The 108,144-nt window shown below is 71.1% G+C and carries 124 protein-coding genes and 2 tRNA genes (1 of these 126 only partly in view); 81 read left to right on the top strand and 45 right to left on the bottom strand.

Going from position 1 to position 108,144, the window contains the following annotated elements:
- From AB0J55_RS30280 to AB0J55_RS30270, 3 genes are all read left to right on the top strand, one after another.
- A protein-coding gene (locus tag AB0J55_RS30280) for a heavy metal translocating P-type ATPase (RefSeq protein WP_364255901.1) crosses the window boundary here: on the top strand, positions 1 to 1,592 show its 3' portion. It extends 637 nt beyond the left edge of the window; only the last 1,592 of its 2,229 coding nucleotides appear in the window; the start codon falls outside the window, past its left edge; the stop codon is at positions 1,590 to 1,592.
- A 61-nt stretch (positions 1,593 to 1,653) separates the two neighbouring features.
- The gene (locus AB0J55_RS30275; RefSeq protein WP_364255898.1) at positions 1,654 to 1,917 is read left to right on the top strand and encodes a hypothetical protein; all 264 of its coding nucleotides are present in this window, start codon (positions 1,654 to 1,656) and stop codon (positions 1,915 to 1,917) included.
- A 94-nt stretch (positions 1,918 to 2,011) separates the two neighbouring features.
- On the top strand, positions 2,012 to 2,302 hold the full coding sequence (locus AB0J55_RS30270; RefSeq protein ID WP_364255895.1) for a hypothetical protein: 291 nt from the start codon (positions 2,012 to 2,014) through the stop codon (positions 2,300 to 2,302).
- Between the two features lie 98 nt (positions 2,303 to 2,400).
- Here AB0J55_RS30270 and AB0J55_RS30265 read toward each other — a convergent pair.
- Positions 2,401 to 2,473: transfer RNA gene (locus tag AB0J55_RS30265), tRNA-Arg, on the bottom strand.
- 150 nt (positions 2,474 to 2,623) lie between these two features.
- Here AB0J55_RS30265 and AB0J55_RS30260 point away from each other — a divergent pair.
- A complete protein-coding gene (locus AB0J55_RS30260) occupies positions 2,624 to 3,724 on the top strand; it encodes an epoxide hydrolase family protein (RefSeq protein ID WP_364255892.1) in 1,101 nt (366 codons plus the stop codon).
- Here AB0J55_RS30260 and AB0J55_RS30255 read toward each other — a convergent pair.
- Complete coding sequence (locus tag AB0J55_RS30255; protein WP_364255889.1) at positions 3,721 to 4,560, bottom strand: SDR family oxidoreductase; 840 nt, start codon at positions 4,558 to 4,560, stop codon at positions 3,721 to 3,723. The genes AB0J55_RS30260 and AB0J55_RS30255 overlap by 4 nt on opposite strands.
- Before the next feature lie 98 nt (positions 4,561 to 4,658).
- Here AB0J55_RS30255 and AB0J55_RS30250 point away from each other — a divergent pair, with 98 nt between their 5' ends.
- Positions 4,659 to 5,078: a MarR family transcriptional regulator gene (locus tag AB0J55_RS30250; protein WP_364255886.1), complete on the top strand. Its 420-nt coding sequence runs from the start codon at positions 4,659 to 4,661 to the stop codon at positions 5,076 to 5,078.
- A gap of 154 nt (positions 5,079 to 5,232) precedes the next feature.
- On the top strand, positions 5,233 to 6,153 hold the full coding sequence (locus AB0J55_RS30245) for a cation diffusion facilitator family transporter (RefSeq protein ID WP_364255883.1): 921 nt from the start codon (positions 5,233 to 5,235) through the stop codon (positions 6,151 to 6,153).
- A 16-nt stretch (positions 6,154 to 6,169) separates the two neighbouring features.
- Here AB0J55_RS30245 and AB0J55_RS30240 read toward each other — a convergent pair whose 3' ends face one another.
- Entirely contained in the window at positions 6,170 to 6,856 is a 687-nt protein-coding gene (locus AB0J55_RS30240) for a DUF305 domain-containing protein (RefSeq protein WP_364255880.1), read from the bottom strand.
- Positions 6,853 to 7,677, bottom strand: a complete 825-nt coding sequence (locus AB0J55_RS30235) for a DUF3105 domain-containing protein (RefSeq protein ID WP_364255877.1) — start codon at positions 7,675 to 7,677, stop codon at positions 6,853 to 6,855. The genes AB0J55_RS30240 and AB0J55_RS30235 overlap by 4 nt, the downstream gene beginning before the upstream one ends.
- A gap of 196 nt (positions 7,678 to 7,873) precedes the next feature.
- Here AB0J55_RS30235 and argS point away from each other — a divergent pair, with 196 nt between their 5' ends.
- The 8 genes from argS (at position 7,874) to prfA (ending at position 18,173) form a co-directional block, all read left to right on the top strand.
- Positions 7,874 to 9,529, top strand: coding sequence for an arginine--tRNA ligase (gene argS, locus AB0J55_RS30230; protein WP_364255874.1), 1,656 nt, complete (start codon positions 7,874 to 7,876; stop codon positions 9,527 to 9,529).
- Between the two features lie 3 nt (positions 9,530 to 9,532).
- The gene (lysA, locus tag AB0J55_RS30225; RefSeq protein WP_364255871.1) at positions 9,533 to 10,963 is read left to right on the top strand and encodes a diaminopimelate decarboxylase; all 1,431 of its coding nucleotides are present in this window, start codon (positions 9,533 to 9,535) and stop codon (positions 10,961 to 10,963) included.
- A gap of 6 nt (positions 10,964 to 10,969) precedes the next feature.
- Entirely contained in the window at positions 10,970 to 12,283 is a 1,314-nt protein-coding gene (locus AB0J55_RS30220) for a homoserine dehydrogenase (RefSeq protein ID WP_364255869.1), read from the top strand.
- Positions 12,280 to 13,341: a threonine synthase gene (thrC, locus tag AB0J55_RS30215; protein ID WP_364255867.1), complete on the top strand. Its 1,062-nt coding sequence runs from the start codon at positions 12,280 to 12,282 to the stop codon at positions 13,339 to 13,341. Before AB0J55_RS30220 ends, thrC begins: the two co-directional genes overlap by 4 nt.
- Positions 13,338 to 14,225 carry a homoserine kinase gene (gene thrB, locus AB0J55_RS30210; RefSeq protein WP_364255865.1) on the top strand — a complete coding sequence of 296 codons (888 nt, stop codon included), beginning with the start codon at positions 13,338 to 13,340 and terminating at the stop codon, positions 14,223 to 14,225. Before thrC ends, thrB begins: the two co-directional genes overlap by 4 nt.
- Before the next feature lie 411 nt (positions 14,226 to 14,636).
- On the top strand, positions 14,637 to 16,610 hold the full coding sequence (gene rho / locus AB0J55_RS30205; protein ID WP_364255862.1) for a transcription termination factor Rho: 1,974 nt from the start codon (positions 14,637 to 14,639) through the stop codon (positions 16,608 to 16,610).
- 184 nt (positions 16,611 to 16,794) lie between these two features.
- Entirely contained in the window at positions 16,795 to 17,022 is a 228-nt protein-coding gene (gene rpmE / locus AB0J55_RS30200) for a 50S ribosomal protein L31 (protein ID WP_003102730.1), read from the top strand.
- An 80-nt stretch (positions 17,023 to 17,102) separates the two neighbouring features.
- Positions 17,103 to 18,173 carry a peptide chain release factor 1 gene (prfA, locus tag AB0J55_RS30195; RefSeq protein WP_364255859.1) on the top strand — a complete coding sequence of 357 codons (1,071 nt, stop codon included), beginning with the start codon at positions 17,103 to 17,105 and terminating at the stop codon, positions 18,171 to 18,173.
- On the opposite strand, the gene AB0J55_RS30190 is transcribed toward prfA, so the two are convergent.
- From AB0J55_RS30190 to AB0J55_RS30160, 7 genes are all read right to left on the bottom strand, one after another.
- A complete protein-coding gene (locus AB0J55_RS30190; protein WP_364255856.1) occupies positions 18,161 to 18,556 on the bottom strand; it encodes a VOC family protein in 396 nt (131 codons plus the stop codon). The two genes, prfA and AB0J55_RS30190, sit on opposite strands and share 13 nt — an antisense overlap.
- Positions 18,556 to 19,821 (bottom strand): mannosyltransferase family protein, encoded by a 1,266-nt coding sequence (locus AB0J55_RS30185; protein WP_364255853.1) that lies wholly within the window; start codon positions 19,819 to 19,821, stop codon positions 18,556 to 18,558. Before AB0J55_RS30185 ends, AB0J55_RS30190 begins: the two co-directional genes overlap by 1 nt.
- Positions 19,814 to 20,245 carry a GtrA family protein gene (locus AB0J55_RS30180; protein ID WP_364255850.1) on the bottom strand — a complete coding sequence of 144 codons (432 nt, stop codon included), beginning with the start codon at positions 20,243 to 20,245 and terminating at the stop codon, positions 19,814 to 19,816. Before AB0J55_RS30180 ends, AB0J55_RS30185 begins: the two co-directional genes overlap by 8 nt.
- Entirely contained in the window at positions 20,242 to 21,246 is a 1,005-nt protein-coding gene (locus AB0J55_RS30175; RefSeq protein WP_364255847.1) for a glycosyltransferase family 2 protein, read from the bottom strand. Before AB0J55_RS30175 ends, AB0J55_RS30180 begins: the two co-directional genes overlap by 4 nt.
- Positions 21,247 to 21,402: 156 nt before the next feature.
- The gene (locus tag AB0J55_RS30170) at positions 21,403 to 22,857 is read right to left on the bottom strand and encodes a hypothetical protein (protein WP_364255844.1); all 1,455 of its coding nucleotides are present in this window, start codon (positions 22,855 to 22,857) and stop codon (positions 21,403 to 21,405) included.
- An 18-nt stretch (positions 22,858 to 22,875) separates the two neighbouring features.
- On the bottom strand, positions 22,876 to 23,307 hold the full coding sequence (locus AB0J55_RS30165; RefSeq protein WP_364255841.1) for a GtrA family protein: 432 nt from the start codon (positions 23,305 to 23,307) through the stop codon (positions 22,876 to 22,878).
- Positions 23,304 to 24,296, bottom strand: a complete 993-nt coding sequence (locus AB0J55_RS30160; protein WP_364255838.1) for a glycosyltransferase — start codon at positions 24,294 to 24,296, stop codon at positions 23,304 to 23,306. Before AB0J55_RS30160 ends, AB0J55_RS30165 begins: the two co-directional genes overlap by 4 nt.
- A gap of 271 nt (positions 24,297 to 24,567) precedes the next feature.
- Between AB0J55_RS30160 and prmC the strand changes: the two genes are divergently transcribed.
- Positions 24,568 to 25,434 carry a peptide chain release factor N(5)-glutamine methyltransferase gene (gene prmC, locus AB0J55_RS30155; protein ID WP_364255835.1) on the top strand — a complete coding sequence of 289 codons (867 nt, stop codon included), beginning with the start codon at positions 24,568 to 24,570 and terminating at the stop codon, positions 25,432 to 25,434.
- A 4-nt stretch (positions 25,435 to 25,438) separates the two neighbouring features.
- A complete protein-coding gene (locus tag AB0J55_RS30150; protein ID WP_364255832.1) occupies positions 25,439 to 25,780 on the top strand; it encodes a hypothetical protein in 342 nt (113 codons plus the stop codon).
- Between the two features lie 39 nt (positions 25,781 to 25,819).
- Here AB0J55_RS30150 and AB0J55_RS30145 read toward each other — a convergent pair whose 3' ends face one another.
- Positions 25,820 to 27,793: a M6 family metalloprotease domain-containing protein gene (locus tag AB0J55_RS30145; protein ID WP_364255829.1), complete on the bottom strand. Its 1,974-nt coding sequence runs from the start codon at positions 27,791 to 27,793 to the stop codon at positions 25,820 to 25,822.
- Between the two features lie 526 nt (positions 27,794 to 28,319).
- On the opposite strand from AB0J55_RS30145, the gene AB0J55_RS30140 reads away from it, so the two are divergent.
- From AB0J55_RS30140 to aroA, 14 genes are all read left to right on the top strand, one after another.
- Positions 28,320 to 28,970 carry an L-threonylcarbamoyladenylate synthase gene (locus AB0J55_RS30140; RefSeq protein WP_003102684.1) on the top strand — a complete coding sequence of 217 codons (651 nt, stop codon included), beginning with the start codon at positions 28,320 to 28,322 and terminating at the stop codon, positions 28,968 to 28,970.
- 74 nt (positions 28,971 to 29,044) lie between these two features.
- Entirely contained in the window at positions 29,045 to 30,202 is a 1,158-nt protein-coding gene (locus AB0J55_RS30135) for an MraY family glycosyltransferase (RefSeq protein ID WP_364255825.1), read from the top strand.
- 47 nt (positions 30,203 to 30,249) lie between these two features.
- Positions 30,250 to 30,693 (top strand): hypothetical protein, encoded by a 444-nt coding sequence (locus tag AB0J55_RS30130; RefSeq protein WP_354816221.1) that lies wholly within the window; start codon positions 30,250 to 30,252, stop codon positions 30,691 to 30,693.
- Positions 30,694 to 31,225: 532 nt separating this feature from the next.
- Positions 31,226 to 32,026: a F0F1 ATP synthase subunit A gene (gene atpB / locus AB0J55_RS30125; RefSeq protein ID WP_364255822.1), complete on the top strand. Its 801-nt coding sequence runs from the start codon at positions 31,226 to 31,228 to the stop codon at positions 32,024 to 32,026.
- A gap of 55 nt (positions 32,027 to 32,081) precedes the next feature.
- Positions 32,082 to 32,339 (top strand): ATP F0F1 synthase subunit C, encoded by a 258-nt coding sequence (locus tag AB0J55_RS30120; protein WP_026468506.1) that lies wholly within the window; start codon positions 32,082 to 32,084, stop codon positions 32,337 to 32,339.
- A gap of 31 nt (positions 32,340 to 32,370) precedes the next feature.
- Complete coding sequence (locus AB0J55_RS30115; RefSeq protein WP_364255818.1) at positions 32,371 to 32,928, top strand: F0F1 ATP synthase subunit B; 558 nt, start codon at positions 32,371 to 32,373, stop codon at positions 32,926 to 32,928.
- A gap of 6 nt (positions 32,929 to 32,934) precedes the next feature.
- Positions 32,935 to 33,759 carry a F0F1 ATP synthase subunit delta gene (locus AB0J55_RS30110; protein WP_364255815.1) on the top strand — a complete coding sequence of 275 codons (825 nt, stop codon included), beginning with the start codon at positions 32,935 to 32,937 and terminating at the stop codon, positions 33,757 to 33,759.
- A gap of 57 nt (positions 33,760 to 33,816) precedes the next feature.
- Positions 33,817 to 35,457, top strand: coding sequence for a F0F1 ATP synthase subunit alpha (atpA, locus tag AB0J55_RS30105; RefSeq protein ID WP_364255813.1), 1,641 nt, complete (start codon positions 33,817 to 33,819; stop codon positions 35,455 to 35,457).
- Between the two features lie 11 nt (positions 35,458 to 35,468).
- Positions 35,469 to 36,410: a F0F1 ATP synthase subunit gamma gene (locus AB0J55_RS30100; protein WP_364255810.1), complete on the top strand. Its 942-nt coding sequence runs from the start codon at positions 35,469 to 35,471 to the stop codon at positions 36,408 to 36,410.
- On the top strand, positions 36,410 to 37,837 hold the full coding sequence (gene atpD, locus AB0J55_RS30095; RefSeq protein ID WP_361089755.1) for a F0F1 ATP synthase subunit beta: 1,428 nt from the start codon (positions 36,410 to 36,412) through the stop codon (positions 37,835 to 37,837). The genes AB0J55_RS30100 and atpD overlap by 1 nt, the downstream gene beginning before the upstream one ends.
- 114 nt (positions 37,838 to 37,951) lie before the next feature.
- The gene (locus tag AB0J55_RS30090) at positions 37,952 to 38,317 is read left to right on the top strand and encodes a F0F1 ATP synthase subunit epsilon (protein WP_003102658.1); all 366 of its coding nucleotides are present in this window, start codon (positions 37,952 to 37,954) and stop codon (positions 38,315 to 38,317) included.
- Between the two features lie 25 nt (positions 38,318 to 38,342).
- A complete protein-coding gene (locus AB0J55_RS30085; RefSeq protein ID WP_364255805.1) occupies positions 38,343 to 38,777 on the top strand; it encodes a DUF2550 domain-containing protein in 435 nt (144 codons plus the stop codon).
- A gap of 52 nt (positions 38,778 to 38,829) precedes the next feature.
- Positions 38,830 to 39,150, top strand: a complete 321-nt coding sequence (locus AB0J55_RS30080) for a putative quinol monooxygenase (protein ID WP_364255802.1) — start codon at positions 38,830 to 38,832, stop codon at positions 39,148 to 39,150.
- 9 nt (positions 39,151 to 39,159) lie between these two features.
- Entirely contained in the window at positions 39,160 to 40,398 is a 1,239-nt protein-coding gene (gene aroA / locus AB0J55_RS30075) for a 3-phosphoshikimate 1-carboxyvinyltransferase (RefSeq protein ID WP_364255799.1), read from the top strand.
- Here aroA and AB0J55_RS30070 read toward each other — a convergent pair.
- Positions 40,395 to 40,967, bottom strand: a complete 573-nt coding sequence (locus AB0J55_RS30070; RefSeq protein WP_364255796.1) for a cob(I)yrinic acid a,c-diamide adenosyltransferase — start codon at positions 40,965 to 40,967, stop codon at positions 40,395 to 40,397. The two genes, aroA and AB0J55_RS30070, sit on opposite strands and share 4 nt — an antisense overlap.
- Positions 40,968 to 41,028: 61 nt before the next feature.
- Between AB0J55_RS30070 and murA the strand changes: the two genes are divergently transcribed.
- Positions 41,029 to 42,303: a UDP-N-acetylglucosamine 1-carboxyvinyltransferase gene (gene murA / locus AB0J55_RS30065; RefSeq protein ID WP_364255793.1), complete on the top strand. Its 1,275-nt coding sequence runs from the start codon at positions 41,029 to 41,031 to the stop codon at positions 42,301 to 42,303.
- A gap of 31 nt (positions 42,304 to 42,334) precedes the next feature.
- Here murA and AB0J55_RS30060 read toward each other — a convergent pair whose 3' ends face one another.
- Complete coding sequence (locus tag AB0J55_RS30060; RefSeq protein ID WP_364255790.1) at positions 42,335 to 42,925, bottom strand: TetR/AcrR family transcriptional regulator; 591 nt, start codon at positions 42,923 to 42,925, stop codon at positions 42,335 to 42,337.
- Positions 42,926 to 42,967: 42 nt separating this feature from the next.
- On the opposite strand from AB0J55_RS30060, the gene AB0J55_RS30055 reads away from it, so the two are divergent.
- The 3 genes from AB0J55_RS30055 to AB0J55_RS30045 are packed head-to-tail and all read left to right on the top strand — an operon-like array spanning position 42,968 to position 45,436.
- Complete coding sequence (locus AB0J55_RS30055; RefSeq protein WP_364255787.1) at positions 42,968 to 43,438, top strand: nuclear transport factor 2 family protein; 471 nt, start codon at positions 42,968 to 42,970, stop codon at positions 43,436 to 43,438.
- Positions 43,431 to 44,249: an ergot alkaloid biosynthesis protein gene (locus tag AB0J55_RS30050; protein WP_364255784.1), complete on the top strand. Its 819-nt coding sequence runs from the start codon at positions 43,431 to 43,433 to the stop codon at positions 44,247 to 44,249. Before AB0J55_RS30055 ends, AB0J55_RS30050 begins: the two co-directional genes overlap by 8 nt.
- Entirely contained in the window at positions 44,246 to 45,436 is a 1,191-nt protein-coding gene (locus AB0J55_RS30045) for an alpha/beta fold hydrolase (protein ID WP_364255781.1), read from the top strand. Before AB0J55_RS30050 ends, AB0J55_RS30045 begins: the two co-directional genes overlap by 4 nt.
- On the opposite strand, the gene AB0J55_RS30040 is transcribed toward AB0J55_RS30045, so the two are convergent.
- Genes AB0J55_RS30040 through AB0J55_RS30030 form a run of 3 tightly spaced genes read right to left on the bottom strand, consistent with a single transcriptional unit; the run spans position 45,433 to position 47,309 of the window.
- Positions 45,433 to 46,047: a LysE family translocator gene (locus tag AB0J55_RS30040; protein ID WP_364255778.1), complete on the bottom strand. Its 615-nt coding sequence runs from the start codon at positions 46,045 to 46,047 to the stop codon at positions 45,433 to 45,435. The genes AB0J55_RS30045 and AB0J55_RS30040 overlap by 4 nt on opposite strands.
- A gap of 9 nt (positions 46,048 to 46,056) precedes the next feature.
- On the bottom strand, positions 46,057 to 46,683 hold the full coding sequence (locus tag AB0J55_RS30035; protein WP_364255775.1) for a LysE family translocator: 627 nt from the start codon (positions 46,681 to 46,683) through the stop codon (positions 46,057 to 46,059).
- Positions 46,683 to 47,309, bottom strand: a complete 627-nt coding sequence (locus tag AB0J55_RS30030) for a LysE family translocator (RefSeq protein ID WP_364255772.1) — start codon at positions 47,307 to 47,309, stop codon at positions 46,683 to 46,685. The genes AB0J55_RS30035 and AB0J55_RS30030 overlap by 1 nt, the downstream gene beginning before the upstream one ends.
- 102 nt (positions 47,310 to 47,411) lie before the next feature.
- Here AB0J55_RS30030 and AB0J55_RS30025 point away from each other — a divergent pair, with 102 nt between their 5' ends.
- The 3 genes from AB0J55_RS30025 to AB0J55_RS30015 all read left to right on the top strand — a co-directional run bounded on the left by AB0J55_RS30025 (position 47,412) and on the right by AB0J55_RS30015 (position 50,622).
- The gene (locus tag AB0J55_RS30025) at positions 47,412 to 47,930 is read left to right on the top strand and encodes a PH domain-containing protein (protein WP_364255769.1); all 519 of its coding nucleotides are present in this window, start codon (positions 47,412 to 47,414) and stop codon (positions 47,928 to 47,930) included.
- 61 nt (positions 47,931 to 47,991) lie between these two features.
- On the top strand, positions 47,992 to 48,510 hold the full coding sequence (locus AB0J55_RS30020; RefSeq protein ID WP_364255766.1) for a hypothetical protein: 519 nt from the start codon (positions 47,992 to 47,994) through the stop codon (positions 48,508 to 48,510).
- A gap of 93 nt (positions 48,511 to 48,603) precedes the next feature.
- Positions 48,604 to 50,622 carry a protein meaA gene (locus tag AB0J55_RS30015; RefSeq protein ID WP_364255763.1) on the top strand — a complete coding sequence of 673 codons (2,019 nt, stop codon included), beginning with the start codon at positions 48,604 to 48,606 and terminating at the stop codon, positions 50,620 to 50,622.
- Here the strand turns inward: AB0J55_RS30015 and AB0J55_RS30010 are convergent.
- A complete protein-coding gene (locus tag AB0J55_RS30010; protein ID WP_364255760.1) occupies positions 50,615 to 51,172 on the bottom strand; it encodes a cysteine hydrolase family protein in 558 nt (185 codons plus the stop codon). The two genes, AB0J55_RS30015 and AB0J55_RS30010, sit on opposite strands and share 8 nt — an antisense overlap.
- Positions 51,173 to 51,244: 72 nt before the next feature.
- Here AB0J55_RS30010 and AB0J55_RS30005 point away from each other — a divergent pair, with 72 nt between their 5' ends.
- From AB0J55_RS30005 to AB0J55_RS29990, 4 genes are all read left to right on the top strand, one after another.
- Positions 51,245 to 52,228, top strand: coding sequence for a helix-turn-helix domain-containing protein (locus tag AB0J55_RS30005; protein WP_364256304.1), 984 nt, complete (start codon positions 51,245 to 51,247; stop codon positions 52,226 to 52,228).
- On the top strand, positions 52,210 to 52,977 hold the full coding sequence (locus AB0J55_RS30000) for an enoyl-CoA hydratase-related protein (protein ID WP_364255757.1): 768 nt from the start codon (positions 52,210 to 52,212) through the stop codon (positions 52,975 to 52,977). The genes AB0J55_RS30005 and AB0J55_RS30000 overlap by 19 nt, the downstream gene beginning before the upstream one ends.
- Before the next feature lie 67 nt (positions 52,978 to 53,044).
- Positions 53,045 to 53,545: a TetR/AcrR family transcriptional regulator gene (locus AB0J55_RS29995; RefSeq protein WP_364255754.1), complete on the top strand. Its 501-nt coding sequence runs from the start codon at positions 53,045 to 53,047 to the stop codon at positions 53,543 to 53,545.
- A complete protein-coding gene (locus AB0J55_RS29990) occupies positions 53,542 to 54,006 on the top strand; it encodes a DUF2867 domain-containing protein (protein WP_364255751.1) in 465 nt (154 codons plus the stop codon). Before AB0J55_RS29995 ends, AB0J55_RS29990 begins: the two co-directional genes overlap by 4 nt.
- Here the strand turns inward: AB0J55_RS29990 and AB0J55_RS29985 are convergent.
- Positions 53,978 to 54,523, bottom strand: coding sequence for an NUDIX hydrolase (locus tag AB0J55_RS29985; RefSeq protein ID WP_364255748.1), 546 nt, complete (start codon positions 54,521 to 54,523; stop codon positions 53,978 to 53,980). The two genes, AB0J55_RS29990 and AB0J55_RS29985, sit on opposite strands and share 29 nt — an antisense overlap.
- A 37-nt stretch (positions 54,524 to 54,560) precedes the next feature.
- Between AB0J55_RS29985 and nucS the strand changes: the two genes are divergently transcribed.
- From nucS to AB0J55_RS29935, 10 genes are all read left to right on the top strand, one after another.
- A complete protein-coding gene (nucS, locus tag AB0J55_RS29980; RefSeq protein WP_167384890.1) occupies positions 54,561 to 55,220 on the top strand; it encodes an endonuclease NucS in 660 nt (219 codons plus the stop codon).
- A 2-nt stretch (positions 55,221 to 55,222) separates the two neighbouring features.
- Positions 55,223 to 55,429 (top strand): DUF1653 domain-containing protein, encoded by a 207-nt coding sequence (locus tag AB0J55_RS29975; RefSeq protein WP_364255745.1) that lies wholly within the window; start codon positions 55,223 to 55,225, stop codon positions 55,427 to 55,429.
- A gap of 383 nt (positions 55,430 to 55,812) precedes the next feature.
- Positions 55,813 to 56,589 (top strand): hypothetical protein, encoded by a 777-nt coding sequence (locus AB0J55_RS29970; RefSeq protein WP_364255742.1) that lies wholly within the window; start codon positions 55,813 to 55,815, stop codon positions 56,587 to 56,589.
- A 198-nt stretch (positions 56,590 to 56,787) separates the two neighbouring features.
- Positions 56,788 to 58,485, top strand: coding sequence for a sodium:solute symporter family protein (locus tag AB0J55_RS29965; RefSeq protein ID WP_364255739.1), 1,698 nt, complete (start codon positions 56,788 to 56,790; stop codon positions 58,483 to 58,485).
- Positions 58,486 to 58,494: 9 nt separating this feature from the next.
- Positions 58,495 to 58,785: a hypothetical protein gene (locus AB0J55_RS29960; protein WP_364255736.1), complete on the top strand. Its 291-nt coding sequence runs from the start codon at positions 58,495 to 58,497 to the stop codon at positions 58,783 to 58,785.
- A 47-nt stretch (positions 58,786 to 58,832) separates the two neighbouring features.
- On the top strand, positions 58,833 to 59,822 hold the full coding sequence (locus tag AB0J55_RS29955; protein ID WP_364255733.1) for a DUF3558 domain-containing protein: 990 nt from the start codon (positions 58,833 to 58,835) through the stop codon (positions 59,820 to 59,822).
- A 67-nt stretch (positions 59,823 to 59,889) separates the two neighbouring features.
- Positions 59,890 to 60,891: a dihydroxyacetone kinase subunit DhaK gene (gene dhaK / locus AB0J55_RS29950; RefSeq protein ID WP_364255730.1), complete on the top strand. Its 1,002-nt coding sequence runs from the start codon at positions 59,890 to 59,892 to the stop codon at positions 60,889 to 60,891.
- Positions 60,891 to 61,520, top strand: coding sequence for a dihydroxyacetone kinase subunit DhaL (dhaL, locus tag AB0J55_RS29945; protein WP_364255727.1), 630 nt, complete (start codon positions 60,891 to 60,893; stop codon positions 61,518 to 61,520). The genes dhaK and dhaL overlap by 1 nt, the downstream gene beginning before the upstream one ends.
- Positions 61,517 to 62,188: a dihydroxyacetone kinase phosphoryl donor subunit DhaM gene (gene dhaM, locus AB0J55_RS29940; protein ID WP_364255724.1), complete on the top strand. Its 672-nt coding sequence runs from the start codon at positions 61,517 to 61,519 to the stop codon at positions 62,186 to 62,188. Before dhaL ends, dhaM begins: the two co-directional genes overlap by 4 nt.
- A 121-nt stretch (positions 62,189 to 62,309) precedes the next feature.
- The gene (locus AB0J55_RS29935) at positions 62,310 to 64,076 is read left to right on the top strand and encodes a 3-hydroxybutyryl-CoA dehydrogenase (protein WP_364255721.1); all 1,767 of its coding nucleotides are present in this window, start codon (positions 62,310 to 62,312) and stop codon (positions 64,074 to 64,076) included.
- Here AB0J55_RS29935 and AB0J55_RS29930 read toward each other — a convergent pair whose 3' ends face one another.
- Genes AB0J55_RS29930 through AB0J55_RS29920 form a run of 3 tightly spaced genes read right to left on the bottom strand, consistent with a single transcriptional unit; the run spans position 64,077 to position 65,745 of the window.
- Positions 64,077 to 64,484: an SAM-dependent methyltransferase gene (locus AB0J55_RS29930; protein WP_364255718.1), complete on the bottom strand. Its 408-nt coding sequence runs from the start codon at positions 64,482 to 64,484 to the stop codon at positions 64,077 to 64,079.
- The gene (locus tag AB0J55_RS29925; RefSeq protein WP_364255715.1) at positions 64,481 to 64,909 is read right to left on the bottom strand and encodes a nucleoside deaminase; all 429 of its coding nucleotides are present in this window, start codon (positions 64,907 to 64,909) and stop codon (positions 64,481 to 64,483) included. Before AB0J55_RS29925 ends, AB0J55_RS29930 begins: the two co-directional genes overlap by 4 nt.
- The gene (locus AB0J55_RS29920) at positions 64,906 to 65,745 is read right to left on the bottom strand and encodes an LLM class flavin-dependent oxidoreductase (RefSeq protein ID WP_364255712.1); all 840 of its coding nucleotides are present in this window, start codon (positions 65,743 to 65,745) and stop codon (positions 64,906 to 64,908) included. Before AB0J55_RS29920 ends, AB0J55_RS29925 begins: the two co-directional genes overlap by 4 nt.
- Positions 65,746 to 65,838: 93 nt before the next feature.
- On the opposite strand from AB0J55_RS29920, the gene AB0J55_RS29915 reads away from it, so the two are divergent.
- Positions 65,839 to 66,303, top strand: a complete 465-nt coding sequence (locus tag AB0J55_RS29915; protein ID WP_364255709.1) for an Lrp/AsnC family transcriptional regulator — start codon at positions 65,839 to 65,841, stop codon at positions 66,301 to 66,303.
- On the top strand, positions 66,287 to 66,811 hold the full coding sequence (locus AB0J55_RS29910) for an adenylate kinase (RefSeq protein WP_364255706.1): 525 nt from the start codon (positions 66,287 to 66,289) through the stop codon (positions 66,809 to 66,811). The genes AB0J55_RS29915 and AB0J55_RS29910 overlap by 17 nt, the downstream gene beginning before the upstream one ends.
- Positions 66,812 to 66,813: 2 nt before the next feature.
- Here the strand turns inward: AB0J55_RS29910 and AB0J55_RS29905 are convergent, their stop codons facing one another.
- Positions 66,814 to 67,290, bottom strand: coding sequence for an Lrp/AsnC family transcriptional regulator (locus AB0J55_RS29905; protein WP_086840754.1), 477 nt, complete (start codon positions 67,288 to 67,290; stop codon positions 66,814 to 66,816).
- Positions 67,291 to 67,348: 58 nt separating this feature from the next.
- Here AB0J55_RS29905 and AB0J55_RS29900 point away from each other — a divergent pair, with 58 nt between their 5' ends.
- Positions 67,349 to 68,467 carry a PLP-dependent transferase gene (locus AB0J55_RS29900; RefSeq protein WP_364255703.1) on the top strand — a complete coding sequence of 373 codons (1,119 nt, stop codon included), beginning with the start codon at positions 67,349 to 67,351 and terminating at the stop codon, positions 68,465 to 68,467.
- Here the strand turns inward: AB0J55_RS29900 and AB0J55_RS29895 are convergent.
- Positions 68,464 to 68,673: a zinc ribbon domain-containing protein gene (locus tag AB0J55_RS29895; RefSeq protein WP_206784598.1), complete on the bottom strand. Its 210-nt coding sequence runs from the start codon at positions 68,671 to 68,673 to the stop codon at positions 68,464 to 68,466. The two genes, AB0J55_RS29900 and AB0J55_RS29895, sit on opposite strands and share 4 nt — an antisense overlap.
- Before the next feature lie 72 nt (positions 68,674 to 68,745).
- On the opposite strand from AB0J55_RS29895, the gene AB0J55_RS29890 reads away from it, so the two are divergent.
- From AB0J55_RS29890 to AB0J55_RS29880, 3 genes are all read left to right on the top strand, one after another.
- Positions 68,746 to 69,870, top strand: a complete 1,125-nt coding sequence (locus AB0J55_RS29890; protein WP_364255699.1) for a nucleotide pyrophosphatase/phosphodiesterase family protein — start codon at positions 68,746 to 68,748, stop codon at positions 69,868 to 69,870.
- 91 nt (positions 69,871 to 69,961) lie between these two features.
- Positions 69,962 to 71,062, top strand: a complete 1,101-nt coding sequence (locus tag AB0J55_RS29885; RefSeq protein WP_364255696.1) for an NAD/NADP octopine/nopaline dehydrogenase family protein — start codon at positions 69,962 to 69,964, stop codon at positions 71,060 to 71,062.
- Between the two features lie 240 nt (positions 71,063 to 71,302).
- On the top strand, positions 71,303 to 71,611 hold the full coding sequence (locus AB0J55_RS29880; RefSeq protein ID WP_364255693.1) for a hypothetical protein: 309 nt from the start codon (positions 71,303 to 71,305) through the stop codon (positions 71,609 to 71,611).
- 191 nt (positions 71,612 to 71,802) lie between these two features.
- On the opposite strand, the gene AB0J55_RS29875 is transcribed toward AB0J55_RS29880, so the two are convergent.
- Positions 71,803 to 72,342, bottom strand: coding sequence for a GNAT family N-acetyltransferase (locus AB0J55_RS29875; RefSeq protein WP_364255690.1), 540 nt, complete (start codon positions 72,340 to 72,342; stop codon positions 71,803 to 71,805).
- Here AB0J55_RS29875 and AB0J55_RS29870 point away from each other — a divergent pair.
- Positions 72,341 to 73,102 carry an alpha/beta hydrolase gene (locus tag AB0J55_RS29870; RefSeq protein ID WP_364255688.1) on the top strand — a complete coding sequence of 254 codons (762 nt, stop codon included), beginning with the start codon at positions 72,341 to 72,343 and terminating at the stop codon, positions 73,100 to 73,102. The genes AB0J55_RS29875 and AB0J55_RS29870 overlap by 2 nt on opposite strands.
- Here AB0J55_RS29870 and AB0J55_RS29865 read toward each other — a convergent pair.
- Positions 73,090 to 73,905: an aminoglycoside phosphotransferase family protein gene (locus AB0J55_RS29865; protein WP_364255685.1), complete on the bottom strand. Its 816-nt coding sequence runs from the start codon at positions 73,903 to 73,905 to the stop codon at positions 73,090 to 73,092. The two genes, AB0J55_RS29870 and AB0J55_RS29865, sit on opposite strands and share 13 nt — an antisense overlap.
- A gap of 135 nt (positions 73,906 to 74,040) precedes the next feature.
- On the opposite strand from AB0J55_RS29865, the gene ctaD reads away from it, so the two are divergent.
- The 4 genes from ctaD to AB0J55_RS29845 all read left to right on the top strand — a co-directional run bounded on the left by ctaD (position 74,041) and on the right by AB0J55_RS29845 (position 78,373).
- Positions 74,041 to 75,828, top strand: coding sequence for a cytochrome c oxidase subunit I (ctaD, locus tag AB0J55_RS29860; protein ID WP_364255682.1), 1,788 nt, complete (start codon positions 74,041 to 74,043; stop codon positions 75,826 to 75,828).
- A gap of 118 nt (positions 75,829 to 75,946) precedes the next feature.
- Complete coding sequence (gene serB, locus AB0J55_RS29855; RefSeq protein ID WP_364255679.1) at positions 75,947 to 77,176, top strand: phosphoserine phosphatase SerB; 1,230 nt, start codon at positions 75,947 to 75,949, stop codon at positions 77,174 to 77,176.
- Entirely contained in the window at positions 77,173 to 77,952 is a 780-nt protein-coding gene (locus tag AB0J55_RS29850; protein WP_364255676.1) for a peptidyl-tRNA hydrolase, read from the top strand. Before serB ends, AB0J55_RS29850 begins: the two co-directional genes overlap by 4 nt.
- A gap of 16 nt (positions 77,953 to 77,968) precedes the next feature.
- Entirely contained in the window at positions 77,969 to 78,373 is a 405-nt protein-coding gene (locus AB0J55_RS29845) for an OsmC family protein (protein WP_364255673.1), read from the top strand.
- Here the strand turns inward: AB0J55_RS29845 and AB0J55_RS29840 are convergent.
- The 4 genes from AB0J55_RS29840 to AB0J55_RS29825 form a co-directional block, all read right to left on the bottom strand.
- Complete coding sequence (locus tag AB0J55_RS29840) at positions 78,366 to 78,548, bottom strand: hypothetical protein (RefSeq protein WP_364255670.1); 183 nt, start codon at positions 78,546 to 78,548, stop codon at positions 78,366 to 78,368. The two genes, AB0J55_RS29845 and AB0J55_RS29840, sit on opposite strands and share 8 nt — an antisense overlap.
- Positions 78,549 to 78,618: 70 nt before the next feature.
- On the bottom strand, positions 78,619 to 78,960 hold the full coding sequence (locus tag AB0J55_RS29835; RefSeq protein ID WP_013229471.1) for a hypothetical protein: 342 nt from the start codon (positions 78,958 to 78,960) through the stop codon (positions 78,619 to 78,621).
- 58 nt (positions 78,961 to 79,018) lie between these two features.
- Positions 79,019 to 81,067, bottom strand: a complete 2,049-nt coding sequence (locus AB0J55_RS29830; RefSeq protein WP_364255667.1) for an ATP-dependent DNA helicase — start codon at positions 81,065 to 81,067, stop codon at positions 79,019 to 79,021.
- 104 nt (positions 81,068 to 81,171) lie between these two features.
- Positions 81,172 to 81,759, bottom strand: a complete 588-nt coding sequence (locus AB0J55_RS29825; protein WP_364255665.1) for a biotin transporter BioY — start codon at positions 81,757 to 81,759, stop codon at positions 81,172 to 81,174.
- A 211-nt stretch (positions 81,760 to 81,970) separates the two neighbouring features.
- Here AB0J55_RS29825 and AB0J55_RS29820 point away from each other — a divergent pair, with 211 nt between their 5' ends.
- On the top strand, positions 81,971 to 82,588 hold the full coding sequence (locus AB0J55_RS29820) for a choice-of-anchor P family protein (RefSeq protein ID WP_364256301.1): 618 nt from the start codon (positions 81,971 to 81,973) through the stop codon (positions 82,586 to 82,588).
- A 1-nt stretch (position 82,589) separates the two neighbouring features.
- On the opposite strand, the gene AB0J55_RS29815 is transcribed toward AB0J55_RS29820, so the two are convergent.
- The 3 genes from AB0J55_RS29815 to AB0J55_RS29805 are packed head-to-tail and all read right to left on the bottom strand — an operon-like array spanning position 82,590 to position 85,126.
- A complete protein-coding gene (locus AB0J55_RS29815) occupies positions 82,590 to 83,234 on the bottom strand; it encodes a bifunctional 4-hydroxy-2-oxoglutarate aldolase/2-dehydro-3-deoxy-phosphogluconate aldolase (protein ID WP_364255662.1) in 645 nt (214 codons plus the stop codon).
- A complete protein-coding gene (locus AB0J55_RS29810; RefSeq protein ID WP_364255659.1) occupies positions 83,231 to 83,809 on the bottom strand; it encodes an isochorismatase family protein in 579 nt (192 codons plus the stop codon). Before AB0J55_RS29810 ends, AB0J55_RS29815 begins: the two co-directional genes overlap by 4 nt.
- Positions 83,810 to 83,824: 15 nt before the next feature.
- Positions 83,825 to 85,126 carry a nicotinate phosphoribosyltransferase gene (locus tag AB0J55_RS29805; RefSeq protein WP_364255656.1) on the bottom strand — a complete coding sequence of 434 codons (1,302 nt, stop codon included), beginning with the start codon at positions 85,124 to 85,126 and terminating at the stop codon, positions 83,825 to 83,827.
- A 74-nt stretch (positions 85,127 to 85,200) separates the two neighbouring features.
- Here AB0J55_RS29805 and clpS point away from each other — a divergent pair, with 74 nt between their 5' ends.
- From clpS to AB0J55_RS29780, 5 genes are read left to right on the top strand one after another with little or no spacing between them, the layout of a single operon-like run.
- A complete protein-coding gene (gene clpS / locus AB0J55_RS29800; protein WP_004560461.1) occupies positions 85,201 to 85,500 on the top strand; it encodes an ATP-dependent Clp protease adapter ClpS in 300 nt (99 codons plus the stop codon).
- Positions 85,497 to 86,054, top strand: a complete 558-nt coding sequence (locus tag AB0J55_RS29795) for a DUF2017 domain-containing protein (protein ID WP_004560463.1) — start codon at positions 85,497 to 85,499, stop codon at positions 86,052 to 86,054. The genes clpS and AB0J55_RS29795 overlap by 4 nt, the downstream gene beginning before the upstream one ends.
- Positions 86,051 to 87,031 (top strand): P1 family peptidase, encoded by a 981-nt coding sequence (locus AB0J55_RS29790; RefSeq protein ID WP_364255652.1) that lies wholly within the window; start codon positions 86,051 to 86,053, stop codon positions 87,029 to 87,031. The genes AB0J55_RS29795 and AB0J55_RS29790 overlap by 4 nt, the downstream gene beginning before the upstream one ends.
- Before the next feature lie 31 nt (positions 87,032 to 87,062).
- Positions 87,063 to 87,305 carry a Clp protease ClpS gene (locus AB0J55_RS29785; protein WP_364255649.1) on the top strand — a complete coding sequence of 81 codons (243 nt, stop codon included), beginning with the start codon at positions 87,063 to 87,065 and terminating at the stop codon, positions 87,303 to 87,305.
- The gene (locus tag AB0J55_RS29780; protein ID WP_364255646.1) at positions 87,302 to 87,796 is read left to right on the top strand and encodes a hypothetical protein; all 495 of its coding nucleotides are present in this window, start codon (positions 87,302 to 87,304) and stop codon (positions 87,794 to 87,796) included. The genes AB0J55_RS29785 and AB0J55_RS29780 overlap by 4 nt, the downstream gene beginning before the upstream one ends.
- 4 nt (positions 87,797 to 87,800) lie before the next feature.
- Here the strand turns inward: AB0J55_RS29780 and AB0J55_RS29775 are convergent, their stop codons facing one another.
- Positions 87,801 to 88,181 carry a hypothetical protein gene (locus tag AB0J55_RS29775; RefSeq protein WP_364255643.1) on the bottom strand — a complete coding sequence of 127 codons (381 nt, stop codon included), beginning with the start codon at positions 88,179 to 88,181 and terminating at the stop codon, positions 87,801 to 87,803.
- Between the two features lie 81 nt (positions 88,182 to 88,262).
- Between AB0J55_RS29775 and AB0J55_RS29770 the strand changes: the two genes are divergently transcribed.
- The 4 genes from AB0J55_RS29770 to AB0J55_RS29755 all read left to right on the top strand — a co-directional run bounded on the left by AB0J55_RS29770 (position 88,263) and on the right by AB0J55_RS29755 (position 90,692).
- The gene (locus tag AB0J55_RS29770) at positions 88,263 to 88,670 is read left to right on the top strand and encodes a M67 family metallopeptidase (RefSeq protein WP_364255640.1); all 408 of its coding nucleotides are present in this window, start codon (positions 88,263 to 88,265) and stop codon (positions 88,668 to 88,670) included.
- A 65-nt stretch (positions 88,671 to 88,735) separates the two neighbouring features.
- Positions 88,736 to 89,008: a MoaD/ThiS family protein gene (locus tag AB0J55_RS29765; protein ID WP_004559268.1), complete on the top strand. Its 273-nt coding sequence runs from the start codon at positions 88,736 to 88,738 to the stop codon at positions 89,006 to 89,008.
- 3 nt (positions 89,009 to 89,011) lie between these two features.
- Positions 89,012 to 89,962, top strand: coding sequence for a cysteine synthase (locus AB0J55_RS29760; protein WP_364255637.1), 951 nt, complete (start codon positions 89,012 to 89,014; stop codon positions 89,960 to 89,962).
- Between the two features lie 13 nt (positions 89,963 to 89,975).
- The gene (locus AB0J55_RS29755; protein WP_364255634.1) at positions 89,976 to 90,692 is read left to right on the top strand and encodes an aspartate/glutamate racemase family protein; all 717 of its coding nucleotides are present in this window, start codon (positions 89,976 to 89,978) and stop codon (positions 90,690 to 90,692) included.
- Here AB0J55_RS29755 and AB0J55_RS29750 read toward each other — a convergent pair.
- Positions 90,650 to 91,510 carry an arylamine N-acetyltransferase gene (locus tag AB0J55_RS29750; protein ID WP_364255631.1) on the bottom strand — a complete coding sequence of 287 codons (861 nt, stop codon included), beginning with the start codon at positions 91,508 to 91,510 and terminating at the stop codon, positions 90,650 to 90,652. The two genes, AB0J55_RS29755 and AB0J55_RS29750, sit on opposite strands and share 43 nt — an antisense overlap.
- A gap of 92 nt (positions 91,511 to 91,602) precedes the next feature.
- On the opposite strand from AB0J55_RS29750, the gene AB0J55_RS29745 reads away from it, so the two are divergent.
- From AB0J55_RS29745 to rdgB, 5 genes are read left to right on the top strand one after another with little or no spacing between them, the layout of a single operon-like run.
- Complete coding sequence (locus AB0J55_RS29745; RefSeq protein WP_364255628.1) at positions 91,603 to 92,241, top strand: rhomboid family intramembrane serine protease; 639 nt, start codon at positions 91,603 to 91,605, stop codon at positions 92,239 to 92,241.
- Positions 92,238 to 93,044, top strand: coding sequence for a glutamate racemase (murI, locus tag AB0J55_RS29740; protein ID WP_364255625.1), 807 nt, complete (start codon positions 92,238 to 92,240; stop codon positions 93,042 to 93,044). The genes AB0J55_RS29745 and murI overlap by 4 nt, the downstream gene beginning before the upstream one ends.
- 29 nt (positions 93,045 to 93,073) lie before the next feature.
- The gene (locus tag AB0J55_RS29735; protein ID WP_364255622.1) at positions 93,074 to 93,841 is read left to right on the top strand and encodes an MBL fold metallo-hydrolase; all 768 of its coding nucleotides are present in this window, start codon (positions 93,074 to 93,076) and stop codon (positions 93,839 to 93,841) included.
- A gap of 22 nt (positions 93,842 to 93,863) precedes the next feature.
- Positions 93,864 to 94,640, top strand: a complete 777-nt coding sequence (gene rph, locus AB0J55_RS29730; RefSeq protein ID WP_364255619.1) for a ribonuclease PH — start codon at positions 93,864 to 93,866, stop codon at positions 94,638 to 94,640.
- Positions 94,637 to 95,239, top strand: a complete 603-nt coding sequence (gene rdgB, locus AB0J55_RS29725; protein WP_364255616.1) for an RdgB/HAM1 family non-canonical purine NTP pyrophosphatase — start codon at positions 94,637 to 94,639, stop codon at positions 95,237 to 95,239. The genes rph and rdgB overlap by 4 nt, the downstream gene beginning before the upstream one ends.
- On the opposite strand, the gene AB0J55_RS29720 is transcribed toward rdgB, so the two are convergent.
- The 6 genes from AB0J55_RS29720 to AB0J55_RS29695 form a co-directional block, all read right to left on the bottom strand.
- Positions 95,236 to 98,343 (bottom strand): NACHT domain-containing protein, encoded by a 3,108-nt coding sequence (locus tag AB0J55_RS29720; RefSeq protein WP_364255614.1) that lies wholly within the window; start codon positions 98,341 to 98,343, stop codon positions 95,236 to 95,238. The two genes, rdgB and AB0J55_RS29720, sit on opposite strands and share 4 nt — an antisense overlap.
- 71 nt (positions 98,344 to 98,414) lie before the next feature.
- A complete protein-coding gene (gene bcp / locus AB0J55_RS29715; protein ID WP_364255612.1) occupies positions 98,415 to 98,888 on the bottom strand; it encodes a thioredoxin-dependent thiol peroxidase in 474 nt (157 codons plus the stop codon).
- A gap of 23 nt (positions 98,889 to 98,911) precedes the next feature.
- Positions 98,912 to 99,457: a hypothetical protein gene (locus AB0J55_RS29710; protein WP_364255609.1), complete on the bottom strand. Its 546-nt coding sequence runs from the start codon at positions 99,455 to 99,457 to the stop codon at positions 98,912 to 98,914.
- A 191-nt stretch (positions 99,458 to 99,648) separates the two neighbouring features.
- Positions 99,649 to 99,831, bottom strand: a complete 183-nt coding sequence (locus AB0J55_RS29705) for a hypothetical protein (RefSeq protein WP_364255606.1) — start codon at positions 99,829 to 99,831, stop codon at positions 99,649 to 99,651.
- A 129-nt stretch (positions 99,832 to 99,960) separates the two neighbouring features.
- The gene (locus AB0J55_RS29700) at positions 99,961 to 100,848 is read right to left on the bottom strand and encodes a hypothetical protein (RefSeq protein ID WP_364255603.1); all 888 of its coding nucleotides are present in this window, start codon (positions 100,846 to 100,848) and stop codon (positions 99,961 to 99,963) included.
- A 51-nt stretch (positions 100,849 to 100,899) separates the two neighbouring features.
- Positions 100,900 to 101,778, bottom strand: a complete 879-nt coding sequence (locus AB0J55_RS29695) for an AraC family transcriptional regulator (RefSeq protein ID WP_364255600.1) — start codon at positions 101,776 to 101,778, stop codon at positions 100,900 to 100,902.
- Between the two features lie 118 nt (positions 101,779 to 101,896).
- Between AB0J55_RS29695 and AB0J55_RS29690 the strand changes: the two genes are divergently transcribed.
- Positions 101,897 to 102,979: an aldo/keto reductase gene (locus AB0J55_RS29690; RefSeq protein ID WP_364255597.1), complete on the top strand. Its 1,083-nt coding sequence runs from the start codon at positions 101,897 to 101,899 to the stop codon at positions 102,977 to 102,979.
- Positions 102,980 to 102,994: 15 nt separating this feature from the next.
- Here AB0J55_RS29690 and AB0J55_RS29685 read toward each other — a convergent pair whose 3' ends face one another.
- Positions 102,995 to 103,912, bottom strand: coding sequence for a helix-turn-helix domain-containing protein (locus AB0J55_RS29685; RefSeq protein WP_364255594.1), 918 nt, complete (start codon positions 103,910 to 103,912; stop codon positions 102,995 to 102,997).
- 71 nt (positions 103,913 to 103,983) lie between these two features.
- Here AB0J55_RS29685 and AB0J55_RS29680 point away from each other — a divergent pair, with 71 nt between their 5' ends.
- Entirely contained in the window at positions 103,984 to 104,931 is a 948-nt protein-coding gene (locus AB0J55_RS29680; RefSeq protein ID WP_364255591.1) for a saccharopine dehydrogenase NADP-binding domain-containing protein, read from the top strand.
- 23 nt (positions 104,932 to 104,954) lie between these two features.
- On the opposite strand, the gene AB0J55_RS29675 is transcribed toward AB0J55_RS29680, so the two are convergent.
- Positions 104,955 to 105,028, bottom strand: a tRNA-Leu gene (locus tag AB0J55_RS29675).
- Between the two features lie 98 nt (positions 105,029 to 105,126).
- Here AB0J55_RS29675 and AB0J55_RS29670 point away from each other — a divergent pair.
- Positions 105,127 to 105,348: a DUF3618 domain-containing protein gene (locus AB0J55_RS29670; RefSeq protein WP_004559246.1), complete on the top strand. Its 222-nt coding sequence runs from the start codon at positions 105,127 to 105,129 to the stop codon at positions 105,346 to 105,348.
- Between the two features lie 3 nt (positions 105,349 to 105,351).
- Here AB0J55_RS29670 and AB0J55_RS29665 read toward each other — a convergent pair whose 3' ends face one another.
- Together AB0J55_RS29665 and AB0J55_RS29660 are read right to left on the bottom strand one after the other, a co-directional pair.
- Positions 105,352 to 105,765 carry a hypothetical protein gene (locus tag AB0J55_RS29665; RefSeq protein WP_364256298.1) on the bottom strand — a complete coding sequence of 138 codons (414 nt, stop codon included), beginning with the start codon at positions 105,763 to 105,765 and terminating at the stop codon, positions 105,352 to 105,354.
- Positions 105,766 to 105,969: 204 nt separating this feature from the next.
- Positions 105,970 to 106,527 (bottom strand): helix-turn-helix domain-containing protein, encoded by a 558-nt coding sequence (locus AB0J55_RS29660; RefSeq protein WP_364256295.1) that lies wholly within the window; start codon positions 106,525 to 106,527, stop codon positions 105,970 to 105,972.
- Between the two features lie 113 nt (positions 106,528 to 106,640).
- Here AB0J55_RS29660 and AB0J55_RS29655 point away from each other — a divergent pair, with 113 nt between their 5' ends.
- Positions 106,641 to 108,098, top strand: a complete 1,458-nt coding sequence (locus AB0J55_RS29655) for an NAD(P)/FAD-dependent oxidoreductase (RefSeq protein WP_364255588.1) — start codon at positions 106,641 to 106,643, stop codon at positions 108,096 to 108,098.
- Positions 108,099 to 108,144: the final 46 nt, after the last annotated feature.

Below are 108,144 nucleotides of genomic sequence, written 5' to 3'. Positions count from 1 at the left end.
TCCTGGCCGGCCGCTACTTCGAGGCCCGCTCCAAGCGCCGCGCCGGCGCTGCGCTGCGGGCGCTTCTCGAGCTGGGCGCGAAGGACGTCGCCGTCCTGCGGAACGGCCGCGAGGAGCGCATTCCGGTCGACCGGCTGCAGGTAGGGGACCGGTTCGTCGTGCGGCCGGGCGAGAAGATCGCCACCGACGGCGTGATCGAGGACGGCAGCTCGGCGGTCGACGCGAGCATGCTCACCGGCGAAAGCGTGCCGGTCGAGGTCGGTCCCGGAGACTCCGTGGCCGGCGCGACCGTCAACGCGGGTGGCCGGCTGGTCGTGCGGGCGACCCGGATCGGGTCCGACACGCAGCTCGCGCAGATGGCGAAGCTCGTGGAGGACGCGCAGACCGGGAAAGCGCAGGTCCAGCGGCTCGCCGACCGCGTGTCGGCGGTGTTCGTCCCGATCGTCATCGCGCTGTCCGTGGGCACGCTGGCCTTCTGGCTCGGCGCAGGCGGTACGGCGTCGGCGGCGTTCACCGCCGCGGTGGCGGTGCTGATCATCGCCTGCCCGTGCGCCCTTGGGCTGGCGACGCCGACCGCGCTGCTCGTCGGGACCGGGCGCGGTGCGCAGCTGGGCATCCTGATCAAGGGCCCGGAGGTGCTGGAGTCGACCCGCCGGGTGGACACCGTGGTGCTGGACAAGACGGGCACCGTCACCACCGGCCGGATGGCGCTGGTCGACGTGCACACCGCGGACGGCGCCGAGGCGGACAAGGTGCTGCGGCTGGCCGGGGCTCTGGAGAACGCTTCCGAGCACCCGATCGCGCAGGCGATCGCCCGCGGCGCCCGGGACAAGGTCGGTGACCTGCCCGAGGTCGAAGGCTTCACCAACATCGAAGGCCTCGGTGTGCAGGGCGTCGTCGATGGCGCGGCGGTGCTCGTCGGCCGGACGGCGCTGCTGGAGCAGTGGAGCCTGCACCTGCCGGCCGAACTGGCCGAAGCCAAGGCCTCGGCGGAGCGGCTCGGCCGGACGGCGGTCGCGGTCGGCTGGGACGGACGGGCCCGTGCGGTGCTGGTCGTCGCGGACACGGTGAAGCCGACGTCGGCCGAGGCGATCGGGAAGCTGCGCGCGCTGGGCTTGACCCCGGTGCTGCTGACCGGGGACAACGAGGCCGTCGCGAAGGCGGTGGCCGCCGAGGTGGGGATCGAGCAGGTGGTCGCCGAGGTGCTGCCGAAGGACAAGGTCGACGTCGTCCGCAGGCTGCAGGACGAGGGCAAGGTCGTCGCCATGGTCGGCGACGGCGTCAACGACGCGGCGGCCCTGGCCCAGGCCGACCTGGGCCTCGCGATGGGCACCGGCGCCGACGTGGCGATCGAGGCCGCGGACCTGACGCTGGTGCGTGGCGACCTGCGGGCAGCGGTGGACGCGATCCGGCTGTCGCGACGGACGCTGCGGACGATCAAGGGCAACCTGTTCTGGGCGTTCGCCTACAACGTCGCGGCGCTGCCCCTGGCCGCGGCCGGCCTGCTGAACCCGATGATCGCCGGCGCGGCGATGGCGTTCAGCTCGGTGTTCGTCGTCAGCAACAGCCTCCGCCTGCGCGGGTTCCGCTGAGTGGTTCCGCGAGGGCCGCCCACGGGTCATAGCTGTCGCCGAAGGTGTCGTCTCCAACCCGGTGCAGGCGCGCTCGCTGCTGCGGATCATCGGGGAGACGCCCCGGAGCCGCGCGCACCTCGAAGCGTTCTTCGCGCTGATGTACTTCGCGGCGCTCCGGCCGGAGGAGGCCAGGAACCTCCGCAAAGAGCAGCTGTCCCTGCCGGCACCGCGCCGCGATTCGGAGACGGGGGAGTGCGAGTTCGACTGGGACCTCGGGGAGCCCGGCCGTACATCGATGCACTGTGGACAGACACCGGCGCGGTGGGCGAGGACCGGCCGCTGAAGTCGCGGGCGGCCGGGGAGGCGACCTGTGCCCTGCGTGCCGAAGCTGACCGCCATCCTGTGGCGCCACGTCGAGCGGTTCGGGTACGGCCCAAATGGACGCCTGTTCGTCGGTGAGCGCGGGGGCGCAGTCTCAAAAGGTCACCTACGCCAAGGTGTTCCGCGCGGCCCGGGAGGCGACGTTCACGCCGGATGTTCTGCGGGGGTCGCTCGTTGGACGGCCGTACGACCTCCGGCACGCCACGGTGAGCACGTGGCTTGCCGGTGTGCCGGCCGCGACGGTCGCGGAGTGGGCCGGCCAGGCGATCGCTGTTCTGCTGGAGGTCTACGCCAGCTTCCTTGGCAAGGGGCAGCAGGTGGAGACGGCGCTCGGTTCGGGCCGGTGAGTTTGGCCGTACATTGGCCGCAGGCCGCCGGGTAAGACGCGAATCGGCCCCTACCGCATTATCGCTGGTAGGGGCCGGTTTAGTGTGATCAAAGAGGGTGCCCTCGGCAGGATTCGAACCTGCGACACCTGCCTCCGGAGGGCAGTGCTCTATCCCCTGAGCTACGAGGGCCCATCGCTGGGCGACTCCGAAAGCTTAGCGCATGCCCCGCCACCCCCGTCCCGCAGGTGGGCCGATGAACGATTGTGCTGGTCAAGGGCATGACGTTGATCGATTCGGGCGCACGTCGCTAGCGTGGGAAGCCCACCTGAAGGAGCCGAGATGGCTGAGCCGTTCCAGGTACCGCTCGATGAGGCCGATGTTGCCGATCTGCGGGAGCGGTTGCGGCGGACGAGGTGGCCCGAGGCCGAGACCGTCGGGGACTGGTCGCAGGGGGTTCCGCTCGCCTACGTGCAGGAACTCTGCCGTGACTGGGGTGAAGAGTACGACTTCGGGTTCGCCCGGCGGCTCAACGCGTTTCCGCAGTTCCGGGCCACCGTCGACGGGGTCGGGCTGCACTTCCTGCACGTCCGGTCGCCGGTGCCCGGCGCGCTGCCGCTCGTGCTCACGCACGGGTGGCCCGGGTCCGTGCTCGAATTCCTCGACGTCATCGGGCCGCTCACCGACCCCGCGGCCCATGGCGGGGATCCCGCCGACGCCTTCCACGTCGTCGTGCCGTCGCTGCCCGGGTTCGGGTGGAGCGACAAGCCCGCTCTGAAGATCCCGCGGGTGGCCGAGCTGTGGGACAAGCTGATGACGTCGCTCGGCTACGACCGCTACGGCGCCCAGGGCGGCGACTGGGGCGCCGCCGTCACGAACGCGCTCGCGCGGTCCGGGCGGGTGGCCGGGGTGCACGTCAACTTCGCGCCCGTGCGGATGGACACCGCCGACCCGACGCCCGAGGAGCGCCAGGCCCTCGCCGACCTCCAGGAGTTCCGGCGGACCGGCAGCGGCTACTCCGCCCAGCAGGGCACCCGGCCGCAGACGCTCGGCTACGGCCTCACCGATTCGCCGGCCGGCCAGGCCGCGTGGATCGCCGAGAAGTTCTGGGCCTGGACCGACCACAAGGGCCACCCGGAGGACGCCGTCGACCGGCAGCGCATCCTGGATGCCGTCTCCGTCTACTGGTTCACCGCGACCGCGGCCTCCTCGGCGCGGATGTACTGGGAGAACAACGACCGCGATCTGTCCACAGTGGATGTCCCGGCCGGGGTTTCGGTGTTCCCGCGGGAAATCGTCCGGCCGTCACGGCGCCAGGCCGAACAGCGCTACACCGATCTGCGCTGGTTCGAGGAGCTGCCCGTCGGCGGGCACTTCGCCGCGCTCGAACAACCCGAGTTGTTCGTCGGGCAGGTGCGCGGGTTCTTCCAGCTCGTGCGTTAGGCGAGCCAGCCGCCGGTCAGGCGCTGGACGGCCGAGCCGTCCAGGTCGGCGAACTTGACCGCCGCGAACTCCTCGGCCCACTTCGACGTCTGGATCCGGAACGCGGGCGCATCCGCCGTCATCGCGCCGAGAATCACCTCGGCGACCTCGTCGGCGGTCTGCGCGCTCTGGAACGACTGCGTGACGTTGGCGATGTACTTCTGCGGGGAACCGGCGTACGGGCCGGCTTCGGCGAAGAGCCGCTCGTCGACGCCGACGTTGTTGACGAACTCGGTGGCGACCGCGCCCGGCTCGACGACGCACACCGTGACGCCCTGCGCCGCGGCGACCGGCGCCAGGGACTCCATCAGGCCTTCGACGGCGAACTTCGCCGCGCAGTACGCCTCGTTGAAGGGCTGGCCGATCACGCCTCCCACGCTGGTCACCGTGATCAGGCGGCCGCCGCTCGCGCGCAGGGCCGGCAGCGCGGCCTTGGTCGCCTCGGCGACGCCGAAGAAGTTGACCTCCATGGTGTCGCGGAGCGCCGAGAGCGGCTCTTGCTCGATCGTGCCGACGTGCCCGGCGCCGGCGTTGTTGACCAGGACGTCGAGGCGGCCGTAGTCGGCGAGGACACCTTCGAACGCCGCACTGACGGACTGTGCGTCGGTGACGTCGAGCGGGCGGACGTCCAGTTCCACGTCGGCATCGTCAGCGGCCTTGCGGAGGCGATCGGCGCGGGCGGGGTCGCGCAGGGTGGCGACGGTGCGGAAGCCGCGCCGGGCGGCCTGCACCGCCGTGGCGAGACCGATTCCGGTGGACGTGCCGGTGATGAGGGCGACGCGGTCGTTGCCTGTCATAGGAACCTGCTTCAGGAGGATGATGATTAATGTAGTGAACTAAAATCACTATAGACATGGATGGTTCATGCAGTCAACTAATCCTCTATCATCGGTAGATGAGCGCTGACCCGATCACCGACGACGTCGTCGCCCTGCTCGCCCGGATCGTCGACCGGTTCACCGGGTCGTACGAGGCCGCGGCGGCGTCGCAGGGGCTGACGACCGTGCAGGCCAAGGTGCTCGCCGCGCTCGGAGAGCCGCTGCCGATGCACCGGATCGCGGAGGAGCTGAAGTCCGAGCGCTCGAACGTGACCGGGATCATCGACCGGCTCGAAGCGCGCGGCCTGGTGGAGCGGCGTCCGGACGAGCGCGACCGGCGCATCAAGAACATCGTCGCCACGCCGGCGGGCGCGGTGCTGGCCCGCAACTTCCGGCGCTCGCTCGGCTTCGCCGCGGAGCCGCTGGCCGCGCTTGCTCCGGAGGAGCGTGTCCGATTGCGCGAGCTGCTGCAGCTGATGGTCGACGGCGAAGCGTGACGAGTCCGCCGGGTGGGAAACCCCGCCTGGTGGATTGGTCGGCACGCGCCGCGCGCGGTAGCTTGCGGATGGGTGAACTTAGGCTGCCCTCTGTTGCACATATGCGCATTCGACTATATGTTTGGCCGGACGGAGAACCGGGAACGGAGGCGGAATGGGGCACGGACACGGCCACGGGCACGCGATCGAGCCGGCGAGTGCGTCGGGCCGGTACGTGCGGAGCCTGACCATCGCCCTCGGCGTCGGCGCCGGCTTCATGGTGCTCGAGTTCGTCGTCGGTTTCGCGACCGGCTCGCTGGCCCTGATCTCCGACGCGGCGCACATGTTCACCGACGTCCTCGGGGTCGGCATGGCGCTGGCCGCGATCGTCCTGGCGCGCCGCTCCGGCCCCACGGTCAGCCGCACCTTCGGCCTCTACCGCGCGGAGGTGCTGGCCGCCCTCGGCAACGCGATCCTGCTGTTCGGCGTCGCGGGCTACGTCCTCGTCGAGGCGATCGGCCGGATCAGCGACCCGCCGGCGGTGCCCGGCCTCCCGGTGCTCCTGGCCGCGGCGGCGGGCCTGGTGGCCAACATCGTGTCGTTCGCGGTGCTGCGCTCGGGGGCGAAGGAGAGCCTGAACGTCCGCGGCGCGTACCTCGAGGTATTGGCCGACCTCATCGGCTCGGTCGGCGTCCTGGTCAGCGGCGCGGTGACGCTCCTGACGGGCTGGCGCTACGCCGACCCGATCATCGGTGTGGCGATCGGGCTGTTCGTGCTGCCCCGCACGTGGGTCCTGGCCCGGCGGGCGCTGCGCATCCTCTTCCAGCACGCGCCCCACGGCGTCGACGTCGGCGCGATCAACGCGGAGCTGTCCGCGCTCCCGGGCGTGGCGGACGTGCACGACCTGCACGTCTGGACGCTGACGTCGGGCATGGAGGTGGCTTCGGCGCACCTGACGCTGGCGCCGCCCGCGAAGCAGTCGGACGTGCTGACGGACGCGCAGAACCTGCTGTCGTCCCGGTACGCGATCGAACACGCGACGCTGCAGGTCGAGGCGCCGCAGTGCGCACGCCGCTGCCAGGAACTGTCCTGGTGACGCGAGCCGGGAACAGCTAGGCCGGCAGCGGCTGGGCACCCCGGCTGGAAAGCATCAGCTTCATCTGGTCCATCTCCGCACCCTGCGACGCCATGATGCTGTTCACCAGCGCCTTCAACGCCGGAAGCGAGGAGTGCGACGCCGCGTACTGGGCCATCGCCGTGCCGCCCTGGTGGTGGCGGAGCATCAGCTGGAGGAAGAACACGTCCAGCTGCTTGCCCGACAGGGACCGCAGCTTGGCCAGCTCCGCGTCCGTCGCCATGCCCGGCATCAGCGCGCTGCCGGAGGGGTTCACCGAAACGGGGGCCATCGACATACCGCCGTGGCCGGACATCGGCTCGGTCATCCACTGCATCGGGGCGCCGATCGACTGCTCGGGCTGGTCCCACAGCATGAGCCAGCCCTTCATGCGCCCGACCTGCTCCAGCTGCGTGCGCTCGATGTCGAACGCCAGCTGGCGGATCTCCGGGTCGGCCGAGTGGTCGCGGGCCCAGCCGGCCATCGTCACCGCCTGGAGGTGGTGGGTCGACATGTCCTGCGCGAAGCCGACCTCGACCGACCCGGCCGCCGGGGTGGCGGCCGGGTCGTCGTCGATGGCACGGGTGAGGAACATGCCCGCCGTGGCGCCGATCAGCAGGACCGCGAGCAGCGTCCCGCCGATGATCACCCACCGCGACCAGACGGGCTGTTCTCCGGACGTCACTTGGTCGGCGTCGCCGAGGGGGCGGAGGCGCCGGTGGAAGGCGCGCCCGACGGCTGGTTCATGCCGCCCTGCTCCTGCTGCGCGCCCGCGCTGCCCTTGTAGTCCATCGGCTTGGCGTCGGGACCGGGCTTCGACGGGTCGAACGGCGGCGGGTTGTCCGGGTCGAACTGGCCGGGGCCGAGGGCGTCACAGGACGCGCCGACCTCGGGGTAGACCCCGTTCGGGTTGGTGCGCAGGGCCGCGATGAACTCGTCGATCCGGGCGTCGTTGGCGTCGTCCAGCTTCAGCTGGTGCCCCCACGACTGCAGGGAGATCGGCTTGTCGAGGCCCGGGTAGGGCGACATCATCGTGTACGGCTTGCCCTTGACGCGGACGCTGAGCAGGTTCAGCGCGTCGCCGGTGACCTGCTGCGGGTTGTAGGCGATCCACACGGCGCCGTGCTCGAGGGCGTGCACCATGTTCTCGGTCCGCACCGCGTTCGGGTAGACGACGCCGGTGCACGCCGCCCAGTAGCCGTCGTGCGGGCCGCCGAACGGCGGGGTCTTGTCGTAGGCGACGCGCTCGGTCGGGAGGACGTGGACGCTGCCGGTGTAGGTCGCGGTCACCACGCCGGGGATGCGCTTCGAGGGGTCGGGGTCCTGCGCGCTCGGCGCGAAGGACGCGGCGGCGGCCTCGCGGCCTTCCTGCTCACGCTTCGGCGCGGACTGCACCATGTAGTAGATGATCACCGAGGCGGCCAGCGCCACGACGGCGACGACGGCGATGATCGTCCCCCACGGCGTCCCCTTCTTGCTCACCACGGAACCGCGGGCCGCCTTCACCGCCGACCCCTTTTTCCGAGTTGTCCCGTTCGCCATGGCTCCCGCGTTCTCCCTCTGGTGGCTGCGGACGGATTCCCGCCCGGGCCAGTCTAGGGGCCACCCGTCTGATCACCGTTAACACCTCACGCGACAGCCCTCCGTGACGTGTTCGAGACCGATGAAAGGCCCCGGCCAGCGCGCACCTAGAATTCGACGAGTGACTCCCGCCGCTCTCGCCGACCTGGTCCGCAGCTCCGCCGTGCAGGTGCTCGCCGCACGCGGCATCGACGACGCCGTGCTGCCGGAGCAGGTGACCATCGAACGCCCGCGCAACCCCGAACACGGCGATTACGCGACGAACATCGCCCTGCAGGTGGCCAAGAAGGCCGGCCTCAAGCCGCGCGACTTCGCCGAGGCGCTCGCGGAGGCGGTCTCGGCGGACGACGGCGTCGCCTCGGCCGAGGTCGCCGGGCCCGGCTTCCTCAACTTCCGGCTCGCCGCCGCCGCACAGGGCGACATCGTCCGCCAGGTGCTCGACGCCGGCGCCGCGTACGGCCGCGGCGACGCGCTGGCCGGCACCCGGATCAACCTCGAGTTCGTCTCGGCCAACCCGACCGGCCCGATCCACCTGGGCGGCACGCGCTGGGCCGCGGTCGGCGACGCGCTGGGCCGCGTGCTCGCCGCGCAGGGCGGCGACGTCACCCGCGAGTACTACTTCAACGACGCCGGTGCCCAGATCGACCGGTTCGTCCGGTCGCTGATCGCCGCCGCGAAGGGCGAGCCCGCGCCGGAGGACGGCTACGCCGGCGGCTACATCAACGACATCGCCGCCAACGTCCTCAAGCAGGAGCCGAGCGCGCTGTCGCTGCCGGAGGCCGAGCGGCACGAGACGTTCCGCCGGATCGGCATCGAGCTGATGTTCGGCGAGATCAAGTCCAGCCTGCACGAGTTCGGCACCGACTTCGACGTCTACTTCCACGAGAACTCGCTGCACGAGTCGGGCGCGGTCGGCGCGGCCGTCCAGGAGCTGAAGGACTCGGGGAACCTCTACTTCGAAGACGGCGCCTGGTGGCTGAGGTCGAAGGAGTACGGCGACGACAAGGACCGCGTCGTCATCAAGCAGGACGGCAACCCGGCCTACATCGCCGGCGACCTGGCCTACTTCAAGGACAAGCGCAACCGCGGCTTCGACCTGTGCATCTACATGCTCGGCGCGGACCACCACGGCTACATCGCCCGCCTCAAGGCCGCGGCCGCCGCGTTCGGCGACGACCCGGCCACCGTCGAGGTGCTGATCGGCCAGATGGTCAACCTGGTCAGCGACGGCAAGCCGGTCCGGATGTCCAAGCGTGCCGGCACCGTGATCACCATGGAGGACCTCGTCGAGGCCGTCGGCGTCGACCCGGCCCGCTACGAGCTGATCCGCTACTCCGTCGACTCCACTTTGGACGTCGACCTGGACCTGCTGCGCAAGCACTCCAACGACAACCCGGTCTACTACGTCCAGTACGCGCACGCGCGGCTGGCTTCCTTGCAGCGCAACGCGGCCGACCTCGGCATCAAGTCCACATCGGACGTCGACTTCGGACTCTTGACGCTGCCCGCCGAGGGCGACCTGATCCGCACCATCGGCGAATTCCCGGAAACCGTGCGCCGCGCCGCCGAAATGCGGGAGCCGCACCGGATCGCGCGCTACCTCGAAGAACTCGCGGGCGCCTACCACAAGTTCTACACCGTGGGCCGCGTGCTGCCCATGGGCGACGAAGAGGCGACCCCTCTGACGTACGCCCGGCTCGCGCTGTGCGAGGCCGCCCGCCAGGTGCTGGCGAACGGCCTCGCCCTCCTCGGTGTCTCCGCTCCGGAACGGATGTAAGAAATGGCGCACCCCGCGGGCCCCAGGCACGCCGACGTCTACCCCCACGCCGACACCTCCGGGCTGCAGCCGTCCGGGGTCGAAGAACTCGACAAGCTGCCCGCGAAGGTCTGGCCCCGCAACACCTTCCGGGCCGGCGACGGTGTCGTCCGGATCGCCGGCGTCGACGTCCGCGAGCTGGCCGAGCAGCACGGCACACCGCTGTTCGTCGTCGACGAAGCCGACTTCAAGTCCCGCTGCGCCGACTACGCCGAGGCGTTCGACGACCCGTCGCTCGTGCACTACGCGTCCAAGGCGTTCCTGTCGATCGAAATCGCCCGCTGGGTGGCCGAGCAGGGCCTGAGCCTGGACGTCTGCAGCGGCGGCGAGCTCGCCGTGGCACAGCGGGCGGACTTCCCGGCCGAGCGGATCACCTTCCACGGCAACAACAAGTCGCCCGCCGAGCTGGAAGCCGCCGTCGTCGCCGGCGTCGGCACGGTCGTGCTGGACTCGTACTTCGAGATCGCCCGGCTGGCCGACATCGCCGCCCGCCACGACGTCGTGCAGCCGGTGCTGATCCGGGTCACCGTCGGCGTCGAGGCGCACACCCACGAGTTCATCGCGACCGCCCACGAGGACCAGAAGTTCGGCTTCTCCCTCGCGAGTGGCGACGCCGCCGAGGCCGTACGCCGGGTGCTCAACGCTCGTTCACTCAAGCTCGTCGGCCTGCACAGCCACATCGGCTCGCAGATCTTCGACGCGGACGGCTTCGAGGTCGCCGCCCGCCGCGTCGTCGGGCTGCTCGCCGATCTGGCCAAGGAGCACGGCCCCGAGCTGCTCGACCAGCTGAGCCTGGTCGACCTCGGCGGCGGCTTCGGCATCGCCTACACCGAAAAGGACAACCCGCCGCCGCCGGCGCAGATGATCACGCAGATCCGCGAGATCGTCCGCAAGGAATGCGCGTACGCCGGCCTGCCGGTGCCACGGATCGCCGGTGAGCCGGGCCGCGCGATCGCCGGCCCCGGCACGATCACGCTGTACGAGGTCGGCACCATCAAGGACGTCTCGCTCGGCGACGAGTCGGCGCGCCGGTACGTCAGCGTCGACGGCGGGATGAGCGACAACATCCGGACCGCGCTCTACGACGCCGTGTACGACGTCCGGGTCGTTTCCCGCTCCGCGGGCGACGACGGGCAGCCGGTCCAGGCCGTGCTGTCCCGGGTGGTGGGAAAACACTGTGAGTCCGGCGACATCGTCGTACGAGACTGCTGGCTGCCCGACACGCTGGCTCCCGGCGACCTGCTGGCGGTCGCGGCGACCGGCGCGTACTGCTACTCGATGGCGAGCACGTACAACCGGATGCCCCGCCCGGCCGTGGTCGCCGTGCGCAACGGCAGCTCGCGGCTGCTGCTGCGGCGGGAGACGACCGACGACATGCTGCGCCTGGAGGTCTGAGCACCAGTGTCTGCCCCAGAGGAACGCCCGGCCATCCGCGTCGCCCTGCTCGGCTGCGGGACCGTCGGCGGCGAGGTCGCCCGGCTGCTCACCGAGCAGGCCGGGGAACTGGCCGCGCGGGCGGGTGCGCCGGTCGAGCTGGCCGGCATCGCCGTCCGCCGCCCGGACAAGCACCCCGAGCTGCCGCCGGAGCTGCTGACCGCCGACGCCGAAAAGCTCGTGACCAGCGACGACGTCGACGTCGTCGTCGAGCTGGTCGGCGGCATCGAGCCGGTGCGGGGCTGGCTGGTCGCCGCCCTGAAGGCCGGCAAGTCCGTCGTCACGGCGAACAAGGCGCTGCTGGCCGAGCACTCCGCGGACCTGTTCGAGGCGGCCGACGCCGCGGGTGCCGACCTGTACTTCGAGGCCGCGGTGGCCGGGGCGATCCCGCTGCTGCGCCCGCTGCGCGAGTCCCTGGCCGGTGACCGGATCACCCGCGTGATGGGCATCGTCAACGGCACCACGAACTACATCCTGTCGGCGATGGACTCCACCGGCGCCGGCTACGCCGAGACGCTCGACGAGGCCAGCCGGCTCGGGTACGCCGAGGCCGACCCGACCGCCGACGTCGACGGCTACGACGCCGCGTCGAAGGCCGCGATCCTCGCCTCGCTGGCCTTCCACACCCGCGTCACGGCGTCGGACGTGCACCGTGAGGGCATCGCCGACGTCACCGCGGCGGACCTCGCCGCGGCCCGGATGCTCGGCCGCACGGTGAAGCTGCTGGCCATCTGTGAGCGGGTCACCGACGACGACGGCGTCGAGTCGGTTTCCGCTCGCGTGCACCCGGTGATGATCCCGCGCAGCCACCAGCTGGCCGGCGTCGGCGGCGCGTTCAACGCCGTCTACGTCGAGGCGGACGCGGCGGGCGAGCTGATGTTCTACGGCCAGGGCGCGGGCGGCGCGCCCACCGCGAGCGCGGTGCTCGGCGACCTCGTCGCGGTGGCGCGCAACCAGGTCGTGGGCGGCCGTGGCCCGCGCGAATCCGCGCACGCGGCGCTGCCGGTGCGGCCGATGGGCCAGACCCCGACGCGGTACCACGTGAGCCTGTCGGTGGCCGACCGCGCCGGCGTGCTCGCTCAAGTGGCGCAGGCGTTCGCCGACCACGGCGTCAGCATCGCGGCGGTCCGGCAGAGCGACGTCGGCGACCGCGCGAGCCTGGTCGTGGTGACGCACCAGGCGCCGGACGCCGCCCTGAAGTCCACTGTGGACCAGATCGGGCGGCTCGACGTCGTCCACGAAGTTGTCAGCGTGATGCGCGTGGAAGGCGAAGACCAGTGATCAGGCACCCCTGGCCCGGGCTCATCGAGGCGTACTCCGACCGCGTCCCGGTCCCGGACGGCGCGCGGGTCGTCACGCTCGGGGAGGGCAACACGCCGCTGCTGCCCGCGCGGCACCTGTCGGAGCTGACCGGCTGCGACGTGCACCTCAAGGTCGAGGGCGCCAACCCGACGGGCTCGTTCAAGGACCGCGGGATGACCGTGGCCATCACGCACGCGCTGGCCAGCGGGCTCAAGGCGGTGATCTGCGCGTCGACCGGCAACACCTCCGCCTCGGCCGCCGCCTACGCCGCCCGAGCCGGCCTCACCTGCGCGGTGCTGGTGCCCCAGGGCAAGATCGCCATGGGCAAGCTCGCCCAGGCCGTGCTGCACGGCGCCCGGATCCTGCAGGTCGACGGCAACTTCGACGACTGCCTCGAGCTGGCCCGCAAGACCGCGGCCGACTACCCGGTCACGCTGGTCAACTCGGTCAACCCGGTCCGCATCGCCGGCCAGAAGACCGCCGCCTTCGAGATCTGCGACGTCCTCGGCGAGGCGCCGGACATCCACTGCCTGCCGGTCGGCAACGCCGGCAACATCACCGCCTACTGGGCGGGCTATTCGGAGTACGCCGCCGACGGTGTGGTGAAGAACACCCCGCGGATGTTCGGCTTCCAGGCCGCCGGCGCGGCGCCGCTCGTGCTGGGCGAGCCGGTGAGCGACCCGGACACGATCGCCACGGCGATCCGGATCGGCAGCCCGGCGTCGTGGACCGCCGCGGTGAAGGCGAAGGACGAGTCCGACGGGCTGTTCGACGCCGTCACGGACGAGAAGATCCTCGAGGCGTACCGGCTGCTGGCCGCGCGCGAGGGCGTGTTCGTCGAGCCGGCCTCGGCGACCAGCGTGGCGGGCCTGCTCGCGACGGCCGCCGACGGACGGCTCCCGAAGGGGTCCCGCGTCGTGTGCACCGTCACCGGCCACGGCCTGAAGGACCCGCAGACGGCCTTGGCGGGCAACGTCGAGGTGGAACCCCTCGCCGTGGACCCCTCGGCCGTCGCGGCGGCGCTGGACCTGCGGTGAGCAGCGGTTTCCGGGTCACCGTCCCGGCGTCGACGGCGAACCTCGGGCCGGGCTTCGACGCCTTCGGGATGGCGCTGAGCCTCTACGACGTCGTCGAGGTCCGGGTCACCGACACCGGGCTCAAGGTCGAGGTCATCGACGCCGGCGCGGGCGGGGTCGAGGACGTCCCCACCGACGAGACCCACCTGGTCGTGCGGGCCATCCGCAAGACCTGCGAGCACCTCGGCGTCGAGCTGCCCGGCCTGCACCTGCGCTGCTTCAACGCGATCCCGCACGCCCGCGGCCTCGGCTCCTCCGCGGCTGCGGTGGTGTCCGGCGTGGCCGCCGGGTACGCCCTCGCCGGCCGGGACATCGACGCGTTCGACGCGCTGCAGCTCGCGGCCGGCTTCGAAGGCCATGCCGACAACGCCGCCGCCAGCCTGCTGGGCGGCCTGGTCCTGGCCTGGTGCGACGGCGGCCGTTTCCACGCCGAACGGCTCACCCCGCACCCGTCGGTCCACCCGGTGGTGGCCGTGCCGTCCGTGCGGTCGGCCACCGCGACCACCCGCGGCCTGCTCCCGGCGACCGTGCCGCACGCCGACGCCGCGCACAGCGCCGGCCGGGCCGCGCTGGCCGTCCACGCGCTGACGGCGAAGCCGGAACTGCTGCTCGCGGCCACCGAAGACCGGCTGCACCAGGCGTACCGTGCCCCCGCGTACCCGGCGAGCACGGAGCTGGTGGCGACGCTCCGTGCACGGGGAGTGGCCGCCACGATCTCCGGCGCCGGTCCCACGGTGCTCGCGCTGACCACCACGGGAATACTTCCGCCCGAGGCCGGCGTTGACGGTTTCGACGTCCTCGAGCTGCCCGTGGATCTCACGGGCGTGCAGGTTGCGGCTCAGTAAAGGCTGGGTCACGTGGCCGACGGGGGAGCCGCCACGCGGGGGGTGGTTGTTGCACCCGGCACCGCCGCGGTCTACCCTCGGGGGCGTTCGATCACCGTGCGTTTCCGCACCCGATGCCGGTCCCGGGGAACCCCCGGATCCGCATCCTCCGTCGATCCGCCGAATCCGCACCGCATGAGCTGCGGGGTAACGCGGAACGACTTGGGCGGGTTTCCGGTTTCGGCGGTGCCGAATTCCGTGTCCTCCGTTTGGAGGACGCAAACCCCTGTGGTGGAGGCGCTCCAGCTGTGTTCCGCACGGCCGAAGAGCTCATCTCGCGTATCGGGGGGGCAACTACGCCGGTTCGCGATCAGAAGCGAGCGGCAGTCCGCTGATCCACCTGGAGGCGTGGATCGGTCAGGAAGGACATGTGTGAGCAACACCGATCTTTTGAGCGACGTGAGCGGCACGGCCGAGACGAACGGCACCGCCCCCGCTCCCAAGCGGACGGTCGGCGGGCTGACCGGTAAGACCGTCGCCGAACTGCGTTCGCTGGCTGGGGAGCTCGGCGTCGGCGAGACGACGGGCATGCGCAAGGGCGACCTGATCGCCGCGATCCGCGAGCGCCAGGGCAAGTCCCGCAAGCCGCGTGCGGCGGCCGAGACGCTGCCGCTCGAGGGCGTCGGCGAGCCGCCGAAGGCCGCCAAGGCCGAGGCCAAGGCCGAAGCCCCCGCGGCCGAGACCAAGCCGGAGCCGAAGGCCGAGGCGCCCGCCTCCGCGCCCTCGGACACCCAGCCGCCGGCCGAGCGCCCGCAGCAGGACCGGCAGGACGGCCCCCAGGGCCAGGACGGCCAGCCCGAGGAGGGCGGCCGCAGCCGGCGTCGCCGCGGGGCCAACCGCGCCGCCGGCGCGCCCGACGGCCAGCAGGGCGGTGACCGCCAGCAGGGCGAGCGTCAGCAGGGCCAGGGCGGCGACCGCCAGCAGGGCGACCGCCAGCAGGGCGGCAACCGCGACCAGCAGCGCCAGGGCGGCAACCGCGGCGACAACCGGGGTGACAACCGCCAGGACGGCAACCGCGGCGACCGCCAGCGCAACAACCAGCAGGACGGCGGCAACCGCGGCGGCCAGGACAACCGCAACCAGCAGCCGGACGACGACGAGGAAGGCGGCCGTCGCGGCCGTCGCTTCCGCGACCGCCGTCGCCGGGGCAGCGGTGGCGGCCAGCGCGACGGCGGCTCGCCGGACACCGAGATCCGCGAGGACGACGTCCTGCTGCCCGTCGCGGGCATCCTGGACGTCCTCGACAACTACGCGTTCGTGCGGACCTCCGGCTACCTCGCCGGCCCGAACGACGTGTACGTCTCGCTGTCGCTGGTCCGCAAGTACGGCCTGCGCCGCGGTGACGCCATCACCGGTGTCGTGCGCCAGCCGCGTGACGGCGAGCAGCAGCGGCAGAAGTTCAACCCGCTGGTGCGTGTCGACTCGATCAACGGCCTGGAGCCGGACGAGGCCAAGCGGCGTCCCGACTTCACCAAGCTGACCCCGCTGTACCCGAACGAGCGCCTGCGGCTGGAGACCGAGTCGCACAAGCTCACCACCCGCGTGATCGACCTGATCATGCCGGTCGGCAAGGGGCAGCGCGCCCTGATCGTGTCGCCGCCGAAGGCCGGCAAGACCACGATCATGCAGGACATCGCCAACGCGATCTCCACGAACAACCCCGAGTGCCACCTGATGGTCGTCCTGGTCGACGAGCGTCCGGAAGAGGTCACCGACATGCAGCGCTCGGTGAAGGGCGAGGTCATCGCCTCGACCTTCGACCGGCCGCCGTCCGACCACACCTCGGTCGCGGAGCTGTCGATCGAGCGGGCCAAGCGCCTGGTCGAGATGGGCCACGACGTCGTCGTGCTGCTCGACTCGATCACCCGCCTCGGCCGCGCGTACAACCTGGCGGCGCCGGCGTCCGGCCGGATCCTGTCCGGTGGTGTCGACTCGACCGCGCTGTACCCGCCCAAGCGGTTCCTTGGTGCGGCGCGCAACATCGAGAACGGCGGCTCGCTGACCATCTTCGCCACGGCGATGGTCGAGACCGGTTCGACGATGGACACGGTCATCTTCGAGGAGTTCAAGGGCACCGGCAACGCCGAGCTCAAGCTGGACCGGAAGATCGCCGAGCGCCGCGTGTTCCCGGCGGTCGACGTCAACCCGTCCGGTACCCGCAAGGACGAGCTGCTGCTCTCGCCGGACGAGCTCGCGGTCACCGTGAAGCTCAGCCGGGTGCTGCACGCGCTCGACTCGCAGCAGGCCATCGACCTGCTGATCTCGCGGCTGCGCAAGACCAAGACCAACGTCGAGTTCCTCATGCAGGTCTCGAAGACCGCCCTCGGCGGCGGCGAAGACGACTGAGTCCCGGTCTGCGGAAAGGGGCCTCTCCGGGTGACCGGGGAGGCCCCTTCCGCGTCGGGAATAGCTGGTCAGCGGGGTGCGTTCCAGTACAGGTCTGCCCGTCTGGCAGAATCACCCGCTGAAGTCCGGCGCCGGTTCACCCCGTGGAACGACTGGGGACCCGGAGCCAACGAGAGAGGACACCATGAAGAGCGGTATTCACCCCGAGTACGTGGTCACGAACGTGAACTGCGACTGCGGCAACAGCTTCACCACGCGCAGCACCAAGACCAGCGGCAACATCCACGTCGAGATCTGCTCGAACTGCCACCCGTTCTACACGGGCAAGCAGAAGATCATGGACACCGGTGGCCGGGTCGCGCGCTTCGAGGCTCGCTACGGCAAGCGCCAGAAGAAGGCCGACGCCAAGTAGCTTTTCCGACGACGCCCACTCGCCCGCGCGAGTGGGCGTCGTTTTTTGTCTTGTTTCCCCGGGCTTGAGAGGTGGCAGAGGTGGATTCGAGCTCGCTCAAAGGGCTGCTCGCCGAGCACGCGGAGCTGGAGCAGCAGCTGGCGGACCCGGCGGTGCACGCCGACCAGGGGCGCGCCCGCAAGCTCGGCCGCCGCTACGCCGAGCTGACGCCGGTGGTGCGGGCCGTCCACGAGCTCGACACGGCCCGCGACGACCTCGCGGCGGCGCGGGAGATGGCCTCGGAGGACGCGGAGTTCGCCGCGGAGGCCGACGAGCTGGCCGCGAAGATCCCCGAGCTGGAGTCGAAGCTCACCGAGCTGCTGCTGCCCCGCGACCCGTACGACGGCTCCGACGTCGTGATGGAGATCAAGTCCGGCGAGGGCGGCGAGGAGTCGGCGCTGTTCGCCGGCGACCTGCTGCGCATGTACCTGCGCTACGCCGAGCGCCACGGCTGGAAGGCGGAGGTCCTCGACTCGGTCGACTCCGACCTGGGCGGCTTCAAGGACGTCACGCTGTCGATCAAGAGCAAGACAGCGGACGTCGACGGCGTCTGGTCCCGGTTGAAGTTCGAGGGCGGTGTGCACCGCGTCCAGCGCGTGCCGGCGACCGAGTCCCAGGGCCGCATCCACACGTCGGCGTCCGGCGTGCTGATCTACCCGGAGCCGGAGGAGGTCGAGGTCGAGATCGACCCGAACGACCTGCGCATCGACGTGTTCCGGTCCTCGGGCCCGGGCGGCCAGAGCGTCAACACGACGGACTCGGCGGTCCGGATCACCCACCTGCCGACCGGCATCGTGGTGTCCTGCCAGAACGAGAAGTCCCAGATCCAGAACCGCGCGCGGGCCCTGCAGGTGCTGCAGGCGCGGTTGCAGGCGATCGCGGAGGAGGAGGCGGCGGCCAAGGCGTCGGACGCCCGCCGGTCGCAGGTCCGCACGGTGGACCGCTCGGAGCGGGTCCGGACGTACAACTTCCCGGAGAACCGCATCTCGGACCACCGGGTGAACTACAAGGCGTACAACCTCGACCAGGTCCTGGACGGCGACCTGGACGGCGTGTTGGACGCCCTGGCGACGGCGGACCGCGAGGAGCGCCTGGCGGCTCAGTCGGGCTGAGCTCCCGGCTGCCGGGCGACCAGCCAGCAGAGGCAGAAGGGGTGCCCGGCCGGGTCGGCGTACACCTGGAAGTCGTCTCCGGTCGTGTTGCCCGCCGCCGGTTTCAGCACGGTCGCGCCGAGGGCCATGACCTGCTCGTGGGCTTCGGCGAAGTCCTCGACCCACAGGTCGAGGTGGACCTGCTGCCTGGTCGGACCATCGGGCCACGCCGGCGGCACGTGGTCCGGCGCGAGCTGCACGCCGATCCGCGGCGCGCCGTCCACCAGCACCATGTGCCAGTCGCCGTCGTCGTCGACCTCGCCGCCGAGGACGCCCGCCCAGAAGCGGCTTTCGGCCGCGAGGTCGGCCGCGTCGAACGTGACGACCTGGTGCATGATGCGCATCAGCCGGCCCAGAAGCCGGTGATGAAGCGGATGTAGATCGTCCCGCAGACCAGCGCGTTCGCGTACAGCACCACGTGCACCGCGCCGCGCAGCTGCGGGCGGCGCTCGCCGAACAGCACCAGCGCCACGTACATCACCAGGCACGGCAGCAGGTAGCGGTGCACCGACACGACGTTGCTGTTCATCGTCAGCATCACGATCGACGCGAAACCGAACAGCGCCAGCGGGATGCCCTTCGCCCGCAGCGCCACCAGGACGTACACCGAGGACACGAACAGCAGCGCCAGGCCGATCATCGGCAGCACGTGGCTCATCAGCGTCCACGCGTCCATCGGGGTGTCGCCGAGCAGCGCGTGGCCGGTGATCTTGGCTTCGCCCCAGAGCGTCTCGAGGATGTTCGGGTTGAACTTGTGGTACGACCAGCTCTTCACGCCCTTCAGCGCGTTGAAGCTGGCGAACGCGTCGCCGGTCTGGAGCTTCATGTAGAGCAGCACGCCGCCGAGGCCGACGAAGGCCGCCGGGAACCACAGCAGGTCCCACGACAGCAGGCCGCGCAGCTTCCAGTCCTTCGACCGCCAGAACTCCAGGAAGCACAGGCCGACGAACACCGCGGCGGTGATGCGGGAGGCCGTCAGCGGGATGAGCGTCAGGCCCATCCAGAGCCACTGGCGGCGCAGCGCGAACAGGTAGGCCCAGAAGCCCAGCGCGCAGAACACCGCTTCGCTGTAGAAGGCGTGCAGGAAGAACGCGGCGGGCGCGGTGAGGAACGCCGCGACGACCAGCCACGGGGCCCGCTCGCCCGCGAAGAAGTGACGGCCGATCTTCAGCAGCGCGACCGCGGCCAGCCAGGTCGCCACCAGGTTGACCAGGAACCCGGCCGCGAGCAGGCCGAGCGTGCCGAAGCTGATCGTCTGCACCAGCCAGACCAGGATCGGGAACACCGGGTAGAACGCCCGCGTCGGGGCGTAGCTGCCGGTGTAGGCGTGCACGGCGATCTCGCCGTAGTTGCCGGCGTCCCAGCGGTAGGTGTGCGCCAGGAGGCTCGCCGTCGAGCCGATGCCGGTCTTCGGGATGCCTTCGCTGGTCGGGCTGGACGGCCCGAACAGGTACGCGACGGCGATCAGCACCACGTTCCAGGCCAGCACCACCGCGAAGACGCGCGCGTAGTCGCCGTTCAGCCACGCCCACCGGGTGGTGCGGGCGTCGTCGGGACGGGACGGTTCCGTCTCGTCGGCGACCCGGGACGGGACGGCGGTGCTAGTCATGGGACACCTCCGGGACCGGCGCGGCGGCCGTCGCGGGCCGCTGCCGGAAGACGACCTTGTGGTAGAGCAGGTAGTTCCACACCAGGCCCACCGCGATCCCGGCGAACTTCGGGATGAGCACGTGCACGCCGGGGAACGCCTTCGTGACGGCGAAGATGATCAGCGCCTGCACCACCCAGAGCCCGAACGCGGTGACCGCGAAGAAGAGGATCGCCTGGCGCCGGACGTCGCCGTCCTTCGCGCGGAACGTGAAGTTGCGGTTCAGGGTGAAGCTGAGCAGCATGCCCGTCGTCGTCGAGGCGAAGTTCGCCGCGAACAGCGGGACGCCCACTGTCACCAGCAGCGCGTAGCCGAGGGCGTCGACGAGCGTGTTCGCCACCCCGACCAGGCCGAAGCGCAGCTGGGTCGCCGTGATCAGCTTCACCGGGTACCTCTTCCCGCGTCGGCGTTCTCGGGAGCGGCGACCGGGTCGCCGGGACGGGTCCGTACCGACGCGACGCCGTAGAGCGGCCGGTTCTGCACTTGGGAGTAGGTGCGGCCGATGTAGCTGCCGAGGACGCCGAGCATGATGATCTGGATGCCGCCGAGGAAGAACATGGCGATGGTGATGAACGCCCAGCCGGGGACGGCGGTTTCGGGGGCGAAGAGTTTGACGCCGACGACGTAGAGCACGCCGAGGAAGCTGAGCAGGGAGATCAGGTATCCCATGCGGGTGATCATCCGCAGCGGCGTGGTCGAGAAGCCGAGGATGCCGTCGGCGGCGAAGCGGAGCATCTTGCGCAGGGGATAGCCGGTGACGCCGGCGTGGCGCTTGTCGCGGTCGAACAGGACGGCGGTCTGCTTGAAGCCGATGTAGCTGACGAGGCCGCGGAGGAAGCGGTCGCGTTCGCGGTACTTGCGGAGTTCGTCGACGACCTTGCGGTCGATCAGGCGGAAGTCGCCGGTGTTCTTGGGGATGTCGACCGCGGCCATTTTCCGGAGCGACCAGTAGAACGCGCCCGCGGTGAGCTTCTTGAACGCGGAATCCTGGCGGGAACGGCGCTGGGCGTAGACGACGTCGTAGCCCTCTTCCCACTTTTCGAGCAGTTCCAGGGCGACGCGGGGCGGGTCCTGCATGTCGCTGTCCATGATGATGACGGCGTCGGCGTCGACCAGGTCGAGCCCGGCGGTGACGGCCATCTGGTGGCCGAAGTTGCGGGAGAGCTCGATGACGGTGACGCGGGCGTCGCGTTCGGCCAGTTCGGTGAGTTTGGCCAGGGAACCGTCGCGGCTGCCGTCGTCGACGTACAGGAAGCTGAAGTCGTAGCGCTCCGCCAGCGGCGCGGTGACTTCGTCGACGGTTTTGTGCAGCAGGTCGATGTTCGCTTCCTCGTTGTAGATCGGGAAGACGAACGCCACCCGGCGGGTGGTCGGCTTGGTCGGCACTGCGGGACTCCCCGGAGTTCGGTGCGAAACGGCCCGGGCGATGCTCGATCAGGTGAAGATTTTCCTCGAACCCGGTGCCCGGCATCCTAGGAGACGGGACCGGCCGCCCTGCCGAGAGACCCCCGGTTAACCCTGGTTAACCCGCCTCGGCCGGCCTCACCGGAACGCCGACCGTTCCGGCTCGCGGAACGCGTTGAATACCTCGGTCACCGGCTCCTCCTCGACGTCGTCCTCGGCAGGCGGGGCCGGTCGCGGCAGCAGGCTCAGCACCGCGAACACGAAGGCCAGGCACGTCGGGAACAGGGTCAGCAACTGGTGCTTCACGCCCTCGACGCCCTCGCCCAGCGCCGACAGCCCGAGCTGGCCCACCGCGAACAGCAGCAGGAAGAACACCACGATCCCGTACTCGCGCGCGCGGCGGCGGAACGCGCGGACCCCGGCCCAAACGATCAGCAGCCAGACCGGGCCCAGCACGAACAGGCCCAGCGGCGCCGCCAGCGCGGACAGGCCGGAGAACACCGGCACGCGGTATTCCTGCGCCATCGGCGGCAGCCCGGACGTCTCCGGGAAACTGCCGAGCCGCGCGGGGCGGGCGGTCAGCGTGTCCACCGCGCCCTGCTGGAGGATCTCCAGCGTGCGCCCGGGGTGGCCGGCGTAGTAGCGGACCACGTTCCGGCGGCTGATCCGGTCGGAGTAGGTGTCGTAGTCCGCGTCGGTCCAGGGCCGCGCTTCCCACCAGCTCTTGCCGATGAACTTCTTCGCGCTCGGCGGCAGGCCCAGTGCGGCCAGGTCGGCGTCGGTGTCGTGCCTGCCGTCCACGATGCTGTCGAACACGACGTGGAACACGTTCGCTTCGCGGTACTCGGTGTTGGCCGGGTCGCCCTGCGACTGCACCACCGCCGTCCCGGCGCCCACGACCACCAGCACGCCCAGCGGCAGCGCCCACCGGGCCCAGCCCCGCTTGCCCGGCGGCCGGACCAGCGCCAGCGCCAGCACGAACAGCGGGATCAGCAGCAGCGTCTGCGACTTGGCGTTGATCCCGATCAGTGCGCCCACCACGGTCAGCGCGGCGCCCCAGTACCGCCAGGCGCCCGTGCGGTGCATCAGCAGCAGCCCGCCCGCGGTCAGCAGCATCCCGAGGAAGCCCGCGCCCTCGCTCAGCACCGACGCGAAGTAGCCGAAGAACGCGGAATCGGCCATCACGAGCAGCAGCAGCACAGCGGCGACGACGCGGCTGCGGACGCTCAGGTCCAGCGCCAGGACCGTCGCCGTGATGCCCACGGCGACCAGCACGCAGGTGATCGCGCCGAGGACGATCAAGTTGAGCTGCGCCGACGAGCCGAGCAGCGTGCCGAGTTTGCTCGCCAGCCAGTCGAGCCACGCCTGGCTGGAGATGTAGTCGCTCTTGCAGGCCGTGCCCGGGCCGTAGGAGAAGTGGACGTAGTACTCGGACCTCAGTTCCGGGTGCCGGCCGCCGAGGTTGCACAGCAGCCGCCAGCCGTCGCCGTTGTCGGCCATCCCGACCGGCCGGGGTACGAGGAACCGCACCAGCAGCACGCCCAGGGACAGGACGAAAACGCCCAGGCCGAAGCGCAGTTCACGGGATCGCACCCCGGTCAGGGTACGAGATCACGCTGAGTCGGCCGGTGCTGCACCGGGCGCCGGGCGCACCGGCCGGTGCCGGAACACGACGTAGTGGTAGAGCAGGTAGTTCCAGAACAACCCGACGACGATCGCGGCGCCCTTCGGCACGAGCAGGTTGACTCCCGGCAGCAGCCGCCCGACCAGCCAGATGATCGCGAACTGGACCACCCACAGCCCGAACGCGGTGACGCCGAAGAAGAGCAGGGCCTGGCGGCGGACGTCGCCGTCCTGCGCCCGGAAGGTGAAGTTCCGGTTCAGCGCGAACGAGAGCAGCATGCCCGCCGTCGTCGAGATCAGGTTGGCGACGAACGCCGGCAGGCCGAGCGTCACCAGCAGCGCGTAGCCCAGTGCGTCGACCAGGGTGTTGCCGATCCCGACGATCCCGAACCGCACCTGCGTGGCCGTGACGAGCCTCATCGGGCGGCGCTCCGGTGATCGCCGGCAGTCTCGTCGGGACGGGACCGTATCGACGCGACGGCGTACAGCGGCCGGTTCTGCACTTGGGAGTAGGTGCGGCCGATGTAGCTGCCGAGGACGCCGAGCATGATGATCTGGATGCCGCCGAGGAAGAACATGGCGATGGTGATGAACGCCCAGCCAGGCACCGCCGTCTCCGGCGCGAACAGCTTCACGCCGACGACGTAGAGCACGCCGAGGAAGCTCAGCAGCGAAATCAGGTACCCCATCCGCGTGATCATCCGCAGCGGCGTGGTCGAGAAGCCCAGAATGCCGTCGGCGGCGAAGCGCAACATCTTCGTCAGCGGGTAGCCGGTGACCCCCGCGTGGCGCTTGTCGCGGTCGAACAGCACCGCGGTCTGCTTGAACCCGACGTAGCTCACCAGGCCGCGCAGGAAGCGGTCGCGCTCGCGGTACTTGCGCAGCTCGTCGACCACCTTGCGGTCGATCAGGCGGAAGTCGCCGGTGTTCTTGGGGATGTCGACCGCGGCCATTCTCCGCAGGAACCAGTAGAACGCGGACGCGGTGAACCGCTTGAACGGCGAGTCCTGCCGCGACCGGCGCTGCGCGTAGACGACGTCGTAGCCTTCCTCCCACTTTTCGAGCAGCTCGATCGCGACCCGCGGCGGGTCCTGCAGGTCGCTGTCCATGATGATGACGGCGTCGGCGTCGACCAGGTCCAGACCCGCGGTGACGGCCATCTGGTGCCCGAAGTTGCGGGAGAGCTCGATGACCGTGACCCGCTGGTCGACGGCGCTGAGCTCGGTGAGCTTGGCCAGGGAGTCGTCGCGGCTGCCGTCGTCGACGTACAGGAAGCTGAAGTCGTAGCGCCCGGTGTGGGCCGCGGTCACCTCGTCGACGGTCTTGTGCAGCAGGTCGATGTTCGCTTCCTCGTTGTGGATGGGGAAGACGAACGCGACCCGGCGGCGCGTGGTCGGCTCGGTCGGCACGGGCGCTCCCGGAGGTCGGCGTCGGGGGACCGGCGATGGCCTCGGCGAACGTGGTCGTCCGCTGCTCGAAGGCATCGGCCGGGCCGAAGTGGACGGCCACCGCGTCCGCCCCCGCCAGGATATACGCGCGCGGCTGTTCGGCATGGCCCTGAGCGCTCCGTCCGCCGGGTCGTGCGGGTGCCTCGATACGCTGGACGGTGTGGGACCGGCGCGTGTCCTCACGGGGCAGTTCCGCCTGGTGTGCCAGGCTTGACGAGGTGAAGGACGACGAGTGAATCGGCAGCCGCTGCGCCTGGCCATCATCGAGGCCACCCGGATCCTCGAACGGGCGGGCGTCGCCTCGCCGCGGTTCGACGCCGAGGTGATCGCCGCGCACGTGCTCGGGGTCGAACGCGGCCGGCTGCCGATGGTGCCGCTGGTCGACCCGCCGGTGATCGAGGCGATCGGCCAGCTCGTCCAGCAGCGCGCGAAGCGGATCCCGCTGCAGTACCTGACCGGCTGGGCGGCCCTCGGCGACATCACGGTCGCGGTCGGCGCCGGTGTGTTCGTCCCGCGCCCGGAAACGGAGCTGCTGCTCGAGTGGGGGGTCAAGTTCCTGCAGGGCCGCGAGTTCCCGGTGGTCGTCGACCTGTGCACGGGCTCCGGAGCGCTGGCTCTGGCGGTGGCGCACGCACGGCCGGACGCGGTGGTCTACGCGGTGGACATCGACCCGCAGGCCCTGGCCTGGGCCCGCCACAACGCGGACGTGCACGCGGACGCGGGCCACACGCCGATCCGCCTGTACTCGGGGGACATCGGCGACCCGACGATGTTCGCGGAGCTCGACGGCCTGGTGGACCTGGTGCTGTGCAACCCGCCGTACGTCCCGGAGGGCACCCCGGTGCCCCCGGAGGTCGCGGAGCACGACCCGCCGCGGGCGGTGTTCGCGGAGGAGAGCGGCCTGGCGGTGATCCGCCACGCGATCGCGGCCGGCGCCCGGCTCCTGCGCCCGGGAGGCGGCCTGGCGATCGAGCACGACGACACGCACGGTTCGGCGGTCCCGGCCCTGGTACGGGCGCGGCGGGTGCTGACGGGGGTGGAGGACCACACGGACTTGACGGGCCGGGCCCGTTTCGTGACGGCACGCCGGCTGGGCTGACCCCGTGTCGGGCGACTTCATCATCGACCCACCGGGCAAGCAGCCGGTGAAGCTGGCGTGGATGCCGAGCGGCGCGCACGTGCAGTGGGTGGTCGAGGTCGTCGCCGAGCGGGTCGCCGACCCCGGGCTGGCGGCCGAGCTGCGGAAGTTCGTGGTGGGGGACTATTCGTTCTTCGCGCTGAGCATGTTTTCCGCGGCCGAGGCGGCCGAGATCATGCGCGTGATCCGGGAGTCGGTGCCGGGGGAGGCCGAACGGCAGTTCCCGGGCAACGACGTGGTGCTGGAACGGACGGCGGAGCTGGTCGCGCTGATCGAGCGCGCCGAGGCGGCACCTGACGCGAAGTGAGGGCGCCGGAGGCTGCCGTGGCAGCCTCCGGCGTCATGCTCAGAAACCGAAGGCCGTGCAGCTCGCCGTCGCCGTCTTCGACGGGTCGCTCACCGATGTTGCCGTCAGTTTCACCCTGGCCGTGAAATCGCCGCCCGCGCCTCGCTTCGCGTACGCCGGGACCTTCACGTGGCCGCCGAACTTCGCCGTCGCCAGCGCGTTCGGCAAGCGGACCTCCCAGCCACGCGCATCCGTCGACACACTCAGCCGATACGTGTCCGTGTCGTACGGTGCCTGCGCGCCGCGCGCTGCGCCCGTGTTGAGCAGGCCGAAGTCGCACATGGCCAGGCCGCCGCGGGCGAAGGCCGGCAGGGCCGGGGTCAGGGCCGCGCCGCGGGCCTGGCTGCCCGAGCCGTCCAGGGAGGCCACCGTCACCGTGTACGACAGGACTCCGTGGCGGTCGCGGGCCAGGTCCGTGATCAGGAAGTGCAGGCGGTTGGCCTGGTCCGTGTACTCGTACGGGCTCGCCGCCTCCGTGCCCGCCTTGAACAGGGCGTCGTTGAGCTGCCGGTAGTCACCGATGGTGATCTTGACCGGGGTGCCGTCCGGCTTCGTGTAGTCGGTGATGCCGATGTCCTGCGGGTTGGCGTCGATCACCCAGTCGAACGGGGCGTTGTCCTTGTTCTTCGTCTTCGTGATCAGCACGCCCGAGTCGGGCGTGAACGAGTCCGCGCCCATCCGGTCGACGACCTCGACCGTGTAGTTGTCGTAGCCGCCGCCGTCGCAGAACGGGTCCTTCGACCGGTCGCACTTCGGCGCCTTGTCGCCGCCGGTGAGCTTGATGTTCAAGCCGGTGAACGCCCCCGGCTGCGCCTCGGTTTCGCGCGCGGTGAGCCGCGCCGTCACCGGACCGGTGGACGCCAGCTCGTTGCGGTCCAGCTGCAGGACGTCGGCGGTGTCGACGATGCCGAGCTTCAGCTTGTTGCGCAGCTGGTGCTGGGCACCCATCGAGCTGCCCTGCGTCGCCGGGATCTGCCAGCGGGTGTGCGGGCCGCCCGGTCCGTTGAACGTGCCGCGCGACAGCATGTCCCACGGCCCGCTGTAGCTGCGGGACGGCGGGGTCCCGAACGGGTTGTTGTAGTTGTCGCCGATGCCGAGGATGTGGCTGAACTCGTGGGCGTAGGTCGACTGGCCGGAGCTCTCCGCCTGCACCGAGCTGCCGTCCTGGGCGTTGGGCCAGATGCTGGCGGCCGACGCCCACGACGTCCACGGCACGTACCGCGTCGCCGCGTAGTTGGGCAGGTCGTGGTTGGGCGGGCCGAAGCTGTCGGGCACGTTCTCCTTCGTGCCGAACTTCATCTCGCCGAACTCCTGCCACGTCGAGCTCTCGTCCTGGCCGGCGGAGAGGTAGAAGACGAAGTCGAACTGCTTCGCGGTGTCGCCGACGTCGGCGCGCCACGCGTCGCCGGCGTCCTTGCGGAGGTCCCGGCTGCAGTTCGCGCCGGGCGGGCAGGCGCTCGGCTGGAACTCCATGCCGTACTCGTAGGACTTGCCGGGCATCCGGTACGGCCCGAACGCGGTCAGCTGCACGCCGAACCGGCCGCCGGAGTCCTCCATCCAGTACTCGTTGATCGTGTGGCCGTTGTTGAGGGCCTCGGGCTTGTTGAGGAAGTCCTGGTAGTACTGCGCGACGTTCGCCCGCGGGACGTTCGCGGCGGCGGGCCCGGGGTTGCCGAAGATGGTCGAGTTCGCCGGTTTGGTGACGACGAAGTCCTGGTCGGGGTAGTCGGCCAGGACGACGGCGCCCTTGAAGGTGCGCTGGGTCGGCTTCAGGTTCGGGTCGGCCCAGTTCGTGCCGGGGACCTTGCGGTAGTCGGACCAGGTCATGTGGTCCTGGTTCTCCCAGTGCGCGGCGTCGATCGGGGCGGGCCAGCCACGGGTGAGCGGCTCCGCCGCGGCCGTGCCCGCACTGAGCCCGGTCAGGACGGCGACCGCGGCGAGCAGGGCGAGCGCTTTCGGGGTTCTGGGGCGCATCTGCGGCTCCTTCGCTGGGAACCCACGGGGGTGGTGGTTCCCGAAGATCGACCGTATTGAGCCCGGCTGTCGTGGTTCCGCCTCGCGGCGAGGTTTACCCGCTTGCCGCACGACGAAAGTCTGGCTGCCCGCCACCGCGGCGACGAGCTCTCCGCGGTGCGCCGGAGCATCTCTCTATCGGTGATAGAGAGATGTCCTCGCTGCAGGGGTGGAGCGGCGGGTGCGCGAGAGAACGTCTCTGACGGTGATCGAGTGATGTCCTCGCTGCAGGGGTGGGGCGGCGGGTGCGCGAGAGTGTGTCTCTGACGGTGATCGAGTGATGTCCTCGCTGCAGCTTGCGGCGACGGGCTGCGCGCGAGCATGTCTCTATCGGTGGTCGGGAGCTGTCCTCGCTGCATGCCTGCGGCAGGCGGCCTTGCGCGTTGTGTCTCCCTATCGCTGATAGAGACATGTCCTCGCTGTGGCCGTCGAGGCGGGTGTGACGCGGCGGATGCCTCCGCAACCGGCCGGACTACCCTTGGCGCCCATGAGCGTGGTCTACGACTGCAGCAAGCGGGAGACCCGGGCCGACGGGCTGGCCGCCGCGGCCGGGGCCGTCCGGTCGAGCCGGCTGGTCGTCCTTCCCACCGACACCGTCTACGGCATCGGTGCCGACGCCTTCGACGCGGGCGCCGTCCAAGCGCTGCTGCGCGCCAAGAACCGCGGCCCGGACATGCCCGTCGGGGTGCTCGTCGGCTCCTGGTCCACTGTGGACGGACTGGTGCTGGGCGTGCCGCCGCAGGCGCGGGCGCTCATCGAAGCCTTCTGGCCCGGTGACCTGTCCATCGTGCTGCCGCACGCGCCGAGCCTGCAGTGGAACCTCGGCGACGCCCGCGGCACCGTCATGCTCCGGATGCCGCTGCACCCGGTGGCCCTCGAACTGCTGCGCGACGTCGGCCCGATGGCCGTGTCGAGCGCGAACGTCTCGGGACGGCCGCCCGCCAGCACCGCGCAGGAAGCGCAGGAGCAGCTCGGCGACTCGGTCGCGGTGTACCTCGACGGCGGCTCGAGCGGCGAGCCCGTCGCCTCGAGCATCGTGGACCTCACCGGGACCGAACCGGTCGTGCTGCGCGAGGGCGCCGTGGGCAAGGAAGCCATCGCGGAGGTGCTCGGTGTGCCCGCGGAATCGTTGGCCTGAAGCCGGATCACGGCGGGAACCGCGGCACGATAGCGTGTCGCGGGTGACCCCGACCCCCCGAGCGTGACGCACCCGTGCCGCCCACATCCGGTCTCCTCCCCATCCGGGAATACATCCTCGTCGCGCTGACCGCGACGGCCGTGACCTACCTGCTCACCGGTGTCGTGCGCCGGATCGCGATCCGGGTCGGCGCGATCGCCAACCCGCGCGCCCGCGACGTGCACGTCGCCCCGATCCCGCGGATGGGCGGGGTCGGCATCTACCTCGGCGTCGCCGGCGCGATGGGCCTGGCCCACCAGCTGCCCGCGCTGTCGCACGGCTTCGACGCCTCGTTCGACTCGGTCGGCGTGCTGCTCGCCGCCGGGGTGATCTCGCTGATCGGCGCGCTCGACGACCGGTTCGAACTGGACGCCTGGACGAAGCTCGCCGGCCAGGTCATGTGCGCCGGGATCCTCGTCATCTTCGGCGTGCAGTGGGTGTCGTTCTGGGTGCCGTGGGGCGGCACCGGCGGCTCGTTCGGTTCGGTGCTGGTGCTCGACAAGAACCAGGGCGCGCTGCTCACCGTCGTCATGGTCGTGGTGATGGTCAACGCGATGAACTTCGTCGACGGCCTCGACGGGCTGGCCGGCGGTCTCGGCTTCATCGCGGCCGCCGCCACCTGCGCGTTCTCCCTCGGCCTGCTCGACAGCTCCGGCGGCGACGTCGGCACCTACCCGCCCGCGCTGATCGCGGCCACCCTCGCCGGCGCCTGTCTGGGCTTCCTGCCGTACAACTTCCAGCCCGCCAAGATATTCATGGGCGACTCCGGTTCGATGATGATCGGCCTGATGCTCGCGGGCGCCACCACGTCGGCGTCCGGCCGCGTGCCCTACCCGCAGTTCAGCGGGAAGGACGCGATCGCGCTGCTCTCGCCGCTGGTGGTCGTCGCGGCGGTGCTGTTCGTGCCGATGCTGGACCTGATCATGGCGGTCGTCCGGCGGACCCGCCGCGGCGAAAGCCCGTTCGCGGCCGACAAGATGCACCTGCACCACCGGCTGCTGGAGATCGGCCACTCGCAGCGGCGCGCGGTCCTGCTGATCTACCTGTGGGCCGGGATCCTCGCCTTCGGCGCGGTGTCGGTGACGCTGTTCGACGACGCCGCCGCGCTGTGGATCATCGGGGCCGGGCTGCTGTTCGCGGTGGTCGTTTCGATCGTCCCGCGGCTGCGCTCGCGCAACCAGCCCGGAACCTGACCGGCGGGGTTCTCTACACTCGGTGGCGAACCGAGCAGGGAGCCAGTGTGAGCGAAACCGAAACGCCCGAGCAGGAGAACCCGCACGCCGAGGTGGTGCTGCGGGCCGCCCGCGCGATGACGAAGGCCTCCTTGCTGGTGACCCCGCCCGCGGTGATCGTCTGCATCGCCCTGTTCAGCATCCTGAACGGCCTGCCGGGTTTCCTGGGCTCGCTGGTCGGCGGCGTGCTCGCGATGCTGGCGTCGCTGTCCACGCTGGGCATGATGAAGTTCAGCGCCGGCCAGGACCCGATGTTCGTCATGGTGATCGCGCTCGGCGGGTACGTCGTCAAGGTCGTCCTGCTCTTCGGGGCGCTGACGCTGCTGAAGGGCGTCACCGCGCTGCACCCGATGTCGCTCGGCATCACGATGATCGTCGCCATCCTGCTCGCCGCCGCGGCCGAGTTCGCCGCGTTCCGCAAGACCAAGATCCCGACGATCATCCCCTCCTGACGCTGTCCGTTTTGCCGCGGACTTCCGTTACTCTTCGTGCACCCGCCTGCGGCCGCCTGAGTGTGACCGGCGTCACCAAAGTGCGCTTTCGTGCGGACTGCGGACGGTGACCGGGACCCCTCGCCTGCGGTGATCCGGCGCCGGTCCCGGCTCGCGCCGGACCTGGGTCCCGGGTCGACCCGGGACCTAAGTCCTGGGCTGATCGGTGGGGAAGGAGTACGGCTGTACGGCACCGATTGACCTGCTGGTATGGTCCGCGTCAAGGGTGGCGGCCTCGGCCGCGCGCTCCCTGAGACGAACCGCGATCAGCAGTGTGGCGACCGAGTGGTTCCGCCCCTGCGCAGCTGGTCCGAAGTAGACCGCAGGGCAGTGTTCACGCGAGACAACCCCGTGTGCAGAACGTGAAGGCGTGTTCTGCGAACCGTGGGGTAGCCGCCTCCGGCGTCCCGATACGTATCGGGTACGTTAAGTCCAGATCGTGACGATTCCCCCGGCGGAGTGAACGCCGGCCGGGAGAACCGGAAGGAGCCCAGTGGGCGCGCTGGTACTGACCGAGGGTGGCACTTTCACGCCCCCCGGTGTGGCGGACTTCAACCTGCCGCCTCTTTTCGGCTCCGGGTACTGGGGCAGCTTCACCAAGCCGATGCTGCTCGTGGTGATCTCGCTGGTCATCATCGTCGCCTACTTCATGCTGGCGTCCCGGAAGCTGAAGGTCGTCCCCGGCAAGGGACAGTTCATCGCCGAGTCGATCTACAACTTCGGCCGCAACAACATCGCGCGGGAGCAGATCGGCTCGAAGGACTTCAAGCCGTTCATCCCGCTGATCCTCGGCTTGTTCGTCTTCGTGCTGGTGAACAACCTGTTCGGGATCATCCCGTTCTTCCAGTTCCCGACGATGGCGCGGATCGGGTTCCCGCTGGCGCTGTCGGTGCTGGTCGTCTACCCGGTGTACCACTACGTCGGCATCAAGCGGCACGGCTTCGGGCACTACCTGAAGAAGGAACTGGCGCCGCCGGGCATCCCCGGTTTCGTGCTGCCGCTCTACTCGACCATCGAGTTCGCGCAGAAGTTCTTCATCGCGCCGGCCACGCTGGCCATCCGTGTTTTCGCCGCGATGTTCGCCGGCCACCTCATCATCATGGTGTTCACGCTCGGCGGCAGCTTCCTGCTGACGGAGACCGACGGCATCGGCCTGAAGTTCGTTTCGCCGGTCGCGTTCATCTTCGCGATCCTGATGACCTTCCTCGAGGCCTTCATCCAGGTGCTGCAGGCCTTCATCTTCGCCCTGCTGTCGGCCGGGTACATCGGCGCCGCGCTGGCGTCGGAGCACTGAGAACACAAGCCCCCGATCCACGCGAGCGCGTGGACCGAAGTGAAGGGAAATGCACGTGAGCAACATCGTTCTGGCCCAGGCCGCGGAGCAGGCTGTCAACATCAACCCCGGCCTCGCCGCCATCGGTTACGGCCTGGGCGCGATCGGCCCGGGCATCGGTGTGGGCCTGATCTTCGCCGCCGTCATCAACGGCACCGCGCGTCAGCCGGAGGCGCAGGGCAAGCTGCAGGGCATCGGTTTCTCCACCTTCGTGCTTACCGAGGTTCTCGCCCTGATCGGCATCGTCATCTACTTCATCGCCTCCGCCGCCTGAGTTCGGTTAGCTCATCGCTTAAGGAGACGTTGTGCTGAAGACGGACCTGGTGTTGGCCGCCGAAGAGGCGCCCAACCCGATCATCCCGCACATTCCCGAGGTCATCCTCGGGCTCGTCGCCTTCGTGATCCTGCTGCTCGTTCTGAAGAAGTACGTCGTTCCGCGCTTCGAAGCGGCGTACGAAGAGCGCGCCCAGATGATCGAAGGCGGCATCGAGAAGGCGGAAAAGGCCCAGGCCGAGGCCGAGGAGGCGCTGGCGAAGTACCAGGCGCAGCTCAGGGAGGCCCGTACCGAAGCCGCGAAGATCCGCGACGACGCCCGGCTCGAGGCCGAGCAGATCAAGGCGGAGCTGCGGGCCGAGGCCGAGGCCGAGTCCCAGCGCATCGTCGCCCAGGGCCAGGCCCAGCTGCAGGCCCAGAAGGCGCAGATCATCGCCGAGCTGCGGGCCGACATGGGCCGCAACGCGGTCGAGCTGGCCAGCCGGATCGTCGGCGAGTCGCTCGAGGACGAGGTGCGCCGCCGTGGCACCGTCGACCGGTTCCTCGCGGAGCTGGAGACCGCCGGTGCTTCCAACGGAGCAGGGAAGTAACCAGAGATGACGCTGCATGCTGCGAGCCGTGAAGCGCTCGGCCTCGCCGAGGAACGCCTCGGCGAGGTTCTGGCCGACGCGGGTGCCGACGCGGCCACGGTCGGCGACGAGCTGCTCTCGGTCGTCGACCTGCTGGACCGGGAGATCGGCCTGCGCCGGGCGGTGAGCGACGCCTCGGCGACGCCGGAGTCGCGCACCGCGCTGGTGCGCCGGCTGTTCGACGGCAAGGTGTCCGAACCGGCCCTCAAGGTGCTCGACGCCGTGGCGGGCAGCCGCTGGTCCAGCCCCCGTGAGCTGACCGACGGGCTCGAGTCGCTCGGCCGCTCGGCCCTGCTCACCTCGGCGGAGAAGACCGGGAACGTCGACACCGTCGAATCCCAGCTCTTCCAGGTCGCGCGGGTCGTGGCCAACCACCCGGAGCTCGAGGCCGCGCTGTCGGACCTGACCGGTCCGGCCGACGCCAAGCGCACCCTGGTGCGCGGGCTGTTCGCCGACAAGGTGGACGTGGTCACCGAGACCCTCGTCGAGCAGGTCGTGCGCCGGGCCAAGGGCCGCGGCGTCGGCATCGGGCTCGACAAGCTGGTCAAGCTGGCCGCGGAACGGCGTCAGCGCTCGGTCGCCTACGTGACCAGCGCGAACGCCCTGTCCGACGAGCAGGTCGCGCAGCTGAGCGCGAAGCTCGACGACATCTACGGGCGGCCGATCGCGCTGCACGTCGAGGTCGACCCCCGGCTCGGCGGCGGGCTCGTCGTCCGCGTCGGCGACGAGGTCATCGACGGGAGCGCGGCGGGGCAGCTGGCGGCGTTGCGCAGGCGGCTGGCCCGGGCCTAGCCCCCGGTCACCCAAGACTTTGCATACTGGCAAGAACGAAGCGAGAGCGGGAAAGACATGGCCGAGCTGACGATCTCCTCGGATGAGATCCGTAGCGCGATCGAGAACTACGTCTCGAGTTACGCCCCGGACGTGAGCCGGGAAGAAGTTGGCACCGTGGTGGACGCCGGCGACGGCATCGCCCACGTCGAGGGCCTGCCCTCGGCCATGGCCAACGAGCTGCTCGAGTTCCCCGGCGGCGTCCTGGGCGTCGCCCTGAACCTGGACGCGCGCTCCATCGGTGCCGCGATCCTCGGTGACTTCGAAAGCATCGAAGAGGGCCAGCAGGTCAAGCGCACCGGCCAGGTCCTGTCGGTGCCGGTCGGTGACGGCTACCTCGGCCGCGTCGTCAACCCGCTGGGCCAGCCGATCGACGGCCTCGGCGACATCGAGACCACCGAGCGCCGCGCCCTGGAGCTGAAGGCCGCCTCGGTGGTCGAGCGCCAGCCGGTGTCGGAGCCGCTGCAGACCGGCATCACCGCCATCGACGCGATGACGCCGATCGGCCGCGGCCAGCGCCAGCTGATCATCGGTGACCGCAAGACGGGCAAGACCGCCGTCGCCGTGGACACGATCATCAACCAGAAGGCCAACTGGGAGACCGGCGACCCGAAGCAGCAAGTCCGCTGCATCTACGTCGCGGTCGGCCAGAAGGGCTCCACGATCGCCGCCGTGAAGAAGTCCCTCGAGGACGCCGGCGCGCTGGAGTACACCACCATCGTCGCGGCCCCCGCGTCCGACTCGGCCGGCTTCAAGTGGATCGCGCCGTACACCGGCTCGGCCATCGGCCAGCACTGGATGTACGAGGGCAAGCACGTCCTCATCGTGTTCGACGACCTGACCAAGCAGGCCGACGCCTACCGCGCGATCTCGCTGCTGCTGCGCCGCCCGCCGGGCCGCGAGGCGTTCCCCGGCGACGTCTTCTACTTGCACTCCCGCCTGCTGGAGCGCTGCGCGAAGCTGTCGGACGAGCTGGGCGCCGGCTCGCTGACCGGTCTCCCGATCATCGAGACCAAGGCGAACGACGTGTCGGCCTACATCCCGACCAACGTCATCTCGATCACCGACGGCCAGTGCTTCTTCCAGTCGGACCTGTTCAACGCCGGCCAGCGCCCGGCCATCGACGTGGGCATCTCGGTGTCCCGCGTGGGTGGTGCCGCGCAGGTCAAGGCGATGAAGTCGGTCTCCGGTTCGCTCCGGATCGACCTCTCGCAGTACCGCGAGCTGGAAGCCTTCGCGGCCTTCGCCTCGGACCTCGACGACGCCTCCAAGGCGCAGCTCGAGCGCGGTGCCCGGCTGTACGAGGTGCTCAAGCAGCCGCAGTACTCGCCGATCCCGGTCGAGGAGCAGGTCTGCACGGTGTGGCTGGGCACGAACGGCCACTACGACTCGGTCCCGGTCGAGGACGTCCGCCGCTTCAACCTCGAGTTCCTCGACTCGGCGCGCCGCAAGCACACCGACGTCCTGGGCGCGATCCGCGACAGCGGCAAGTTCGAGGACGAGACGGCCGACAAGCTGGTCGCCGCGGTGAACGAGTTCAAGAAGGAGTTCACCACGTCCGAGGGCAAGTCCCTGGTCGAGGCGGACGCCGACGCGATGGACGCCGACAAGGTCGGGCACGAGACCGTCAAGGTCAACAAGCCCGCCCCGAAGAAGTGAGCTGATAGCTCATGGCCGCACAACTCCGGGAACTCCGGTCGCGCATCAAGGCGACCAAGTCGATCGGCAAGATCACCAAGGCGATGGAGCTCATCGCCACCGCGCGCATCACGAAGGCGCGGGCGAAGGTCGCCGCTTCCCGGCCGTACGCGGACGAGATCACCAAGGTGCTCTCGGCGCTGGCCGGTGCGGCGGCCAACCTCGACCACCCGCTGCTGGTCGAGCGCCCGAACCCGAAGCGGGCCGCTGTCCTGGTCGTGACCAGTGACAAGGGCCAGTGCGGTGGCTACAACTCCAACGTGCTGCGCGCGACCGAAGAGCTGCTCGCCCTCCTCCGTGACGAGGGCAAGGAGCCGCAGGTCTACGTCACCGGGAACAAGGGGCTGAACTACTACCGGTTCCGCAACCGCCCGGTCGAGGACAGCTGGACGGGCTTCTCCGACCAGCCGGGCTACGCCAACGCGGTCGCCGCCGGCGAGACCCTGGTCGAGTCGTTCATGCTGGGTGCCGACGACGAGCACGGCAACGCGGACGGCATCACCGGTGTCGACGAGATCCACATCGTCTACACCGAGTTCGTGTCGATGCTGACGCAGCGGCCGACCGCCAAGCGCGTCGCGCCGCTCGAGGTCGAGTACACGGACGAGGAGCAGAAGCCGGAGCCCGGCGAGCTGCTCCCCAGCTACGAGTTCGAGCCGAGTGCCGACAAGCTGCTGGACTCGCTCCTGCCGAAGTACATCAACACGCGGATCTACGCCGCGCTGCTGGAGTCGGCGGCTTCGGAGCTGGCCGCCCGCCGGACGGCGATGAAGTCGGCGTCGGACAACGCGAACGAACTGGTGAACACGCTGACGCGGGAGGCGAACCAGGCCCGCCAGGCGCAGATCACCCAGGAGATCTCCGAAATCGTCGGTGGCGCGAACGCGCTCACCGCAGCAGGAAGTGATGACTGATGACCAGTACTGAAGCCCCGCGCGCCAAGGGGCGCATCGTCTCGGTGACCGGGCCGGTCGTCGACGTCGAGTTCCCGCGCGGTTCCGTTCCCGACCAGTTCAACGCGCTCAAGGTCGACATCGAGTTCGAGCAGCTGCGCAAGACCGTGACCCTCGAGGTCGCCAGCCACCTGGGTGACAACCTCGTCCGCACCATCTCCCTGCAGCCGCAGGACGGCCTGGTGCGCGGCGCCGAGGTCACCGACACCGGCGGCCCGATCACCGTCCCGGTCGGCGACAAGGTCAAGGGGCACGTCTACAACGCCCTCGGCGAGTGCCTCGACGAGCCCGGCTACGGCGAGGACCTCGAGCGCTGGGGCATCCACCGCAACCCGCCGTCCTTCGACCAGCTCGAGGGCAAGACGGAGATGCTGGAGACCGGCCTCAAGGTCGTCGACCTGCTCACCCCGTACGTCCAGGGTGGCAAGATCGGCCTGTTCGGCGGCGCCGGCGTGGGCAAGACGGTGCTCATCAAGGAGATGATCACCCGCGTCGCCCGGAACTTCGGTGGTACCTCGGTGTTCGCCGGTGTCGGCGAGCGCACCCGCGAGGGCAACGACCTCTTCCTGGAGATGTCCGAGGACGGCGTCATCAACGACACCGCCCTCGTGTTCGGCCAGATGGACGAGCCGCCGGGCACGCGCATGCGCGTCGCGCTGTCGGCGCTGACCATGGCGGAGTACTTCCGCGACGTCCAGAACCAGGACGTGCTGCTGTTCATCGACAACATCTTCCGGTTCACCCAGGCCGGCTCCGAGGTGTCGACCCTGCTGGGCCGCATGCCGTCGGCCGTGGGTTACCAGCCGACGCTGGCCGACGAGATGGGGCAGCTGCAGGAGCGGATCACCTCGACCCGGGGCCGGTCGATCACCTCGATGCAGGCGATCTACGTCCCCGCGGACGACTACACCGACCCGGCCCCGGCGACGACGTTCGCCCACCTGGACGCCACCACCGAGCTCTCCCGGTCGGTGTTCCAGAAGGGCATCTTCCCGGCGGTGGACCCGCTGGCGTCGACGTCGACGATCCTCGACCCGGCCATCGTCGGTGAGGACCACTACCGCGTGGCCTCCGAGGTCATCCGGATCCTGCAGAAGTACAAGGAGCTGCAGGACATCATCGCGATCCTGGGTATGGACGAGCTCTCGGAAGAGGACAAGCTGACCGTTCAGCGCGCGCGCCGCATCGAGCGGTTCCTGTCGCAGAACATGCTGGTCGCCGAGGCGTTCACGCAGATCCCGGGCTCGACGGTGCCGCTGTCGGAGACCATCGAGTCGTTCGACCGCATCGCCAAGGGTGACTTCGACCACTACCCGGAGCAGGCGTTCCTGGGCATCGGTGGCCTCGAGGACCTCGAGAAGAAGTACAAGGAAATCACCAAGAAGTGATCTCGTGAGCTCGGCGGGGGCTGTGTCCACTTTGGACTCGGGCCCCCGCCGTTCTCATAGCGAGGGACAGACCTATTACACTCGGTGGCAACACCCCGAGTTAAGGAGTGCTACGTGGCCGAGATGTCCGTGGAGCTGGTGGCCGTCGAGCGCCGTCTCTGGTCGGGTACCGCCACTTTCGTGGTGGCGCAGACCACCGAGGGTGAGATCGGCATCATGGCCGGTCACGAACCCGTGCTCGGGCAGCTGGTCGAGGGTGGCGTGGTCAAGGTGACGACCACCGACGGTGAGACGGTCTGCGCGGCCGTGCACGGCGGGTTCCTCTCCGTGACCGGCACCGGGGTGAGCATCCTCGCCGAGAGCGCCGAGCTTTCCGACGAGATCGACGTCGAGGCGGCCAAGGCGGCCCTGACAGGGGACGACGAGACCGAGCGGGCGAGGGCCTCGGCCCAGCTCCGCGCAGCGGGTCAGTCGGCCTGAGCGCGAGACGGGCAGGAGCCGGGCCGTGAAGATCACCTTGGTCGTAGTCGGGCTCCTGATCGTGCTCGCGGTGCTGGCCGCCTGGTACGGCCAGCGGTGGATCCGGATGCGCCGCGGCGGGGGCGTGAGCGTCGCGCTGCGGTGGCGTCCGGACAACCCGCGGTCCAGCTGGCACCTGGGGCTGGGCCGCTACGAGGGCGACGAGTTCGTCTGGTACCGGGTGTGGAGCCTGCGGACCGGCGCCGACCGCGTCTTCCAGCGCGAAAGCATGCAGATCGCCGACCGCCGCGACCCGTCGGGTACCGAGGCCTACGCTGTTCCGGAGGGCTCGACGGTGCTGCGGTGCGAGTCGGAGACCCAGGAGGCGATCGAGATCGCCATGGGGCCGGGCGCGCTCACCGGGTTCCTCTCCTGGCTCGAATCCGCCCCGCCCGGACGGCGCCTCCCGCGCGCCTCGTAGCTGTCTCATTCCGAGACGTCCCGGCGTGCCGCGCGGGCTTACCGTGGAGGCCATGATTCTCATCGTGGTCAAGTGGCCGGTGAAGCCCGAGTACGCGGAATCCTGGCTCGACATCGTCGGGGACTTCACCCGCAGCACGCGGGCCGAAGCGGGCAACAAGTTCTTCGAGTGGTCCCGCAGCGTCGACGACAAGAACACGTACGTGCTGGTCGAGGGCTTCGAGGGGCAGAACGCGGCGGTCGCGCACGTCGGCTCCGAGCACTTCAAGACGGCGGTGGCGACGCTGGGTGCGTACCTCTCCGACAACCCCCGGATCATCAACGTCCAGGACGCCTCCGACTGGGGCCCGATGGCCGAGATCTCACCGCACTAAACTCGCTGTGTGACCCTCGTCGAGATCCCCGGCTCCAAGTCCGTCACCGCCCGTGGCCTGTTCCTGGCCGCCGCCGCGCACGGCACCACGACCCTCGGCCGTCCGCTGCACTCCGACGACACCGAAGGCTTCGCCGAGGGCCTGGCCCAGCTCGGCTACCGGGTCGACCGGCAGCCGGAGGCGTGGACCATCGAGGGCCGCCCGTCGGGGCCGGGTGTCGCCGAGGCCGACGTCTTCTGCCGGGACGGCGCCACGACGGCCCGGTTCCTGCCCGCGCTGGCCGCGGCCGGCACCGGGACGTTCCGCTTCGACGCGTCCGACCAGATGCGCCGCCGCCCGCTCGGGCCGCTGACCGACGCCCTGCAGGAGCTGGGGGTCGACCTGGAGTTCCGCGGCGAGCCGGGTCACCACCCGCTGACGGTCCGCGCGAACGGCATCAAGGGCGGCGAGCTGACGCTGGACGCGGGGTTGTCGTCGCAGTTCCTGACGGCGTTGCTGCTGGTCGGCCCGCTGACCGCGGAGGGCCTGCGGATCACGGTCACCGACCTGGTGTCGGTGCCGTACGTCGAGATCACGCTGGAGATGATGCGCCGCTTCGGCGTCGACGTCCGCCGTGAGGGGCAGACGTTCGTGGTCCCGGCGCAGCCGTACCGGGCGTGCGAGTACCCGGTGGAACCGGACGCGTCGACGGCGAGCTACTTCCTGGCCGCGGCGGCGGTCACCGGCCGCACGGTGACCATCCCGGGCCTCGGCTCGGACGCCCTGCAGGGCGACGTGCGCTTCGCCGACGTGCTGCGCGAGATGGGCGCGCACGTGGAGCTGGCGCCGGACTCGGTGACCGTCGCGGGGCCGTCGGACGGCCTGCGCGGCATCACGGTGAACATGCGCGACATCTCGGACACGGTCCCGACCCTGGCGGCCATCGCCCCCTTCGCTTCGGGCCCGGTGCGCATCGAGGACGTCTACAACACGCGCATCAAGGAGTGCGACCGGCTCGACGCGTGCGAGGAGAACCTTCGCGCGATGGGCATCGAGGTCGAGACGGGCCGCGACTGGATCGAGATCCAGCCGGGACAGCCCACGGGGACGCTGGTGACGTGCCGCCGCGACCACCGGATCGCGATGGCGTTCAGCATCACGGGCCTGCTGGTCGACGACGTGACCCTGGATGACCCGGACTGCGTGAAGAAGACGTTCCCCGGCTTCCACCAGGCGCTGGGTGCGCTGCGGGAGAGCTGGGGGATCTAAGGCTGCCCGCCCGGCTGCCAGAGCACGTCACCCTCGGGGTTCGCCAGCCGGGCGAGGATGAACAGCAGGTCCGAGAGCCGGTTCAGGTACTTGATCGCCACCGGGTTCGTCGTCTCCGGCTCCGCCTCGTGCAGGGCCCAGGCCGACCGCTCCGCCCGCCGCGCCACCGTGCGCGCCTGGTGCAGGAACGCCGCGCCCGGCGTGCCGCCCGGCAGGATGAACGACGTCAGCTTCGGCAGGCGCTCGTTGAACTCGTCGCACCAGCCTTCCAGGCGCTCGACGTACTTGTCGGTGATCCGCAGCGGCGGGTACGGCGGGTCGTCGGAGATCGGCAGGCAGAGGTCCGCGCCGACGTCGAAGAGATCGTTCTGCACCGTGCGCAGCACGTCCGTCACCTCGGCCGGCAGCGCGCCGACCGCGATCGCCAGGCCGAGCACCGAGTTCGTCTCGTCGGTGTCCGCGTACGCGCCCAGGCGGGCCGAGGTTTTGGGCACGCGGGACCCGTCGCCGAGCGCGGTCGTGCCGTTGTCGCCGACCTTCGTGTAGACGCGGTTGATGCGAACGACCATGAACCCACCATAGCGGCCCCCGCCCGGGCCGAATCCGGGCGAGAGGGCATGATTGGCGGCCATGAGCGAGCACTTCGACGTGCATGGCGGAGCCCGGCTGGTCGGCGAGGTCGACGTGGTCGGCGCCAAGAACAGCGTGCTGAAGCTGATGGCCGCGGCCCTCCTCGCGGAGGGCACCACGACCATCACGAACTGCCCGCAGATCCTGGACGTCCCACTGATGGGAGACGTGCTGCGGAGCGTCGGCTGCGAGGTCGTCATCGAGGGCGACACGGCCACCATCACGACGCCGGCCGAGCTGTCGCACCGCGCGGACTCGGCGGCGATGGGCAAGCTGCGTGCGTCCGTCTGCGTGCTGGGGCCACTGGTCGGCCGGCTGAAGCAGGCCGTCGTGGCGCTGCCGGGCGGCGACGCGATCGGCTCCCGCCCGCTGGACATGCACCAGAACGGCCTGCGCAAGCTGGGCGCGACGAGCACGATCGAGCACGGCTGCGTCGTCGCGAAGGCCGAGACGCTGGTCGGCGCGCAGATCTGGCTGGACTTCCCGAGCGTCGGCGCGACCGAGAACATCCTGATGGCGGCCGTGCTGGCCGAGGGCACCACGGTCATCGACAACTGCGCGCGCGAGCCGGAGATCGTCGACATCTGCACGATGCTCACCGAGATGGGCGCGAAGATCGAAGGCGCCGGGACGTCGACGCTGACCGTGCACGGCGTGGAGCAGCTGCACCCGACGACGCACAGCGTGATCGGCGACCGGATCGTGGGCGCGACCTGGGCGTTCGCCGCCTCGATGACCCGCGGCGACATCACCGTGCGCGGGGTCAACCCGCACCACCTCGACCTGGTGCTGAACAAGCTGCAGCTGGCCGGCGCGGACGTCGAGACGTTCGGCGACAAGGGTTTCCGCGTGGTCCAGCCGGAGCGCCCGAAGGCGGTCGACTGGGTGACGCTGCCGTACCCCGGCTTCGCGACCGACCTGCAGCCGTTCGCGGTGGCGCTGTCGGCGGTGTCGGAAGGCACGTCGATGATCACGGAGAACGTCTACGAGGCGCGGTTCCGGTTCATCGAGGAGATGGTCCGGTTGTCGGGAGACGCCCGCACGGACGGCCACCACGCGGTGGTCCGCGGCGTCGAGAGGCTGTCGAGCGCGCCGGTCTGGGCGTCGGACATCCGCGCGGGCGCGGGGCTGGTGCTGGCGGGCCTGTGCGCGGACGGCGTCACCGAGGTCTGGGACGTCTTCCACATCGACCGCGGCTACCCGCACTTCGTCGAGAACCTCAACCGCCTGGGCGCGAACATCAAGCGCGTCGCCGGCGAGCCCGACCGGAAGTGAGTCACCCCCGCTCGGAGGGGGCCCGGTGGTCTCAGCCCTGCGCGCCGAGCGCGCGCAGGGCATACGCCACCAGCCGGTCCACGTAGTCCGGCTCCGCCTCGGCCTGCCGGACCACCAGGCGCCAGTAGATCGGCGCCGCGAGGACGTCGAGCGCCAGTTCCATGTCCAGGTCCTCCGGGAGTTCGCCGCGCGCGATGGCGCGGCGCAGCATCGCCTCGCCGACTTCGCGCCGCGGCCCGCCGATGGCCCCGCGCAAGCCGTCGCCGTAGCCCGGGTTGCGCGCGTCCTCCGCGACCAGGTCCGGGAGGATCCGCGAGAACAGCGGGTGGGTGAGCCAGTCGATCAGGGCCTGCATCGTTTCGCGCAGGTCGCCGCGCAGTGAACCGGTGTTCACATCGGCCGCGCGCGTGACGCTGAACTCCGTCACGACGGAAGCGATCATGTAGTCCTTCGACGACCAGCGCCGGTACAGCGCGCTCTTGCTGACGCCGGCGCGTTTGGCCACCGCTTCCATCGAGAGCCGCCCGTAGCCCTGCTCGGCGAGTTCCCACATGACGGCTTCGGTGATCGCCTGCGTGACCTCGGGCTGGAGGACTGCGGCGCCGGTCGGGGTGCGTGCCATGGGCGCAGTGTAGCGGGTGGACGGGACGGTACCGTCCCGTCTATGGTGACGTCGGGACGGTACCGTATCGTCCGAACGTGGAAGGAGGCTGCGATGCGCGACTTCGTCGAGCATGCGCTGGAGCTGCTGCTCAAGCACGACATGGCCGGGTTCGCCGGGCTCTGGGCCGAGGACGGCGTCCTCGAGTTCCCGTTCGCCGGCCCCGGCTACCCCAAGCGCGTCGAGGGGCGCGATGCGATCCGCGAGTACCTGCGGGACTACCCGAACCTGCTCGACATCCGCGAGGTCACGGCCAAGACGGTGCACGAAACCACCGACCCGGGCGTGGTCGTCGCCGAGTTCACCGTCGCCGGGGTCGTCGTGGCCACGCAGAAGCCGTACGAGCTGTCGTACATCGCCGTGATCACGGTCGAGGACGGCGCGATCCGCACCTACCGCGACTACTGGAGCCCGCTGGCCGCGGCCGAGGTCCTCGGCGGCGTCGCCGAGCTGACGGCGGCGTTCGGTGGCTGAAATCCTGGTGCTCGGCGGCACCGGCACCACCGGCCGCCGGGTGGTCGCGGGCCTGCGTGCGAACGGCGTCACCGCGCGGGCGGCCACCCGCAAGCCGGGCGAACCCGGGCAGGTCCGGTTCGACTGGGCCGACCGCGCCACCCACGCCGGCGCGCTGCGCGGAGTGTCGGCGGTGTACCTGCTGCCGCCGATCGGCGAGGCCGAGCCCGCGCGGCTGGTGGAGCCGTTCCTCGGCGACGCGCTGGCCGCCGGCGTCCGGCGGGTGGTGCTGCTCAGCTCGTCGGCCGTCACCGCGGACACGCCGGGGCTCGGCGAGCTGCAGCGCCTGGTGCGCGCGGCGCCGGAGTGGGCCGTGCTGAAGCCGTCGTGGTTCATGCAGAACTTCACCGGCGAGCACCTGGTCGCCCAGGGTGTCCGGGACGGCGAGATCGTCACGGCCACCGGCGACGCGCGGGTCGCCTTCGTCGACGCCGGCGACATCGCCGCCGTCGCCGTCCGCGCCTTGACCGACGCAGTACCGCACAACGCCGAACACGTCCTGACCGGCCCGGCCGCCCTCAGCTACGCCGAAGCCGCCGCGGTCGTCTCCGCGCACCTCGGGCGGACGGTACGGCACCGTCCCGTCGAGACCGCGGAGTTCGCCGCGCGGCTGACCTCGGCCGGGATCCCGGGTGAGTTCGCCCGCGTGCTGGCCGCGCTGGACGACGACATCCGCCGCGGCGCCGAAGACCGCGTGACCCGGACCGTCGAGCGGATCACCGGCCGGGCCGCCCGGCCGTTCGCCACCTTCGTGCAGGAGGAAATCCGATGAAGCAGCTGATGTTCGAAGAGGACGTGCAGTTCTGGTTCGAGACCCTGCGCCTGTTCGGCCACGCGGCCTACGGCGGCTCGGACTTCGGGGAGGTCGTCGCGGCGGCGTCGGCCGTGACGGCGGGCGACTACGACAGCTGGCACGACGCCTACCGCGCCATGGCCGACCGGCTGTACGCCGAAGCGGCGGACGCGGGCCCGGTGACGGCCCGTGACCTGCTGCTCCGCGCGTCGACGTACTACTTCTCGTCGGAGTTCTTCCTGCACGGCAACCCGGCGGACCCGCGGATCGCGGCGGCGTACGACCGGAGCGTCGAGTGCTTCCGGCGTGCAGGCGTCGCGGAACCGATCGAAATCCCGTACGAGGGAACGACGCTCAGCGGGTACTTCTACCGCGCGCCGGGCGCCGGGCCGAAGCCGGTGCTGATCATGCACAACGGCTTCGACGGCAGCGCCGAGGAACTGCACTACCTGGGCGCGGCGGCCGGTGCGGAGCGCGGCTACCACGTGCTGACGTTCGACGGCCCCGGCCAGCCGAGCGCGGTCCGGCGGGAGAAGCTCGTGTTCCGCCCGGACTGGGAGCACGTCGTCACGCCGGTGGTGGACTTCGCCCGCACGCTCGACGGCGTCGACCCGGAGCGGATCGCCCTGCTCGGCGTGAGCCTCGGCGGGATGCTGGCCCCGCGCGCGGCGGCGTACGAGAGCCGGCTGGCCGCGGTCGTCGCGGTGGACGGCGTGTACGACGCGGGTGCCGCGGTGACGGCGATGCTGCCGTGGCCACGGGAGGAGATCGTCCGCCGCGCCAACGCCGAGCACGACGAGGAGTTCGACGCCATGCTCGCGGCGGGACGGCAGGCGAGCCCGACGCTGCGCTGGGCGTGCGACCACGGCCGGTATGTGCTGGGCGCGGCGTCCGACCGCGAGTTCATCGCGAAGTACCTCGAGTACACGCTGGAGGGCGGCGTGGCGGAGAAGATCACGTGCCCGGTCCTGGTGTGCGAAGCGGCGGACGACCTCTTCTTCGGCGGCGTGGAGGAGACCGAGCCGCGCCGGTTGTACGCGCACCTTGAGGCACCGAAGACGCTGCTGACGTTCACGGCGGAGGAGGGCGCGGACGCGCACTGCCACGTCGGCGCGCAGCGGCTCGCGGTGGGCCGGATCTACGACTGGCTGGACCGGACGCTCTAGCCTTCGAGCGCGAGGGCGGCGCCGAAGCCGACGAGGGCGGTGCCGGTCGCGCCGTCCAGCACCCGGCGGACCCGGCGCCGTCCCAGCCAGCCCCGGATCCGGTGCACGCCGGCGACGACGACGAGCTGCCAGAGCGTGGCCAGCACCCCCACGGTCGCGGCGAGCAGCAGCGATTCGGCGATCGAGGAGTCCGGGCCGAGGAACTGCGGCAGCATCGACAGGTAGAAGACGAGGACCTTCGGGTTGGTGAGGTTGCCGAGGAAGCCCTCCCGCCAGCGCCGTCCACCGCGGGGCTTCGCCTGGGCGAGTGCGCTGTAGTTGCCGCGCCAGGCCGCGATCAGTGCCTTGACGCCGAGATAGCCGAGGTACGCCGCTCCGGCCCATTTGAGGGTCACGAAGACGGGTTCGGAGCGCACGATCACGGCGCTGAGCCCGAGCGCCGCGGCGAGGCCCTGAACGAGGTTGCCGGAGCCGATGCCGAGCGCGGTCAGCACACCGCCGCGCTTGCCGCCGGCGAGGGAGTTCTTGAGCACGAGGGCGGTGTCCGGCCCCGGCACGATCAGCACGAGCACGACGAAGAGCACGTACGTGCCATAAGTTCCCCAGGTCATGGGCTCAGGTTAGGACTCCAGGGCGAGCGCCGCGCCGAATCCCACCAACGCCGTCCCGGTGGCGCCGTCCATGACCCGGCGAACCCGGCGCCGTCCGAGCCAGCCCCGGACGCGGTGCACGAAGAACAGCAGCAGCACCTGCCACAGCACGCCCAGCGCCGCGACCGTGTACGCCAGCAGCAGCGCGTCGCCCTGGTCCGTCACCCCCGGGGTCAGGAACTGCGGCAGCACCGACAGGTACAGCACGATCACCTTCGGGTTCGTGATGTTGGAGAGGAACCCCTCCCGGAACCGCCGTCCCCGGGTGGCGCGGGCGCGGCGGACGTCGTCCAGGGCGTCGTAGTCGCCGCGCCACGCGCCGCGCAGTGCCTGGATCCCCAGGTACACCAGGTACGCCGCGCCGGCCCACTTGAGCGTCAGGAACACCGGCTGCGACCGGGCGATCACCGCGCCCAGGCCGAAGGCCGCCGCCGTGCCCTGGAGGAAGTTCGCCACCGAAATGCCCGCGCACGCCCATGCGCCGCCGTGGGGGCCGCCCGTCAGGGCGTTCTTCAGGACGATCATCGTGTCCGGGCCGGGCATCATCGCCAGGAACGCCATCATCGCGGTGAACCCCGCGTACGTGTTCCAGGTCATCAGGACTCCAGGGCCAAGGCCGCGCCGAAGCCGAGCAGGGCCGTGCCGGTGACGCCGTCGAGGGCGCGGCGGACCCGGCGGCGCTCCAGCCACGCCCGCACGCGGTGCACGAACACCAGCAGCACCAGCAGCCACAGCACGCCGAGCACGGCGACCGTGTACGCCAGCGCCAGCGCGTCCCACGTCGTCGTGCGGGCCGGGTCGAGGAACTGGGGCAGCACCGACAGGTACAGCACCAGCACCTTCGGGTTGGTGACGTTGGAGAGGAACCCTTCGCGGAACCGGCGGAACCCGCCGCCGCGGCGGCGCTGCACCTGCTCGACGCCGTCGTAGTTCCCGCGGAACGCCCCGCGCAGCGCCTGGAAGCCGAGGAAGACGAGGTAGGCTGCGCCGGCCCACTTCAGCGTGACGAACACCGGCTGCGACCGCGCGATCAGGACGCCGAGGCCGAGGGCCGCGGCGCTGCCCTGCACCGCGTTGCCGGTGAAGATGCCCAGCGACGCGAGCAGCCCGCCCCGGAACCCGCCGGACAGCGCGTTCTTCAGCATGACCATCGTGTCCGGGCCCGGCGCCAGCACGATCAGGACCACGATGACCAGGTAACTCCCGTACAAGCTCCACGTCACGGCTGCCCACGCTAATCGACCGGCCGCCGCCCGGTCTCGCGGATTTCGGTCACAGCGCCGCGGCACTCGGCGGAAGGCGTCCGGGCGGAGTAGTGTTCGGCCATGTCAGCAGGGGAAATCGATCTTTTGCCCGGTGAACGCGTGCTCTGGGCGGGAGAACCGGTCCAGCGCCCGCTCTACGTCGCCGCGGACGGGGTGATCGCCCCCGCCGGGCTCGTCCTGGCCGCCGCCGCGCTCTGGTTCCTGCTGGTGAAAGAGCCGACCGGTGCCGCGCTGGTGGCGACGGTCGTCGTGCTGGTCGTCGGCTGCTACGGGGCCGTCGGGCGTTCCGTCGTCCGGTACCTCGCCCTCGGGCGCACGACCTACGCCGTGACGGACAGCCGGATCATCGCGCGCTCGGGCCTGTTCCGGCAGAAGGAACGCGCCAGCGAACTCGCCGGCCTGCCGGCCCCGGTCCTCAAGCCGGGACCGTCCCGCACCGGCACCATCGGCTTCGGCCCGGGCACGGTGACGCTGTTCGGCATCGGTGAGCCCAAGCGCGTCCGCGACCTGCTGACCAAGGCCATCGACGAGGCCAAGGCCCGTCAGGCCCCGCCGGAACAGGACAGCTCGGCCGCCTGAGCCGAGGCAACCCCCGCGGCCACCCGGAGCGTCACCCGGCAAAGGACGCCGGGAGGCCGCCGTGGAAGAACCGATCATCGTGCTGTTGCCGGGGGAGCACCTGCTGTGGTCGGGACGGTCCCGTCGCGTCGTCCCGACCGGCGGCGAGTGGTTCCGCGTGGTCTTGGGCCCGCTCCTGGTGGCGGGGCCGGTGGCCGCCGCGCTGTCGGACTCGGTCGGCGGGCTCCCGGTCGTCGTGGTCTTAGCGGCCTTCGGCCTCGCCATCGCCTGGGGGCCCGTGGTGTGGCGGCTCCGGACGAGGCGCCGCGCGGTGTACGCGGTGACCGATCAGCGGGTCGTGGTCGCCGACCGCGTCTCGGGCCGCACCCGCGAGGAGTACCTGAGCGATCTGGAGCCACCCATCCTCGATCCCGGCCAGGACGGCACCGGCACGGTGACGTTGAAGCGGCTGGACGCGTCGGTGAACGTCTTCGGCGTCCCGGTGCCGTCGCGGAACGGGGCGCCGGCGATCGAGCTGTTCACCGTGCCGGACGCCGCCCGGCTCTGCCGGTTGATCGAGGAGGAGCAGGCCTGGGATTGAGCGCCGGTCGTCACCCGGACGTGTCCGATTCCACTGCCCAGCTAAGTTACCGGCGGGTACACTCGACGGATCGCCCACCGCCGGAGGTGCACCGTGCCGTACCCAACGGACCGAGAACGAGACCGCCCGTGGGTGATGCGCACCTACGCGGGACACTCCTCGGCGGCCGCGTCGAACGAGCTCTACCGGCGCAACCTCGCGAAGGGGCAGACCGGCCTTTCGGTGGCCTTCGACCTGCCCACCCAGACCGGCTACGACCCGGACCACCAGCTCTCGCGCGGCGAGGTCGGCAAGGTCGGCGTGCCGGTGTCGCACATCGGCGACATGCGGCAGCTGTTCGACGGCATCCCGCTCGCCGAGGCGAACACGTCGATGACCATCAACGCGCCGGCCATGTGGCTGCTCGCGCTGTACGTCTCCGTGGCGCGCGAGCAGGCCGAAGCCGAGGGGCGTGACGTCGACGAGGTGCTCGCGAAGCTGGCCGGCACCACGCAGAACGACATCATCAAGGAGTACCTGTCCCGCGGGACCTACATCTTCCCGCCGGGGCCGAGCCTGCGGCTGATCACCGACGTCATCGCGTGGACCGTGCACCACGTCCCGCAGTGGAACCCGATCAACATCTGCAGCTACCACCTGCAGGAAGCCGGCGCGACGCCGACGCAGGAGGTCGCATACGCGCTGTGCACCGCGATCGCCGTGCTCGACGCCGTCCGCGACTCCGGACAGGTCGAGGCGGCCGACATGGCGAAGGTCGTCGCGCGGATCTCCTTCTTCGTCAACGCCGGCGTCCGGTTCGTCGAGGAGATGTCCAAGATGCGCGCGTTCACCGCGCTCTGGGACGAGCTCACCCGCGAGCGCTACGGCGTGACGGACCCCAAGGCGCGCCGCCTGCGCTACGGCGTCCAGGTCAACTCGCTCGGGCTGACCGAGGCGCAGCCGGAGAACAACGTCCAGCGGATCGTGCTGGAGATGCTCGCGGTGTCGCTCTCCCGCGGCGCCCGTGCCCGCGCGATCCAGCTGCCCGCGTGGAACGAGGCCCTCGGCCTGCCGCGGCCGTGGGACCAGCAGTGGGCGCTGCGGATGCAGCAGGTGCTCGCGTTCGAGACCGACCTGCTGGAGTACGAGGACATCTTCGACGGCTCGCACGTCATCCAGGCCAAGGTCGACGAGATCATGGCCGGCGCCCGCGAGGAGATCGCCCGCGTGCAGGACCTCGGCGGCGCCGTGGCCGCGGTCGAGAGCGGGTACATGAAGTCGCAGCTCGTCGCGTCACTGGCCGAGTACCGCCGCGGGATGGAGCACGGCGAGCGCGTCCTCGTCGGCGTCAACAAGTTCGAGACGACCGAGCCGTCGCCGCTGCAGGCCGAAGGCGCGAAGGCGATCGAGACGGTCGATCCCGCCGCCGAGAAGGCCGCCATCCAGGCCATCGAGGAGTGGCGCGCCCGGCGCGACAACGCCGCCGTCGAGCGGTCACTGGCCACGCTGAAGGAACGCGCGCAGACCACGGAGAACCTCTTCGAGGCCACTGTGGACTGTGCGCGGGCCGGCGTGACCACCGGCGAGTGGGCCGGCGCGCTGCGCGAGGTGTTCGGCGAATACCGGGCGCCCACCGGGGTTTCCGCCTCCGCGGTCGCCGGCGCGGGTGACCCCGAGCTGGAGCGGGTGCGCGCGCGGGTCCGGGAAACCGAGGCGGAACTGGGCGAGCGGCTGCGGATCCTGGTCGGCAAGCCGGGGCTCGACGGGCACTCCAACGGCGCCGAGCAGGTCGCCGTCCGGGCGCGCGACGCCGGGTTCGAGGTCGTCTACCAGGGCATCCGGCTGACCCCCGAGCAGATCGTCGCGGCCGCGGTGCAGGAGGGCGTGCACGTCGTCGGGCTGTCGGTGCTCTCCGGCTCGCACCTCGAGGTCGTCCCGCAGGTCGTCAACGGCCTGCGTGCCGCGGGTGCCGGGGACGTGCCGGTGATCGTCGGCGGCATCATCCCGCCGGACGACGCCGCGCTGCTGGCCGAACGCGGCGTCGCCCGGGTGTTCACGCCCAAGGACTACGAGCTCACCGGGATCATGGCCGGGATCGTGGACCTGGTCCGGGAGCGGCACGGGCTCAGCTGAGCCCGGCCAGGATGTCCTTTGTGGACTTCACGGTGGCGAACTGGTTCGCCAGGTTCGCCGCCGTGACGCGGGAGAGCTGGTCCGCGGTCACGACGTCGCCGTCGACGCCCGGCAGGTCGAACGTGAACGTCGCGTCGAGGGCGAAAGTCACGTCGTAGCCGAGGTTCCCGCCCATCCGCGCGGTGGTTTCGCAGCAGAAGTTCGTCTGGATGCCGCCCAGGACGAAGCTGGTGATGCCGCGCTTGCGCAGCCACGCGTCGAGGTCGACGTCACCGATGAAGGCCGAGTTGACCTGCTTGCCGAACACCAGGTCCGGCCGGGCGCCGTCGAGTTCGGCCTTGAAGTCGTTGCCCGGCTGCCCGGGCCGCAGCGGCGAGCCCGGCTCCCGGGAGTCGTGGTGCACGAGCACCACCGGGAGCCGTCTTTCCTGCCACGCGTCGAGCAGGGCCTTCATGTTCGCTTCCGCGCCCGGGTTGTTGCGCGGACCCCAGAAGCCCGGCTCGTCGAACCCGCGCTGGACGTCGATCAGGATGAGTGCCGTTTCCGTCATGCCGTCGAGTTTCCCGGCTTCGGCACGGCGGACGGGAGTGGCAGAAGGTGCGCGATGCGGTACTTTCCTGCCATGCGCACGATCGGCGTCCTGCTGCTGCCGGGCACCCGGGGGTTCGACCTCGCGGTGATCGGCGAGGTCTGGGCGCAGGACCGGACCGACAGCGGGATCGGCCCGTTCACGGTCCGGCTCTGCAGCCCCGGCCGGGTGCGCACGCCCCTCTCGCCCTTCGGTGACGTCGCGGCCACGCACGGGCTCGCCGGGCTCGGCGGCTGTGACCTCGTGCTGGCGCCGGGCCGCGACGACCCGCTTTCCCCGGTCCCGCCGGCCGCCGTGACGGCGCTGCGCCGGGCGCACCGGGCCGGGGCGACCGTCGCCGGGCTGTGCTCCGGCGCGTTCACGCTCGCCGCCGCCGGGCTGCTCGACGGCCGCCAGGCGACCACGCACTGGCGTGACCTCGACGCGCTCGCTCGCGCCGCACCGCGGGCGGACCTGCAGCGGGACGTGCTCTACACCGACGACGGCGGTGTCCTGACGTCCGCGGGCGTCGTCGGCGGCCTCGACCTCTGCCTGTACCTGGTCCGGCGCGACCACGGCGCCGACGTCGCCGCCGCGCTGGCGCGCCGGCTCGTGATGCCGCCGGCCCGCGAGGGCGGGCAGCGGCAGTACGTCGACCACCCGCTGCCGCCGTCGGCGGCCCAGCCCGGCCTGACGTCCACGATGGACTGGGCGCTGGGCCGGCTGGGCGCCGGGATCGGCGTCGAGGACCTGGTCGGGCACGCGCGGATGAGCGAGCGGACGTTCCACCGCGAATTCGCCGCGGCCACCGGCGTGACGCCGGGGCGCTGGCTGCGCGTCCAGCGCGTCCGGTACGCGCAGCGGCTGCTGGAGACGACGTCGCTGCCGGTCGACCGGGTCGCCGAGCGGTCCGGGCTGGGCACGGCGGCGAACCTGCGCCGGCGGATGCGCGCCGAGGTCGGCGTCGGCCCGGACAGTTACCGGCGCACGTTCCGGGCCGGAGGGGCTACGGTCGGGGAATGTACGAGCACCTCCTGATGAGCCGGGACGGCGACACCGTCACGATCACCATGAACCGGCCGGAGCGGCGCAACTCGCTGTCCGCGGACCACCTCGCCGAGCTGCTCGCCGCGTTCCGTGTCGCGGGGACGTCCGACGCGACCGGCATCGTGCTGGCCGGCGCGGGACCGGTGTTCTCCGCGGGGCACGACTTCGGCGACGTGGCCAAGCGCGACCTGATGGGCGTGCGCGAACTGCTGACGCTGTGCACCGACCTGATGCAGACCATGCAGTCGATCCCGCAGGTCGTCATCGCGCGGGTGCACGGCCTGGCCACCGCGGCGGGCTGCCAGCTCGTGGCGTCGTGCGACCTGGCCGTGGCCGCCGAGTCGGCGGGGTTCGCGCTGCCGGGCGGCAAGGGCGGCTGGTTCTGCCACACGCCGGCGGTCCCGGTGGCGCGCTCGATCGGCCGCAAGCGGCTGATGGAGCTGGCGCTCACCGGCGACGTCATCGACGCGGCGACGGCGCTCGACTGGGGCCTGGTCAACCGGGTCGTCCCCGACGACCAGCTCGACGACGCCGTCGGGGACCTCCTGTCGCGGGCGACGCGCGGCAGCCGCGCCAGCAAGTCGATGGGCAAGGTGACGCTCTACGCCCAGCTCGACCGGCCCGAGGCCGACGCGTACGCGATCGCGCTGGAGGTCATGGCAGCGGCGTCCCAGCTGCCCGGTGCGCGCGAAGGTATGGCGGCTTTCCTGGAGAAGCGCAAACCTTCCTGGCCCGACTGATTTCGTCCCCGGCTCCGGCCGGGGCTTTTTCGTGGCCGCGGCCAGTACCATACGGTATGGTATGGCCATGGCGGGCAAACGGGACTGGCTGGACGCGGGGCTGGTGCTGCTGGCGGAACAGGGTGCGCCGGCGGTGACGATCGAGCGGCTCACCGAACGCCTCGGGCTGTCGAAGGGCTCCTTCTACCACCACTTCAAGGGCATCACCGGCTACCGGACCGCCTTGCTGGAGCACTTCGAAACCGAACGCACCACGCGGTTCGTGGAGCAGGCCGAAGGGGCGGGGGAAGACCGGCTGATCGTGTTGCTGAGCCTGGTCCTCGCGCCGGGACCCGGGCCGGAGCTCGAGATCGCCGTCCGGGCGTGGGCGCTGCAGGACGCCGAGGCGAGGGCGGTCCAGGAGCGCGTGGACGCCACCCGCGTCGCCTACCTGACCGAGATCAGCGGCGACGCCGATCTCGCGCAGGCGCTCTACCTGGTCGTCGTCGGGGCGGCACAGGTCGTGCCGCCGCTGACCGGCCGTGGGCTGAAGAACGCACTGGAATTCGTACTGGGGAGACGGAAATGACCGAGCCGTACGTCGACGGAGCCGACTACGTCGAGTTCAAGGAGATCGAGAGCGAGAACAGCCTGCGCGAGTTCGTCGCGGGCGTGTTCGGCTGGTCGCCGGCCTGGGTGAAAGCCCTGTTCGGCGTCCGCTACCTGCTCGCCAAGGCGCTGCGGCTGGACACCGCCTCCGTGCCGCGGACCGGCCGGCTCCGGCCGGAGGACGTCGGCTTCGCGCCGGGCGACCGCGTCGCGTTCTTCACCGTCCGGTCCGGCGATCCCGAGCGCTACCTGGTGGCCGGCGTGGACGACAGTCACCTGACCGGGTACCTGACGGTCGAGGCGCTGCCGCGCGGCTTCCGGCTCGGCACCATCGTGCACTTCCACAACCGCGTCGGCCCGGCCTACTTCGCGCTCATCAAGCCGTTCCACCACCTGGTGATCCGGGGGATGCTCAAGGCCGGTGCCGCTCGGCCAGCATGAGCTGGGCCCACGCGGCGATCGACTGCGCGTCGGTGATCTCGCCGGTGACGATCATCTTGTCGATGTCCTCGCGGTCGAACCACGCGCTGCGCATGTCCTGCTCCTCGTGCTCGCGCTCCGGCTCGCCTTCGGTGATGTCCGTGGCGAGGAACACCCAGCCGCGCTGGCTGCTCATGCCGGCCGCGACGTCGAGCTTGCCGAGCGGGACCAGCGACCCCGCGCGCAGACCCGTCTCCTCGCGCAGCTCCCGCGCGGCGAGCTCGCCCGGCGGCAGGTCGGCCAGGTCCGGCGCGGTGCCCTGGGGGAACTCCCAGCGCCGCTGCCCGAGCGGGTAGCGGAACTGCTCGACCAGCCGGAACCGGTCGCCGTCCCGGGCGATGACGAGGGCGTAGGTGGGCTTGTCGATCACGCCGTAGATGCCCGCCGAGCCGTCGGACCGGCGGATCTCGTCCTCCCGCACGGTCATCCAGTTGTTCCGGTACACCTCGCGGGACGCGACACGCTGAATGGGGTCCACGCGCCCAGTATCACCGACCCTGTCCTACCCTCCTCGGGTGCGTCTCGTGATCGCGCGGTGCCAGGTCGACTACGCCGGCCGGCTGACCGCCCACCTGCCGATGGCCACCCGCCTGCTGCTCGTCAAGTCCGACGGCTCGGTGTCGGTGCACTCCGACGACCGTGCGTACAAGCCGTTGAACTGGATGAGCCCGCCGTGCTGGCTGATCGAGGACGGCAAGCTCTGGATCGTGGAGAACAAGCAGGGCGAGAAGCTGGTGATCTCGATCGAAGAGGTCTTCCACGACTACTCCCAGGCCCTCGGCGCGGAACCGGGCCTGCAGAAGGACGGCGTCGAAGCGCACCTGCAGGAACTGCTGGCCGAGCACATCAAGACCCTCGGCGACGGCTACACGCTGGTCCGCCGCGAATTCCCGACCGCGATCGGCCCGGTCGACATCATGGCCCGCGACGCCGAAGGCCGCTCGGTCGCGGTCGAGATCAAACGGCGCGGCGAAATCGACGGCGTCGAGCAGCTCACCCGCTATCTGGAACTGCTCAACCGCGACCCGCTGCTGGCCCCGGTGCAGGGCGTGTTCGCGGCCCAGATCATCAAGCCGCAGGCCCGCACGCTGGCCGAGGACCGCGGCATCCGCTGCCTCACGCTGGACTACGACGAACTCCGCGGGATCGAGTCCGACGAATTCCGGCTGTTCTGACCGTGGAGCCTGGCCGGTACGTCCACTACAAGGGCGGCGAGTACGAAGTGCTCGGCGTGGCGCGGCACAGCGAGACCGAAGAGAAGCTCGTGGTGTACCGGGCGCTGTACGGCGAAATGGGCCTGTGGGTGCGCCCGGAGGCGATGTTCGCCGAGACGGTCGAGACGCCCGCCGGCCGCGTGCCGCGCTTCCGGCGGGTGCCGGACTGACGACGGTCGGTGAAAAATCGGCCCCACGGCTGCCCGAACGGGCGGATCTCGGGGCCGATACCGAATCGATGCGGAAATCGACGTATCTGATTCGGTGATTCCTGCTCCGCCAGGGAATCGTCAACCCGATAGGGCGCCGCGCAGTGAAGAGGAATTTTTTCACGCCGATTCCTGCGCTGTTCGGGTGAGATCGGGATCTTATTCGACGGTGCTGTGCGACACTCGATTCGAGGGGTTCCGCCGGTGCGTCCGGCGTGGCCGGAGGGTGGTGCGCTCGGCCGTCTTTCGTTGTCGTGCCAACGTTTTCAGTCCGCCTTCGAGCTCGGGTGCGCATGCCATCCGGCCGGTGTGCGCGCATTTTCGGCTGCACGGAGGAGGAAGTCATGCGTTATCGCCCACTCGGTTCCGATCCGGCCGACCCGCGTCTGGGCCGGTTCATTCCGGACGACTGGCGGCACGTCGAAAGGTATCCGCTCGGTGCGCTGGCCGAGGAGGACCGCCCGACCCGGTCGCCGGTCGTGATCGGCGTCAACTGGTACTCGGCGTTCGACGAGCCGGAACAGGACGAGAAGTCCGGCGAGTTCTTCATCGCGAAGGCCGGCGTCAAGAAACTCGGCCACATCCGCGGCGGCCACTGCGTCTGCCTCGAACCGGGCGGCACACCGGACACTGACGCCTTGTACGCGTTCTACGACCAGGGCCGCGAAGGTGCCTGTGTCGGCTTCGGCTGGTCCCGGTGCATGTCGCTGTTCAACAGCAGCGAGTACGCGGCCCGCTGGCTCTGGGATGCGGCCAAGAAGCGCGACGAGTGGCCCGAGACCAACCCGGGCGACGACAACGGCACGTCGGTCCGGGCCGCGGCCGAGGTCCTCAAGGAGACCGGGCACGTCCTGTGGGACGACTCCTACGCCAACGACGACTGGCAGGCGCGCGAGAAGTACACCCCCGAGGCCAAGCAGGGCATCAAGGCGTTCCGCTGGGCGAAGTCGGTCGACGACGTGCACTCCGTGCTCGCCAACCCGCGGGCCGACGCGCTCGGCGCCGTGCCGATCCTCAACTCGTGGGGCCCGGGCTTCCCGCACCGGACCTACCTGCCCGACGCGGTGCTCGCCAAGCTGATCGACGAGGAAGGCGAGATCGCGGTCCCGACCGACCGGTGATGACCAGCCGCTCCCGCGGCGCGTGAGGAAGGCGCGTTTCCCCTGGTGACAGCCGGGGGAGGCGCGCCTTCCGGCCATTGTGGACACGTCAGCGTGCCGACCCTGAATCCATGCAGTACTGTCCGGATCCGACAGGATGCTGGTGATTCCTGTCGGATTCTGTCCTGCTTGAAAAGGAAACAGCCGGAGGTGGGTCGGGTGCTCGTCCTAGCCGATGCGAACCTGCGACTCGACGCGAGCGCGATCGACTACATCGAGTTGGCGTTCTACTTCGTGCTCGTGCTCGGCATCGGGTACCTGGCGCGGCGGCAGGTGTCGAGCAGCCTCGACTTCTTCCTGTCCGGCCGGTCGCTGCCCGCCTGGGTGACGGGCCTGGCGTTCATCTCGGCCAACCTCGGCGCGGTCGAGGTCATGGGCATGTCGGCCAACGGCGCCCAGTACGGCCTGCCGACCGTGCACTACTTCTGGATCGGCGCCATCCCGGCGATGCTGTTCCTCGGCATCGTGATGATGCCGTTCTACTACGGCTCCAAGGTCCGCAGCGTCCCGGAGTTCATGCGGCGGCGCTTCGGCAAGCCGGCCCACCTGGTCAACGGCATCAGCTTCGCCGCCGCCCAGATCCTGATCGCGGGCGCGAACCTCTTCCTGCTGGCCAGCGTGGTGAACCTGCTGCTCGGCTGGCCGCTGTGGGTGTCGATCATCGTCGCCGCCGCGATCGTGCTCTCCTACACCGCGCTCGGCGGCCTCTCCGCCGCCATCTACAACGAGGTCCTGCAGTTCTTCGTCATCGTCATCGCGCTGGTGCCGCTGACGATCATCGGCCTGGTCAAGGTCGGCGGCTGGCAGGGCCTGGTCGACAAGGTGACCAACAGCCCGGGCGGCACCGCGCAGCTGCACTCGTGGCCCGGTGACAACCTGACCGGCTTCGGCAACAGCCTGCTTTCGGTGCTGGGCATCGTCTTCGGTCTCGGGTTCGTGCTCTCCTTCGGCTACTGGACGACGAACTTCGTCGAGGTCCAGCGCGCGATGGCGTCCAAGAGCATGTCCGCCGCGCGGCGCACGCCGATCATCGGCGCGTTCCCGAAGATGCTGGTGCCGTTCATCGTGATCATCCCCGGCATGATCGCCGCGGTCACCGTGTCCGAGTACGTCAAGGACAAGCAGGTGCTGCTCGACGGCGGCAAGGCCGAAAGCGGCGTCACCTTCAACAACGCGCTCCTGCTGCTGATGCGCGACCTGCTGCCGAACGGCATGCTCGGCATCGCCATCGCCGGTCTGCTCGCGTCCTTCATGGCCGGCATGGCGGCGAACCTGAGCTCGTTCAACACCGTCTTCACGTACGACATCTGGCAGACGTACGTGAAGAAGGACAAGCCGGACCACTACTACCTGAACCTGGGCCGCGTGGTGACCTCGGCCGGCACGATCCTCGCGATCGGCACCGCGTTCATCGCGTCGAACTCCGGCAACATCCTGAACTACCTGCAGGACCTGTTCTCCTTCTTCAACGCGCCGCTGTTCGCGACGTTCATCCTGGGCATGTTCTGGAAGCGGATGACCCCGCACGCCGGCTGGAGCGGCCTGGTGCTCGGGACGGCGTCCGCCATCACGATCTGGGGCCTTTCGCAGGCCGGGGTGATCGGGCTGGAGGGCCAGGGCACCAGCTTCGTGGCCGCCGGTGTCGCCTTCGTGGTCGACATCGTGGTGAGCGTCGTCGTCTCGCTGGCGACCAAGCCGAAGCCGGACGAGGAACTGGTCGGCCTGGTCTACTCGCTGACGCCGAAGGAAACCCGGCAGCACGACTCCACCGGCGAGAACGCGGGCTGGTACCGCAAGCCGGGTCTGCTCGCCGGCATCGTGCTCGTCCTGACCATCGCCCTGAACGCCATCTTCTAGGAGGTCGGAATGGCTACCGAGTCGCAGCCGCGCGCACACAAGGCAGGCGCCTTCGACATCCGGCTGATCATCGCGCTGCTGATCGGCGTCTACGGCGTCATCCTCACCGTGATGGGCATCGGCTTCACCTCCGACGAGGAGATCAAGAAGGCGGCCGACGTCAACATCAACCTGTGGGCCGGCATCGGCATGCTGGTGGTCGCCGCGCTGTTCGTCACCTGGGCCCTGGTCCGGCCGCTCGTCGTGCCGGCCGACACCGGGACCGAGAGCGACGACACACCGGTCGCCGCCGGCGAATAACCGGGTTGTCCGGACAGCGGCGCGCACCGGCGGCTACCGTGCTCGGCGTGTTCCCAGACGTCCGGCGCCGCCGGTTCCCGAAGCTGTTCCTGCTGGTCACCGCCCTCGCGCTGCCCCTGACGGCGTGCGGGCCGGACCTCGGCAAGTCCAACTTCGCCCGGACGACGGTGCCCGCGGCGGCCGGCTCCGGCCAGGTCGCCGACGGCCCGATCACCGACCCCGCCGTGGCGGCCGGCGTGCTCCGCACGATCCAGCCGTGCCAGTTCCTGACCAAGGACGCCCTCGGGGCGCTGGGCCTCGGCACGGTCGAGGACGACCCGTCGCCGTCGACGATCGCCTTCGACACCTGCCGCAACAAGGTGAAGGACCCCGGCGGCAAGGAGATCCGGCTCGAACTCGAGGTCGGCGGCACCCTGCTGCCCCACGCCGACAAGACGACCGGCCAGGTCGGCGGCCTGCCGCTGCGGGTGAGCAAGACCGGCGACACCGACTGCACCGTCGCGGCGATGACCGCGCTGAACCCGGACATGGCGTTCGCGGTGACCGTCGCCTACGCCGGCGACCCCTGCCGCCCCGGGCAGGCGCTGGTGGAGGCCGTCGTCCAGAAGGCGCACAACTCGCCGGAGAAGTACTCGACCCCCGCGGGCACGGTGCTGACCGCCGACCCGTGCGCGATGGCCGACACCGCGGTGGTGACCGCCGCCGTGCCGTCGGCGAAGGCCGCACCCACCGGCCTGCACTCGTGCGAGTGGAAGGACCGGGGCCCGGCGGTGACGATCGGGTTCCGGCCCGGCCTGCCCCCGATCGTCGGCGACGGTTATTCCAAGGTGGACCTCGGCAACGGGGTGACCGCGTTCAAGAAACAGCAGAGCGGCGACTCCCGGTGCACGGTCGAGTGGCAGCACCGGCCGTGGCAGGGCGACGACGTCGAACTGGCCCAGGTGGACTTCCGGGGTTACGACGACAGCGCCGGCGATCCGTGTGGCACCGCGGTGACCGTGGCGGAGAACGTCGTCACGAAGCTCCCCAAACCCTGATCTGGCGGCGGGCCGCGCGGCGAGGTAGGAAGGGGGCACCCCACCCGCCGATGTGCCGGAGGCTGCCGTGAAGAAGATCATCAACGATCCGGCGAACGTGGTTGCCGAGTCGCTGCGGGGGCTTGCCGCCGCGCACGCCGACGTCCTGCGCGTCCAGTACGACCCGGATGTCGTGATCAGAGCCGATGCGCCGGTCGCGGGCAAGGTCGCCGTCATCTCCGGCGGCGGGTCCGGGCACGAACCGCTGCACGGCGGCTTCGTCGGCCGGGGCATGCTCGCCGCCGCCGTGCCGGGTGCGGTGTTCACCTCGCCGACGCCGGACGCGGTACAGGCCGCCGTCACCGCCACCACCGGCGACGCGGGCGCGCTGCTCATCGTGAAGAACTACACCGGCGACGTGCTGAACTTCGAGACGGCCGCCGAGCTGGCCGCCGCCGAGGGCCTTGAGGTCCGCAGCGTCGTGATCGACGACGACGTCGCGGTCAAGGACTCGACGTACACCGCGGGCCGCCGCGGCGTCGGCGGCACGGTGCTGCTGGAGAAGATCACCGGCGCCGCCGCCGAGCGCGGCGACTCGCTCGACGCCGTGACCGCGCTGGCGCAGAAGGTGATCGGCCAGGTCCGGTCGATCGGCGTCGCGCTCACCGCGCCGACCGTGCCGCACGCCGGCACCCCCAGCTTCGACCTCGGCGAGGACGAGATCGAGTTCGGCATCGGCATCCACGGCGAGCCCGGCCGCGAGCGGATCCCGGCCGAGCCGGCCGACGCCCTGGTGGCGCGGATGGTCGAGGCGGTCGTCTCGGACCTGCCGTTCGCTTCGGGCGACCGCGTGCTGCTGTTCACCAACTCGATGGGCGGCACCCCGCTCGTCGAGCTCTACCTGGCCCACGGCATCGCCGAGCGGCTGCTGGCCGACCGTGGGATCGTGGTCGAGCGCCGGCTGGTCGGCCCGTACATCACCAGCCTCGAGATGCAAGGGATGAGCCTGACGTTGCTCAAACTGGACGACGAGCTGACCGAGCTGTGGGACGCCCCGGTCAACACCGCGGCCCTGCGGTGGGGGCTCTGATGGCCTGCACGGCCGACGGCGTCGCGACCGCCGTGCGCGCCGCCGCGGCGGTGGTCGCCGAACACCGCGTGGAGCTGATCGACCTCGACCGCGCGATCGGCGACGGCGACCACGGCGAGAACCTGAACCGCGGCTTCGCGGCCGTCGTGGCGGCGCTCGATTCCGCGGTCCCGGACACCCCCGGCGGAGTGCTGAAGCTGGTCGCGACGACGTTGATCTCCAAGGTCGGCGGGGCCGCGGGCCCGTTGTACGGCACGGCTTTCCTGCGTGCCTCGGCCAAGCTGGGCCCGGCCGGCGAGCTCGACGTCCCGGCGTTGCTGGAGGCCCTGCGCGCCGGCCTCGAAGGCGTCCAGGCCCGCGGCAAGGCGGTGGGCGGCGACGCGACCATGGTCGACGCCCTGATCCCGGCGGTGTCGGCCGCGGAGAAGGCGGCCGCGGACGGCGGGGACGTCGCCGCGGTGCTGACCGCGGCGGCCGACGCGGCGGACACCGGCGCGGAGTCCACTGTGGACCTGGTGCCGCGGAAGGGCCGGGCGTCCTACCTCGGCGAGCGCGCGGTCGGGCACCTGGATCCCGGCGCCCGGTCGTCGGCGCTGCTGCTGCGGGCGTTCGCGGAGGCCGCCCGGTGAGCGTGGGAATCGTGCTCGTCTCGCACAGCGCCAAACTCGCCGAAGGACTGGCCGAGCTGGCCGCCCAGATGGCGCCGGACGTCACCATCGTGCCGGCGGGCGGCCTCTCCGACGGTTCGATCGGCACCGACTACGACGAGGTCGTCGCCGCCACCCAGCGCGCCGACCACGGCGACGGTGTCGTGCTGCTTTACGACCTCGGCAGCGCGCAGATGACCGCCGAGCTCGCCGTCGAGTCGCTGGCCGACCCCTCGGCCGCGATCGTCGCGGACGGCCCGCTGGTCGAGGGCGCGATCGCGGCGGCGGTCGCGGCGCAGGCCGGCCGGAGCCGCAAGGCGGTGGCGGAGGCAGCCGCCGCGGCGGGAATCCCCGAGGACCTGGCGCCGGCCGAGGCCACCGGCGACGGCGCCGAAATCGAGCTGGAGCTGCGCAACGAGGTCGGCCTGCACGCCCGGCCGGCCGGGTTACTGGTGCGCACGCTGAGCGCGTTCGACGCCGACGTCACCGTGCGCCTGGGCGACCAGGAGGCCGACGCCCACAGCGTGCTCGGCCTCATGTCGCTCGGCGCCCGGCAGGGCGACCGGATCCGCGTGCGGGCGACCGGACCGCAGGCTTCCGCCGCCCTGGAGAAGGTGAAGGAGCTGGTGGACGGCGATTTCGGCGAGTGAAGCCGTCGTCGCCGACCGGGTGACTTGAGCCGTACTGACTCGATTCCGTCTGGGCTTCCGGCGGTGCCGCGTGGCAGTATCGAGGCCAATTACCAGCGAGTAACATCTCTGGAGGCCTCGGATGGCGCGGGAAATCTCGACGGTCGGTGTGGTCGGCCTGGGCACCATGGGCTCTGGAATCGCCGAAGTGCTCGCGCGCAGCGGGCTCGACGTCGTCACGGTGGAGCTCGACGAGGCCGGCGTCGCCCGCGGCCGCGATCACCTCGAGCACTCCACCGAACGGGCGCTCTCCGGCGGCAAGCTGGATGCCGCCGGGCGAGCCGCGCTGCTGGGCCGGATCCGGTACGGCACTTCGCTGTCGGATCTGTCCGAAGTGGACCTGGTGATCGAGGCGATTCCGGAGAGCCTGGCGGCGAAGGCCGACGTCTTCGCCGAGCTGGACAAGATCACCCGGCCCGAGGTCGTCTTCGCGTCCAACACGTCGTCGCTGTCGATCACCGAAATCGGCGTGCACACCACGCGTCCCGGCAAGGTCGTCGGAATGCACTTCTTCAACCCGGCGCCGGTACAGAAGCTCGTCGAGGTCGTGAAGACCGTCGTGACCGAGCCGGACGTGGTCGCCGAGGTGGTCGAGTTCGCCGAGCGGCTGGGCAAGGTGCCGGTGGTGATCGGCGACCGGGCCGGGTTCATCGCCAACGCGCTGCTGTTCGGCTACCTCAACCACGCGGTGCGGATGTACGAACAGCGCTACGCCACGCGCGAGGACCTCGACGCCGCCATGCGCTTCGGCTGCGGCTACCCGATGGGCCCGCTCGCGCTGCTCGACCTGATCGGGCTGGACACCGCGAACGAAATCCTCGACACGATGTACCACCAGTCCCGCAACCGCCTGCACGCGCCGGCGCCGCTGCTCAAGCAGATGATCACGGCGGGCCTGCTCGGCCGCAAGACCGGCCGGGGCTTCTACACCTACGACGCCCCGGATTCGCCCACCGTGGTGTCCTCCGCGGCCGTGTCCACAGTGGAGGATGTCCCGCCGCGCCCGGTGGCGCGGGTGGGCGTGGTCGGCACGGGCACGATGGCCACCGGCATCGCGGAGGTGTTCGCCAAGCGCGGCCTCGACGTCGTGCTGCGGGCCCGGAGCCTGGAGAAGGCGCAGGCGTCGGTGGCTCGCGTCAAGAAGTCGCTCGACAAGGCGGTGGTCAAGGGCAAACTGTCCGAAGAGGACGCTGCGGCCGCGCTGGCCCGCATCACCCCGGTCACCGACTTCGAGGCACTGGCCGACGTCGACCTGGTCATCGAGGCGGTGGCCGAGGAGCTTTCGGTGAAGCAGGCGGTGTTCGCGGCGCTCGACGAGGTGGTCCGCCCCGGCGCGGTCCTGGCGACGACGACGTCCTCGCTGCCGGTGATCGAGTGCGCGGCCTCGACGTCCCGGCCGTCCGATGTGGTCGGTCTGCACTTCTTCAACCCGGCCCCGGTGATGAAGCTGGTCGAGGTGGTCTCGACGATCGCGACCGCCCCGGACGTGGTGGCCACGGCGAGCGCGGTCTGCGCGACGGTGGGCAAGCACGCGGTGCACTGCGGCGACCGCGCCGGTTTCATCGTCAACGCGCTGCTGTTCCCGTACCTCAACGACGCGGTGAAGATGCTGGAGGCGCACTACGCGGGCGCGGACGACATCGACACGGCCATGAAGGTCGGCTGCGGCCTGCCGATGGGGCCGTTCGAACTGCTGGACGTCGTCGGCCTGGACGTGTCGCTGGCCATCCAGCGGACGCTGTACAACGAGTTCCGGGAGGAAGGTTTCGCGCCGGCGCCGCTGCTGGAGCACCTCGTGACGGCCGGGCGGCTGGGCCGGAAGACCGGGAAGGGCTTCAAGGACTACTGATCAGCGCTCGGCCACCTCGCCGAGGACCGGCTTCACGTCCAGGACCGGGGTGCCGTCGATGGCTTCGAGGCCGGTGACCGTCAGCGTGCCGTCCTCGACCGCCGTCACCGTGACCGTGTGGAGGCCGATCGGGTTCGGGCGGTCGGGGGAGCGCGTCGAGAACACGCCCTGCACGGGCCGGTCCGGGTCGCTGCGCGGGTGGACCGCCTGGACTTCGCGGTCCGCTGCGTGCAGCCAGGTCAGCAGCACCAGGCGATCGCCGGGGCGGAGGTCGGCGGCCGCGGTGTGGAACTGCGGGTCGAACACCACACGGGCCGGTGGCGCGCCTTCGTCGCCCTGCTTCGGCGCCGTGGTCAGGTCGAGGGCCGACTCCACCCGGGCCACCGGCCGCACGGGGTAGGTCGTCACCGGTAGTAGCCCTCGACCGGTACGCGGGCCTCGTCGAACAATGCCGGGCCCTCCAGCTTCGCTCCGGCCCACGTGAGCGGCGGGCGCAGGGTGAGGAACTGTTCCGTCGACAGCGCGTACACGACCCGCCCGAGCCCGGACCGCTCGATCGCGCCGGTGCACATGCCGCACGGCTGGGTGCTGGTGAACATCGTCGTGGCCGCCGCGGTTTCCGGGTCCAGGTTCTGCGCCGCCCAGCGGGCCAGCTTCAGCTCCGGGTGGGCCGTGATGTCGTTGTCGGTCAACGAGGTGTTGCGGTCCTCGGCCAGGATCTTCCCGTCGGCGTCGGCCAGCAGGGAGCCGAACGGCGGGTTGCCGTGTTCCTCGCGCGCCTCGCGGGCCAGTTCGATCGCCCGCCGCAGCAGGGCTTCTTCGGTGTCCTTCACCGGTTCTCCTTCCAGGATGCGGCCACCGCCGCGAGGTCCCGCCACGCCACCTCCGGGTGGAGGGTCTCGGCGGGGTCCGAGTCGAACGGGTCGAGCACGACGGTGTCCGCACCGAGTGCCCGCAGCTGTGCCAGGTCGTCGAGGACCTGGTCGAGGGTGCCTTCGCCGGCGCGCCGGTCCGGCCCGGTCACCGGGGCACCGGTCACCCGCAGCAGGATCCGGGGCGCGAAGGCCGGCACCGGCCGGTCGCCGGCCAGCTTTTCCAGGCGCGCCAGGCCTTCCCGGAACCCGGCCGGCGTCAGCCGCAGCGGGTGCCATGCGTCGCCGAGCTCGATCGCCCGCCGCAGACCCGCGTCGCTGTGCCCGCCGAGCCAGAGCGGGATCGGCCCCGCGCGGTAGTCGTCGTGCCCGGCCCAGGCGGCGCGGATCGCCCGCAGGTGTTCGGTCGTGAGCTTCCCGCGCCGCTCGAACGGCACGCCCAGCGCGTCGAATTCCTGCTTCGCCCAGCCGATCCCGGCGCCGAGCACGAGCCGGCCGCCGCTGAGACTGTCGAGGTTCGCCGCCATCCGCGCCACCAGCAGGGGATGCCGGTACGGCACCACCAGCACCGTGGTGCCCAGCCGCACCCGCTGCGTCACCCCGGCCAGCCAGGACAATGTCGTGAACGGCTCGTAGAACGGCGCCGGGTACTGCCCGGCGACGTCCGGCGTGATGGCGACGTGGTCGGACACCATCAGCAGGTCGAAGCCGAGCCCCTCGACCGTCTGCGCCCAGGCGCGCAGCACGCCCGGGTCCGTGCCGGGCCCGAAGTTGGGGACGTTCACGCCGATCTTCACGCCGAAAGGCTATCGACGTTTTGCCCGGATCCGGAAGGGAACGATCACGGCGTTCGGCCCGTTCGGCCGTGGATCCCACGGTATCTTCGGCCCATGACCGAGAGTCTCGATCCGACGGACTGGGCCATCCTGGCCGAGCTCCAGCGCGACGCCCGGTTGCCGCTCACCGAGCTGGGCCGCCGCGTGAACCTCAGCGCGTCCGCGGCGACCGAACGGCTCCGGCGGCTCGAGGCGGCGGGCGTGATCACCGGCTACCGCGCGGAGATCGACCTCGGCAAGGTCGGCTACCCGGTGCTCGCCGTGGTCCGGCTCAAGTACCCCGGCAGCCGGCACGAGCCGTTGCACAAGCTGCTCGCCGAGCGTTCGGAGATCCTCGAATGCCTGCGCACCACCGGCGACGACTGCTACACGCTCAAGATCGCCGCGGCCTCGATGGCCCACCTCGAGCGCACGGTGGACGAGCTGTGCCAGTTCGGCAGCACGACCACCAACCTTGTCTACAGCCGGACGTTGCCTTACCGCGGACCCCGGGAGCCCGCCCGTGACCTCGATTCCTGACCGGGTCCTCGTCTACGGCGTGACCGGCTCGGGCAAGTCGACCCTCGCGGCCCGGATCGCCGAGCGGACCGGCCTGCCCTACCACTCCGCGGACGACCTCAGCTGGCAGCCGGGCTGGGTCCCGGTCCCCGACGACGAACAGCGCCGCCGCATCACCGAGGTGTGCGCGGGGGAGCGCTGGGTCCTCGACGCCGCCTACGGCAAGTGGCGGGACATCGTGCTGGCCCGCACGCAGCTGGTGGTGGGCCTCGACTACCCGCGCTGGCTTTCCTTGAGCCGCCTGGTGCGCCGGACGCTCGCGCGGGTGGTGACGCGCGACCGCATCTGCAACGGCAACGTCGAGTCCGTCCGCCAGGTGTTTTCGGCGGACTCGATCATCCGCTGGCACTTCACGTCGTTCGCGAGCAAGCGGGCGCGCATCCGGGCGTGGGCCGCCGAGTCACCCGGCCCGGTCGTCGTCCGGCTGAGGTCCCCGCGCGAGACGCGCCGCTGGCTCGAGACCCTCTGAGGTCAGGCGCCCGGCGGCAGCAGCGGGCCGCCGCTCCAGTGCTGGAACACCAGGTTCGTGTGGACGCGGGCGACCTCGTCGCGGGCGGTCAGCTCGTCGAGGACCAGCCGCTGCAGCTCGCCGGCCGAGCTGGTCGCCACGTGCGCGAGGAAGTCGTCCGGCCCGGTCAGGTGGTAGACCGCGCGCACCTCCGGCAGGGAGAGCAGGTGTTCGATGAACGGGTCGACCAGCGGCCGCCGGTGCGGGCGGACCTGAACGAACAGGAACGCCTCCAGCGGGCGGCCCAGCTTGGCCGCGTCGACCGACGCGTGCTGGCCGGTGATGACGCCGGTGTCCCGCAGCCGGGCGACGCGGTCCAGGCACGTCGACGGTGCGATGCCGACCGCGGCCGCCAGGTCCTTGTTCGTGATCCGGGCATCGTTCTGCAGCAGCCGCAGAATCTCGAGATCGACCGGACTCAGTTCGACGGAAGCGGACATCGCCGAATGATATCCGAGACTGTTGCCCCCGGTCCGGTGAAAGCTCGACCATGCTGGCATGACTTCCTCGCTGCGCACGCGAGCCGTCCACGCCGGCCGTGACGACCTCACCGACCTCGGCGTGCACGCCGCCCCGCTCGACCTGTCCACGACCTACCCGTCCCGGGACAGCGCCGCCGAAGCCGCCCGGATCGACGCCTTCGCCGCCGGCGCGGAGCTCGACGGCCCGCCGATCTACGGCCGGGTCGGCAACCCGACCGTCGAACGGTTCGAGCGGGCCCTCGCCGAACTCGAGGGCTTCGAGCACGGCGTCGCGTTCGCCAGCGGCATGGCCGCCGTCTCGGCCTGCCTGCTTTCCGCGGTGGCGCAGGGGAAACGGCACGTCGTCGCGGTCCGGCCGCTGTACGGCTGCAGCGACCACCTGCTCGAGTCCGGACTGCTCGGCACCGAGGTCACCTGGGCCGCGCCGGACGCCGTCGCCGCCGCGCTGCAGCCGGACACCGGGCTCGTGTTCGTCGAGACACCGGCGAACCCGACGCTGGCCGAGGCGGACATCGCCGAGCTGGCCCGTGCCTGTGGCGAAGTGCCGCTGCTGGTGGACAACACGTTCGCCACCCCGGTCCTGCAGCGCCCCGGCCACCACGGCGCCCGGATCGTCCTGCACAGCGCGACGAAGTTCCTCGGCGGCCACGGCGACGTGATGGGCGGGATCGTCGCGTGCGGCGCCGAAGAAGCCGCGCGGCTGCGCCAGATCCGCTTCGCCACCGGCGGCGTGCTGCACCCGCTCGCCGGATACCTGTTGCTGCGCGGGCTTTCGACGCTCCCGCTGCGCGTGAACGCCGCCTCCGCGACGGCCGCGACGCTGGCCTCGCGCCTCGGCGAGCACCCGGCCGTGACCGCCGTCCACTACCCGCGGATCGGCGGGCCGCTGGTGGCGTTCGAGGTCGACGGCGACCCGCACGCCCTGATCGGCGCGGTCCGGCTGATCACGCCGGCCGTCAGCCTCGGCAGCGTCGACACGCTGATCCAGCACCCGGGTTCGATCAGCCACCGGATCGTCGACGAGGGCGACCGCCACGGCGCCGGCGTCTCCGACCAGCTGATCCGGCTCTCGGCCGGGCTCGAGGACGTCGAGGACCTGTGGGCCGACCTGGAGCAGGCGCTGAAGGCGCTTTAGCCGCAGCAGCCGCCACCACAGCAGCCACCGCCGCCGGCCGGGGCCGCGGGACCGCTCGCGGCCCCGGTGAGGGCGACGGTGGTGAGCAGCTTGACGGTGTCGGCGTGGCCCTCCGGGCAGGTGGCCGGCGCGCCGGATTCGCTCATCGGGCGCAGGAGTTCGAACGTCTCGGTGCACTCGCGGCAGCGGTAGGCGTAGGTCGGCATGAGCGTGATTATCGCCGGACGCGCCCGCCGGAGCCATCCCCGGGTTCGGTCGATCGGTGGGAAGCTGGGCGCGTGCAGCCGCCTCCGCTCGCCGACGTCCCGCACCTCGGCCAGGTCGTCCCGTCCCTGCTCGCCGCGCTCGGGGTGCCCGGCTGCGCGAACACGCTGGCGGTGCCGGAGGTGCGCAGTGCCGGCGTCCTGCTCGTCGACGGGCTCGGCTGGGAGCTGCTCGCCGAGCACGCCGCGGACGCCCCGGTGCTGGCCGAGCTGGCCCGCGAGCCGCTGCGCGTCGGCTTCCCGTCGACGACGGCCGCCGGCGTCGCGGCCATCGGGACCGGGCTCGCCTCCGGCGAGCACGGCATGGTCGGCTACACCTTCGAGATGCCGGGCACGGGCGTGCTCAACGCGTTGCGCTGGTGCAGCCACGAGGACGGCAGCGACCTGCGCGGCGCCCTCCCGCCCCGCGAAGTGCAGCCCCTGCCGACGACGTTCGAGCGGGCCGCCGCGGCCGGGATCGACGCCGCGGTGGTGTCTTCGGCCAAGTTCCGCGACACGGCACTGACCCTGGCCACCCAGAGCGGGGCGCAGTACGCGGGGGTGCACGCGCTGGGCGACCTCGCCGCGCGGACGTTGTCGGTGCTCGGCGGGCGGGCGTTCTGCTACGCCTACCACAGCGAACTCGACCTGCTCGGCCATGTATACGGACCCGGGTCGGCCGCCTGGCGGATGCAATTGCGGCAGGTCGACCGCCTCGTCGAGTCCCTTGTGGACGGTCTGCCGCCCGGCGCGCTGCTCGCGGTGGTGGCCGACCACGGGATGGTGGCCGTCGACGACAAGCTCGACCTCGAAGACGCGCCCGAGCTGCTGGCCGGCGTCCGGACGTTCGGGGGCGAGGTCCGGGCCCGGCACGTCTACACCGAACCGGGCGCGGCCGCGGACGTCCTCGCGGCCTGGCAGGCGGTGCTGGGCGAGCGGGCCTGGGTGCGCTCGCGGGAGGAGGCCGTCGCCGAGGGCTGGTTCGGGCACACGGTCAGCGACCGGGTGCTGCCGCGCATCGGCGACGTCGTCGCCGCGGCCCGCGGCCGGTTCGGGATGGTGCGGGAGCTCGCGGAAGCCGTCGAGTCGTCGCTGATCGGCCAGCACGGCTCGCTGACCACCGCCGAACAGCTGGTCCCGCTGGCCCTCGCCCAGGGCTGACCCCGCTTTCCTCGAACGTGCCCCGGCGGGAACTTTCGCCGTCCCGGTGCCGACTCGTCCACTGCGTACCGGACTGACGGGAGTGGGCGGGATGAGCGTTCTGGACGGGATCGGGGTCGTCGGGGCGGGCGGCGAGGGACGGGCCGTGGCGGCCTACCTCGCCGCGCGGGAGCTGCCTGTGCACCTGTACACCCGGGATCTCGCGGCGGTGCGGGAGATCGCGTGCCGCCGGGAGATCGTCGCGCACGGGGTGCTCGACGGGCGGTTCCCGCTCCGGGAGGTGACCGCGGACCCGGCCGGGCTGGCCGCGCGGGCCGTCGTCCTGGTCGCCACCGTGACCACGGCTTATCCTTCGGTCGCGACGCGGATGGCACCGTACCTGCGCCCGGGGCAGGTGGTGGTGCTGTTCTCCAGCAAGCTCTGCGGGAGCGTCGAGTTCGCCCACGCGCTCGCCGCCGCCGGAGCACCGGAGGTCGACGTCGTGGAGACGGACGCGCTGTTCGCCGCCCGGCCGTCCGGGACCGGCGGGGTCACGGTGCTGGGCGTCAAGGGCTGGAACCTGATCTCCGGCTGCACCGAGGCCGCCGTCGCCCGGCACGCCGGCCTGCTGCGCGAGTGGTTCCCGATGCTGGAGCTCGCGCGCAACCCGGTGGAACGCGGCCTGCACGACTTCGGTGCGGTCGCGCACGTGCCGATCGCCCTCGCCAACCTGGGCCCCATCGACCGGGCGGAGGAGCTGCTCTTCTACGTCGAAGGCGTTTCGCCGCGGACGATCGCCCTGCTGGAGCGCACCGAAGCCGAGTTCGCCGCCGTCGCGGAGGCCTACGGTGCCCGGCTGCTGCCCATGACGGAGGTGCTCGACCGGTACTACGGCTGCCCGGCCACGACGTTGCTCGACGCGCTGCGGACCGTGGAGCCGTACCGGACGATCGCCGCGCCGACCAGCCTCGACCACCGTTTCCTCAGCGAGGACATCCGGTCCACGCTGGTGCCGCTGCAGGCGCTGGCGCGGTGTGCCGGGGTCGCCACGCCGGTGGTGGACGCGGCGATCACGATCATGTCCGTGCTCGGCGGGGAGGACTTCCGCCGCACGGGCCGGACGTTGCGCCGTCTCGGGTGGGACGGCCTCGGCCACGACGCGATCCTGGGCCGGCTGCGGTCCGGGGAGCGGGTGGCGGACCGGGCCGCTTGAGCCGGGTGGGGCATCTCGCGTGATGGGGCGGGCATCTCGCGTGATTGGAGGGTCATCTCGCGTGATTGGACGGACGACTCGCGTGCCTGGAGGGTCGACTCGCGTGCCTGGAGGGTCGGGTTGCGTGCCTGGAGGGTCGGGTTGCGTACCCAGGGGGTCGGGTTGCGTGCCTGGAGGGTCGGGTGTGGGAGGGGCGGGTGGCTGAGGGGGCGGGCTGTGGGGGGCCGTTACCGTCTGGGGGTGCCACGACGCAACCGTCCCGGCCGCCGCTCGGACGGTGGGCCGCCGCCCGAGCGGGAGCTCGGTGCCGCCACCGGGTGGGCCCGGGCCGAGTCCGGCGCGGACGGGGACTGGCTCGTGCGGACCGTGCCCGGGAGCCAGGCCACCAAGGTCTACCGCTGCCCCGGCTGCGACCACGAGATCCGGCCGGGGACGCCGCACCTGGTCGTCTGGCCCGCCGACGAGACCGGCTCGGTCGCCGACCGCCGGCACTGGCACCGCGCCTGCTGGGAAGCCCGCGCCCGGCGGCGGCCCTCCCGCCGCTATTGACTCCGGCCTGAGCCGCCGGTGATGGCCCGCAGCAGCCCGCCTTGGCGGTGGCCGGACCCGTCCGTTGGGCCCGGCCGACGGCCCTCCCGCCGCGCCTGACTTGCCGGTGATGGGCCGCAGCGTCCGCCCCTCCCGGCGCCCGGGCCGGGGGAGTGGGTGCTTCGCTCTGGAGTTGTCAAACAGCCGCCGGCTCAGCGCCGGTAGTGCCGGGACATCGCGCCGTCGTACAGCTCCTCCGTGTACTCCGTGAAGCCCAGGCGCTCCGCCACCCTCACGGATGGCTTGTTCGCGATGCTCACGCTCGCCAGCACCGGCACCGACGGCAGCTCCCGGGCGCACCACTCGAGGACCGCCTGCCCGGCCTCGACCGCGTACCCCTTGCCCCACGCCGACGGCCGGAAGCGGTAGCCGAGGTTGAGCACCTTCTCGCCGTGGAACTCGCGCAGCCGCACGCCGCACAGGCCGAGGACCTCGGTGCCGCCGCGTTCCAGGACCGCGGGGTAGCCGAAGCCGTGCTCGGCCCAGTGCGCCAGCCACTCCGAGAACATCTCCGACGCGCGCGGGACGTCGGGCGGGTCGGGGTGGAAGCGGTTGGTGCGCGGGTCCGTATGGATGTCGACCATCGCCTGCCGGTCCGCCTCGTGGAGCGGACGCAGCAGCAGCCGGTCGGTTTCGATGTCGGTGAACACATCGGCGAAGCTAGCGAGGGGGTCCGACAAAATGACGCGCATGACCGAACTCCCGCTGGTCCTCCTCCACGCCTTCCCCCTGGATTCCCGCATGTGGAACGCGGTGCGCGCGCCCCTCGCTTCACACCTTCGGGTGATCACCCCGGACCAGCGCGGCCTCGGCCGCTCGCCGCTGCCGGAGACCGATCGCGAACCGAGCCTGGAAGACGCCGCGCGGGACGTCGTCGCCCTGCTCGACCGGCTGGAACTGGACCGCGTCGTGCTCGGCGGCTGCTCGATGGGCGGCTACCTCGCCATGGCCGTGCTGCGGCTCGCGCCGGAGCGCGTCGGCGGCCTCGTGCTCATCGACACCAAGGCCACGCCCGACACGCCCGAGGCCGCGCAGACCCGGCTCGACGTCGCCGCCCGCGTCGAGCGGGAAGGCACCGAGGCCTGGCTCGCCGAGGCGAACCTGCCCACCCTGCTGGCGGAATCGACGCGGGAGCAGCGTCCCGAGCTCGTCGAGACGGTCCGCGGGATCATCGAATCGCAGCCGCCCGCCGGCATCTCGTGGACGGCGCTGGCCCTGCGGACCCGGCCGGACTCGCTCGGCCTGCTGCGGGACTCCGGCGTTCCCGCCCTGGTCATCGTCGGGGAAGAGGACCCGATCACCCCGGTGGCGGCCGCGAGCGCGATGGTCGAGGTCATGGACGGCGCGACGCTCGTCGTGCTCCCGGACGCCGGTCACCTGACCCCGCTGGAAGACCCCGCGGGCGTGGTCGAAGCGATCCTGTCCTGGTACCCGGCGACTCACGAGAAGTAGGCGTCGAGCGCGGTGCGGGCTTCGGGAAGCCGGTGCGGGAACCGCCGGGCGATCACGAAGCGCCAGGCGACGGCGAAGAGTTCTCGCACCCGCGTGTACGCGCGAAGAGCTTCTTCGGACACGGAGGCGGGGTAGGCGGCCAGGTACTCCGGGCCGCCTTGCCGGCCCAGGATGCCGAGGTCCCAGGCGAGCGGCCCGAGCCAGGTGTCCTCGAAGTCCAGCCAGCACGGCCCGGCCGGGGTCGCGATCAGGTTGCCGGGGTGCGCGTCGCCGTGCAGCGGCTGGACCGGGCTGTCCGGCAGCGCGGCTTCGATCCGGGCGGCTTCCTCGCGCAGGCGGGGGTCGAGGCCGAACCGCCCGAGGAGTCCATCGAGCTCGGCCAGCGGCCCGCGGCGGGGCAGCTCGCCCGGGTATTCACGCAGGGCCGCGTGCACCTCGGCGAGGGAACGCGCGACGACGTCCGGGGCGTACCGGTGAGCCGGGTCGTGCGGGGTGTGGTGCCAGAGCGTGACCGGCAGCCCGTCCGCGAAATGCGGCCCGGCCGGGGGATCCGCCGCCGGTGAGACGACGAGCACACCACGGTCGGTGAGGAACCGCGAGAGGGCGACATCGCGCGCGAGCCAGGCCGCCGGTTCCGGCCGGAGCAGCCGGGTCGTCGCGGGCACCCTGGCGACCAGCGGACCCAGTCTCACCAGCACGTTCGACCCCTCGTGGAGCACATCGGGCTCGTGCTCGGGCAGCCCCAGCCGGCCGGCCACGGCGCGGGCCGCGCGGACCGCCGCGCGGGTGTAGTCGTCGGCCACGCCCCGATCTTGCCAGCCGGTGCGCGCGACTGTCGGTAGCGAGGGCTACGATCCCCCTAAGCCGCCGGACCGGGTCTTCCCGGGCCCCGGTGGCACGACGATGACCACCACAAGGTTTCAGTGTTGGAGGCAGGAGTGACGGCCGTAGCCCCCAAGCCGATCGCCACGCGCCCGTACCCCGCGCGCGAGTCGGTTAAGGGTTCGTACCTGCTGCGGTTGTTCCGCACGACGGACCACAAGCAGATCGGGATCATGTACCTGGTCACGTCGTTCGCCTTCTTCATGGCGGGCGGCGCGATGGCCATGCTGATCCGCACCGAGCTGGCGCGGCCGGGGCAGCAGTTCCTGTCCCAGGAGCAGTACAACCAGCTGTTCACCATGCACGGCACCGTGATGCTGCTGCTGTACGCGACCCCGATCCTCTTCGGCTTCGCGAACTTCGTGCTCCCGCTGCAGATCGGCTCGCCGGACGTCGCCTTCCCGCGGCTGAACGCGTTCTCGTACTGGCTGTACCTCTTCGGCGGCCTGATCGTGATGTCCGGCTTCCTGACCCCGGGTGGCGCCGCCGACTTCGGCTGGTTCGCCTACACCCCGCTGTCGGACGCCATCCACTCGCCCGGCGTCGGCGCCGACCTGTGGATCTCCGGCCTGGTGGTCGGTGGTCTCGGCACCATCCTCGGCGCGGTCAACATGATCACCACCGTGGTCTGCCTGCGCGCCCCGGGCATGACGATGTACCGGATGCCGATCTTCACCTGGAACATCCTGGTCACCAGCATCCTGGTGCTGCTCGCCTTCCCGATCCTGACCGCGGCCCTGATGGGCCTGCTGGCGGACCGGCACCTCGGGGCGCACGTGTTCGACCCCGAAAACGGCGGCGTGATCCTCTGGCAGCACCTGTTCTGGTTCTTCGGCCATCCCGAGGTCTACATCGTCGCGCTACCGTTCTTCGGGATCGTGTCGGAGATCTTCCCGGTGTTCAGCCGGAAACCGCTGTTCGGCTACAAGAGCCTGGTCTGGGCGACGCTGGCCATCGCGGCGCTGTCAGTCGCGGTGTGGGCGCACCACATGTACGCCACCGGTGCCGTGCTGCTGCCGTTCTTCTCCTTCATGACGTTCCTGATCGCCGTCCCGACCGGCATCAAGTTCTTCAACTGGATCGGCACCATGTGGAAGGGCCAGCTGTCCTTCGAGACGCCGATGATCTTCTCGATGGGCTTCATCGTCACGTTCCTCTTCGGCGGCCTGACCGGCATCCTGCTGGCCGCGCCGGCGATCGACTTCCACGTGTCGGACAGCTACTTCGTCGTCGCGCACTTCCACTACGTGCTCTACGGCACGATCGTGTTCGCCACCTTCGCCGGCATCTACTTCTGGTTCCCGAAGATCACCGGCCGGATGATGGACGAGAAGCTGGGCAAGTGGCACTTCTGGACCACGTTCATCGGCTTCCACGGCACGTTCCTCGTCCAGCACTGGCTGGGCGCCGAGGGCATGCCGCGCCGGTACGCGGACTACCTGACCAGTGACGGCTTCACCACGCTGAACACGATCTCCACGATCGGCGCGTACATCCTCGGCGCCTCGACGCTGCCGTTCATCTGGAACGTCTTCAAGAGCTACCGGTACGGCGAGATCGTCACGGTGGACGACCCGTGGGGCTACGGCAACTCGCTCGAGTGGGCGACGTCCTGCCCGCCGCCGCGGCACAACTTCACCGAGCTGCCCCGGATTCGCTCCGAGCGGCCGGCGTTCGAACTGCACTACCCGCACATGATCGAGCGCATCCACAACGAGGGTGAGATCGGTTTCTTCGGGAAGCAGAAGGTCAACAGCCACGCGGCGCCGTCGCAGCTGCTCACCGAAGCGGTGATCCCCGGGGATCACTCGAACGACAACGCGAGCGAGCAGGGCGACAAGTAACACCCCGATCGAGTGAGCGCGTGCCCGGCTTATGTGAAGCCGGGCACGCGCTCTACTTATGTTCGACCCCGGACCGGCAGACTGATCGGGCAGCGTTGCCGAACGAGGGATGACGAGAGTGACCCAGACCCCCGTCCTGATCACGACGACCGGCCCCGACAAGCCGGGCGTCTCGTCCGTGCTGTTCGCCGTGCTGACCCGGCACGACGTCGACGTGCTCGACGTCGAGCAGGTCGTCATCCGCGGGCAGCTCGTGCTCGGGGTGCTCGCCGGGGTCTACCGCGACCCGGAGGGGCTGCAGGAGACGGTCGAGCAGGCGATGGCGTCCGTCGGCATGCAGGTCGACGTCAAGATCGGCATGGCCATCGGGGACGATCCGTTCGCGCTCGGCCGCCGGGACTCGACCCACGTCCTGGTCGTGCTGGGCCGCCCGGTGACCGCGCGGGGCTTCTCCGAGGTGGCGCGCCGGCTGGCGTCGCTGGGCGCCAACATCGACGCGATCCGCAGCGTCGCCGACTACCCGGTCACCGGCCTCGAGCTGTACGTCTCGGTCGACGAGGACACGCTCGAAGCCGACGCCGCGTTGCGCTCGGAGCTCGCCGACGCCGCCGTCGAGGCGGGCGTCGACATCGCCGTGGAGCGGGCGGGCATCACGCGCCGGGCGAAGCGGCTCGTCGTGTTCGACGTGGACTCGACCCTGATCCAGGGCGAGGTCATCGAGATGCTGGGCGCGCACGCCGGGGTCGAGCCGGAGATCCGCGAGATCACCGAGGCGGCCATGCGGGGCGAGCTGAACTTCACCGAGTCGCTGGAACGGCGGGTCGCATTGCTGGCCGGGCTGCCGGCGACGGCGATCGACGAGGTCGCCGCGTCGATCGAGCTGACCCCGGGCGCGCGCACGACGATCCGGACCCTCAAGCGGATGGGCTTCCGGACCGGCGTGGTCTCGGGCGGGTTCACCCAGGTCATCGACGGTCTGGTGGCCGAGCTGGGGCTCGACTTCGCGGTGGCGAACGAGCTCGAGATCGTGGACGGCAAGCTCACCGGGAAGGTCATCGGCGACGTCGTCGACCGGGCAGGCAAGGCGAAGGTGCTTCGCCGCTACGCCGCCGAGTACGACATCCCGCTCGAACAGTGCGTCGCGGTCGGGGACGGCGCCAACGACATCGACATGCTGTCGGCCGCGGGCATGGGCGTCGCGTTCAACGCGAAACCCGCGCTGCGGGAGGTGGCCGACACCGCGCTGTCGCACCCGTACCTCGACGCCGTGCTGTTCGTCCTCGGCCTCACCCGTGGCGAGGTGGAAGCGGCCGACGCCGCCGACGGGCTCGAGCTGATGCGTCCGTGAGCAGCGTTCTCGACCCCCTGGGCGCCCGCTACGCCTTTTGGCTGGGGCTCCCGGCCGAAGACACCTCGGACACCTCCGACGAGCTCCCCGGCGAAGTCCGGGCGATGCCGGTGATCCTCCGCATCGAGCGGGCCGAGCCGCCGGGCCGCACCCCGCTGCTGGAGGCGGCGGCCGCGGCGGCGCTGGCGGTCTGCCTCGACGAGCGTTCCCGGCCCGGCGGCGAGTGGGCCGAGCCGGTGCACGCGTGGCTCGACAACCGGATCCGGAAGGTCGCGCGCCGGGCGAGGGGCGCGCATTGGGCGGCCGTCCAGGACCTGCCGGGCATCACCGTCGAGGTCGGGGGCGCCGAGGCGCGCGCCCTCGTGCCGGGCCTGGTCACCGAGACGCCCAAGGACGTCGCGCGGCTGCAGATCTCGGGCAGCGAACTGCCGCCCGACGAGCCGGGCCCGATCCCGGACGGCGTCCCGTTGCTGCTGCTCAACCCGCACGTGCCGATGACCGTCGGCAAGGCCGCCGCGCAGGTCGGCCACGCGACGATGATCCTCGCCGCGCTGCTGGGCGACGCCGAACGGGCCGCCTGGGCCGCGGACGGGTTCCGGGTCGCTGTCCGGACGGCGAGCCCAGTGCAGTGGAAGGAACTGCACCCCGGCGACGATCCCGAGGGCGCGTGGCGGCGCGACCGGGTGATCGCCGTGCGGGACGCCGGGTTCACCGAAGTCGACCCGGGCACGATCACGGTTCTTGCCCAGTGGGAGCCGGAACAAGCGGCTCTCTGACCCGGTTGGAGCGGGCATGGCACTGGAAGTGGAACGCACGGGCGAGCACGCGTTCGTCGGGCGCAACGAGCGGGGCGCGGAGGTCCGGCTGGGCCGCAAGGGCGCCGAAGGGGCGTTCTCGCCCGCCGAACTGCTGCAGATCGCGGCCGCGGGCTGCAGTGCAGTCACCGCTGAAGAGCTGATCGTCCGGCGGATCGGGGAGAACGCGAGGTTCCGCGTGGATGTCACCGCGGACCGGCGTGAAGGAGCTTCGGAGCTGGACGCCGTGCACGTTGCTTTCGATGTCGACGTGTCGGCTTTGCCAGCGGATCAGCGGGAAGCGCTCGCCGGTGCCGTGGATCGCGCGATCGAGCGGCTCTGCACGGTGAGCCGGACGCTCAAGAAGGGGATTCCGGTGACGGAGGAGTTCCCGGCTAGCTGAGGTACTTCGGCAGCTCGAGCCGATCGGCGGCTTCGGCGAGCTTCTCGCGCTCTTCGTCGTTCATGAACGCGGTGAGGGCGCCGCAGTCAAGGCAGGCGCGGCCGTAACCGACGTCGAACGTCGGGGTGCGTGCGAAGAACTTCGGCGCCGCGTAGGTCAGCGTCAGGCTGAACATCCGCTGTCCGCTGGCTCTCAGCTCGCCGAGCGGGCCGAGACGCTCCGAACCGCAGACCGGGCAGCGCACGTCAGTTCTGGCCGGATTCCCAGACGACGTAGGCCTGGTCGGCGTCGGTCGTCATGGCCTCGATGAACTTCTCGTTGTCGAAGCCGGGCAGGGCCTGCAGGCGCTCGATGAGCGCGTCGGCCGCCGGGTCGCCGCTCGGGACCGCCGTGCCCTTGCCGTCGGTGCCCACCAGCATGAAGAAGACGTCTTCGTTCCACGGGCCGTCGGGGATGACCCGCACCATCACCGACGACAGGCCGGCCCACGTGACGGCCTCTTCGCTGCCGTCCGCGAGCCGCCGCCGCACTCCGGTGTCGTCGACGCTGACGGTCCGGGACTGGGCGCTGGACGAATCCTGGGTCAACCGGTGCTCCCTTGTTGCTTCGGTGGCTTCACCGTACCGGGCGCGGCTGTGGACCGCGTCACGCGGGCGCGGCTGCGTCGAGGCGGCGCAGCGCTTCCCGCACCACCTTCGGGTCCATCGTGGGCCAGAACGGCGGCAGGGACGCGCGCAGGAAGCCGCCGTAGCGGGCGTTCGCCAGCCGTGAATCCAGCACCGCCACCACCCCGCGGTCGCTGACCGCCCGGTGCAGCCGCCCGGTGCCCTGCGCCAGCAGCAGCGCGGCATGCGTGGCCGCCACCGTGAGGAACCCGTTGCCGCCGCGGGCTTCCACCGCGCGCTGCCGCGCCGAGGACACCGGGTCGTCCGGGCGCGGGAACGGGATCCGGTCGACCACCACCAGCTGCAGCGACGGCCCCGGCACGTCCACGCCCTGCCACAGGCTCAGCGTGCCGAACAGGCACGTGCGCACGTCCTCGGAGAACTTCTGGACCAGCAGCGATGTCGCGTCGTCACCCTGGCACAGGATCGGGAAGTCCAGCCGCTCGCGCATCTCCTCGGTGGCCTGCTTGGCCGCCCGCATCGAGGAGAACAGCCCGAGCGTGCGCCCGCCCGCGGCCTCGATCAGCTCGGCCAGTTCGTCCATTGTGGACGGCGTCAGGCCGTCGCGGCCCGGCGGCGGCAGGTGCTTGGCCAGGTACAGGATGCCGTTGCGCCGGTGGTCGAACGGCGAGCCGACGTCCAGGCCGGTCCACTTCGGGCCCGAGTCGTCCGACGGCGCTTCCTTCTCCGTCGCCGCGCCCGGCGCCTGCTCCACCTTGGCTGCGCCCGGCGGGAGGCCCCACTGCCGCGCCATCGTGTCGAATGTGCCGCCCAGGGTGAGCGTCGCCGACGTCAGGATCGTCGTGTGCTGGTTGAACACGCGCTCCCGCAGCAGGCCCGCCACGCCCAGCGGCGCCACCTTCAGCGCCGGCGGCCGCGGGTTCGACGAGTACTTGTCGCCCGACAGCCAGACGACGTCGCGCTGGTGCGCCTGGTCCTCGTCGAACGCCTCCAGCAGCCGGACCGCGGTGTCGTGCACCTCGTCGAGCAGCGACCGCGCCAGCTTGCGCGCCGTCGCCCCCTCGACGTCCTCCTTGCGGTCGGAACCCAGGGCGGTGATGCATGCGTGCGCGGCGTCGCGGACCGCCGGGATCGCGCCCTTCAGCGGCCGCGGCAGCTCGTCCATCCGGCCCGGGGGCAGGTCGTCGACGATCAGCGCCAGCCCGTCACCCGCCTCCAGCAGGCGGTCGGCGACGTCGGCGTCGATCAGCTTGCCGCAGCGGCGCGCGGCGGACGCGCACATCGCGCTGGTCAGCTCGCCGGTGGCGACCGAGGTGACCCGGTCGACCAGGTCGTGGGCCTCGTCGATGATCACCACGTCGTGGTCCGGCAGCACCTGATAGCCCTGCAGCGCGTCGATCGCCAGCAGCGCGTGGTTGGTCACGATGACGTCGGCGCGGCCCGCCTCGGCGCGGGCCTTCTCGGCGAAGCAGTCCGTGCCGATCGGACAGCGCGAAGCGCCGAGACATTCCTTCGCCGTCACCGAAACCTGACGCCACGCCTGGTCGGAGACGCCGGGGACGAGCTCGTCGCGGTCGCCGGTTTCGGTGTCCGACGCCCACTCCCGCAGCCGCGTGACCTCCTTGCCCAGCCGTGAGACCGCGAACGGGTCGAACAGCTGGGCGTCCTCCGGCTCGTCCGGCGCGCCGGAATCCAGCCGGTGCAGGCACATGTAGTTGCGGCGGCCCTTGAGGATCGCGAAGGTCGGCTCGCGGCCGAGCGGCTTCTTCAGCGCCTTCGCCAAGCGCGGCAGGTCGCGGTCGACGAGCTGGCGCTGCAGCGCGATCGTCGCCGTGGAAACCACGACCGTCGCTTCCTTCTCGACGGCGTGGCGGATCGCGGGCACGAGGTAGGCCAGTGACTTGCCGGTGCCGGTGCCGGCCTGCACGGCCAGGTGCTCACCGGTGCGGATGGCGCGGCCGACGGCGTCGGCCATCTGGACCTGCCCCGGGCGTTCGGCACCGCCGACGGACTCCACCGCGTGGGTGAGGAGTTCGAGGACGCCGGGGAAATCGGTTCGGGCGGGCACAGCGACACACATTAGCCGCCACCACCGACAGAGATCGGTGCTCCGTCGCGAACGGGCCACTCGCGTCGCGGGACCTCCCGGACGGAAGGTCCCGCGACGAGCGATCAGTCCTGCTTGCGGCCGGAGACCAGCTTCCAGGTCAGCGGCAGCAGCCCGGCGGCCACGACGATCTTGATCGCGTCCCCGATCAGGAACGGCGTGACGCCCTTGGCGAACGCGGTCGGCAGGTCGAACCCGGTCGAGGCCATCAGCCACGGCACGCCGAACGCGTAGATCACGACGTTGCCGAGCACCATGGTGCCCGCGGTGCGCACCGGCGTCCGGTCGCCGCCGCGGCCGGCCAGCGCGCCGACCAGTGCGCCGGCGAAGACGAACCCGACGATGTAGCCGGCGCTGGCGCCGGACAGGCCCGCGGTGCCGTGCTGGAACCACGGCACGCCCACCGCGCCCACCAGCAGGTACACCAGCATCGACGCGGCACCGCGCGACATGCCCAGCGACGCGCCGACGAGCAGCGCGGCAAACGTCTGGCCGGTCATCGGCACCGGGCTGCCCGGCACCGGGATGGTCAGCTGCGCGGCGGCACCGGTGAGCACGGCACCGCCGGCGACCAGCGCGATGTCCCGCACGAGCGAGCCGGGCACGAGGTCGGCCAGCACGGGCCGCTTGCCGGCGAAGGACAGCGAAGACACGAAACCTCCCGAAGTGAACAGGCGACGCCCGAGGTTAACGCTCGTTACCGTCCCGCGGACCCGCCGAGTTGCGTTCCTCACCGGCCACTCGTCCGGGTGGACCCGATCAGGGCGGCCGCCGGACCGGCCGATGACGAAGGGGGCGAGGTGCGAACCGTCACGGAAGCGAGGAGACCGGAGCATGCGAACCGCCAGGAAGAGGACATTTCGGTTGCTGGCCGTGACGACACTGGCTGTTCCGGTGCTGGGTGCCGCGGCCCCCGTGACGTCCACCGGATGGGCGGCTTCCGGCTCGGTGGACGTGACGATCGACAACGAGCACGTCGTCACCGGCGACCTGGCCAAGTGCAGCGTCGACGGGCCGTACCGGGGCTGGACGCAGGGGGGCGCCACCGGTGACGTCGCCGTGTTCGGCGCCGGCGACAGCGAGTGCGGCCGGTCGGAGGGCGTGTCGGTCGCGCAGGCGTCCGGGCGCCGCTTCCGGGCGGCCGTGCTGCAGCGCTACGGCGGTCCGGAGATCACCGTGCGCACGTACTCCGTGAAGTGCGCGACGACGGCGACCGGCAGCCTCGGCGAGGTGTCGGTCGGCGCCGTGGAGGGCATCACCGTGCCGGAGCAGATCCCGCCGAACCACCGGATCGTCATCCCCGGCGGCGCCGCGGGCACCGCGCTGGCGACGGTGACCCTCAACGAGACCGTGACGCCCCAGCCGCCGGACGGCAGCCTGGTGACGCACGCGGTGCACATCAAGCTGTTCCCGCAGGGCGGCCCCGCGAGCGGCGACATCTACCTGGGCACGGCCGCCTGCGACCCCTTCGGGAAGAAGTAGCTCAGGCGGTCGCGAAGCGCGAAGCCGCGGCGACGAACTCGCCCGCCCGCGCGGCCAGGTCCGGCAGGCTGCCGCCGGAGGAGAGCGCGTCGCCCAGCAACGGCGTCGCCGCGGCGACCGCGATCGCGCCCGCGCGCAGGTAGCCCTCGACGTCGGCCAGGTGGACGCCGCCGGTCGGCACCAGCGGGACGTCCGGCAGCGGCGCCCGCACCGCACGCAGGTACGCGATCCCGCCCACGGCCGCGACCGGGAACACCTTGACCGCGGCCGCGCCCAGCCGCCACGCCTGGTCGATCTCCGTCGGCGTCAGCGCGCCGCAGATCACCGGGGTGTCCAGTGCCGCAGCGCGCTCGAGCACCGCCGGGTTGACGGTCGGCGTGATCAGGTACGCGGCACCGGCGTCCACCGCGACGTCCACATCGGACGGTTCGCGGACGCTGCCCGCGCCGATCAGCGCGGCTTCGCCCAGCGCCAGGCGCAGCGCGGTGATGGCCGCGGGCGCGCCCGGCGTGGTCAGCGTCGCTTCGAGCAGGCGGACACCCGCCGCGTGCAGCACCATCGCCGCGTCGGCGAACCGCGAAGCGTCCGAAGCACGCAGGATCGCGACCAGCCGGTGTTCCGCCAGCGCCGCCTGCAGGTCCTTCACGCGGCCGGGCCGACGACGGCGGTGCCGGTGTAGGCGACACCCGCCTCGTCGAAGTCCTTCAGCGTCGCGTCGACGGTGGGCTGCGAGCCGCCGACGGTCAGGTCCAGCAGCACCCGCACGCCGAAGCCGGCCTTCTTCGCGTCGAGCGCCGTCGCGCGCACGCAGAAGTCCGTCGCGATGCCGACGACGTCGACGTCGGTCACGTCGTGCTCGCGCAGCCACGCCTCCAGGGACTTCCCGTCCCGGGCCGCGCCCTCGAAGCCGGAGTACGCGGCGCTGTACTCGCCCTTGGAGAACACCTCGCCGATCGGGACGACGTCGAGGGCGGCGTGGAACGACGCGCCCGCGGTGCCGGCGACGCAGTGCACCGGCCAGGAGTCCTTGAAGTCCGGCGTCTCGCTGAAGTGGTCACCCGGGTCGATGTGGTTGTCCCGGGTCGCCACCACGTGGCTGTAGCCGCCTTCCGCGGCCTGCTTGGAGATGCCGGCGGCCGCCGCGGCCCCGCCCGGCAGGCCGAGCGAACCCCCTTCGCAGAAATCGTTCTGCACGTCCACCACGATCAGCGCGGTACCCATCGGTCGGACTCCCTCTCAGAGAAACAACGTGGGGATGGCAGGCTCGCCGTGCGAGAGCTTGAGGCCCTCCCACGGCAGGCTGACCAGGCCGCGGCGCAGCCGCTGCCTCGCGTCGTCGAGCGTAGGCAGGCCGGGCTCCGGGCGGCCAGCGCGCAGCAGCGGGATCTGCAGCGGCCGGTCGTTGTCGTCCGGCTCCGGCGCGCCCGAACCGGACGCCCAGACGACCTCCTCGACCGCCGTGCCGGTGCTGCGGTGGCGCCGCAGGGCGGACTTGCGGCCGCCGCGCGACTCCTTGTGCGCGCTGCGCTTGGCGACCGGCTTGCCGTCCACCTCGACCAGCTTGTAGACCATCCCGGCGGTCGGCGCGCCGGACCCGGTGACCACCGAGGTGCCGACGCCGTAGGCGTCCACCGGCTCCGCGCGCAGCGCCGCGATGGCGTGTTCGTCGAGGTCGCCGGACACCACGATCCGGGTGTCCTTCGCGCCGAGGGCGTCCAGCTGCTCGCGGGCGCGGCGGGCGAGCGGGCCGACGTCACCGGAGTCGATCCGGATCGCGCCGAGCTCGGGGCCGGCGACCCGGACGGCGGTCTCGATGCCCGCGGTGATGTCGTAGGTGTCGACCAGCAGCGTCGTGTCCGCGCCCATCTTGTCCACCTGGGCGCGGAAGGCCGCCTCCTCGCTGTCGTGCAGCAGCATGAAGGCGTGCGCGACGGTGCCGCGGGTCGGGATGCCGTAGCGGCGGCCGGCCTCGAGGTTGGACGTCGTCGCGAAGCCGGCCAGGTAGGCGGCGCGCGCGGCCGCGACCGCGGCGTACTCGTGCGTGCGGCGGCCGCCCATCTCGATGATGGGACGGCCGTGCGCGGCGCCGGACATCCGGGCCGCCGCCGACGCGATCGCGCTGTCGTGGTTGAGGATCGACAGGACCAGCGTCTCCAGCAGCACGCATTCGGCGAACGAGCCGGTGACGGTGAGGATCGGCGAGCCGGGGAAGTACAGCTCGCCCTCGGGATAGCCGTCGATGTCCCCCGAGAACTCGTAGTCGGCGAGCCAGGCGAGCGTCGCGTCGTCGACGACGGCGGTCGCTTCCAGCTGCGCCAGTTCGGCGTCGGTGAAGCGGAAGTCCGCGATCGCGTCGAGCACCCGGGCGGTGCCCGCGACGACGCCGTAGCGGCGGCCGTCCGGCAGCCTTCTGGCGAAAACTTCGAACACGCAGGGCCGCGCGTGCGTCCCGTCGGCGAGCGCGCTGCCCAGCATGGTCAGCTCGTAGTGGTCGGTGAGCAGGGCAGTGCTGGCCGTGGCCGGTTCCGGTGAACCCATGGGGTAAGCCTATTCACCCACATGGCCGGACCTGGCGCGGCGTACCCCGTGACCCCCGTGACACCATGGGGTGCATGTCCACGCCTGTCGCATCCGAACAGACGCAGGTCGAACCGGCCGGTGCGGAAGTCGCCGAGTCGGACACCCCCTGGCGGACCGTGGTCTGGAACGACCCGGTCAACCTCATGTCGTACGTGACCTACGTCTTCCAGAAGCTGTTCGGCTACAGCCGCGACCACGCCACCAAGCTGATGCTGGACGTGCACCACAAGGGCAAGGCGATCGTGTCGTCCGGCAGCAAGGAGAAGGTGGAGACCGACGTGGCGAAACTGCACGCGGCCGGCCTCTGGGCCACCATGGAGCAGCCTTCGTGAACGGCTGGCGGCGCAAGGGCGCGGTGATCCACGCGGGGTTCGAGCAGCAGGAAGCGGCCGTGCTGCGCGGCCTGGTCAGCCAGCTCGAGGACATGCTCACCGCGCGTGCCGAGGAGGCCCCCCAGGACGAGCTCGCCGAGCTCACCGGCATCCGGACCGGGCCGACCGAGTCCCCGGACGACCCGGTGCTCTCGCGGCTGCTCCCGGACTTCCACAAGCTCGACCCGGACAACCCGTCGCGGGAGGACATCGACTCCTCCGCGGCGATGCGGTCGCTGCACGAGCCGGAGCTGCTCGACATCAAGGTCGGCGTGGCGAAGATCGTGCTGGACACGCTGCCCCGCGACGGCGGCCACGTCCGGCTGACCGAGGAGCAGGCCGACGCCTGGCTGGGCGCGCTCAACGACGTCCGGCTGGCGCTGGGCACCGCGCTCGACGTCACCGAGGACATGCCCGACGAGCTGCCCGAGGACGACCCGCGGGCGCCGCACCTGGGCGTCTACCACTGGCTGACTTGGGTGCAGGAGACGCTGATCCAGGCGCTGACCGGATGATCACCGACGTGCCCGGTGTCCTCGTCGGGCACCACGAGCGGGTCGGCGGCGGCTGGGCCACCGGGACGACGGTGGTCCTGGTCCCCGAGGGCGCGGTCGGCGCGGTCGACCAGCGCGGCGGCGCGCCCGGCACGCGGGAGACGAACCTGCTGGAGCCCGAGAACCTGGTGCAGCGGGTCAACGCCGTGTGCCTGTCGGGCGGGTCGGCGTACGGCCTGGCCGCGGCCGACGGCGTGATGCGGTGGCTGGCCGAGCGGAACCTGGGCTTTCCCGTCGGGACACAGCCGCACGAGGTGGTGCCGATCGTGCCCGCGGCGGTGCTGTTCGACCTGCCGCGCAGCGACTGGGGCAACCGGCCCGACGCCTCCTTCGGCTACGCGGCCTGCGAAGCCGCTTCGGGCTCCTTCGCCCAGGGCACGGTCGGCGCGGGCGCCGGGGCGGCTGTCGGGTCGCTGAAGGGCGGGATCGGGTCGGCGAGCGAGGTCGTCGGCGAGTTCACGGTCGGGGCGCTGGCGGCGGTCAACGCGGCCGGCGAGGCCGTGGACCTCTCGACGGGCCGGGCGTACGCGGCCGACCACGGCGATTTCGGCGTCACGTGGCCTTCGCGGGCGGCCGACCTGCCGTCCCGCCGGACGGACCTCAACACGACGATCGGGGTGGTCGCGGTCGACGCGGCCCTGTCCAAGGCCGAGGCGCGGCGGCTCGCGGTCGCGGCGCAGGACGGGCTGGCGCGGGCGGTGCGGCCCGCCCACTCGATGTTCGACGGGGACACGGTGTTCGCGCTGGCCACGGGCGCGCACGAGCTGCCGGACGCGAGCGGCCCGTTCGGCGCGGCGGCCCGGCCGGCGGCCCTGGACGCGCTGTGCTCGGCGGCCGCGCGGGTGTTCGCCCGGGCGATGGTCCACGGGCTGCTGGCGGCGACCACGGCCGGCGGGGTGCCCGCCTACCGGGACGTCTGGCCGGAGGCGTTCGCGTAACGCCGGGCGGCCCCGCTCGGATCATCCTGGGGTGCAGCTCGACGAAAAGTGGGTCGTCCGGATCCACGACGACAACGTGAACAGCCACGCCGGGGTGGCACTGGTGCTGGCGGAGCTGCTGGAGCTGCCGGCCGAAGAATGCCGGGCCGCCGCGGAGCGGATCGGCACGACCGGCTCGGCGAGGCTCGACCCGCTGCCGGCAGGCCCGGCGGAGGACTTCGTCGCGGCTTTGCAGGTCCGCGGCCTGCGCGCGACCCTGGAGCCGGCCCCGTGACCGACTTCGCGCACGTCACGGCCTGGTCCGGGTGCGTCCGGATCGCGTTCGCGCCCAACACCGCGTCGGTGCTGCACGGAATGCTCTCCGACGTCGCGGCCCGGCTGGGCGGCTCCGGGCGGAAGGGCATCGCCGACACCACGCTGTTCCCGGACGCCTACCGGTACCGCAAGCCGAGTGCCGCGTTCCGGGACCGGCACGGCGCGGCGATGCGCGCCGAAGTGGTGGCCGCGTTCGACCGGGTGCTCGGTGCGTGGTCCGGCGGGACGGAGCTGGAGCTGGATCTGGCGGGCGCCCGCGACCTGCGGCTCGTGCTCGCCCACGCCCAGTCGGCGTACCTGCGGAAGCCGCGCTGGGAGGTGCCGGCCGACGAGCTGTTCTCCACGCGCTGGGGTGCCGAACTGAAGTTCGCCTGGCTGCAGGAGCTGGAAAGCCACGTCGCCGCGGCGGCGCTGGCCCGGGACGACGTGCCGGTGTTCCTGGAGCTCTGACCCGTCAAGCGCCGGGGAAGGGGTCCTCGGGCAGGGCGTCGCCACCTGCTTCCAGGTTCGCCGCGCGCACGGCCGCGATGTACTCCTCGTCGATCTCGAGGTCGATGCCGCCGACGGAGAGGATCGGCCCGAGCGACGGGTGGATCTCCAGCGGGCCCAGCTCGGTGCTGCGCGGCAGGCGTTCCCAGATCTGCTTCGGCCGGTTCAGCGTCCAGCGGCTGCAGGCCAGCAGCGTGACGTGCCGGTCGGTCACCATGACGAGGAAGCCGACCCGGGCCCGCATCCGGTTCACGTACAGCGACATCCCGGGGATCACGTACTGGATCCGCTCGTCCGTGCCCAGGTACATCCGGCACCGATCGCGCACCTTCGACGACAACGGCATCGGCCCAGTATCCCGGGAACCGCTGGTGAGCGGTATATCTCATCATCTGGACGCGCTTTGTCCACCACCTAAGATGTCGGTGTGCTCCGGATCCGCCGTGAACTCGTCGACGAGATCGTCGCCCACGCCCGCCGTGACCACCCCGACGAGGCGTGCGGGGTGATCGCCGGGCCCGAGGGCTCCGACTCACCCGAGCGGTTCATCCCGATGCTGAACGCGGCCCGGTCGCCGACGTTCTACGAGTTCGACTCCGGCGACCTGCTGAAGCTCTACCGCGAGATGGCCGCGAACGACGAGGTGCCGGTGGTCATCTACCACTCGCACACCGCGACCGAGGCGTACCCGTCGCGGACCGACGCGAACATCGCGGCCGAGCCGGAGGCGCACTACGTGCTCGTCTCCACCCGCGACCCCGAAGTGCACGAGTTCCGGTCGTACCGGATCGTGGACGCCGAGATCACCGAGGAGCCGGTCGAGATCGTCGACTGACCTGTCGGAATAAACCGCCGCGCCACCGGCGTCTGCGTGTAAGAACCCACCGGAGGTAAGAACCCATGGCCGTGACCGTCTCCATCCCGACGATCCTGCGCACCCACACCGGCGGCGAGAAGTCCGTCGAGGCGAAGGGCGCGACCGTCCTCGAGGTCATCGACGACGTCGAGGCCCGGCACGCCGGCATCAAGGCGCGCCTGGTCAAGGAGGAGAAGCTGCACCGCTTCATCAACGTCTACGTCAACGACGAGGACGTGCGCTTCGCCGGCGGGCTCGAGGCCGAGGTCAAGGACGGCGACACGCTGACCATCCTGCCCGCCGTGGCCGGTGGCTGATCGATGGCTCGCTTCGAGTCCCTGCTCGACGCGCTCGGCGGCACCCCGCTGGTCGGGCTGCCCCGGCTCTCCCCGACGCACGACGTGCGCCTGTGGGCGAAGCTGGAGGACCGCAACCCGACCGGCTCGATCAAGGACCGGCCCGCGCTGGCCATGATCGAAGCCGCCGAGCGTGAAGGCAAGCTGCGGCGCGGCTCCACAATCCTGGAGCCGACGTCGGGCAACACCGGCATCTCGCTGGCCATGGCCGCCAAGCTCAAGGGCTACGGGCTGGTCTGCGTGATGCCGGAGAACACCTCCACCGAGCGCAAGCAGCTGCTGCAGGCGTACGGCGCGCGGATCGTGTTCTCGCCGGCCGCGGGCGGCTCGAACGAGGCCGTCCGGCGGGCGAAGGAGCTGGCCGAGGCGAACCCGGACTGGGTGATGCTCTACCAGTACGGCAACCCGGCCAACGCCGACGCGCACTACCGCGGCACCGGCCCGGAGCTGCTCAAGGACCTGCCGACGCTGACGCACTTCGTCGGCGGCCTCGGCACGACCGGGACGCTGGTGGGAGTCGGGCGGTACCTGCACGAGGCCAAGCCGGACGTCCAGATCATCGCGGCCGAGCCGCGCTACGGCGAGCTGGTGTACGGCCTGCGCAACCTCGACGAGGGGTTCGTGCCGGAGCTGTACGACGCTTCGGTGCTCAACGGGCGGTACTCCGTGGGCGCGTACGACGCGCTGCGGCGCACCCGGGAGCTGCTGGAGCACGAAGGCATCTTCGCGGGCATCTCGACGGGCGCGGTGCTGCATGCGGCGCTGGCCGTGGCGGAGAAGGCCGCGGCCCGGGGTGACGCCGCCGATGTCGCCTTCGTCGTCGCGGACGCCGGGTGGAAGTACCTGTCGACCGGGGCGTACGCGGGATCGCTGGACGAGGCGGCCGAGCGGCTCGACGGGCAGCTCTGGGCTTAGGCATCCTGACGGCATGAAGGTCATCGGGCTGCTCGGCGGGATGAGCTGGGAATCCTCGGCCGAGTACTACCGGCTCGTCAACGAACGGGTGAAGACCGCCCTCGGCGGCTTCCACTCCGCGCACACCGTGCTCTACTCCGTCGACTTCGCCGCCGTCGAAGCCATGCAGGCCGAGGGCCGCTGGGACGACGCCGGTACCGAGCTCAACCGCGCCGCTCGCGCGCTGGAAGCGGCCGGGGCCGACTTCGTCGTGCTCTGCACCAACACCATGCACAAGGTCGCCGACCGGCTCGAAGACGGCCTCGGGATCCCGCTGCTGCACCTCGGCGACGCCACGGCCGCGGCCGTCAAGGCCGCCGGGATCCGCCGCGTCGGGCTGCTCGGCACCGGCTTCACCATGGGCCAGCCGTTCTACCGCGACCGCCTCGCCGCGCACGGCCTCGACGTCCTCGTGCCCGGCGAAGAAGACCGCGACCTCGTGCACCGGGTCATCTACGACGAGCTCGTGCTCGGCGTCGTCAAGCCCGAGTCCCGAGAGGCCTACCGCGGGGTGATCGCGCGGCTCGTCGACGCGGGCGCCGAGGGCGTCATCTACGGCTGCACCGAGATCGAGCTCCTCGTCGGTCCCGAGGACTCCCCGGTGCCGACGTTCCCCACGACCCGCCTGCACGCCGAGGCGGCGGTGGACTACGCGCTGGGCACCACCTCGCTGCCCTTGCCGCCGACGTGAGCCTCGTGCTGAGCGACGCACTGCCGCCACAGCCGCTCGCGCTCCTCCGCCGTGAACAGCGCCGCCGGGATGCCGAACACGTCACCCGCCGCCGTCCACCAGTCCTCCGGTGACCCGATCAGCTCCTTCACGCCGTGCCGGTTCAGCGTCAGCGCCCGGAGGGTGTCGACGCCCGTCGCGTCCCGCCGCTGCAGCACGCAGACCCGCACGAAGCCGGACTCCGGCGAGGTCGACAGCCATGCGTGCTTCTCGGCGAAGTCGGCCATCTCCGCGGGACCGGGCGCGAAGTCGAAGCCGGCGAAGCTGCCGGAAGGGTCGTGGTCGAACCGCCAGCCGCCCGGCGCCACCTCCGACGGTCGCAGCCGGTAGGTGTGCGGGCCCTGGACGTAGGTGCCTTCCCGGAGGGGGAGCGGCTCGTGGATGCCGTCACCCAGCCCGGCGTCCACCAGCCAGGTCGCCGACGGGTCCTCGGGCAGGCCGGTGACGGTCAGGGCCAGGTGGTTGCGGTCGACGTTCGGCGCGTCCGCCGCGCTGCCCTGCACCCCGCCGAGGTGCCGCGTGACCTGGTAGCCGAGGGCGCGGAGTAGGGCCGAGAAGGCGCCGTTGAGGTGGTAGCAGTACCCGCCGCGGCCCTGCAGGATCCGAGCCGAAGACGCCGTGGGCTCGAGCGGCGTCGTCCGCCCGAGCTGGATCTCCAGCGGCTCGTACGGCACGCGCTCCACGTGGGCCGCGTGCAGGCGCCGCAGCGCGGCCAGGCCCGGCGGTTCCGGGTCGAGGCCGAGCCGCTGCAGGTATCCGGTGACGTCGAGGTTCCCCATGCCCGCCACGCTAGCGGCGACCACCGACAAAACTCCCGGATCAGGGATTTCACCCGAGGTGGACCGCCCGCACCCGTCGTAGCCTCGAAGACGTGAGCACACTGACCCCCGCCCCGGAAACCGCCGCCGCCAAGCGCGTGCTGCCGCCGAAACCGATGGCGGCCGCGATCGTCGCGCTGTCGTTCACCCTGCTGCTCTACCTGGTCGAGCTGGTGGACGTGATCCTGCCCGGCGACCTGGACCAGGGCGGCATCCACTCCCGCGTGCTGTCCGGCCTCGACGGCGTGCTGTTCGCCCCGGTGCTGCACGCCGGCTGGTCGCACCTGTTCGCGAACACCGTTCCCGTGCTCGTGTTCTCCTTCCTCGCGATGGCCGCCGGGATCGGCCGGTTCGCGCTGGTCACGGCCATCATCTGGGTGGTCTCCGGGCTCGGCGTGTGGCTGCTCGGGCCGTCGGACGGCGTCACCGTCGGCGCGTCCGGGCTGGCCTTCGGCTGGCTCGCCTACCTGCTGGTCCGCGGCCTCTTCAACCGCGCGGCCGGGCAGATCCTGGTCGCCGTCGTGCTGCTCGGCGTGTGGAGCGGCATGCTGGCCGGGCTGCTGCCCGGCAACCCCGGCGTCTCGTGGCAGGGGCACCTCTTCGGCGCGCTGGCCGGCGTCCTCGCGGCCTGGCTGACCACCCGGCGGTCCCGCAAGGCCGCCCCGGCGCCTGCGGGTAACCTCGAAGGGTGACACCTTCGCCCGCCGATGCCCCGATCGGCGTGTTCGATTCCGGCGTCGGCGGGCTGACGGTCGCCCGCGCGATCCTCGAGCAGCTCCCCGCCGAGCAGCTCCGCTACGTCGGCGACACGGCCCACAACCCGTACGGCCCGCTCCCGATCGCCACGGCCCGCAGTTACGCGCTGGCGGCGCTCGACGAGCTCGTGGAAAGCGGCGTGAAGGCGCTGGTGATCGCCTGCAACACGGCGTCGGCGGCCTGCCTGCGCGACGCGCGCGAGCGGTACGACGTCCCGGTGATCGAGGTCGTCCTGCCCGCCGCGCGCCGCGCCGTCGTCGCGACGCACACCGGCCGCGTCGGCGTCATCGGCACCGAAGGCACCGTGCGGTCGCGGGCCTACGAAGACGCCTTCGCCGCGGCGCCCGGCATCACCCTGACCAGCGTCGCCTGCCCGCGGTTCGTGGACTTCGTCGAGCGGGGCATCACGACCGGGCGGCAGGTGCTCGGCCTCGCGCAGGGCTACCTGCAGCCGCTGCTCGACGCCGAGGTCGACACGCTCGTGCTCGGCTGCACCCACTACCCGCTGCTGCAGGGGGTGCTGCAGATCGTGATGGGCCAGGAGGTCACCCTGGTGAGCAGCGCCGAGGAGACCGCCAAGGACCTCGTCCGCGTGCTCACCGAGCGGGACCTGCTGACGAGCGGGGAGACCGCGCCGCGCCACGAGTTCCTCGCCACCGGCTCGGCGGAGCCGTTCACCCGGCTCGCGCAGCGCTTCATGGGCTTCGCCCCGGGTGTCCTCGCTCCCACGACTGCCTGAACCGCCGTGCGGACGCTTAGGGTGTCGTCGTGCGACTGACCATCCTCGGGTGCTCCGGCAGCATCCCCGGGCCGAACGCCGCCGCGTCCGGTTACCTCATCGAAGCCGAGGGCTTCCTGCTCGGCCTGGAACTCGGCAACGGCACGCTCGCGCAGCTGCAGGCCGTGGCCGACCCGTTCGACCTCGACGCCCTCGTGCTCACCCACCTGCACCCGGACCACTGCGCCGACGTCAGCGCGCTCACCGTCCTGCGGCGCTACCACCCGGCGCCGCCGTACCCCGCCCGGCCGCGCCTGCTGCCGCTGTACGCGCCGCCGGACGCCCCGGTCCGGCTGGCGAACGCGTACGCGCCCAACGAGACCGAGCGGGCCACCACCGACCTCTCCGACGTCTACGACTTCCACCCGCTGCGGGCCGAGCCGTTCCGCATCGGGCCGTTCGAGGTGGTCGCGGTCGAGGTGGACCACCCGACCCCGGCGTACGGCCTCCGGATTTCCTACGGCGGCCGGATCCTGGCGTTCACCGGCGACTCCGGCCCGTGCGCGGCGCTGAACGAGCTCGCGGACGGCGTCGACCTGCTGCTCGCGGAAGCGTCGTGGACGGACTCGGCGGAACGGCCCCCGGGGGTGCACCTGTCCGGCAAGCAGGCGGGCGAGCTGGCGCGCGACGCCGGTGTCGGGCGGCTGCTGCTGACGCACATCGCGCCGTGGACCGACGCCGGCGCGGTCCTGGCCGAGGCGTCGGCCGGGTTCCCCGGGGCCGAGGTCGTCAAGCAGGGTGCCGTCTACGACGTCTGAGGGCCGGTCATAGAGTGCACTGGTGGCTCGTAACGATGGCAGGACCGACGACCAGCTCCGCGGCATCAAGATCACCCGGGGGTTCCAGCAGTGGCCGGCCGGGTCGGTGCTGATCGAATTCGGCAACACGCGGGTGCTGTGCGCGGCGAGTGTGACCGAAGGGGTGCCGCGCTGGCGGGCCGGGTCCGGCCTCGGCTGGGTGACGGCCGAGTACGCGATGCTGCCGTCCGCGACCAACACGCGCAGCGACCGCGAGTCGGTGAAGGGCCGCATCGGCGGCCGCACGCACGAGATCTCCCGGCTGATCGGCCGGTCCCTGCGGGCGTGCATCGACCTGGCGGCACTGGGCGAGAACACGATCGTCATCGACTGCGACGTGATCCAGGCCGACGGCGGCACCCGCACGGCGGCGGTGACGGGCGGGTACGTGGCCCTGGCGGACGCGATCACGTGGCTGGCGGCGGCGAACCGCCTCAATGACCCCCAGCCCCTGTCGTCATCGGTGGCGGCAGTGAGCGTCGGCGTGGTCGACGGCCGGGTCCGGCTGGACCTGCCGTACGAAGAGGACTCCCGCGCGGAGGTCGACATGAACGTCGTGGCGACGGACGCGGGGACGCTGATCGAGGTCCAGGGAACCGGCGAGGGCGCGACGTTCGCCCGGTCCACTTTGGACACGATGTTGGACATGGCGCTGGCGGGGTGTGCGGAACTGACCCGGCTGCAGAACGAGGCGCTGGCGCTGCCGTACCCGGGTGAGCTGCCGGAGCCGCGTCCGGACAAGAAGAAGGGCGCGAAGTGACGAAGCTGCTTCTGGCCACGCGCAACGCGAAGAAGCTCGGCGAGCTGCGGCGGATCGTTGCTGCGGAAGGGCTTTCCGGGATTGAGGTCATCGGGCTTGCTGATGTGCCTTCGTTTCCTGAGGCTCCGGAGACTGCGCCGGACTTCGAGGGTAATGCGGTGGCGAAGGCCCGGGATGCTGTTGCTGCTACGGGGTTGGCTGCTATTGCTGATGATTCCGGGCTTGCTGTTGATGCGTTGAACGGGATGCCTGGGGTGTTGTCGGCTCGGTGGTCCGGGCGGCATGGGGATGACGAGGCCAACCTGGATCTGGTGCTGGGGCAGCTTTCCGACGTGCCCGATGAGCGGCGGGGGGCGCAGTTTGTTTGTGCTGCGGCTTTGGTGTTGCCGTCGGGGGAGGAGACGGTGGTTCGCGGGGAGTGGCGGGGGACGCTGATCCGGGAACGGCGTGGGGGTAATGGGTTCGGGTATGACCCGATCTTCCAGCCTGATGGGGAGAGCCGGACGTCGGCTGAGATGGAGCCGGCGGAGAAGGATGCGGCTTCTCACCGGGGGCTGGCTTTGCGGGCTTTGCTGCCTGCGCTGCGGGATTTGGGTTAGATCAGTTTGACGCCGGGGCCGAGCTTTTCGGTGCCGATGAGCTCGGTGTCTTTGGCCTCGATGGTCAGTTCGAGGTCCGCCAGGGGACTGATATCAACAGGCGCGGTGAGCGAACTGAAGGAGAGCTTGCGTATTTGAGGAAGGGCAAGCGCGCGAAGGCTGGTCACTTCCAAACCGTAGAGGTACAGATCTTTCACGTGTGGGAAGCATCTGATGATGGTTTCGCCGGTTAGCTTGCCTCCTTCGTCATCGTAGAGAGAGACCTGCACGGGGCCGGTGATCGGCGCCGACTTGGTGAGAGTTTGAATCGGAATCTGGACCAGGCTGACAGCGTGCAGGTTTTGCAGTCGTGCAAGTGGGCTGAAGGATTTGGTGTGCCGTAGCTCGTTGAGAGTGATCTCTCTCAAGCCGGTTATCTCGCCGAATGCTTCGAGATCTTCGCAAGGTGTGTTTCGAAACAGCGCCAAATCCTTCAGGTTCTGAAGTTTTGCCAGGTTGTGTTCGCCGACGAACCGGTGGGCCGAATACAAAGAAATGGTCGCCAGTTCATGATGGTTGCTCAATGTGACCAGGTCGATGGTCGTTCCACCGCGGAGATCGCACTCGAATCGAATCAGGTGGGGCAGGCCCTCGAGTAAGCCGAGGTCTGTCAGCGGCTCAGCCATGGGCAGCCGGACGGCTAGCTCGGTCAGGTGCTTCAGGTGGTGCACGAGAGGCAACAGACGTGCGGCTCCGACAGTGATCGCTCCATCGGCCAGCGGTGAGTCGGCCAGTACCTCGACCGCATAGCGCTCCGGGTCGAAGTACTGCCACGCCTCGGCCAGCTGCCTCTGTACCGCGCGGCGAGGATCCTGCGCATAGTTGCGCAGGACCTTCAACGCATCCTCTCCGGCGGTCAGTGCTGCGGCCCGCACCGAAGCTGCCGCTACCGCGTCCGACAGGCCGTCCAGGCTCTCGGGAAGATACCGCAACACGCGATGCCCGATCGAGGCCAGCGATCGCGTCTCCCGCAGGCTTCGCGGCGGCACCAGTTGATCCTGGATCACCGTCTCGACCCGCGCGATCACCTCCGGGTCCGCATTGCTCACCGTCTCCAGGCAAGCGGCCGCCAGCAACCGCAGATGGCGTGCGTGGCGGGGTTCGTTGTCCGCCCGGTCCAGGATCCCGGTCAGCAGAGTCCCCACCTGGTGGTGCTTTGCGTGGCCGCACGCCATCACGAACGTCTCCCACCACGTGTCCAGATGCGCCCGGTCGATCAGCGTCTCCAGGTGGTCCTGTTCCGTCGCCTCATTCGCCGCCAAGCACTCCTGGAACGTCCGGTGCACGAAATCCACCCGGCCCCGCACCGGCTCCCGCAACACCCCGCTGCGCTCCAGCAAGTGGTCCAAGACTTCCGAAGGCGTGTGATCCACATGCGGCAGCGAAGGCAAGCGCAGCGCGACATGCGACAGCACCCGCTCCTTCGGCAGCTCCACTTTCGAAGCCAGCGATAGCCGCCAAGCCAGATCACCCAGCAGGATCTGCTTCTGCGCCTCCGTCAGGATCACGTCGATCCGCCGCTCGGCGTCCCGCAGGTGCAACAACATCGACAGCGCCTTGCGGTACAGATCCATCCGGTCCCGCGGCAGCTCCGATCGATGCGCCAGGTTCAACGCGCACAACATCGCGCACAGCAACGGACTCGCCGCGAGAGTCCGGAGGTGTGGCCGCGAATCGAGCTGGTTGAGCAGCCGCCGTTGGACCGCCGCCAGGTCCGTGTCCGGGCGGACCGTGCCGCCCGCCGCGGCCGCGTTGTGCCAGCGGGTCACCAATGCCTGGATGTCGTCCGCGTTCATCGGCTCCAGCAGCACGCAGCCGAAACCCTCCTGGGCCAGCCAGCGCTGGTCGGCCGCCGCCGTGCGGGAGGTCACCACGATCAGCGTGTCCGGGAACGTGGCGGTGAGCTTTCGCAGCCACGACTTCACTTCGCGGCGGTGACCCGTTCCGACCTCGTCGACGCCGTCGACCAGCACCATCGCCCGCCCGCTTTCGAGCACGCGGCGGGCCCAGCCCTCCGGGGGCGCCTGCATCGGCGCGATGTGCGCCAGGAACTCCTCCGGCCGCGGCAACGGCTCGGCGGCGAAGCTGCGCAGGCGGATCGGGAACGGTACCCGGCCGTTCCAGTCGGCGAGCTTCCCGGTGAAGCCCGCGCGGGCCGCCGTCACCGCCAGCCAGTCCAGGAGGGTCGTCTTGCCTGAGCCGGCTTCCCCGCGCACCAGGACGTGAGTGGTCCCGCTCAGCGCCGTCTCCACGCGCATGTTCGCGCTGCCCACGCGGTTCTGCCGCTTCTCGAACCACAGCTCGTCCACGCGTCGCTTCCGGGGCTGGCCCTCGGGCGAGACGCTCAAACTGAGGTACGCGACCGTCAGCGGCAACGCCGGTTGGTCGTCCATCGTCAGGCCGAGCAGCTCGAGCCGGTCGAGGTCGCGGGCGATCGAGCGCAGGTAAGCCGCTTCGAACTCGGCGTCACGATCGATGCCCTCCGGGGCCGCGAGGCTCGTCTTCGGCACTCGCGCCAGCAGCTCCTCGAGCTGGTCGCTCTGGCGGCTCAGCCGCCCCAGGACGTCGGCCAGCGCACGCGGCTGGAACGAAGGCAGGTGACGCACCACCTGCACCAGATGCCGGCACGCCTGGTCCAAAGCGAGGTCGTAGAGCGCAGCTGCCTTGGGCGCAAGGAGCCGCTCGCGCGGGAGGTCACCGCGGATTTTCCGGGCCAGCTGCTCCGGATCCGCGTCCGCCGCCAGCAATGCCTCGTCCGACAGGTCCGCCTTGGACAGCGCGTCTTCCACCGCGAGGAACGCCGCCTCGATCTCGTGCGGTGGCAGCGTCGAAAAACGGTCGGCGAGGACCGGCTCCAGCTGCTCGGCCACCTGCATGCCGATGTGCTGGACCAGGTTCTCGAGCTTGGCCCGCTCCAGCGGCCCCTTCAGCTCGGCCGCCGCCAGGTCGGCCAGGTCCGCGGACCGCTCGACGCCGGCCTTCCGCCGCTGCAGCCACGACTTCGCCGCCGCCGAGGCGATCCGGCCGCCCAGCTTCAGCGCCGGGCCCTCCAGGCTCGTCAACACTTCCTCCCACCCTCAGACCGCCGGATGATTCCGGCGGAACGGGGTGGGGGCAAGCCTGCGATCGGGTGGCGTCAGGACGCCAGGCCGAGGTCCCGGATCAGCTTGGCCACGTGGCCGGTCGCCCGGACGTTGTACCAGGCGTTGGCGATCTTCCCCTCCGGGTCGACCACGAACGTCGAGCGGATCACGCCCATGTACGTCTTGCCGTAGTTGCGCTTCTCGCCCCACACGCCCCACGCCTCGAGGACACCCTTCTCCGGGTCTCCCAGCAGGGGGAACGTCAGCTCCTCGTTCTCGACGAACTTCGCCAGCTTCGCCTGCTTGTCCGGCGAAATGCCGACGACCTGGTAGCCGGCGTCGTTCAGCTCGGCGAGGTTGTCGCGGAAGTCGCAGGCCTGCTTCGTGCAGCCCGGCGTGCTCGCCGCCGGGTAGAAGTACACGACGACGGACCGGCCGCGGAAGTCGCTCAGCGAGACCTCCTTGCCCGTGCTGTCGGGCAGGGTGAAGTCCGGGGCTTCGTCACCGGGGGAAAGGCGCTCGGTCATGCCCCGAGCCTAACGGCGGACGGTCAGGCGGGGCCACAATAGGTGACGGCCGCGGTTTCCGTCGCGCTCGGCCGGAGCTGCAGGCGCAGCTGCGTCTGCTCCTGCGGCACCGCGAACGCCAGCGTCAGGTGCACCGAACGCCCCGGCAGCACGTCCTTGCCCGCGTCGGTGATACCGGTGAAGCCCTGCGTGGTGTCCACGACCTGCTTGACCGGCGCCCCCGCCGCCGTGGCGGTCACCGTGAGCCCCGAAAGCTTGTACGTCGTCGAGCCTTCGTTGGTCAGCTCGACGTCGAAGGCCGCGCCGCGCGGGCTCTGCGGGTACGCCGACGGGCTGGGCCGGAACGACGTCGGGGAGCCGACCGAGATCGTGAGGCCGCTGGGGAACCGGTGGTCGGCGCCGAACTTGAGGTCGTTGCCCGCCTGGGAAGCCGACGCCCCGGCACCCGCGGGCGAGCCGGCCGCACCGAGGGCCGCGGTGCCCTCGTGCGCCGAAGGGACCCCGCACGCCACCGCCAGGCCGAGCAGTCCTGAGGTGAACATGATCTTGCACGTGCGCGCGAGCGCCATCGCGGGTACTCCAGTCGGCGGGTCGGGGTGCCGTTCGGCAACGGGGGATGCCGGGCGAACCCGCTCCACTCTGGCCGTGATCGCGCGCGGTTACGAGGCGCGACCGGGGGTTGTCGCGCACCTGGTGCCGCCCCGTGGCCAATCCGTGACCGGAACGGCACGGCTGGTGACAATCTTTGCCCACATGCCACTTAAACCGCGAGCGCGAACAACAGGATGAAGATCGCGACGCCGACCGCCCACGCGGCCATCAGCCAGCCGAAATCCCGGACCGGATCGACCGCGCGGCTCTCCTCGCCGGGCACGTACACGCCGCGCTCCTCGAACCAGTCCGCCCAGCGGGCGAACCAGCGCAACGGGTTGCGCGACGACATGCTCCACCTCCGGGAACCGGTTCCGCCGGTTACAGTACGGGTTCGGCCGGGTGCCCCGGAAGGCACCGGCGGCCGTCCATCCCGGACACCCCACGGTCGGGTGAACTTCGGTGGTGGCCGTGTAGAAGATCAGGCGAGCCCGTGACGCCGCAGCACCGAGACCGCACGGACGGTCGCATACCCCCGCCATTCGAGTGCCGCCGCGGGTGAATAGCTGGCGAAGTCGACCCGCCAGCCGCCGTCGTCCTGCTGCCCGCCGGCGAGCCGCCGCAGTTCGGCGTCGATGACGCCGGCGGCGAACAGCGCACGGGCCGGGCGATCCGGCAGCGGCGCGAAATCCAGGGCGCGCAGGGTTTCGCCGTCCGACCCGCCGGCCACCGGGACCAGGCCGTCGGCCGGGACGAACGCGGCCAGGTGGTCCAGCAGCGCGGGCGCCTCCCCGTGGAGTTCGTGGGCCGCGTCCGCGAACTGCACCGCGAAGGACAACGCGATCGCGTGCGGTGGCTCGGAAAGCTCGCGGATCGCGCGGAAGCAGTACTGCGTTGCCGCCGCCAGCCACGGGTGTTCGCGCACAGCCGCGTCGTGGCGGGCGACGCGCAAAGCCACCCCGGCGGCGAAGGCGGTGCTCTGGAGGGTGGCCACCGCCGGATCGGCCTGGGCCCAGAAGGGAGCGCAACCGGCCGGGTCCGCCACGGGCAGGGCGAACGGCAGGCCACCGTCCGGCCGGGACGCCGTCGCCAGCCAGTCGCAGAGCTTCGCCGCGTGCGGTGTCGTGGCCGGGGCGATCTCCTCGAACACCTCGAAGGCGTGCAGGGCGCCGCCGGGCTGGCTTTCCGGGGCCCGCAGGTCCGGCTCGAGGCCCCAGCCGTAGCCGCCGTCGGGATTGCGGTAGCCGTCGACCGCGGCCAGCACGGCGTCGGTGTTCGTCGCGCCGCCGAGCAGTTCGAAGCGGCGGCGGTCGAGGAGGCGGGCGTGCGTCGCCATGAAGGACGCCGCCGCGGGAAGGTTCACGGGCATGCGGCCAGCGTCGCACCCGGCGCCACCGGCCGTCTTGAACGGATCGGACGCTCAGGGCAGCTGCGGCCCGGCGGTGGCGGCTTCGCGCAGCCGCACCGCGTCCTGGCCGGGCGGCGCGCCGAACAGGCGGCGGTACTCCCGGTTGAACTGCGACGGGCTGTCGTAGCCGACGAGGTGCCCGACGCCGGCGACGTCGCCCGCGTCGGCCAGCAGCAGCGAACGGGCCTCCTGCAGGCGGATGCGCTTCTGGAACTGCAGCGGGCTCATCGCGGTCGCCGCCCGGAAGTGGCGGTGGAACGCCGACGCGCTCAGCCCGCTCAGCCGGGCGAGCTCCTCGATCCGCACCGGTTCGGCGTAGTTGCGCCGGATCCACCGGATCGCGCGGCCGACGTGGGCGGCCCCGCTGTCGGTCAGGCCGAGCCGGCGGACCAGGCCGCCGTGCGGGCCGGTCAGCAGCCGCCAGAGGATCTCCCGCTCGATCAGCGGCGCGAGGACGGGCACGTCGGACGGGTGGTCGAGCAGCCGCAGCAACCGCAGCACCGCGTCGAGCAGCTCCGGACCGGCGTCGCCGATGGCGATGGGGGACGCCGGTGGCGTGCGGGGCGGCGCTTCGAGCAGCAGCGGTGCGATCGCCGCGGGGCGCAGCGCGAGGCCGATGCCCAGCGCGGGCGTCCGCGGAGTGGCGCCGTCGAAGTGGCCGGTCACCGGCAGGTCGGTGCCGACCAGCAGGTACTGCCCGGCGCGGTACTCGTGCACCTGCTCGCCGAGCAGCAGCCGCTTGCCGCCCTGGGCCATGACGACCAGCAGCGGCTCGGCGAGCGAGTGGTGCGGCTCGCTCGTGTCCACTTTGGACAACAGGAGGCCGGGCACCGGGGTGTGCAGGTCGGCCCGCGCGTGCCGGGCGACGAGGTCACGGAGTTCTGCGAGCACGCGTCCAGGAAACCGGCATCGAGAGGATTGGGCAAGAGGGGGCCATGATCGGTCTACCGCTGAGCTGGGTGTTCGAGGTTTGCTGGGTTCCTTCCCCTCGTCAGGCAAGGAGAGTTTCGTGCCACTCGACCACTACGTCACCCTGGGCCGGTCCGGCCTCCGCGTCAGCCCGTTCGCGCTCGGCGCGATGACCTTCGGGGAGGACCCCGGTGGCGCCGGCTGCGACGTCCCGGAGTCCGGAAAGATCCTCGCGACCTACCTCGACCTCGGCGGGAACTTCGTCGACACGGCGAACTTCTACACCAACGGGCATTCGGAGAAGATCCTCGGCGACTTCTTCGCCGCCCGCCCGGGCCGGCGGGCGCGGGTGGTGCTCGCGTCGAAGTTCTTCGGCAACATGTTCCCCGGCGACCCCAACGGCGGCGGCGCCGGCCGCGCGTCGGTCATCGCCCAGCTCGACGAGACCCTCCGGCGGCTGCAGACGGACTACCTCGACCTGTACTGGCTGCACAACTGGGACCGCAGCACGCCGGTCGAGGAGACGCTGCGGGCGCTCGACGACCTGGTGCGCGCGGGCAAGATCCGGTACGTCGGCTTCTCGAACACCCCGGCGTGGGTCACCGCGCAGGCGCAGACGACGGCGCTGCTGCGGGGCTGGACGCCGTTGGTGGCGCTGCAGGTCGAGTATTCGCTGCTGGCGCGGACGGTCGAGGGCGAGCTGGCGCCCTTCGCGCTGGACCAGGGGCTGGCACTGGTGCCGTGGAGCCCGCTGAAGAACGGTTTCCTGTCCGGCAAGTACCGGCGGGGCGCTCCGGTGGCGGATTCCGCCCGCGCGGCCTTCGTCGGCGGTCCGTCCGAGGCGGAGTTCGCGGTGATCGACGCGGTCGCCGCGATCGCGGAGGAGGCCGGCACGACGTCGGCGGCGGTGTCGCTGGCGTGGCTGCGGGCCCGGCGCGGAACGGTGGTCCCGATCATCGGCGCGCGGCGGCTGGAGCACCTGACCGGCAACCTCGCCGGTCTCGACGTGACGCTCACGGCCGCGCAGCTGGCGAGGCTGGACGAGGTGTCGGCGCCCACGCTGGACTACCCGGCCCCGATGCACGGCGCCCAGCGGGCGATGCTGCAGTTCGCGGGCGCGACCGTCGACGGTGAACCGTCCACTGTGTACCCGCCGCTGCTGCAGAGCGCCGTCCGTTATTGAGCTCGGCCGCGCGACTCAGCTGCGGAACGTCCGCCGGTACGTGTCCGGCGGCACGCCGACCGTCCGGTTGAAGTGCCGCCGCAACGTCGTCGCCGTGCCCATTCCCACCGCCTCCGCCACCGCGTCGATGCCCGCGTCCGTGTTCTCCAGCAGTTCCTGGGCCCGTCTGATCCGCTGGTTCAGCAACCACTGCAACGGTGTCGTGCCCGTGGCCGCGCGGAAGTGGCGGGCCAGGTGGCGGCTGCTCATGTTCGCCTGGCGGGCCAGGTCCGCCACCGTCAGCGGGCGGTCGAGGCGGGCCGTGATCCACGGGAGCAGGGCCGCCAGGGGGTGGTCGTCGCGGGCCGGGACGGGGGCCGGGACGAACTGGGCCTGGCCGCCCGCCCGGTGCGGCGGGACCACCAGGCGGCGGGCGATCGCGTTGGCCGCCGCCGGGCCGTGGTCGGCGCGGACCAGGTGCAGGCACAGGTCCATCGCCGCCGCCTTGCCCGCCGAGGTGAGCACCTGGCCGTTGTCGACGTAGAGGACGTCCGGGTCCACCGTCACCCGCGGGTAGCGGGCGGCGAGGACGTCCGTGTGCGCCCAGTGCGTCGTCGCGCGCAAGCCGTCCAGCAGGCCGGCCGCCGCGAGCACGAACGCGCCCGTGCACAGCGACGCCACCCGGGCGCCGCGCGAGTGGGCCCCGCGCACGGCTTCGAGCAGGTCCGGCGGCGGGTCCGCGTCGACGTCGGCCCAGCCCGGCACGAGCACCGTGTCCGCGGTCGCCAGCCGGCCGAGGCCGTGGTCCGGTTCGAGCCGGAACCGGCCGACCCGCACCGCGTGCGGGCCGCAGACCGCGAAGGCGTAGCGGGGGTCTTCGCCGAACACCTCGGTGGCGATGGTCAGCTCGAAGCCGAGCATCCCGTCGGTGGCGGCGAGCGCGACTGCGTGCATGTCCGAAACTGTACGCAGCACGTCGTTCCGGACACTGGTGACCGGCCGGAGCCGTCGCCAGGATGATCGTCATGACTTCGGTACTGGTTTACGGCGCTTACGGGCACACCGGCCGCTTCGTGGTGGCTGAACTGCGGAAACGCGGCTTCGAGCCGGTCCTTTCCGGACGGGACGCGGCCCGGCTGCCGGGCGGGCGGCCCGCGTCGGTCGACGACCCGGCGTCCCTGGACCGCGCGCTCGACGGGGTGGCGGCGGTGATCAACTGCGCGGGTCCCTTCGCCGTGACGGCGCGCCCGGTGGCCGGGGCGGCGATCCGCGCCGGCGTCCCGTACGTGGACGTCGCCGCGGAGATCGAGGCCAACCTCGACACCTTCGAGCTGGCCGCGGACACCGCGGTCGTGCCCGCGATGGCGTTCTTCGGCGGCCTGGCCGACCTGCTGGCCACGGCGGCGATGGACGGCTGGGCGGCGGCCGACGAGGTGCACGTCGCCTACGGCCTCAGCGGCTGGCACCCGACGCCCGGGACCCTCGCGGCGGGCCGGGTGTCCCGGGAACGCCGCGACGGGCGGCGCGTCCGGTACGCGGGCGGCCGCCTGGAGTACCGCGACGACGCCCTGCCGACGCTGGAGTGGGCGTTCCCCGAGACGCTCGGCCCGCGGCCGGTGCTCGGCGAGTTCTCGATGGCCGACATCGTCACCATCCCGCGGCACCTGACGGTCCGCGACGTGACGTCGTACATGACGGTGGACGCGGCCCAGGGCCTGGCGGCGGCCGCCGAGCGCGACTCGGCGGAGACGTTCGTGGTGGAGGTCGTCGTGCGCGCCGGGGGTGAGGAGCGCCGGATCGTGGCGCGCGGCGAGGACATCTACGCGGTGAGCGCACCGCTGGCGGTGGAGGCGGTGGACCGGATCCTCACCGGCCGGGTCCGCGCGAAGGGTGTGGCGGCGGCGGGGGAGATGTTCGACGCGGCGGACTTCCTGCGGGCGCTGGCGCCGCACATCACGGTGGAGCAGCGGTGAAGCGGGGGTGGAAGCCACTCGAGTGGGCCCGGAGAGACTCGAACTCTCACTGGCACGGACCTAAACCGTGTGCCTCTGCCAATTGGGCTACGGGCCCCCAGCACTTCGAAGCGTAGCGTGCGGCGTGGCCCGTGCGGCGGCGGTGGGGCGGTCGACTAAGTTGGGCTCGGCAAGTACCGGCGGCGAGGAGGACACGTGGCCCGCGATCCCGAGACGATCGAGCGTGAGATCGAGCAGGCTAGGACCGCTCTGGCGGCGACGCTCGACCAGCTCACCGTCAAGGCCGACCCGAAGAAGCTCGCCGACGCGGCCAAGGACGGCGTGCGCGCCAAGCTGGACAACCCCAAGGTCAAGTTCCCGCTGATCGGGGCGGGCGTCCTCGTGCTCGTCCTGCTGGTGCGCAAGCTCCTGAAGTAGCCCTCAGGCCTGCTTCGCCGGCGCCTTGCTCTCCGCGGCGGGCGCCGGCCCGGCCTTGCGGTCCTCGACCGCCTTCGGGAGCTGCTTGCTCGGCGGGAGCTGGGGCTTCTTGTCCGCGGACGCCGGAGTCTGCTGCTTCGGCACGCCGCCGGGCGGCGGGACCTCCAGCGGCGGGAGCTTCGGGAGCGTCAGCCGGGCCGTCATGTACGCGCTGGTGAAGTCCAGCGCACTGCCGTTGAGCAGGTGCACCACCGTCGTCTTGGCGTCGCCGGCGAGCTCCTCGACCAGCTGGTCGGCCCGGTCGCGCGCGGCGATGATGCCCGGCGCGCGGGCGGTCAGCTCCTTGCCGCGGCCGCTGACCGTGATCGCCCAGTCGGCGTCTTCCTGGACGTACGTCGCCGTGATCGTTTCCACCATCTGCCTCACGCCCCTCTCCCTCACCAGCATCCTTACACAACCGTGACGCGGCCACCGCGCATTCGTGACGTGGTTCCCGCGCCCCTCCCCCGGTCGCGAAGGTCCAGCACACTTTCTACCTTGTCAGCAGTACCGTAGAGCAACTCTGTGTCACAGGACACGACAGCGCTGCGTAACGACCAAATGGCCTAATGCACGCGCAGGCTAACGTGCACGCTGCGCGAGGCCGCTCCACAGCACGTCCATGGCGTAACCGGTCGCCGTCTCCGGGCTCACTTCGTCGTGCCGCTCACACCAGATCGCGAGCCGTTCGCACGCGCCGACCACGAATTCCGCAGCCGCTTCGGCACGCAGGTCGTCGCCGCTGTCGAAGTAGCCGCTCATCAGCGCGGCGATCAGGTCGGTCTGCTGGCGGCGGGTCTCCTCGACCTCGTCCGCGGCCGGCGTGCCGATCAAGGCCATCTCGTGCCGCAGCAGCGACCACGCCTGGCGCCGCTCGCGGATGAAGACGAAGAACGCCAGCAGGCCCCGCCGCAGCGCGTCCTCGGCGTCCGCCGCGCCGACCGTGGCCTGCTCGGTGACCTCGCGCAGCACCGCCCGGGACTCCCGGATGCAGGCCAGCAGCAGGCCCTCCTTCGAGTTGAAGTACTCGTAGAGCATCGGCTTCGAGACGCCCACCAGCTCGGCGATCTCGTCCATCGACGCCGCCGCGTAGCCGCGCGCCGAAAAGACCTGCTCGGCGACCTCGATCATCTGCCGCATCCGGTCGGCTCGTGGCATGCGCTTGCGCTTCGCGGTGGTCACCCCGCACACTCTACCGGGGGTAACCTACTCTGAGTAAGATGGACGACGGGTAACAGGAACCGGGAGGCCTCATGGGCAACCGCACGGAGACCGGGGTCGTCATCGTCGGGACCGGGTTCTCCGGTCTCGGCATGGCGATCCAGCTGCGCAAGGAGGGCCGCGACGACTTCGTCGTCCTCGAGAAGGCACACGACGTCGGCGGCACCTGGCGCGACAACAGCTACCCCGGGTGCGCCTGCGACATCCCGTCGCACATGTACTCGTTCTCCTTCGAGCAGAACCCCGGCTGGTCGCGGGCCTACTCACCGCAGCCGGAGATCTGGCGCTACATGCGCGAGGTGGCCGACAAGCACGACCTGCGCCGGTTCATCCGCTTCGGCCAGGAGATGACCGGCGCCCGCTGGGACGCCGAGGAGAACCGCTGGCACATCGCCACGAGGGGCGGCGACGAGTTCGTGGCGGACGCCCTGGTCGCCGGGGTCGGGGCGCTACACCTGCCGATGATCCCGGAGCTGCCGGGGATCGAGCGGTTCCAGGGGCCGGCCTACCACTCCGCGCGGTGGCGCCACGACGTCGACCTCACGGGCAAGAAGGTCGCCGTGATCGGCACCGGCGCCAGCGCGGTCCAGTTCGTGCCGAAGATCGCCCCGGACGTCGAAGCGCTGACGGTGTTCCAGCGGACGCCGCCGTGGATCATGCCGAAGGCCGACCACGAGATGTCCGGCCGCACCCGCGCGCTGTTCCGGGCGTTCCCGCCGGCCCAGCGCGCCTACCGCAGCCTGCTCTACTGGCTGCTCGAAGCCCGCGCGATCGGCTTCAACGGCCAGTCCTGGGTGATGAAGCTGGGCCAGCGGATCGCCCGGCGCCACATCGACCGCGCGATCAAGGACCCGCAGCTGCGGCGCAAGGTCACCCCGGACTACACCATGGGCTGCAAGCGGGTGCTCATCTCCAACGACTACTACCCGGCGCTGGCGCGCGACAACGTCGACGTGGTGACCGAGGGCGTCCGGGAGGTCCGCGAGCGCAGCGTCGTCGACGCGGCGGGGGTCGAGCACGAGGCCGACGTCATCGTCTACGGCACCGGCTTCCACGTCACCGACGCCTTCGACGACCTGGAGATCGTCGGCCGCGACGGGCGCAACCTCGGCAAGGAGTGGGCGACCGAGGGCATGCGGACGCACCTCGGCATCACCGTCGCCGGCTTCCCGAATCTGTTCTTCCTGCTCGGCCCCAACACCGGCCTCGGGCACAACTCGGTCGTGTTCATGATCGAGGCCCAGATCTCCTACGTCGCCGAAGCGCTGCGGCTGGCCCGTGGCCGGGCGATCGAGCCGAAGCCCGAGGTGCAGGAGCGGTTCAACGAGCGGATCCAGCGCAAGCTCGCGAAGGGCATCTGGACGCGCGGCGGCTGCAAGAGCTGGTACCTGGACGCGAAGGGCGTCAACCGGACGATCTGGCCCGGCTTCACCTGGCGCTACTGGCTCGACACGCGGAAGGTGCGGCGCGAGGACTTCCTCGTCGGCTGAGTGGTCGTGAGTGCGTAACAGTGTTCTAACACTGTTACGCACTCAC

The organism is Amycolatopsis sp. NPDC049688 (assembly GCF_040674975.1).
Taxonomy (GTDB): domain Bacteria; phylum Actinomycetota; class Actinomycetes; order Mycobacteriales; family Pseudonocardiaceae; genus Amycolatopsis.
Note: the sequence above shows the minus strand (reverse complement) of the source record. Positions and strands in the feature narration are given on the sequence as shown.

Excerpts from the sequence above, each read along its gene's own strand:
- AB0J55_RS30270 (WP_364255895.1), top strand. The coding sequence starts at position 2,012 with ATGGACGCCTGTTCGTCGGTGAGCGCGGGGGCGCAGTCTCAAAAGGTC.
- AB0J55_RS30260 (WP_364255892.1), top strand. The coding sequence starts at position 2,624 with ATGGCTGAGCCGTTCCAGGTACCGCTCGATGAGGCCGATGTTGCCGAT.
- AB0J55_RS30255 (WP_364255889.1), bottom strand. The coding sequence starts at position 4,560 with ATGACAGGCAACGACCGCGTCGCCCTCATCACCGGCACGTCCACCGGA.
- AB0J55_RS30250 (WP_364255886.1), top strand. The coding sequence starts at position 4,659 with ATGAGCGCTGACCCGATCACCGACGACGTCGTCGCCCTGCTCGCCCGG.
- AB0J55_RS30245 (WP_364255883.1), top strand. The coding sequence starts at position 5,233 with ATGGGGCACGGACACGGCCACGGGCACGCGATCGAGCCGGCGAGTGCG.
- lysA (WP_364255871.1), top strand. The coding sequence starts at position 9,533 with ATGGCGCACCCCGCGGGCCCCAGGCACGCCGACGTCTACCCCCACGCC.
- rpmE (WP_003102730.1), top strand. The coding sequence starts at position 16,795 with ATGAAGAGCGGTATTCACCCCGAGTACGTGGTCACGAACGTGAACTGC.
- AB0J55_RS30190 (WP_364255856.1), bottom strand. The coding sequence starts at position 18,556 with ATGCGCATCATGCACCAGGTCGTCACGTTCGACGCGGCCGACCTCGCG.
- AB0J55_RS30185 (WP_364255853.1), bottom strand. The coding sequence starts at position 19,821 with ATGACTAGCACCGCCGTCCCGTCCCGGGTCGCCGACGAGACGGAACCG.
- AB0J55_RS30165 (WP_364255841.1), bottom strand. The coding sequence starts at position 23,307 with ATGAGGCTCGTCACGGCCACGCAGGTGCGGTTCGGGATCGTCGGGATC.
- AB0J55_RS30145 (WP_364255829.1), bottom strand. The coding sequence starts at position 27,793 with ATGCGCCCCAGAACCCCGAAAGCGCTCGCCCTGCTCGCCGCGGTCGCC.
- AB0J55_RS30140 (WP_003102684.1), top strand. The coding sequence starts at position 28,320 with ATGAGCGTGGTCTACGACTGCAGCAAGCGGGAGACCCGGGCCGACGGG.
- AB0J55_RS30110 (WP_364255815.1), top strand. The coding sequence starts at position 32,935 with ATGACGCTGCATGCTGCGAGCCGTGAAGCGCTCGGCCTCGCCGAGGAA.
- atpA (WP_364255813.1), top strand. The coding sequence starts at position 33,817 with ATGGCCGAGCTGACGATCTCCTCGGATGAGATCCGTAGCGCGATCGAG.
- AB0J55_RS30100 (WP_364255810.1), top strand. The coding sequence starts at position 35,469 with ATGGCCGCACAACTCCGGGAACTCCGGTCGCGCATCAAGGCGACCAAG.
- atpD (WP_361089755.1), top strand. The coding sequence starts at position 36,410 with ATGACCAGTACTGAAGCCCCGCGCGCCAAGGGGCGCATCGTCTCGGTG.
- AB0J55_RS30080 (WP_364255802.1), top strand. The coding sequence starts at position 38,830 with ATGATTCTCATCGTGGTCAAGTGGCCGGTGAAGCCCGAGTACGCGGAA.
- AB0J55_RS30070 (WP_364255796.1), bottom strand. The coding sequence starts at position 40,967 with ATGGTCGTTCGCATCAACCGCGTCTACACGAAGGTCGGCGACAACGGC.
- murA (WP_364255793.1), top strand. The coding sequence starts at position 41,029 with ATGAGCGAGCACTTCGACGTGCATGGCGGAGCCCGGCTGGTCGGCGAG.
- AB0J55_RS30060 (WP_364255790.1), bottom strand. The coding sequence starts at position 42,925 with ATGGCACGCACCCCGACCGGCGCCGCAGTCCTCCAGCCCGAGGTCACG.
- AB0J55_RS30055 (WP_364255787.1), top strand. The coding sequence starts at position 42,968 with ATGGTGACGTCGGGACGGTACCGTATCGTCCGAACGTGGAAGGAGGCT.
- AB0J55_RS30045 (WP_364255781.1), top strand. The coding sequence starts at position 44,246 with ATGAAGCAGCTGATGTTCGAAGAGGACGTGCAGTTCTGGTTCGAGACC.
- AB0J55_RS30040 (WP_364255778.1), bottom strand. The coding sequence starts at position 46,047 with ATGACCTGGGGAACTTATGGCACGTACGTGCTCTTCGTCGTGCTCGTG.
- AB0J55_RS30035 (WP_364255775.1), bottom strand. The coding sequence starts at position 46,683 with ATGACCTGGAACACGTACGCGGGGTTCACCGCGATGATGGCGTTCCTG.
- AB0J55_RS30025 (WP_364255769.1), top strand. The coding sequence starts at position 47,412 with ATGTCAGCAGGGGAAATCGATCTTTTGCCCGGTGAACGCGTGCTCTGG.
- AB0J55_RS30010 (WP_364255760.1), bottom strand. The coding sequence starts at position 51,172 with ATGACGGAAACGGCACTCATCCTGATCGACGTCCAGCGCGGGTTCGAC.
- AB0J55_RS30005 (WP_364256304.1), top strand. The coding sequence starts at position 51,245 with ATGCGCACGATCGGCGTCCTGCTGCTGCCGGGCACCCGGGGGTTCGAC.
- AB0J55_RS30000 (WP_364255757.1), top strand. The coding sequence starts at position 52,210 with ATGTACGAGCACCTCCTGATGAGCCGGGACGGCGACACCGTCACGATC.
- AB0J55_RS29995 (WP_364255754.1), top strand. The coding sequence starts at position 53,045 with ATGGCGGGCAAACGGGACTGGCTGGACGCGGGGCTGGTGCTGCTGGCG.
- AB0J55_RS29990 (WP_364255751.1), top strand. The coding sequence starts at position 53,542 with ATGACCGAGCCGTACGTCGACGGAGCCGACTACGTCGAGTTCAAGGAG.
- AB0J55_RS29970 (WP_364255742.1), top strand. The coding sequence starts at position 55,813 with ATGCGTTATCGCCCACTCGGTTCCGATCCGGCCGACCCGCGTCTGGGC.
- AB0J55_RS29960 (WP_364255736.1), top strand. The coding sequence starts at position 58,495 with ATGGCTACCGAGTCGCAGCCGCGCGCACACAAGGCAGGCGCCTTCGAC.
- dhaL (WP_364255727.1), top strand. The coding sequence starts at position 60,891 with ATGGCCTGCACGGCCGACGGCGTCGCGACCGCCGTGCGCGCCGCCGCG.
- AB0J55_RS29935 (WP_364255721.1), top strand. The coding sequence starts at position 62,310 with ATGGCGCGGGAAATCTCGACGGTCGGTGTGGTCGGCCTGGGCACCATG.
- AB0J55_RS29915 (WP_364255709.1), top strand. The coding sequence starts at position 65,839 with ATGACCGAGAGTCTCGATCCGACGGACTGGGCCATCCTGGCCGAGCTC.
- AB0J55_RS29905 (WP_086840754.1), bottom strand. The coding sequence starts at position 67,290 with ATGTCCGCTTCCGTCGAACTGAGTCCGGTCGATCTCGAGATTCTGCGG.
- AB0J55_RS29900 (WP_364255703.1), top strand. The coding sequence starts at position 67,349 with ATGACTTCCTCGCTGCGCACGCGAGCCGTCCACGCCGGCCGTGACGAC.
- AB0J55_RS29895 (WP_206784598.1), bottom strand. The coding sequence starts at position 68,673 with ATGCCGACCTACGCCTACCGCTGCCGCGAGTGCACCGAGACGTTCGAA.
- AB0J55_RS29885 (WP_364255696.1), top strand. The coding sequence starts at position 69,962 with ATGAGCGTTCTGGACGGGATCGGGGTCGTCGGGGCGGGCGGCGAGGGA.
- AB0J55_RS29870 (WP_364255688.1), top strand. The coding sequence starts at position 72,341 with ATGACCGAACTCCCGCTGGTCCTCCTCCACGCCTTCCCCCTGGATTCC.
- AB0J55_RS29875 (WP_364255690.1), bottom strand. The coding sequence starts at position 72,342 with ATGCGCGTCATTTTGTCGGACCCCCTCGCTAGCTTCGCCGATGTGTTC.
- AB0J55_RS29845 (WP_364255673.1), top strand. The coding sequence starts at position 77,969 with ATGGCACTGGAAGTGGAACGCACGGGCGAGCACGCGTTCGTCGGGCGC.
- AB0J55_RS29840 (WP_364255670.1), bottom strand. The coding sequence starts at position 78,548 with ATGTTCAGCCTGACGCTGACCTACGCGGCGCCGAAGTTCTTCGCACGC.
- AB0J55_RS29810 (WP_364255659.1), bottom strand. The coding sequence starts at position 83,809 with ATGGGTACCGCGCTGATCGTGGTGGACGTGCAGAACGATTTCTGCGAA.
- AB0J55_RS29805 (WP_364255656.1), bottom strand. The coding sequence starts at position 85,126 with ATGGGTTCACCGGAACCGGCCACGGCCAGCACTGCCCTGCTCACCGAC.
- clpS (WP_004560461.1), top strand. The coding sequence starts at position 85,201 with ATGTCCACGCCTGTCGCATCCGAACAGACGCAGGTCGAACCGGCCGGT.
- AB0J55_RS29790 (WP_364255652.1), top strand. The coding sequence starts at position 86,051 with ATGATCACCGACGTGCCCGGTGTCCTCGTCGGGCACCACGAGCGGGTC.
- AB0J55_RS29775 (WP_364255643.1), bottom strand. The coding sequence starts at position 88,181 with ATGCCGTTGTCGTCGAAGGTGCGCGATCGGTGCCGGATGTACCTGGGC.
- AB0J55_RS29765 (WP_004559268.1), top strand. The coding sequence starts at position 88,736 with ATGGCCGTGACCGTCTCCATCCCGACGATCCTGCGCACCCACACCGGC.
- AB0J55_RS29760 (WP_364255637.1), top strand. The coding sequence starts at position 89,012 with ATGGCTCGCTTCGAGTCCCTGCTCGACGCGCTCGGCGGCACCCCGCTG.
- AB0J55_RS29755 (WP_364255634.1), top strand. The coding sequence starts at position 89,976 with ATGAAGGTCATCGGGCTGCTCGGCGGGATGAGCTGGGAATCCTCGGCC.
- AB0J55_RS29750 (WP_364255631.1), bottom strand. The coding sequence starts at position 91,510 with ATGGGGAACCTCGACGTCACCGGATACCTGCAGCGGCTCGGCCTCGAC.
- bcp (WP_364255612.1), bottom strand. The coding sequence starts at position 98,888 with ATGACCGAGCGCCTTTCCCCCGGTGACGAAGCCCCGGACTTCACCCTG.
- AB0J55_RS29710 (WP_364255609.1), bottom strand. The coding sequence starts at position 99,457 with ATGGCGCTCGCGCGCACGTGCAAGATCATGTTCACCTCAGGACTGCTC.
- AB0J55_RS29705 (WP_364255606.1), bottom strand. The coding sequence starts at position 99,831 with ATGTCGTCGCGCAACCCGTTGCGCTGGTTCGCCCGCTGGGCGGACTGG.
- AB0J55_RS29700 (WP_364255603.1), bottom strand. The coding sequence starts at position 100,848 with ATGCCCGTGAACCTTCCCGCGGCGGCGTCCTTCATGGCGACGCACGCC.
- AB0J55_RS29685 (WP_364255594.1), bottom strand. The coding sequence starts at position 103,912 with ATGCACGCAGTCGCGCTCGCCGCCACCGACGGGATGCTCGGCTTCGAG.
- AB0J55_RS29680 (WP_364255591.1), top strand. The coding sequence starts at position 103,984 with ATGACTTCGGTACTGGTTTACGGCGCTTACGGGCACACCGGCCGCTTC.
- AB0J55_RS29665 (WP_364256298.1), bottom strand. The coding sequence starts at position 105,765 with ATGGTGGAAACGATCACGGCGACGTACGTCCAGGAAGACGCCGACTGG.
- AB0J55_RS29660 (WP_364256295.1), bottom strand. The coding sequence starts at position 106,527 with ATGCGGCAGATGATCGAGGTCGCCGAGCAGGTCTTTTCGGCGCGCGGC.
- AB0J55_RS29655 (WP_364255588.1), top strand. The coding sequence starts at position 106,641 with ATGGGCAACCGCACGGAGACCGGGGTCGTCATCGTCGGGACCGGGTTC.